Annotated in this window: 84 protein-coding genes, 3 tRNA genes and 5 pseudogenes; 33 read left to right on the top strand and 59 right to left on the bottom strand. The window is 56.4% G+C overall.

Annotated elements, in window-relative coordinates; all coding sequences use genetic code 11:
* Positions 1-63: 63 nt before the first annotated feature.
* The 3 genes and pseudogenes from K5R89_RS20470 to K5R89_RS20465 form a co-directional block, all read right to left on the bottom strand.
* Positions 64-1,401 (bottom strand): hypothetical protein, encoded by a 1,338-nt coding sequence (locus tag K5R89_RS20470; protein WP_217259631.1) that lies wholly within the window; start codon positions 1,399-1,401, stop codon positions 64-66.
* Positions 1,402-1,539: 138 nt separating this feature from the next.
* Positions 1,540-1,735: pseudogene (locus K5R89_RS27545) on the bottom strand (DNA polymerase V).
* 454 nt (positions 1,736-2,189) lie between these two features.
* Positions 2,190-2,669 carry a lysis protein gene (locus K5R89_RS20465; protein WP_087827146.1) on the bottom strand — a complete coding sequence of 160 codons (480 nt, stop codon included), beginning with the start codon at positions 2,667-2,669 and terminating at the stop codon, positions 2,190-2,192.
* A 76-nt stretch (positions 2,670-2,745) separates the two neighbouring features.
* Between K5R89_RS20465 and K5R89_RS20460 the strand changes: the two are divergent.
* Positions 2,746-3,027: pseudogene (locus K5R89_RS20460) on the top strand (tyrosine-type recombinase/integrase); the annotation flags it as partial.
* Between the two features lie 393 nt (positions 3,028-3,420).
* Here the strand turns inward: K5R89_RS20460 and K5R89_RS20455 are convergent.
* The 3 genes from K5R89_RS20455 to yobA are packed head-to-tail and all read right to left on the bottom strand — an operon-like array spanning position 3,421 to position 5,023.
* Entirely contained in the window at positions 3,421-3,759 is a 339-nt protein-coding gene (locus tag K5R89_RS20455; protein ID WP_072413393.1) for a YebY family protein, read from the bottom strand.
* A 16-nt stretch (positions 3,760-3,775) separates the two neighbouring features.
* On the bottom strand, positions 3,776-4,645 hold the full coding sequence (gene copD / locus K5R89_RS20450) for a copper homeostasis membrane protein CopD (RefSeq protein ID WP_087827148.1): 870 nt from the start codon (positions 4,643-4,645) through the stop codon (positions 3,776-3,778).
* 3 nt (positions 4,646-4,648) lie between these two features.
* Positions 4,649-5,023, bottom strand: coding sequence for a CopC domain-containing protein YobA (gene yobA / locus K5R89_RS20445; protein ID WP_064154397.1), 375 nt, complete (start codon positions 5,021-5,023; stop codon positions 4,649-4,651).
* A 112-nt stretch (positions 5,024-5,135) separates the two neighbouring features.
* Between yobA and K5R89_RS20440 the strand changes: the two genes are divergently transcribed.
* Positions 5,136-5,366 carry a DNA polymerase III subunit theta gene (locus K5R89_RS20440; protein ID WP_002911406.1) on the top strand — a complete coding sequence of 77 codons (231 nt, stop codon included), beginning with the start codon at positions 5,136-5,138 and terminating at the stop codon, positions 5,364-5,366.
* Between the two features lie 78 nt (positions 5,367-5,444).
* Positions 5,445-6,104, top strand: coding sequence for an exodeoxyribonuclease X (exoX, locus tag K5R89_RS20435; RefSeq protein WP_023290237.1), 660 nt, complete (start codon positions 5,445-5,447; stop codon positions 6,102-6,104).
* 3 nt (positions 6,105-6,107) lie between these two features.
* Here exoX and ptrB read toward each other — a convergent pair whose 3' ends face one another.
* Positions 6,108-8,168 carry an oligopeptidase B gene (gene ptrB, locus K5R89_RS20430; RefSeq protein WP_044523975.1) on the bottom strand — a complete coding sequence of 687 codons (2,061 nt, stop codon included), beginning with the start codon at positions 8,166-8,168 and terminating at the stop codon, positions 6,108-6,110.
* A 120-nt stretch (positions 8,169-8,288) separates the two neighbouring features.
* Entirely contained in the window at positions 8,289-8,948 is a 660-nt protein-coding gene (locus tag K5R89_RS20425; RefSeq protein ID WP_048336014.1) for a tellurite resistance TerB family protein, read from the bottom strand.
* Positions 8,949-9,034: 86 nt separating this feature from the next.
* On the opposite strand from K5R89_RS20425, the pseudogene K5R89_RS27805 reads away from it, so the two are divergent.
* Positions 9,035-9,178: pseudogene (locus K5R89_RS27805) on the top strand (PT domain-containing protein); the annotation flags it as partial.
* Positions 9,115-9,321: pseudogene (locus K5R89_RS27875) on the top strand (PT domain-containing protein); the annotation flags it as partial. The pseudogenes K5R89_RS27805 and K5R89_RS27875, both read left to right, overlap by 64 nt.
* On the opposite strand, the gene K5R89_RS20415 reads toward K5R89_RS27875, so the two are convergent.
* Positions 9,244-9,591: a YebG family protein gene (locus K5R89_RS20415; protein WP_023290240.1), complete on the bottom strand. Its 348-nt coding sequence runs from the start codon at positions 9,589-9,591 to the stop codon at positions 9,244-9,246. The pseudogene K5R89_RS27875 and the gene K5R89_RS20415 overlap by 78 nt on opposite strands.
* A gap of 135 nt (positions 9,592-9,726) precedes the next feature.
* On the opposite strand from K5R89_RS20415, the gene purT reads away from it, so the two are divergent.
* The gene (gene purT, locus K5R89_RS20410) at positions 9,727-10,905 is read left to right on the top strand and encodes a formate-dependent phosphoribosylglycinamide formyltransferase (protein ID WP_217259558.1); all 1,179 of its coding nucleotides are present in this window, start codon (positions 9,727-9,729) and stop codon (positions 10,903-10,905) included.
* 58 nt (positions 10,906-10,963) lie between these two features.
* Here the strand turns inward: purT and K5R89_RS20405 are convergent, their stop codons facing one another.
* The 4 genes from K5R89_RS20405 to K5R89_RS20390 form a co-directional block, all read right to left on the bottom strand.
* A complete protein-coding gene (locus K5R89_RS20405) occupies positions 10,964-11,605 on the bottom strand; it encodes a bifunctional 4-hydroxy-2-oxoglutarate aldolase/2-dehydro-3-deoxy-phosphogluconate aldolase (RefSeq protein ID WP_002911423.1) in 642 nt (213 codons plus the stop codon).
* Positions 11,606-11,643: 38 nt separating this feature from the next.
* Positions 11,644-13,455, bottom strand: coding sequence for a phosphogluconate dehydratase (gene edd / locus K5R89_RS20400; protein ID WP_101976599.1), 1,812 nt, complete (start codon positions 13,453-13,455; stop codon positions 11,644-11,646).
* A gap of 222 nt (positions 13,456-13,677) precedes the next feature.
* Complete coding sequence (gene zwf, locus K5R89_RS20395) at positions 13,678-15,153, bottom strand: glucose-6-phosphate dehydrogenase (RefSeq protein ID WP_004203394.1); 1,476 nt, start codon at positions 15,151-15,153, stop codon at positions 13,678-13,680.
* Positions 15,154-15,163: 10 nt separating this feature from the next.
* Positions 15,164-15,313, bottom strand: a complete 150-nt coding sequence (locus K5R89_RS20390) for a hypothetical protein (RefSeq protein ID WP_032453387.1) — start codon at positions 15,311-15,313, stop codon at positions 15,164-15,166.
* 159 nt (positions 15,314-15,472) lie between these two features.
* Here K5R89_RS20390 and K5R89_RS20385 point away from each other — a divergent pair, with 159 nt between their 5' ends.
* Positions 15,473-16,378, top strand: a complete 906-nt coding sequence (locus K5R89_RS20385; protein WP_072096624.1) for a MurR/RpiR family transcriptional regulator — start codon at positions 15,473-15,475, stop codon at positions 16,376-16,378.
* Between the two features lie 125 nt (positions 16,379-16,503).
* Positions 16,504-17,946, top strand: coding sequence for a pyruvate kinase (pyk, locus tag K5R89_RS20380; RefSeq protein WP_002911440.1), 1,443 nt, complete (start codon positions 16,504-16,506; stop codon positions 17,944-17,946).
* A 63-nt stretch (positions 17,947-18,009) separates the two neighbouring features.
* Here the strand turns inward: pyk and K5R89_RS20375 are convergent, their stop codons facing one another.
* Positions 18,010-19,344 carry a 2-hydroxycarboxylate transporter family protein gene (locus K5R89_RS20375; RefSeq protein WP_217220098.1) on the bottom strand — a complete coding sequence of 445 codons (1,335 nt, stop codon included), beginning with the start codon at positions 19,342-19,344 and terminating at the stop codon, positions 18,010-18,012.
* Positions 19,345-19,760: 416 nt separating this feature from the next.
* On the opposite strand from K5R89_RS20375, the gene K5R89_RS20370 reads away from it, so the two are divergent.
* The 3 genes from K5R89_RS20370 to dcuR all read left to right on the top strand — a co-directional run bounded on the left by K5R89_RS20370 (position 19,761) and on the right by dcuR (position 23,226).
* Complete coding sequence (locus K5R89_RS20370) at positions 19,761-20,708, top strand: AEC family transporter (RefSeq protein ID WP_049013981.1); 948 nt, start codon at positions 19,761-19,763, stop codon at positions 20,706-20,708.
* 62 nt (positions 20,709-20,770) lie between these two features.
* Positions 20,771-22,456, top strand: a complete 1,686-nt coding sequence (locus K5R89_RS20365) for an NAD-dependent malic enzyme (protein ID WP_217259559.1) — start codon at positions 20,771-20,773, stop codon at positions 22,454-22,456.
* A gap of 53 nt (positions 22,457-22,509) precedes the next feature.
* Positions 22,510-23,226, top strand: a complete 717-nt coding sequence (gene dcuR / locus K5R89_RS20360) for a two-component system response regulator DcuR (RefSeq protein WP_023290248.1) — start codon at positions 22,510-22,512, stop codon at positions 23,224-23,226.
* Positions 23,227-23,256: 30 nt separating this feature from the next.
* On the opposite strand, the gene lpxM is transcribed toward dcuR, so the two are convergent.
* From lpxM to znuA, 3 genes are all read right to left on the bottom strand, one after another.
* Positions 23,257-24,228 (bottom strand): lauroyl-Kdo(2)-lipid IV(A) myristoyltransferase, encoded by a 972-nt coding sequence (gene lpxM / locus K5R89_RS20355; protein ID WP_017900217.1) that lies wholly within the window; start codon positions 24,226-24,228, stop codon positions 23,257-23,259.
* 117 nt (positions 24,229-24,345) lie between these two features.
* Positions 24,346-25,665 (bottom strand): murein DD-endopeptidase MepM, encoded by a 1,320-nt coding sequence (gene mepM, locus K5R89_RS20350; protein WP_087827151.1) that lies wholly within the window; start codon positions 25,663-25,665, stop codon positions 24,346-24,348.
* A gap of 15 nt (positions 25,666-25,680) precedes the next feature.
* The gene (gene znuA, locus K5R89_RS20345; RefSeq protein ID WP_032428922.1) at positions 25,681-26,625 is read right to left on the bottom strand and encodes a zinc ABC transporter substrate-binding protein ZnuA; all 945 of its coding nucleotides are present in this window, start codon (positions 26,623-26,625) and stop codon (positions 25,681-25,683) included.
* A 78-nt stretch (positions 26,626-26,703) separates the two neighbouring features.
* Between znuA and znuC the strand changes: the two genes are divergently transcribed.
* Together znuC and znuB are read left to right on the top strand one after the other, a co-directional pair.
* Positions 26,704-27,456: a zinc ABC transporter ATP-binding protein ZnuC gene (gene znuC / locus K5R89_RS20340; RefSeq protein WP_004203406.1), complete on the top strand. Its 753-nt coding sequence runs from the start codon at positions 26,704-26,706 to the stop codon at positions 27,454-27,456.
* Entirely contained in the window at positions 27,456-28,241 is a 786-nt protein-coding gene (znuB, locus tag K5R89_RS20335; RefSeq protein ID WP_022066253.1) for a zinc ABC transporter permease subunit ZnuB, read from the top strand. The genes znuC and znuB overlap by 1 nt, the downstream gene beginning before the upstream one ends.
* A 62-nt stretch (positions 28,242-28,303) precedes the next feature.
* Here znuB and ruvB read toward each other — a convergent pair whose 3' ends face one another.
* The 6 genes from ruvB to aspS all read right to left on the bottom strand — a co-directional run bounded on the left by ruvB (position 28,304) and on the right by aspS (position 33,570).
* Complete coding sequence (gene ruvB, locus K5R89_RS20330) at positions 28,304-29,314, bottom strand: Holliday junction branch migration DNA helicase RuvB (RefSeq protein WP_004148860.1); 1,011 nt, start codon at positions 29,312-29,314, stop codon at positions 28,304-28,306.
* An 8-nt stretch (positions 29,315-29,322) separates the two neighbouring features.
* Positions 29,323-29,934, bottom strand: a complete 612-nt coding sequence (ruvA, locus tag K5R89_RS20325; RefSeq protein WP_002911454.1) for a Holliday junction branch migration protein RuvA — start codon at positions 29,932-29,934, stop codon at positions 29,323-29,325.
* Positions 29,935-30,013: 79 nt separating this feature from the next.
* The gene (gene ruvC, locus K5R89_RS20320; RefSeq protein ID WP_004203412.1) at positions 30,014-30,535 is read right to left on the bottom strand and encodes a crossover junction endodeoxyribonuclease RuvC; all 522 of its coding nucleotides are present in this window, start codon (positions 30,533-30,535) and stop codon (positions 30,014-30,016) included.
* Between the two features lie 34 nt (positions 30,536-30,569).
* Positions 30,570-31,310 (bottom strand): YebC/PmpR family DNA-binding transcriptional regulator, encoded by a 741-nt coding sequence (locus K5R89_RS20315; RefSeq protein WP_002911459.1) that lies wholly within the window; start codon positions 31,308-31,310, stop codon positions 30,570-30,572.
* Between the two features lie 27 nt (positions 31,311-31,337).
* Positions 31,338-31,781, bottom strand: a complete 444-nt coding sequence (gene nudB / locus K5R89_RS20310) for a dihydroneopterin triphosphate diphosphatase (RefSeq protein WP_002911477.1) — start codon at positions 31,779-31,781, stop codon at positions 31,338-31,340.
* Position 31,782: 1 nt separating this feature from the next.
* Positions 31,783-33,570 carry an aspartate--tRNA ligase gene (aspS, locus tag K5R89_RS20305; RefSeq protein WP_217259560.1) on the bottom strand — a complete coding sequence of 596 codons (1,788 nt, stop codon included), beginning with the start codon at positions 33,568-33,570 and terminating at the stop codon, positions 31,783-31,785.
* 267 nt (positions 33,571-33,837) lie between these two features.
* On the opposite strand from aspS, the gene K5R89_RS20300 reads away from it, so the two are divergent.
* Genes K5R89_RS20300 through cmoB form a run of 5 tightly spaced genes read left to right on the top strand, consistent with a single transcriptional unit; the run spans position 33,838 to position 37,451 of the window.
* Positions 33,838-34,404: a hydrolase gene (locus K5R89_RS20300; protein WP_032453393.1), complete on the top strand. Its 567-nt coding sequence runs from the start codon at positions 33,838-33,840 to the stop codon at positions 34,402-34,404.
* The gene (locus tag K5R89_RS20295) at positions 34,401-35,219 is read left to right on the top strand and encodes a DUF72 domain-containing protein (protein ID WP_087827153.1); all 819 of its coding nucleotides are present in this window, start codon (positions 34,401-34,403) and stop codon (positions 35,217-35,219) included. Before K5R89_RS20300 ends, K5R89_RS20295 begins: the two co-directional genes overlap by 4 nt.
* Before the next feature lie 52 nt (positions 35,220-35,271).
* Positions 35,272-35,667 (top strand): MAPEG family protein, encoded by a 396-nt coding sequence (locus tag K5R89_RS20290; protein WP_008804243.1) that lies wholly within the window; start codon positions 35,272-35,274, stop codon positions 35,665-35,667.
* Between the two features lie 39 nt (positions 35,668-35,706).
* A complete protein-coding gene (cmoA, locus tag K5R89_RS20285; RefSeq protein WP_004203422.1) occupies positions 35,707-36,450 on the top strand; it encodes a carboxy-S-adenosyl-L-methionine synthase CmoA in 744 nt (247 codons plus the stop codon).
* Entirely contained in the window at positions 36,447-37,451 is a 1,005-nt protein-coding gene (cmoB, locus tag K5R89_RS20280; protein ID WP_064154391.1) for a tRNA 5-methoxyuridine(34)/uridine 5-oxyacetic acid(34) synthase CmoB, read from the top strand. Before cmoA ends, cmoB begins: the two co-directional genes overlap by 4 nt.
* An 80-nt stretch (positions 37,452-37,531) precedes the next feature.
* On the opposite strand, the gene cutC is transcribed toward cmoB, so the two are convergent.
* Positions 37,532-38,275 (bottom strand): copper homeostasis protein CutC, encoded by a 744-nt coding sequence (gene cutC / locus K5R89_RS20275; protein WP_087827154.1) that lies wholly within the window; start codon positions 38,273-38,275, stop codon positions 37,532-37,534.
* A 76-nt stretch (positions 38,276-38,351) separates the two neighbouring features.
* On the bottom strand, positions 38,352-38,921 hold the full coding sequence (locus K5R89_RS20270; protein WP_023290260.1) for a VOC family protein: 570 nt from the start codon (positions 38,919-38,921) through the stop codon (positions 38,352-38,354).
* 236 nt (positions 38,922-39,157) lie between these two features.
* Between K5R89_RS20270 and argS the strand changes: the two genes are divergently transcribed.
* Positions 39,158-40,891: an arginine--tRNA ligase gene (gene argS, locus K5R89_RS20265; protein ID WP_004203428.1), complete on the top strand. Its 1,734-nt coding sequence runs from the start codon at positions 39,158-39,160 to the stop codon at positions 40,889-40,891.
* Positions 40,892-40,951: 60 nt separating this feature from the next.
* Here the strand turns inward: argS and K5R89_RS20260 are convergent, their stop codons facing one another.
* Both K5R89_RS20260 and K5R89_RS20255 read right to left on the bottom strand, forming a co-directional pair.
* Positions 40,952-42,091, bottom strand: a complete 1,140-nt coding sequence (locus K5R89_RS20260) for a glycoside hydrolase family 105 protein (protein ID WP_217259561.1) — start codon at positions 42,089-42,091, stop codon at positions 40,952-40,954.
* 4 nt (positions 42,092-42,095) lie between these two features.
* The gene (locus K5R89_RS20255; RefSeq protein ID WP_023290263.1) at positions 42,096-43,679 is read right to left on the bottom strand and encodes an MFS transporter; all 1,584 of its coding nucleotides are present in this window, start codon (positions 43,677-43,679) and stop codon (positions 42,096-42,098) included.
* Between the two features lie 356 nt (positions 43,680-44,035).
* Between K5R89_RS20255 and uspC the strand changes: the two genes are divergently transcribed.
* Positions 44,036-44,464 (top strand): universal stress protein UspC, encoded by a 429-nt coding sequence (uspC, locus tag K5R89_RS20250; RefSeq protein ID WP_004203433.1) that lies wholly within the window; start codon positions 44,036-44,038, stop codon positions 44,462-44,464.
* Positions 44,465-44,487: 23 nt separating this feature from the next.
* Here the strand turns inward: uspC and otsA are convergent, their stop codons facing one another.
* The 5 genes from otsA to K5R89_RS20225 form a co-directional block, all read right to left on the bottom strand.
* Positions 44,488-45,912 carry an alpha,alpha-trehalose-phosphate synthase gene (gene otsA / locus K5R89_RS20245; RefSeq protein WP_032453397.1) on the bottom strand — a complete coding sequence of 475 codons (1,425 nt, stop codon included), beginning with the start codon at positions 45,910-45,912 and terminating at the stop codon, positions 44,488-44,490.
* The gene (gene otsB, locus K5R89_RS20240; RefSeq protein ID WP_023290265.1) at positions 45,887-46,675 is read right to left on the bottom strand and encodes a trehalose-phosphatase; all 789 of its coding nucleotides are present in this window, start codon (positions 46,673-46,675) and stop codon (positions 45,887-45,889) included. The genes otsA and otsB overlap by 26 nt, the downstream gene beginning before the upstream one ends.
* Positions 46,676-46,836: 161 nt before the next feature.
* The gene (gene araH, locus K5R89_RS20235; protein WP_023290266.1) at positions 46,837-47,817 is read right to left on the bottom strand and encodes an L-arabinose ABC transporter permease AraH; all 981 of its coding nucleotides are present in this window, start codon (positions 47,815-47,817) and stop codon (positions 46,837-46,839) included.
* A 14-nt stretch (positions 47,818-47,831) separates the two neighbouring features.
* Entirely contained in the window at positions 47,832-49,346 is a 1,515-nt protein-coding gene (gene araG, locus K5R89_RS20230; protein ID WP_044523997.1) for an L-arabinose ABC transporter ATP-binding protein AraG, read from the bottom strand.
* A 60-nt stretch (positions 49,347-49,406) separates the two neighbouring features.
* Positions 49,407-50,387, bottom strand: coding sequence for an arabinose ABC transporter substrate-binding protein (locus K5R89_RS20225; protein ID WP_004203441.1), 981 nt, complete (start codon positions 50,385-50,387; stop codon positions 49,407-49,409).
* 892 nt (positions 50,388-51,279) lie between these two features.
* Here K5R89_RS20225 and K5R89_RS20220 point away from each other — a divergent pair.
* Positions 51,280-51,789 carry a non-heme ferritin-like protein gene (locus tag K5R89_RS20220; protein WP_032453399.1) on the top strand — a complete coding sequence of 170 codons (510 nt, stop codon included), beginning with the start codon at positions 51,280-51,282 and terminating at the stop codon, positions 51,787-51,789.
* Between the two features lie 104 nt (positions 51,790-51,893).
* On the opposite strand, the gene K5R89_RS20215 is transcribed toward K5R89_RS20220, so the two are convergent.
* Positions 51,894-52,028: a hypothetical protein gene (locus K5R89_RS20215; RefSeq protein ID WP_049013748.1), complete on the bottom strand. Its 135-nt coding sequence runs from the start codon at positions 52,026-52,028 to the stop codon at positions 51,894-51,896.
* Between the two features lie 65 nt (positions 52,029-52,093).
* On the opposite strand from K5R89_RS20215, the gene K5R89_RS20210 reads away from it, so the two are divergent.
* Positions 52,094-53,605, top strand: coding sequence for an MFS transporter (locus K5R89_RS20210; RefSeq protein WP_032453400.1), 1,512 nt, complete (start codon positions 52,094-52,096; stop codon positions 53,603-53,605).
* A gap of 37 nt (positions 53,606-53,642) precedes the next feature.
* Here the strand turns inward: K5R89_RS20210 and K5R89_RS20205 are convergent, their stop codons facing one another.
* Positions 53,643-53,894 carry a DUF2766 family protein gene (locus tag K5R89_RS20205; protein ID WP_004203448.1) on the bottom strand — a complete coding sequence of 84 codons (252 nt, stop codon included), beginning with the start codon at positions 53,892-53,894 and terminating at the stop codon, positions 53,643-53,645.
* 147 nt (positions 53,895-54,041) lie between these two features.
* Between K5R89_RS20205 and K5R89_RS20200 the strand changes: the two genes are divergently transcribed.
* Positions 54,042-55,463: an MFS transporter gene (locus K5R89_RS20200; RefSeq protein WP_032453401.1), complete on the top strand. Its 1,422-nt coding sequence runs from the start codon at positions 54,042-54,044 to the stop codon at positions 55,461-55,463.
* 37 nt (positions 55,464-55,500) lie between these two features.
* Here the strand turns inward: K5R89_RS20200 and K5R89_RS20195 are convergent, their stop codons facing one another.
* Positions 55,501-56,139 (bottom strand): RpiB/LacA/LacB family sugar-phosphate isomerase, encoded by a 639-nt coding sequence (locus tag K5R89_RS20195; RefSeq protein ID WP_023290273.1) that lies wholly within the window; start codon positions 56,137-56,139, stop codon positions 55,501-55,503.
* Positions 56,140-56,384: 245 nt separating this feature from the next.
* Here K5R89_RS20195 and K5R89_RS27530 point away from each other — a divergent pair.
* Together K5R89_RS27530 and ftnA are read left to right on the top strand one after the other, a co-directional pair.
* Positions 56,385-56,492 (top strand): annotated as a pseudogene (locus K5R89_RS27530) (hypothetical protein); the annotation flags it as partial.
* A gap of 57 nt (positions 56,493-56,549) precedes the next feature.
* On the top strand, positions 56,550-57,047 hold the full coding sequence (gene ftnA, locus K5R89_RS20185) for a non-heme ferritin (RefSeq protein ID WP_004203451.1): 498 nt from the start codon (positions 56,550-56,552) through the stop codon (positions 57,045-57,047).
* Positions 57,048-57,083: 36 nt separating this feature from the next.
* Here the strand turns inward: ftnA and K5R89_RS20180 are convergent, their stop codons facing one another.
* Complete coding sequence (locus K5R89_RS20180; RefSeq protein ID WP_023290274.1) at positions 57,084-57,323, bottom strand: YecH family metal-binding protein; 240 nt, start codon at positions 57,321-57,323, stop codon at positions 57,084-57,086.
* A 192-nt stretch (positions 57,324-57,515) separates the two neighbouring features.
* Between K5R89_RS20180 and tyrP the strand changes: the two genes are divergently transcribed.
* On the top strand, positions 57,516-58,727 hold the full coding sequence (gene tyrP, locus K5R89_RS20175; protein WP_032428925.1) for a tyrosine transporter TyrP: 1,212 nt from the start codon (positions 57,516-57,518) through the stop codon (positions 58,725-58,727).
* Between the two features lie 25 nt (positions 58,728-58,752).
* On the opposite strand, the gene K5R89_RS20170 is transcribed toward tyrP, so the two are convergent.
* Complete coding sequence (locus K5R89_RS20170; RefSeq protein ID WP_004203454.1) at positions 58,753-59,421, bottom strand: YecA family protein; 669 nt, start codon at positions 59,419-59,421, stop codon at positions 58,753-58,755.
* Positions 59,422-59,519: 98 nt separating this feature from the next.
* On the bottom strand, positions 59,520-60,401 hold the full coding sequence (locus K5R89_RS20165) for a dihydrodipicolinate synthase family protein (protein WP_087827157.1): 882 nt from the start codon (positions 60,399-60,401) through the stop codon (positions 59,520-59,522).
* Between the two features lie 326 nt (positions 60,402-60,727).
* Between K5R89_RS20165 and K5R89_RS20160 the strand changes: the two genes are divergently transcribed.
* On the top strand, positions 60,728-61,366 hold the full coding sequence (locus tag K5R89_RS20160; protein ID WP_228744789.1) for a DUF1796 family putative cysteine peptidase: 639 nt from the start codon (positions 60,728-60,730) through the stop codon (positions 61,364-61,366).
* Positions 61,367-62,003: 637 nt separating this feature from the next.
* On the opposite strand, the gene K5R89_RS20155 is transcribed toward K5R89_RS20160, so the two are convergent.
* The 6 genes from K5R89_RS20155 to uvrY form a co-directional block, all read right to left on the bottom strand.
* A tRNA-Leu gene (locus K5R89_RS20155) sits at positions 62,004-62,090 on the bottom strand.
* Positions 62,091-62,103: 13 nt separating this feature from the next.
* Positions 62,104-62,177, bottom strand: a tRNA-Cys gene (locus K5R89_RS20150).
* Between the two features lie 40 nt (positions 62,178-62,217).
* Positions 62,218-62,293 (bottom strand) — tRNA-Gly (locus K5R89_RS20145).
* Positions 62,294-62,443: 150 nt separating this feature from the next.
* Positions 62,444-62,992 (bottom strand): CDP-diacylglycerol--glycerol-3-phosphate 3-phosphatidyltransferase, encoded by a 549-nt coding sequence (gene pgsA / locus K5R89_RS20140; protein ID WP_004141115.1) that lies wholly within the window; start codon positions 62,990-62,992, stop codon positions 62,444-62,446.
* Between the two features lie 57 nt (positions 62,993-63,049).
* Positions 63,050-64,882 carry an excinuclease ABC subunit UvrC gene (gene uvrC, locus K5R89_RS20135; RefSeq protein WP_023290278.1) on the bottom strand — a complete coding sequence of 611 codons (1,833 nt, stop codon included), beginning with the start codon at positions 64,880-64,882 and terminating at the stop codon, positions 63,050-63,052.
* Positions 64,879-65,535, bottom strand: a complete 657-nt coding sequence (gene uvrY, locus K5R89_RS20130; RefSeq protein WP_002911539.1) for a UvrY/SirA/GacA family response regulator transcription factor — start codon at positions 65,533-65,535, stop codon at positions 64,879-64,881. Before uvrY ends, uvrC begins: the two co-directional genes overlap by 4 nt.
* Before the next feature lie 461 nt (positions 65,536-65,996).
* Here uvrY and K5R89_RS20125 point away from each other — a divergent pair, with 461 nt between their 5' ends.
* Positions 65,997-66,221, top strand: coding sequence for a DUF2594 family protein (locus K5R89_RS20125; RefSeq protein WP_023290279.1), 225 nt, complete (start codon positions 65,997-65,999; stop codon positions 66,219-66,221).
* A 67-nt stretch (positions 66,222-66,288) separates the two neighbouring features.
* Here the strand turns inward: K5R89_RS20125 and sdiA are convergent, their stop codons facing one another.
* The 5 genes from sdiA to tcyJ all read right to left on the bottom strand — a co-directional run bounded on the left by sdiA (position 66,289) and on the right by tcyJ (position 70,640).
* The gene (sdiA, locus tag K5R89_RS20120; RefSeq protein WP_087827158.1) at positions 66,289-67,011 is read right to left on the bottom strand and encodes a transcriptional regulator SdiA; all 723 of its coding nucleotides are present in this window, start codon (positions 67,009-67,011) and stop codon (positions 66,289-66,291) included.
* A gap of 313 nt (positions 67,012-67,324) precedes the next feature.
* Positions 67,325-68,077, bottom strand: a complete 753-nt coding sequence (tcyN, locus tag K5R89_RS20115) for an L-cystine ABC transporter ATP-binding protein TcyN (RefSeq protein ID WP_004203465.1) — start codon at positions 68,075-68,077, stop codon at positions 67,325-67,327.
* A complete protein-coding gene (tcyL, locus tag K5R89_RS20110) occupies positions 68,074-68,742 on the bottom strand; it encodes a cystine ABC transporter permease (protein WP_008804215.1) in 669 nt (222 codons plus the stop codon). Before tcyL ends, tcyN begins: the two co-directional genes overlap by 4 nt.
* 15 nt (positions 68,743-68,757) lie before the next feature.
* The gene (gene dcyD, locus K5R89_RS20105) at positions 68,758-69,744 is read right to left on the bottom strand and encodes a D-cysteine desulfhydrase (RefSeq protein WP_044524005.1); all 987 of its coding nucleotides are present in this window, start codon (positions 69,742-69,744) and stop codon (positions 68,758-68,760) included.
* Between the two features lie 95 nt (positions 69,745-69,839).
* Positions 69,840-70,640 (bottom strand): cystine ABC transporter substrate-binding protein, encoded by an 801-nt coding sequence (gene tcyJ / locus K5R89_RS20100; protein WP_004203468.1) that lies wholly within the window; start codon positions 70,638-70,640, stop codon positions 69,840-69,842.
* Positions 70,641-70,840: 200 nt separating this feature from the next.
* On the opposite strand from tcyJ, the gene amyA reads away from it, so the two are divergent.
* Positions 70,841-72,328: an alpha-amylase gene (amyA, locus tag K5R89_RS20095; RefSeq protein ID WP_044524008.1), complete on the top strand. Its 1,488-nt coding sequence runs from the start codon at positions 70,841-70,843 to the stop codon at positions 72,326-72,328.
* Between the two features lie 41 nt (positions 72,329-72,369).
* Here amyA and yedD read toward each other — a convergent pair whose 3' ends face one another.
* The gene (yedD, locus tag K5R89_RS20090; RefSeq protein WP_179207803.1) at positions 72,370-72,804 is read right to left on the bottom strand and encodes a lipoprotein YedD; all 435 of its coding nucleotides are present in this window, start codon (positions 72,802-72,804) and stop codon (positions 72,370-72,372) included.
* Positions 72,805-73,178: 374 nt separating this feature from the next.
* Here yedD and rcsA point away from each other — a divergent pair, with 374 nt between their 5' ends.
* Positions 73,179-73,802 carry a transcriptional regulator RcsA gene (gene rcsA / locus K5R89_RS20085; RefSeq protein WP_023290286.1) on the top strand — a complete coding sequence of 208 codons (624 nt, stop codon included), beginning with the start codon at positions 73,179-73,181 and terminating at the stop codon, positions 73,800-73,802.
* A gap of 32 nt (positions 73,803-73,834) precedes the next feature.
* Here rcsA and dsrB read toward each other — a convergent pair whose 3' ends face one another.
* Positions 73,835-74,026 (bottom strand): protein DsrB, encoded by a 192-nt coding sequence (dsrB, locus tag K5R89_RS20080; protein WP_004203477.1) that lies wholly within the window; start codon positions 74,024-74,026, stop codon positions 73,835-73,837.
* Between the two features lie 136 nt (positions 74,027-74,162).
* Between dsrB and yodD the strand changes: the two genes are divergently transcribed.
* On the top strand, positions 74,163-74,384 hold the full coding sequence (gene yodD, locus K5R89_RS20075; RefSeq protein ID WP_004203478.1) for a YodD family peroxide/acid resistance protein: 222 nt from the start codon (positions 74,163-74,165) through the stop codon (positions 74,382-74,384).
* 299 nt (positions 74,385-74,683) lie between these two features.
* Here yodD and dgcQ read toward each other — a convergent pair whose 3' ends face one another.
* Together dgcQ and K5R89_RS20065 are read right to left on the bottom strand one after the other, a co-directional pair.
* The gene (dgcQ, locus tag K5R89_RS20070; protein WP_087827160.1) at positions 74,684-76,363 is read right to left on the bottom strand and encodes a cellulose biosynthesis regulator diguanylate cyclase DgcQ; all 1,680 of its coding nucleotides are present in this window, start codon (positions 76,361-76,363) and stop codon (positions 74,684-74,686) included.
* Positions 76,364-76,479: 116 nt separating this feature from the next.
* Positions 76,480-77,391 (bottom strand): DUF808 domain-containing protein, encoded by a 912-nt coding sequence (locus K5R89_RS20065; protein ID WP_044524012.1) that lies wholly within the window; start codon positions 77,389-77,391, stop codon positions 76,480-76,482.
* A gap of 183 nt (positions 77,392-77,574) precedes the next feature.
* Between K5R89_RS20065 and yedA the strand changes: the two genes are divergently transcribed.
* Positions 77,575-78,486, top strand: a complete 912-nt coding sequence (gene yedA, locus K5R89_RS20060) for a drug/metabolite exporter YedA (protein WP_023290289.1) — start codon at positions 77,575-77,577, stop codon at positions 78,484-78,486.
* On the opposite strand, the gene K5R89_RS20055 is transcribed toward yedA, so the two are convergent.
* The 4 genes from K5R89_RS20055 to drpB form a co-directional block, all read right to left on the bottom strand.
* Positions 78,461-78,955 carry a very short patch repair endonuclease gene (locus tag K5R89_RS20055; RefSeq protein WP_087827161.1) on the bottom strand — a complete coding sequence of 165 codons (495 nt, stop codon included), beginning with the start codon at positions 78,953-78,955 and terminating at the stop codon, positions 78,461-78,463. The genes yedA and K5R89_RS20055 overlap by 26 nt on opposite strands.
* Positions 78,936-80,336: a DNA cytosine methyltransferase gene (locus K5R89_RS20050; protein ID WP_179207804.1), complete on the bottom strand. Its 1,401-nt coding sequence runs from the start codon at positions 80,334-80,336 to the stop codon at positions 78,936-78,938. Before K5R89_RS20050 ends, K5R89_RS20055 begins: the two co-directional genes overlap by 20 nt.
* Positions 80,337-80,412: 76 nt before the next feature.
* Complete coding sequence (locus K5R89_RS20045; protein WP_023290292.1) at positions 80,413-81,123, bottom strand: phosphohydrolase; 711 nt, start codon at positions 81,121-81,123, stop codon at positions 80,413-80,415.
* Positions 81,124-81,165: 42 nt separating this feature from the next.
* Positions 81,166-81,447 carry a cell division protein DrpB gene (drpB, locus tag K5R89_RS20040; RefSeq protein ID WP_023290293.1) on the bottom strand — a complete coding sequence of 94 codons (282 nt, stop codon included), beginning with the start codon at positions 81,445-81,447 and terminating at the stop codon, positions 81,166-81,168.
* 542 nt (positions 81,448-81,989) lie between these two features.
* Here drpB and ompC point away from each other — a divergent pair.
* Positions 81,990-83,126 (top strand): porin OmpC, encoded by a 1,137-nt coding sequence (gene ompC / locus K5R89_RS20035; RefSeq protein ID WP_023290294.1) that lies wholly within the window; start codon positions 81,990-81,992, stop codon positions 83,124-83,126.
* A 608-nt stretch (positions 83,127-83,734) separates the two neighbouring features.
* Here the strand turns inward: ompC and K5R89_RS20030 are convergent.
* Positions 83,735-84,061 carry a hypothetical protein gene (locus K5R89_RS20030; RefSeq protein WP_031591633.1) on the bottom strand — a complete coding sequence of 109 codons (327 nt, stop codon included), beginning with the start codon at positions 84,059-84,061 and terminating at the stop codon, positions 83,735-83,737.
* A 2-nt stretch (positions 84,062-84,063) separates the two neighbouring features.
* Complete coding sequence (locus K5R89_RS20025) at positions 84,064-84,303, bottom strand: hypothetical protein (protein ID WP_004216505.1); 240 nt, start codon at positions 84,301-84,303, stop codon at positions 84,064-84,066.
* Between the last annotated feature and the right edge of the window lie 107 nt (positions 84,304-84,410).

The raw sequence follows: 84,410 nt of genomic DNA, 5'->3' as shown, positions 1-84,410 counted from the left end.
AGCGTGCGTATTGCCTGAAAACACAACCCGCTACGGGGGAGACTTACCCGAAATCTGATTTATTCAACAAAGCCCCTCAGAAGGTGTCTTATCACTTTTAGAGTAAATCTGTGACAATACTATCTCAAAGGTACTTTTCTCGAACTGCCAAGTTCCAACAGCCCTTAAAACATCTAAGAATTTCTCATACTCCGGAAAATGTTTATGTACTTCATCATCTATTTCCCGAAGAAAATATTCACTATATTCATGACGAGCACTGTGAATATCAATATTATCAATTTTTCTTTTGTCATCCTGCGTGTTTGAAATGGGACTGTTTAGTCGTTCTTTAAATTTAGCAAGAGCACTATTAGCAAACTTAATCATATCACGAGGACGAAGATATGTTCTATCTTTGATATGATCATACTTGCTCTGGTGACCTGGCATTTCTCTCGTTTCGTTAAAAATATCACTCCATTTAACATCCTGCTCAATATCAATATCAGATGCAACAATACTGAATCTTTTTTCCATTAATGACTTTAAAGTTTTCGTTGTTCTAGGCGTATCCCATTCAATTAACGACATAAAGTTTTCAGTAATTTTATTTTTATCTTCAAAGCGTAATACGTTGTAGATATCATCACGTAAAAATACGGTAACCAAAAACTTCACTTGAGCATTTTTAGCCGCGATATTAATATCTCTACCTGCAAGTAGCAAACCTATCAATCGACTTATATAATCATCAGCTTTATTATCGAAACCCAAATCCAACTGATCAAATGCGATGAAATATTTATGTTCGGGGTTAAGAGAAGCCAAAACAAGTTTCATCAATTGTGCATTTACCTCTTGAATAACAGTTGGTAAATCAGCAATAGAAATTGACTCAGCACTGGCACCAGCTTTCAATATCTTAAAATTCAATTCAAAATGAGGTTTAAGCCTAATTTCTCGTTGAGGATTAAACACTTGGGTTAAATCAGGATCACGACTACCATAAGCATCAACTATAAAAGCCTCTAATTTACTCATTGCCTCTCTGGATTCATCATTGAATGGCAAAGAATTGTCTTGATTTAAAATTATTTTTGACAAAGAGATTAAGATTAGATATTTCCAACTGTGCGTGAATTTTTCATCATTTGGAATTCCGGCTTTGGCTTGTTGTTGGTGGAAATGCCAAGGATAATAAGAGAATGTATGACCATATGAGAACGTATCATCTGCACGAGTTGTTATTATTTTTTTAAAAATGGCCGTTTTACCACTACCTTTTTTACCAATGACTAAAAATTTTTTAAATTTTAATATATCTTGATAAGCCTCATGATCTTCAAAAGCTTTTAGCAAAATATCGTCATTGTCGGCATCTGTGCCACCAAAGCTATCAACTAATGCTAAATCTCTCATAACTCCTCCTCCCGCGAATGTTATCCATACTAAATAAGGTTATATAGTACCTCTAGTGTTAACTTTTTCAAAATAAAAATCATTAACTAGCCATGGCTATTAGTTAAGGGAATTCCAAATTATCATATGCACCAAAATTTATACCCTCCCATTAGGATTGAACAACATAAAGGTGCGCGCTTCCCCTCCATCGGAAGAGATATCCTTGAAGGTTGTTACGTAACACTCGATCCAGTTGTTTAACAAAATCTTTTGTGGTGACGGTGAGCCGTCCAGTTTGCTCAATTTTGACAGCGGCGCGGAAAGCGCCCTCTATTTCGTATTGCCTCGGCATGATCCACCCTCCCGAAATACTGTCTATGCACACAGTATATTTTTTCGTTAGAGCAGATCAAGCGAGATTTTCACTGGTGAGTTACGTAGCTGAATTCAGATAGAAATTAGTATTCATCCCACTCACTAAACACAAACGGCTCACCATAACCGCAGCGTCGATACTCCTTTGTAGAGTTGTAAGGCCAGAAAAACTGGCGACAAGCCCCATCACTTACGCCTGTAGTGGTTATACGTTCAGCACGACCTCGTTCGCATTATGGTGGGCTGTGTGGGGGCGGAGAAATCCGCGCCGGGTTTCATGATGAGTAGTTAGGCTAATCCTGCATAGTTCACTACCTCACTGAGCTGAGCTTACGGTTCACCAGCACACCAAAAATAAAACCAACCACCAGACTAGCCAGCGTCAAAAGAATGTATTCCATCTGTTACTCCTTTAATTGAGAAAAGCCCCACTAATGCGAGGCTGTTTGTGGTGCTAGGCACTGCTGGCGTATGTAGTCCTGCAGGCCATCTATCTGCTTACGGGCTTTTTCGATTCGCTTTCTGAGGGTGTAATAATCCCGTTCAGCGGTGTCAGTAAGTCGGGGGCTGGCTCCATCATCCGGGCCGGAGGTGCCGGTGGATTTATCGGCTGACACGGAGGGGCAACGGGCGTGAAGCTGCAGCTGCTTAAGACCATCGGCAACATCGCGCTCAAGAGCGTCGATCTGGTTTTGTGCATCGGCTAATTCCTTCGTGTGTTTTGCATCGAGTGCAGCGAGGGACTGCTGCCTGGCCTGCATGTCATCTATGGTGGCTGCCTGCAGCTGTGTGGTGCTGTAAGCAGTGCGGTACTTATCCCGCAAGTCCACCGCTTTTCCGTAGTAGTGATCAGCGGTCCAGCCCAGCGTAACTACAGCCAGCACTAGGCCAAAGGTGACCAGCCTGTTCATGCTTCGCTCATTGACGGTGCGGCACTACCGAGCGGCAGCGGCTGCTGCGGATAATCCACACCAGATGGCCAGCGATAGCCGGTCAGATTTTCTGATCTGTGCAGGGATCAGAAAAAATAGTCCAGATGGTAAAATTCATCCTGACGGATTAACGAAAAAATTCGTGACTGCGCGCAAACTTAGCGGGCTAAGCTGTAGCGATAATCCGCCAACGTTTCATGAGATACGCAGTCTCTCCGGGCGACTTTATGAAGCAGCATATGGTAAGGAATTTGCTCAAAAATTGTTTGGGCATAAATCGGAGAAGATGACCGAGATGTACCTGAACAAACGGCAGAAAGAGTACGTCATGATTTAAAATCTGCTTGTAAAAAAAATGTTATGTGTGTTTTTGATGTGATATAACAGAAAAAGACCGAATACAGAAATTCGAGGAAATTTCGATGAATTTCGAGAGAGATAATGTAAGTGATTGAATTTACTTACATATAAAAAGAGACCGAATACGATTCCTGTATTCGGTCCAGGGAAATGGCTCTTGGGAGAGAGCCGTGCGCTAAAAGTTGGCATTAATGCAGGCTAAGTCGCCTTGCACTATAAGAATAGTTTAACGCGTCAGCTTTTCCAGTCTGCGACCAATGTGGCCGAATAATTCCTGGAAAAGAGGGCGCTGTTAGCGAAAAAACCGCCACTGCCGTTGTCCGGCAAGGGCGGTTTTTTTTATGTCATTACAGCGAGATAGCGCGAAAATCTAGCAGAGCTTCTGCGCGCGCTCGATAAACGGCGCGAGGCTCATTTTTTGCCCCGGGTGCTGCGGATCCTCGATCTGGATCACCGAGATCGGCTGGGCGGTGGTTTTGCCGGCTTTGACCTGCTGCTCAGCCACCTCATTGAGCGGATACTGGACCAGGGTGCTCGGGTTGATAGCGTAGAGGGCATTGCCCGGACGACAGGTCAACATCACCTCTTCACGGTTGAACGCCCAGCTCTCCTTTCCTACCTCAAAGCGGCTCACGGTGATAATTTGCGGCGCCGCCAGAGCAGCGCCGGAGCTTGCCAGTAACAACATGGTCAGAACAATTTTTTTCATGATTTTGCCAGTTAATTCAATAAGGTTCCCAGGTGGCAAACAGGCTGACGGCCAGCAGCGCCAGCGCGCCCAGCCCTATCTCGGCCTGCGTGGTTCGCAGGATCAGGCTTTCCGCCCGCGAACCGCTTGCCGACATGCGCGGTACCAGAACATACCTGTTCACTAACGCAATTACCACCATCCCGGCCACCAGCGCACATTTGATCAACAGCAGACGTCCCCAGGGCGATGCGCCAATCATCCCTCCCTGGATCAACAGCGCATTGATCGCCCCGCTGGCAAGGGTGCCGGCGACGGCCAGATGCCCGTAGCGTGAAAAGCGCGCCATGGTATAGACCGCGGCCTGCCGCCAGCGCCCCTGCGCCAGGCGCAGGCAATAGATAAAGGGCAACAGGCCGCCGAACCAGCTGGCAACGCAGAAGAGGTGGACAGCATGATTAGTCCGCTGCAGGGCGCCGAGTAAACCATCATGCATGGCGGCATGCCCTACCCCAGCGGAAAGCAGCAGCTGGGCCGCCAGCAGGGCCACCAGCTGGCGAGCGCCGTGGCGGGGACGGATCCACACCACGGCGAGAGCGATCCACGCCAGCAGGATCTGCCAGATCCACACCCCGCCGAAGCGGGTACCCGCCACCGCCTGCCAGACGGCGGGTTGCCAGACATCCGCCCAGCCCTCGCCCATCATCCCCCCCTGCAGCAGATACAGCGCCAGGGTAGAGAGCGCGCCGATCAGCAGCAGCGGGCGCAACAGCGGATAGAAGCGCAGCATCAGTACGCGTCGCAGCGGCACCGGCGCCCACCAGGTGCCATACAGCACGCAGCCAAAAGCCAGCATCAGGGCGATAAAATGCCCAAAACGCAGGGTAATATAGAGCCCGGTCAGCATCGCTTACTTCACGCTAAAGGTGTATTGCCCTTTGGTTTTATGGCCATCCACTGAAACTACATGCCATGCCACAGTGTATTCTCCCGGCCGCAAGGTTTCCGCCACAGGCACGGTGACCTGGGTGGGATTGTCGGCGCTGCGGGTCAGTTTGCCGGTGGCCACCGCATGCTGCTGCGGACCGGTGACGGACACCCCGCTGAACGCGGGTTCAATGCTTTCGGAGAAACTGAGCGTCAGCGTCTGCGGAGAAGCCGCCAGCTGCGCACCGGCGGCGGGGATCTGCTGCTGCAGGTGAGCGTGGGCGAGCGCGCCCGTCGCGGTTAATAGCCCGGCAAACGCAACGGAGAGGCGCATCGCGCGTCCAGCAAGAAGTCGCATATTCGTCATTCCCTTTTGTTATGTCTGTAGCACAGAGAATAACCCTGTATAATGGCAGAGTCGAGCCGGGCGTCAGGCCCTGACCGGGTTTACAAGCAGAGTGGAGTGTATGATGGAAAGAAATCTGGCCAAAATTTCGCAAGATGAGATGGATAAAGTCAACGTCGATCTCGCCGCCGCCGGCGTCGCCTTTAAAGAGCGGTATAATATGCCGGTGGTCGCTGATTTGGTCGAGCGTGAACAGCCCGCCCATCTGCGCGACTGGTTCCGCGAACGACTGATCGCCCATCGGCTGGCCTCCGTCTCGCTGTCCCGCCTGCCCTGGGAGCCGAAACAGAAATAATGCCTACTTCCCCCCTCGCCGTCGGTTGGCAAGCCTGGCCAATTGCTTTACGCTTATTGTTTTGCTCTGGAGCGAGCCATGCTGCGCGTCATTGATACCGAAACCTGTGGACTGCAGGGGGGCATCGTTGAAGTCGCCTCGGTCGACATTGTCGACGGGCAGATCACCAATCCCATGAGTCATCTGGTGCGTCCTGACCGCCCCATCAGCCCGCAGGCGATGGCTATCCACCGGATTACCGAAGAGATGGTCGCCGATAAGCCGTGGATTGAGGAGATTATTCCGCACTATCATGGCAGCCCGTGGTATGTCGCGCATAACGCCAGCTTCGATCGTCGGGTGTTACCGGAGATGCATGGCGAGTGGATCTGTACCATGAAGCTGGCCCGCCGGCTGTGGCCGGGGATCAAATACAGCAATATGGGGCTCTATAAATCACGTAAGCTGAACGTGGCCACGCCGCCGGGGCTGCATCACCACCGGGCGCTGTATGACTGCTATATCACCGCTGCGCTGCTGCTGGATATCATCAACGTTTCCGGCTGGACGCCTGACGAAATGGCCGATATCACCGGTCGGCCGGCGCTGCTCACCACCTTCACCTTCGGCAAATACCGCGGTAAAGCCGTCGCCGAGATTGCTGAAAACGATCCAGGCTATCTGCGCTGGTTATTCAACAATCTCGACCGCATGAGCCCCGAGCTGCGCCTCACGCTCAAGCATTATCTCGGGGAATAGCCCCTACACTGCCGCTTTCCCCGGCAGTGTCCCCTGCGCCAGGGCGATGAAAAAGGCGTACTCCAGCGCCACCCCCTCATAGCTTTTAAAGCGCCCGGATTTTCCGCCATGGCCGGAGTCCATATCGGTGCAGAGCAGCAGCAGGTTATCGTCGGTTTTCAATTCACGCAGTTTCGCCACCCACTTCGCCGGCTCCCAGTATTGCACCTGGGAATCGTGCAGCCCGGTGGTCACCAGCATATGCGGATACGCCTGCGCCTTCACGCCGTCGTAGGGGCTGTAGCTTTTCATGTAGTGGTAATAGGTTTCATCCTGCGGGTTCCCCCACTCTTCAAATTCGCCGGTCGTCAGCGGAATGGTCTCATCCAGCATGGTGGTCACCACGTCGACGAACGGCACCTGAGCTATTACGCCGTGGAACAGCTCTGGACGCTCGTTAACGGCCACTCCCATCAGCATTCCGCCGGCGCTGCCGCCCATGCCATAGCAGAGCCGCGGGTCGCCGTACCCCTGGGCCAACAGCGCATCGCAGACGTCCAGATAGTCGTTGAAGGTATTTTTCTTACACAGGAATTTTCCATCCTCATACCACTGCTGGCCCAGCTCCCCGCCGCCGCGGACGTGGGCGATAGCGTAGACAAAGCCCCGGTTGAGCAGGCTCAGCCGGCTGGCGCTGAAATCGGCATCGATACTGTCGCCATACGAGCCATAGCCATAGACCAGCAGCGGATTGCTCCCTTTACGAAAATGGTCGCGATGGTAGACCAGAGAGACCGGGACTTCGACGCCATCGCGGGCGGTTACCCACAGGTGCTCGCTCTGATAGCAGCGGGTGTCCAGCCCCTTCACCTCCTGCTGCTTGATCACCCGTCGTTCGCCGGTATCCATATCCAGCTCAAACAGGGTGTCGGGCGTGGTCATCGAGGAGTAGCCGTAGCGCAGGCGCGACGTTTCAGGCTCCGGGTTATAGGCAAGCCAGGTGACATAGGCCGGATCGTCGAAGGCAATCCCTACCACCTCCCGGGTCCTGCGGTTAATCTGCCGCAAACTGGTCAGGCCGCGCTGACGCTCCTCGACGACCAGCCAGTCGGTAAACAGGGTAAATCCTTCGAGCATCACGTCGTGACGCGGCGGGATCAGCGTGGTCCACTGCCCTTCATCGCGCAGCACGGTACGGTAGAGGCCAAAATTCTTCCCCTCCCGGTTGGATCGCAGATAAAAAGCGTGCTGATAGTGATCGAGGCTATATTCATGATCTTTACGCCGCGGCAGGAAGCAGACCGGCTCGGCGTCTGGCAATTCGGCGTTGAGCAGCAGCACTTCGCTGGTGGTGGCGCTGGAGAGATAGATCACCACGAACTGCTGGGATGTGGTTTTATGCACGCTGACGTAGAAGGTCTCATCTTTTTCCTCATAGACCAGCGCGTCGCTCTGCGCCGGCGTCCCGACGGTGTGGCGCCAGACCTGATAAGGAAGCAGCGTGGTGGGATGTTTACGCACATACCACACAAAGCGTGAATCGTTGCTCCAGGCAAAGCCGGAGGTGACATTTTCCAGGGTCTCCGGATACCACTCGCCGTTGCTGAGATCGCAAAAGCGCAGGCCGTACTGGCGGCGGGAGAGATAATCTTCCGCCACCGCCATCAGCTGGTTGTTGGGCGCAATGCCCAGCCCGCCCAGGGTGTAAAACTCGCTTTTCGCCGCCCGCTGGTTGGCATCAAGCAGGATCTCCCACTCGTCCCACTCCTCTTTCAGCACCGACTGGCGCTGGTAGATAGCGTATTCGCAGCCCGGCTCGTACACCTGACGATAGCGAAAGCCGTTTTTGCTGTAGGGGGCCGAGACTTCCCGCTGCGGAATGCGGTCGATAATCTCTTTCAGCAGACGCTCCTGCAGGCTGAGCTGCGAATCCATCACTTGCTTGCCGTAAGCGTTTTCCGCGTGCAGATATTCCAGCACATCAGGCCGCGCGCGTTCATCGTCGCGCAGCCAGTAATAGTTATCGATGCGTGTATCGCCATGCAAGGTCATGGCGTGAGGGATCCGTTTGGCTTTAGGTGGCATGTTATTCTTCTGCTGCTTTTTCGTGACACAAGAGCATTCAGGCCGCAGGGTGGCGCCTGAATGATGACGTGTCTATAAGGGTGGCAAAAGACGCGGGCGATGCAAGCGAAACGTGATAATTTAAACGCTTAGCGCCTGTTTTTGTGACTGGATATCCTGTTCGATGTCGGCCCGGACATCTTTTGGCAACGCCAGGGCCTCACCCAGGGCGTTGAGATAACTGCGCTCCATAAAGTGGTCGATATCGATCACTGCGCAGCTGACGTAGTAGATCTCCAGCGCCTCCTGCGGGTCAACGATGCCCTCGGCGAGACGCTGCGGATCCAGCGGCTGAGCCAGCGCCTGGTCAATCAGCACCCGGGCCTGAACGTCAATATTGGCCTCCCGAAGCTGGGCTTCAATCCTCGCCCGCTCGTGATCGTCGATATGCCCATCGCTTTTGGCGGCAAACACCAGGGCGGTGATCAGCCGCACGCTGCGCGGATCGACATCCGCCGGCGCCGCAGCCGTCTCTGGTGTCGGGGCGGGCGTGTTCTGAGCGCGCATTTTCTGCTGATACTTGTTCCACAACACAGTACCCGCTACTGCCCCACCGCCAGCCAGCAGCGCGCTGGTGCCATATTTCGCCAGCAGCTTACGTGACGATTTGCTGGCCACCAACAGCCCTGCCAGCCCGCCGATGGCGCCGGGCAGCAGGGCGCTCCCTTTTGACGATTCGCCGGACGGCGACGCGCCCTGCTGTCCGAGCAGCGACTGCAGTTGATTTAGCCAGTTAGCCATGGTTTTCCTCTCAGGTGACAAACACTGTTATCAGCCTAAACGACGCGATGTCAGGAAATGTTAGATATGGCTAAAGATGCGCAAAGGTGCGCGCGGCGGCGGTACCGGGTTCAGCCGACCAACCGACCAGCCGACCAGCCGACCAACCGACCAACCGACCAACCGACCAACCGACCAACCGACCGACCGACCAACCGACCAACCGACCAACCGACCAACCGACCAACCGACCAACCGACCAACCGACCAACCGACCAACCGACCAACCAGCCCGCCAGTGGCTGACCGCCAGCCATCAGGCCGCTTTGGCTTTCCGCGTTTTGGCAGCCGGCGCGGCGGCATCTTCCGCCGGGGTAGCCTCTGCGTCCGTTGACGGCGCGGGCGCATCGTGCGCAGTCGCATCCTGCTCCGGCAGTTTGCCGGCGCGCAGGATATGCTGCAGCGCCTCTTTACGCTCCGCCAGCCACATCGCCATGGTATCGCGCTGGGCATCGTCCATTTCCAGCGGCGATGCTACCAGCCAGTCATTCAGCACCTCTGCCAGATCGAGCATTTTGTCGTAAGCGTCGGCCTCTTTTTTGCTGGCAAAAGACATTTTTTCCTCACCTTCGCGGATCACCACATATTTAATTTCAACCGCCATGCTGCAGCCTCTCGATACTGTGTTTTTATACAGTATAACAAATTTCCCTTCCGGACTCAACTCACGCGCGTAAAGACAGACGCAAACGTTTTCGTTTATAATCGACCGCATCTTTTTTTACTGCGGAAGAGAGTTATGACTGTATTAGGCACCGCGCTGCGCCCAGCAGCCACCAAAGTTATGCTGTTAGGCTCCGGCGAGCTGGGTAAAGAAGTCGCCATTGAATGTCAGCGTCTGGGCATTGAAACTATCGCCGTCGACCGCTACCCCGATGCCCCGGCGATGCAGGTCGCCCACCGCGCCCACGTCATCAATATGCTGCACGGCGAGAGCCTGCGCGCGCTGATCGAACAGGAAAAACCTGATTACATCGTGCCGGAGATCGAAGCTATCGCCACCGATACCCTGGTCGAACTGGAGCAGGCCGGGCAGAAAGTGGTCCCCACGGCGCGGGCAGCGAAGCTCACCATGAACCGCGAAAGCATTCGCCGTCTGGCGGCAGAAGAGCTGCAGCTCCCCACCTCCAGCTACCGTTTCGCCGACAGTGAAGACGCCTTCCGCGCAGCGGTCGCGGAGATCGGCTTGCCGTGCATCGTCAAACCGGTGATGAGCTCCTCCGGTAAAGGACAGAGCTTTATCCGCTCGGCTGACCAGCTCAGCGAAGCCTGGCGCTACGCCCAGCAGGGCGGCCGCGCCGGCGCCGGGCGGGTGATCGTCGAAGGGGTGGTGAATTTCGACTTTGAAATCACCCTGCTCACCGTCAGCGCCGTCGATGGCGTGCATTTCTGCGCCCCGGTCGGCCATCGTCAGGAAGATGGCGATTATCGTGAATCCTGGCAGCCGCAGCAGATGAGCGACCTGGCCCTTGAGCGCGCTCAGGATATCGCCCGTAAGGTGGTGCTGGCGCTGGGGGGGCATGGCCTGTTCGGCGTGGAGCTGTTCGTTTGCGGCGACGAGGTGATCTTCAGCGAAGTCTCCCCGCGCCCGCACGACACCGGAATGGTGACGCTTATTTCGCAGGATCTCTCGGAATTCGCCCTGCACGTTCGCGCCTTTCTTGGGCTGCCCGTCGGCGCCATCCGCCAGTATGGCCCAGCCGCTTCCGCGGTGATCCTTCCGCAGCTGACCAGCCAGAACGTCAGCTTCGGCCAGCTGCAGTCGGCCGTCGGAGCTGGCCTGCAGCTGCGTCTGTTCGGCAAACCGGAGATTGACGGCACCCGTCGTCTGGGGGTGACCCTCGCCGTCGCCGATTCAGTGGAAGAGGCCGTGGCGCGGGCTAAAACCGCCGCCGCGGCGGTTATCGTCGAAGGATAAATAATAAAAAAACCCGGTCGCGTTGCCGCTGACCGGGTTGTTGACCTTGAGGCGCGGTTTACTTCGCGCCTTCCACCGCTTCACGCGCCAGGGTGGTGATGCGATCGTAGTCGCCAGCTTCCAGGGCGTCGGCCGGCACCAGCCAGGAACCACCGATACACAGCACGCTGTTCAGCGCCAGGTAATCACGGTAGTTGGCCGGTGAGATACCGCCGGTCGGGCAGAAACGAATGTGACCGAACGGACCAGCAATCGCCTGCAGCGCTTTCACGCCGCCGTTGGCTTCCGCCGGGAAAAATTTAAACTCTTTCAGACCGTACTGCATGCCCAGCATCAGCTCGGAGACGGTGCTGATCCCCGGGATCAGCGGAATAGTGCCGTCTTCGGTCGCCGCTTTCAGCAGAGATTCGGTCAGCCCCGGGCTGATAGCGAACTGCGCGCCGGCTTCTGTTACCGCTTTCAGCTGCTCGACGTTGGTGACGGTGCCCGCGCCGACAATCGCGTCCGGCACTTCTTTAGCAATCGCGCGGATCGCCTCCAGGGCGCACTCGGTGCGCAGAGTCACTTCCAGGACGCGCACGCCGCCCGCGACCAGCGCTTTCGCCATCGGTACCGCGTGTTCCAGCTTTTTCACTACAATAACCGGGACAACCGGACCGGAGGTGAGGATTGCTTCTGCTGTTGTTTTCCAGTTTTTCATCAGGATTTTCTCTCGCCAGATCTAGAAATTAAATCGTCTTAAAAAGTGATGCAGGTTGCGCCCTGCTCCGCGCCAGAGAGCTTCTCACGCAGCGCCCCAAACATCTCCCGACCGGTTCCTACGCGCGACGCGCTGAGGTCAGGGATATGCGGCTGACGCGCCGCCAGTTCGGCATCGTCCACCAGCAGCGTCAGTTCCCCCGTCTGCCCGTTCACGCGAATAAGATCGCCATCGCGCACTTTCGCCAGCAACCCACCATCATAGGCTTCAGGCGTGACATGGATGGCTGACGGGACTTTACCGGAGGCGCCAGAGAGTCGGCCATCGGTCACCAGCGCTATTTTGAAACGGCGGTCCAATAATACACCAAGTGGCGGCATAAGTTTATGTAATTCTGGCATCCCGTTCGCTTTTGGCCCCTGATGACGGACCACCACCACGCAGTCTTTGTCCAGCAGACCCGCTTCAAAGGCCGGCAACACGTCGTGCTGGCTCTCGAACACCACCGCCGGCGCTTCAATCACCTGGTTCTCTACCGGGACTGCCGAGGTTTTCATGACCGCACGGCCGAGGTTACCGCTCAGCACCTTGGTGCCGCCGTGACGGGAGAACGGTTTCTCGAAAGTCGAGATGACCTGATCGTCAAGCGGCGCCGTCGCGCCTTCCCGCCAGTCCAGCTCGCCGTTGTTGAGCCACGGCTCGAGGGTGTAGCGCGACAGGCCGAAGCCGGCGACGGTGTGAACGTCCTCATGCAGCAGGCCGCCTTTCAGCAGCTCGCGCACCAGAACCGGAACGCCGCCCGCCGCCTGGAAATGGTTGATATCCGCCGGGCCGTTGGGGTAGAGGCGCGCCAGCAGCGGCACCACGTCTGACAGGTCGGAGAAATCATCCCAGTTAATGATGATGCCCGCCGCGCGGGCCATCGCCACCAGGTGCATGGTGTGGTTGGTGGAACCGCCGGTCGCCAGCAGCGCCACAATGCCGTTGACCACCACTTTTTCGTCAAACATTTTGCCCAACGGCATCCACTCGTTGCCATTGCCGGTCATGCGGGTGACCTGGCGCGCGGCGGCGGCGGTCAGCGCTTCCCGCAGCGGGGCATCCGGATGGACGAAGGACGATCCCGGCAGCTGCATGCCCATAAACTCCACCACCATCTGGTTGGTGTTTGCCGTACCGTAGAACGTACAGGTCCCCGGAGCGTGGTAAGAAGCGGCTTCGGACTCCAGCAGCGCCATGCGGTCAACTTTGCCCTCTGCGTACAGCTGGCGAATGCGAACCTTCTCTTTATTAGGCAGGCCGCTGGCCATCGGACCGGAGGGAATAAAGACCGACGGCAGGTGGCCGAATGAGAGCGCCGCCATGGTCAGTCCGGGCACAATTTTATCGCACACGCCGAGATACAGCGCGCCATCGAACATGTTATGCGACAGGCCGATGGCCGCGGACATGGCGATCACTTCGCGACTCAGGAGAGAGAGCTCCATGCCGTCCTGTCCCTGGGTCACGCCGTCGCACATCGCCGGCACGCCGCCGGCCACCTGGCCGACCGCATTGGCGCTGTGCAGCGCTTTGCGAATGATATCCGGGTAGTGTTCGTAGGGCTGATGGGCGGACAACATATCGTTATAGGAGGTGATGATGGCGATGTTGTTGCGCAACATGCTTTTCAGGGAGGCTTTGTCGTCGGCCTGACAGGCCGCGAAACCGTGAGCCAGATTGCCGCAGGCCAGTTGCGCACGATGCACGGTGTCGGTTTTGGCCTGGTTAATCCTTGCGAGGTAAGCCGCGCGGGTATCACGCGACCGTTCGATAATGCGATTTGTTACCCGTAACATTGTCGAATTCATAAAGGCTCCTCAAAATTTTATCTGTCCGGCCGCTGCGAGATGACGTGTTTTGGTGCCCGAAGCCACCAACACCAGCGCTCAGGGGCAAAATGTCTGCAGGCAGTGTAATAAAAAAAGCCCCGTGGGTGAATCCTCACGGGGCTTAAAAGATTAAAAAGCGTGCGACTTTCTGCGTCAGATCATGTTACCGGTAAAATAACCCTGACGGATGAGACCGCGAGCTTACTCGAACTCGTTCCACGAGCGGCCATCGCGGGTGATCATGGCCACCGAGGCCACGGGTCCCCAGGTCCCGGCCTGATACGGTTTCGGCGCATCGCGGTCGGCCGCCCAGGCTTCGGTGATGGAGTCCACCCACTTCCACGCCTCTTCCACTTCATCACGGCGGACGAACAGCGCCTGGATACCGCGCATGGTCTCCAGCAGCAGACGTTCATAGGCATCGGCCAGATGCGTCTGGTTGAAGGTTTCGGAGTAGCTCAGATCCAGCTTGGTGATCTGCAGGTTATGCTTGTGGTCGAGGCCCGGCACTTTGTTCAGGACCTGGATATCCACCCCTTCGTCCGGCTGCAGACGAATGGTCAGCTTGTTCTGCGGCAGCTCCTGCCAGGTCTCTTTAAACAGGTTCAGCTCCGGCGTTTTGAAATAAACCACCACTTCGGAACATTTGGTCGGCAGACGTTTGCCGGTGCGCAGATAGAACGGTACGCCAGCCCAGCGCCAGTTATCGATATCAACGCGGATCGCCACGAAGGTTTCGGTGTTGCTGGTTTTGTTCGCCCCCTCTTCTTCGAGGTAGCCAGGCACTTTTTTGCCCTGGGCAAAGCCGGCGGTGTACTGGCCGCGAACGGTTTTCTCGCGCACATTGGAGCGGTCAATACGGCGCAGGGATTTCAGCACTTTAACCTTTTCATCACGGATGCTGTCGGCGCTGAGATCGGACGGCGGCGACATGGCAATCATGCACAGGATCTGCAGCAGGTGGTTCTGGATCATGTCGCGCATCTGTCCGGCCTGGTCGAAGTACCCCCAGCGCCCTTCAATGCCTACCTCTTCCGCGACGGTGATTTCCACATGATCGATGGTACGGCAGTCCCAGTTATTGACGAACAGGGAGTTGGCAAAGCGCAGCGCCAGCAGGTTGAGCACCGTCTCTTTTCCGAGGTAGTGGTCGATACGGTAGACCTGGCACTCTTCAAAAAACTCGCCGACCTGATCATTGATTTCCCGCGAGGTTTCCAGCGAGGTGCCCAGCGGTTTTTCCATGACCACGCGCGCAGGCTTGGCATTGAGCTTCGCTTCGCCCAGACCTTTACAGATGGCGCCAAAGGTGCTCGGCGGCATGGCGAAATAGTTGATGGTGACGCGATTCTTTTGGTCCAGCATGTCGCCCAGGCGGGTGAAGCCGCTGGTGTCATTGACGTCAAGATTACAGAACTCCAGGCGTCCGCTCAGGGAATCCCACAAACCTTCATCAATTTTTTCCTTCATGAAGGTTTCCAGCGCTTCGCGCACCACTTTGGTGTAAGCCGCTTTATCCCAGTCGGCACGGCCGACGCCAATGATCCGGGTGTCGGCGTGGATCTGGCCCGCCTTTTCAAGCTGATACAGGGAAGGCAACAATTTACGCCGCGCCAGGTCGCCCTTCGCGCCGAAAATGACCAGGTCGCATGCCTGGGCCGTTTGCGTTACCGCCATGTCATTCTCCTCAGTTGATAGTCTGGTGCTTTTGCCAGGCTATATTTGTAATTTTCTTACACTGCACTGTACTGTGTTTACGTATTTCCCGAAAGCCTTCCCCTCCGTTTGCGGCGGGAAAACCGCACAGGGTGAAAACATTCGGCGATGATTTGGGCATCTGGCTGATATTGTTCGTTGTTTGTACCTGTTTCAGGTCAGTAAAATACGACTCTGATCATGTAATGAAAAAAAACAACATTTTTTCCCGTCATTCCTCACCGCTTGCGCTTGCGGAGGGGTATATTCTTGCTAAAACGCCCGATGATTTCACCCATTAATGAAATCGTTTCCATTGATGAGCGCCCTGTTACTAATGAACATGCTGGAAAAAATCCAGTCCCGACTGGAACACCTTAGCAAATCTGAACGCAAAGTGGCGGAAGTGATCCTTGCCACCCCCGCGCAGGCTATTCATTCGAGCATCGCCGCCCTCGCCCTTGAGGCCGGGGTGAGCGAACCGACCGTCAATCGCTTTTGCCGCAGTCTCGAAACCCGTGGCTTTCCTGATTTCAAACTGCATCTCGCCCAGAGCCTTGCGCACGGCACACTCTATGTTAACCGCAATGTTGATGAAGACGACAGCGTTGAGTCATACACGGGAAAAATATTTGAATCGGCCATGGCGAGTTTAGATCAGGTCCATCATTCTCTCGACATGTCGGCAGTGAATCGCGCGGTGGATCTCCTGACTCAGGCCAAAAAAATCGCCTTTTTCGGCCTGGGCTCTTCGGCGGCGGTCGCTCATGACGCGATGAACAAATTTTTCCGCTTTAACGTGCCGGTCATCTATTCCGACGACATTGTCCTGCAACGCATGAGCTGTATGAATTGCGATGACGATGATGTGGTGGTGATTATCTCGCATACCGGAAGGACCAAGAGCCTGGTGGAGCTGGCGCAGCTGGCCCGTGAAAACGATGCCATGGTGATCGCCCTCACCTCCCCCGGCTCGCCGCTGGCCCGGGAAGCCACGCTGGCCATTACCCTGGATGTGCCGGAAGATACCGACATCTATATGCCAATGGTCTCGCGTCTGGCCCAGTTGACCGTCATTGACGTGCTGGCGACTGGCTTTACCCTGCGCCGGGGAGCAAAATTCAGAGATAACTTGAAGAGGGTCAAGGAAGCGCTGAAGGAATCGCGTTTTGATAAAGAACCGTTCGTACCCAGTGATAATCAATAAAAGTTGATAACAAGCAGTACCCCATTACACCTTCGATAACGATCCGGCTGTGCGACGTTGCAGGCTGGCGCTACCGAATCCATGTTCACGCAACACCAAAGTTGTATCAGTCAACGGAGTATTACATGTCCAGAAGGCTTCGCAGAACCAAAATCGTTACTACCTTAGGCCCGGCAACTGACCGCGATAACAACCTGGAAAAAGTTATCGCCGCGGGCGCAAACGTAGTGCGTATGAACTTCTCTCACGGCACCCCGGAAGATCATCAGCTCCGTGCCGATAAAGTGCGTGAGATTGCGGCAAAACTGGGCCGTCACGTAGCCATCCTCGGCGACCTCCAGGGACCAAAAATTCGCGTATCGACCTTTAAAGAAGGCAAAATTTTCCTCAACGTCGGCGACAAATTCCTGCTCGACGCCAACCTCGGCAAGGGCGAAGGTGACAAAGAGAAAGTCGGAATCGACTATAAAGGCCTGCCGGCGGACGTCGTGCCCGGCGATATCCTGCTGCTCGACGATGGTCGCGTGCAGCTGAAAGTCCTCGAAGTTCAGGGGATGAAAGTCTTCACCGAAGTGACCGTCGGCGGCCCGTTGTCCAACAACAAAGGGATTAACAAGCTGGGCGGCGGCCTGTCTGCCGAAGCGCTGACTGACAAAGACAAGGCCGATATCGTCACCGCCGCTAAAATTGGCGTCGATTATCTCGCCGTCTCCTTCCCGCGCTGCGGCGAAGACCTGAACTACGCCCGTCGCCTGGCGCGCGATGCCGGTTGCGATGCGAAAATCGTCGCCAAAGTCGAGCGTGCGGAAGCCGTCTGCGACCAGGACGCCATGGACGACGTGATCCTCGCCTCCGATGTGGTGATGGTTGCCCGCGGTGACCTCGGCGTCGAAATCGGCGATCCGGAGCTGGTGGGCATCCAGAAAGCGCTGATTCGTCGTGCGCGTCAGCTGAACCGTTCCGTCATCACCGCCACCCAGATGATGGAGTCGATGATCACCAACCCGATGCCGACCCGTGCGGAAGTCATGGACGTGGCCAACGCCGTGCTGGATGGTACCGATGCGGTGATGCTCTCCGCGGAAACCGCTGCCGGTCAGTACCCGTCGGAAACCGTGGCCGCGATGGCGCGCGTCTGTCTGGGCGCCGAAAAAATCCCGAGCCTCAACGTCTCCAAACACCGTCTGGACGTCCAGTTCGACAACGTGGAAGAAGCGATTGCCATGTCGGCGATGTATGCCGCCAACCACCTGAAAGGCATCACGGCCATCATCACCATGACCGAATCGGGCCGTACCGCGCTGATGACCTCGCGCATCAGCTCCGGTCTGCCGATTTTCGCCCTGTCCCGCCACGAGCGCACCCTGAACCTGACCGCCCTCTACCGCGGGGTGACGCCGGTGTTCTTCGACAGCCAGAATGACGGGGTGGCCGCTGCGCACGATGCCGTCAATCTGCTGCGGGACAAAGGCTACCTGGTCTCCGGCGATCTGGTGGTCGTTACCCAGGGTGACGTGATGAGCACCATCGGCAGCACCAATACCACGCGTATCCTCACCGTCGAGTAAGCCTCGGTCTCTACCTGCCAGCGCTACGGCTGGCAGGTATTTTTTTGCCCAACGCCCGGCAGGCTACACCATCCAGCTCAGCAATAGCGTCGCAGCGATCACCGTCGACGCCCCACCGATACGCGTCGCAATCTGTGCAAACGGCATCAATCCCATGCGGTTTGAGGCCGAGAGAATGGCGACATCCCCCGTTCCGCCCAGCCCGCTGTGGCAGCTGGTAACGATGGCGGCTTCCACAGGATACATATTAAGACGTGAAGCGATAAAGAACCCGCTCAGCGCCATGGCAATGACAATGGAGCCGCACACCACGACGTAGCCAACGGAGAAGACCGAGACCACGCTCTCCAGCGGTACATACAGCATGCCCAGGCCGATCATCAGCGGCCACACCAGCGCGGCGGAGACGAACTTGTAGCAACTGTGCGCCCCCAGCTCCATCGCCGCCGGGATAACTTTTGTATATTTGCAGAATACCGCCGCCAGAATCATCAGAACCGGCCCCGGAATATGCACCACCTTCTCCAGCAGACCGCCGATGATGAAAAAGGCGCAAATCATCAGCAACCCGGCGCCCATGAGCTGAAAATCAGTGGGCTGCGTACTCTGATTCTGCGCAAAGACGCTATTATCTTCATGGCTGCGGATCAGCATCCCGTTGCCGGACAGCGCCGGGCGACGGGCGCCCATGCGGGCCAGAAAGCCGGCGCAGATAATGGCGAAGATGTTACCCACCACCGCCGCCGGCGCCAGTTGGGCCACGTAGACATCTGGCGCCTGTCCGAGGATCGCCGAATAAGCCAGCGACAACGGCAGGATCCCTTCGCCGATGCCGCCGCCGATAATCGGCACAATGATAAAGAAGAAGGTGTGATACATACTGTAGCCGAATAAGCTGCCCACCAGCAGGCCGGTTATGATTGCCGCGCCGGTTCCGACCACCAACGGGACAAACATGCGCACCATCCCCTGGATCAGAATCGTGCGGTTCATGCCAAGGATACTGCCGACCACCAGGCAGGCGATGACGAAATAGAGGAGATTGGCCTCCTTCATCAGCAAATGCACGGTATCGAGCGTATGCGCTTCAAATACGCCAAAGTAGACCAGCACTGAGGGCGTCATCAGACACAAAATCGCCGGACCGCCAATATCTTTTAACACCGGCACCATGCGGCCAATTTTCGCCAGTGCGAACCCGAGGGTCATGATGACCGCCAGTCCGCCAATCATGTTTTTTGGCAACAACCCCGCGCCAGCGGAGAGCGCCACTATCGCGGCGATACCTATAAACAGCGTTAACGGCACGGCGCCGACTTCGATATTGGCGAAAAGTCGAGTCGCTTGCCCGTTCGGCAACGTTTTATCTATCGGGTGGTTGAGTGAATTATTTTTCATATTTTTACCTGAATAATAAGGAGGTCACGTAGGGTCAGGATGCAATATTAAAATCTCGCAGCACTATGAACTAAAAAGCACTAAACGCCGTATCAACTAAATACACCGAAACGGTAGCACAGGACTTTAAAACTAAAAACGACAACCGTATTCACGCTGCCGGCTTTGTGACTGAGCCATAAAGTTTATTTTAAGTAATTTAATTTATTATCGCGAAGCTAAAGTTATCGCCAGCTAAAATAATGAACTCTGTTAATACAACGCTATGATTTAATCCTCTTTTCTCTATTTGTAAGTAAAGTAGCCAAGGCGAAATTATTTAAAGCCAGATGACTGTGATGGCTATCACCTTTTAAATATTAGGGGATCGTTAGATTGGCAGCACAACAATCCGATAATATATGTCAGGACATTTTATGCCTTCACTGCTCTTGCAATCTCTTTTCCCGTTGGTATTTATCATGCTGCTCGGATGGCTTAGCGGCAAACTCGGCTATACCCGCCGTGAGGACGCCTCCGTTCTTGCCACGGTGGTTATCCGCTTTGCACTTCCTTTTCATCTTTTTATCGGCGCATTACATACCAGCCCGGATAAAATAAAAAACTTCACCTTTATGGCGGTGCTGGTTATTGGTCTGATGGGGTCGTATTTTCTTACGCTACTGATCTCGCGCTACGTTTTTCGTCATGATATTAAAACCAGCGCGATTCAGTCGCTGGTTTGCGCCTTCCCCGATATGGCCTACTTTGGCGCCCCCGTGCTGGCGGTGCTGATAGGTCCGGAGGGCTTTCTCGGGGTGCTTATCGGAAACCTGGTGACCAGCGTGTTGATGATCCCTCTGACCATCATCCTGATCCGCATGGGAGACCAGCCCGGAGACGCTGAGGCTCCCCAGCTCCACGCCGGGCAGTTGATCCTGCAAAACCTGCTTAACGCCGTGCGAAATCCCATTGTCTGGATCCCCATTTCCGGGGTGCTGCTCAGCCTGGCCGGGATCCAGCTGCCGCCTCTGCTCAGCGTGCCCGTCGAAATGGTGGGTAAAATCGCCGGCGGTCTGTCACTGTTCGCCCTTGGGCTGCTGTTTTACGGTGAACGTCCGACGGTCAATATTCAAACCTGCACCAACATTAGTATTAAAAACCTGATCCAGCCGGCCATGATGGCGCTGGCCGGGCTGGCCTTTGGGCTCAGTCATACCCTGATGCAACAGGTTATTATCATTGGCGCCACGCCTTCCGCTATCGCGGCGGGGATGTTTGCCCTGCGCAGCGATACCTATATTGAACCCGCCTCATCTTCTATTTTGCTGGGCACCGCCATCGGCGTGGTCACCGAAGGCGTCATGATTTATCTCATTTCGTAATCACAGAAATAAAACACCAAGACATCAGGCAATGTTTTAATTTGATATTCAGGAGTCACGTAATGTTAGCCACAGAAACCTTATACACCCCCTATAACGGTGCTGTCCTGCTGGAAAACCCGTTATTAAATAAAGGCCTCGCGTTTACGGAAAGCGAACGCACAGCGTTTAATCTTCAGGGACTGTTACCGCACAATGTGGAAACCATTGAGGAACAAACCGAGCGCGCATGGGGCCAGTTTTGTCAGTTCAAAAAAAGCATTTCGCGCCATATTTATCTCAGAAATATTCAGGACACAAACGAGACGTTATTCTATAACCTGCTGCGCAGCCATATGAAAGAGACGCTGCCCATTATTTATACCCCGACGGTGGGTGAAGCGTGCGAACACTTTTCAGAAATATATCGCCGGGGACGCGGCCTGTTCATCTCCTGGCCCAACCGTCACCATATTGACGAGATGCTGCAGGGGTTTTCCCGCAACGATATCAAAGTCATCGTGGTAACCGATGGCGAGCGTATTCTGGGGCTGGGCGACCAGGGGATCGGCGGTATGGGGATCCCCATTGGCAAACTCTCGTTATATACCGCCTGCGGGGGCATTCACCCGGCATCAACGCTGCCCATTATGTTAGATGTCGGGACCAACAATCCGCAGCATCTGGAGGATCCGCTGTATATGGGCTGGCGACATCCGCGCATCAGCGATGAGCAGTACCTGGAGTTTATGGACATGTTTGTCCATGCCATTCAGCAGCGCTGGCCGACTGTCTTGCTCCAGTTTGAAGATTTTGCCCAAAAGAATGCCACGCGACTGCTCAACCGCTATCGACACCAGCTGTGCTGTTTTAACGATGATATTCAGGGAACCGCCGCCGTGACCTCGGGAACCCTGATCGCCGCCGCTGCCGCCGCCGGGACGTCGCTCCGCGACCAGCGGGTGGTTTTCCTTGGCGGCGGTTCGGCCGGATGCGGCATTGCGGAAAAAATCATTGCGCTGATGGTGGATGATGGACTCTCAGAAACGGAAGCACGTCGCCGCATCTTTATGGTTGACCGCTTTGGTCTGCTGACTGATGAGATGCCTAATCTGCTCAATTTTCAGCGCGAGCTGGTCACCCCCCGAGCCAGTATTGCCCACTGGGATACCGAGGCGGCCCAGCTGTCGCTGATGGATGTCGTACGCAACGTCCACCCTACCGTGCTGATCGGCGTGTCAGGCCAGCCGGGGCTGTTTAGCGAAGAGATAGTGAAAGAGATGCATCGGCACTGCCCGCGTCCGATTATTATGCCGCTCTCTAACCCCACCTCCCGAGCCGAGGCACAGCCGAAGGATCTGCTGGAGTGGACCCGGGGTAGCGCGCTCATCGCCACCGGCAGCCCGTTCGACCCTGTCTTCTATGACGGCAAAACCTACGACATTGCCCAGTGCAACAACGCCTATATTTTCCCCGGTCTGGGGCTGGGGATCCTTGCCAGTAAAGCCGAGTGCGTCACCGAAGCAATGCTTATCACCTGCAGTAAAACGCTGGCCGCCCACTCGCCTCTGGCGACCCGCGAAACCGGCGGTTTACTGCCGCCGGTGGAAGAGATCGAGATGATCTCACGGGCTATTGCCGCAGAGGTCGCCCGCGCGGCTCAACTCGACGGCGTAGCGCCGCAGATTGACGAGGCGCAGCTGGCGGCGAATATCGATAAAACCTTTTGGCGAGCGCGCTACACCGCGTATAAACGTTCGTCATTGTGATCGCTCATCTCGCGGGAAGCCGGCTGGCTTCCCGCCACTCGGGGGAACCACCCATGTTCAATGTGCTGATTGTCGATGATGATCCTATGGTGGCCGAACTGAACCGGTTGTTTATCAGCCAGGTAGCTGATTTTCACTGCTGCGGAGTCGCGGCGACGATCGCCGATGCCAACGCGATGCTGAGCCATCTGGCGCCGATCGATCTGCTGCTGCTGGATGTCTATATGCAACAGGAGAGCGGCCTGGACCTGCTGCCGGCGCTTCGCGCTGATGGGCGGAATATTGATGTCATCATGATGACGTCCGCCGCCGATGCGCTCACCGTGCAGACGGCGCTGCGCTATGGCGTGGTTGATTACCTGATTAAACCGTTTCAGTTTCCGCGCTTTGAGGAAGCCCTGCGAACCTGGCGCAATAAACGCGATGCGAAGCAAGCGAAATCCTGCTACGCCCAGGCGGATATCGACACCCTGCTACGCCGCGGGGTTCAACAACAGGACGGCCCCCGCCGCTTGCCGAAAGGGCTGACGCCGCAAACGCTTCGCCTGGTGTGCCGGTGGATAATCGCTCATCAGGCGCGAGATTTTTCAACCAATGAGCTGGCGGCGGCACTGCAGATCTCCAGAGTTTCATGCCGCAAATACCTGATTTGGCTGGAGCAGATCAACGTGCTCTTCACCAGCAATCACTACGGTATCACCGGCCGACCGGAGTATCGTTACCGGCTTGCGGCTGAGAACATGATGTTGCTGACGCAATATAGCCAGTGAGCCGGGAATGCCCACTGGCGCGCCTGCAGACTACTTCTTAGGGTACAGCTCTTTGCGTTTGTAGGGCTCGATTTCACCCGGCTTGCGCGTCTTCAGCAACTTCAGGATCCAGGTGTACTGCTCGGTGTGCGGCGTAACAAACACCTCCACCTCTTCGTTCATCCGCCGGGCGATCGTTGTATCGTCAGCGTCCAGCAGATCGTCCATCGGCGGGCGCACCAGCACCGTCAGGCGATGCGTTTTGCCATCGTAGACCGGGAACAGCGGAACGACGCGGGCGCGGCATACCTTCATTAAACGGCCAATCGCCGGCAGCGTGGCCTTATAGGTCGCGAAGAAATCCACAAACTCGCTGTGCTCAGCGCCGTGATCCTGATCGGGGAGATAGTAGCCCCAGTAACCCTGGCGCACCGACTGAATAAACGGTTTGATCCCGTCGTTGCGCGCGTGCATCCTTCCGCCAAAACGACGACGTACGGTATTCCACACGTAATCGAAGACCGGGTTACCCTGGTTGTGGAACATCGCCGCCATCTTCTGCCCGCCGGAGGCCATCAGCATCGCCGGGATATCCACGCCCCATGCGTGCGGGACGAGGAAAATCACCTTTTCATTATTGCGCTGCAGCTCGTCGATGATCGCTTTACCCTGCCAGTCGACGCGGGCGAGAATTTTCTGCGGATCGCGCAGGCCCAGCTCGGCCATCATCACCATCGCCTGCGGCGCCGAGGCGTACATGGCGTCGATGATCGCTTCCCGCTCGTGCTCGCTTTTTTCCGGGAAGCAATACAGCAAATTAATCTGCGCCCGGCGGCGCGAGCTTTTCGCCAGACGCCCGACCAGACGACCGAGTTTGCCGAGAAGCGGATCGCGAAAGGAAGGCGGCGTCAGCGCAATACCGGCGAAGGCAAAGACCCCCAGCCAGGCGCCCCAGTAGCGCGGCAGTAAAAAAGATTTTTCAAACTTAGGGATAAACTCAATATTATTTTTTTTCGTTTCCATGCCCAATCCGCAGATCGACTGCTTAATCAAGATAATGGGATAGTGTAGCGAGACGTTGGGTATCCTACAAAATAAAAAGCCGGCGCCCTGGGGCACCGGCTTTCCACTGACCGGTGGTTAGTCAAACCGCAGCTGCGGAACGACCTCTTTGACCTGCGCCAGATAATCGGTACGGTCGGAACCGCTCAGCCCTTCAGTACGCGGCAGTTTCGCCGTCAGCGGGTTGACCGCTTGCTGGTTGATCCACACTTCGTAGTGCAGGTGCGGCCCGGTTGAGCGTCCGGTATTCCCCGACAGCGCAATACGATCCCCGCGCTTCACTTTCTGCCCCGGCTTCACCAGCAGCTTACGCAGGTGCATGTAGCGAGTGGTATAGGTACGGCCGTGGCGGATGGCCACGTAATACCCGGCGGCGCCGCTACGCTTGGCCACCACCACTTCGCCATCACCCACCGCCAGCACCGGCGTTCCCTGCGGCATCGCGAAATCGACGCCACGGTGCGGCGCGACGCGCCCGGTGACCGGGTTCAGACGACGCGGGTTAAAGTTAGAGGAGACGCGGAACTGACGCGCCGTCGGGAAGCGCATAAAGCTTTTCGCCAGCCCCGTCCCGTTGCGGTCGTAGAATTTTCCGTCTTCGGCACGGATGGCAAAGTAGTCCTTCCCGTCAGAACGCAGACGCACGCCAAGCAGCTGGCTTTGCTCGCGTTTGCCGTCAAGCATTTCGCGCGACATCAATACCGAGAACTCATCGCCTTTCTTCAGCTTACGGAAATCCATCTGCCACTGCATGGCCTTGATCACCGCGCTGATTTCCGTGCTGGTCAGCCCGGCATCGCGCGCGCTGGAGACAAAGCTGGCGCCGACGGTGCCTTTCAGCACGCTGTTGACCCAGTCGCCTTTCTGCAGCTCGCTGCTCATTTTAAAGCCGTTAGCCACACGGGTGTAGGTGCGGGTTTCGCGGCGGGACATCTCCCAGGTCAGACTCTGCAGATCGCCGTCGGCGGTCAGGGTCCAGGAGAGCTGCTGACCAATCTTCAGATTACGCAACTCTTTATCGGCGGAGGAGAGCTGGGCGATATCACCCATATCGATACCGTACTGGTTCAGGATGCTGCTGAGCGTATCGCCGGTTGACACCACGTATTCGTGCCCGCCGGCATCGCTATCGGCTTTTTCGTCGAGTTCATCCTGAGGAATGGCTTCTTCTTCCTGCGGGGCCTGGTCGATCGGCTCGGAGGCTTCCGGCAGCAGGGAGCGGATCTCGCTTTTTTCCAGTTCAATGGTTCTGACGATGGGGGCGGATTCCGGGTGGTAAATGTAGGGTCGCCAGACGGCGACCGCTAAGGTAAGAACGCTAAGCGACCCCAGCATGACGCGATGAGGTCGTGGCAGATTGTTAAATGCCTGAGTGACAGCGCGGGCTATCTGTTGCACGTATTCACTTCCTCGTTAATCTCCTTTCAGGCAGCTCGAATACTGATTCGCCAGCTGGGTGAGGAATTGCGGGTAACTCGCTTTACCCAGCTTAATTCCGCTACCCAGTGGATCCAGGGTCCCCATGCGCACAGACGTGCCCCGGGCAACAGCTTCGATAACCGCTGGCCTGAACTGTGGCTCAGCAAAAACGCAAGTGGCTTTCTGCTCAACCAGTTGTGTTCTGATTTCGTGTAAACGCTGCGCACCGGGCTGTATTTCAGGGTTGACGGTAAAATGCCCCAGCGAGGTCAAACCGTAGTGTTTTTCAAAGTAACCGTAGGCGTCATGAAAAACGAAATAGCCCTTTCCTTTCAGCGGTGCCAGCTCATTGCTAACCTGCTTGTCGGTCGCCGCCAGCGCGGCCTCGAACTGCTGCAGGTTGCTGTCGAGTTTGGCTCGACTCTGCGGCATAAGTTCCAATAATTTATCGTGGATTGCAACCGCCGAAAGCCGCGCTATCTCTGGGGATAACCACAGATGCATATTGTAGATACCGTGATGGTGATCGCCGTCACTTTTTTCCGCTGCGCCATGGTCATGACCATGATGATCGTCATCGTCGTCAGCGCCGGTCATCAGCAGCGGTTTGACCCCATCCAGCTCTGCGATAGTCACCTTTTTATTCGCCGCAATGCTTTGCGTCGACTTATCCATAAAGGCTTCCATTTCCGGACCGATCCACACCACTAAGTCTGCGTTCTGTAAGCGTTTTACATCGGAAGGACGGAGAGAATAATCATGCTCGGAGGCGCCATCGGGCAGCAGCACCTGGGTGTCGGTAACCCCATCGGCGATAGCCGCCGCGATAAAGCCCAGCGGTTTCATGGAAGTCACCACGGCGGCACTGGCCTGCGGTACCTGTGCGAACAAAAAAACAGCGCCAAGTCCAGCGCAAAGAAGCGTATTTTTATGTAACATAATGCGTCTAGTCATCGAAACGAGTGAGTGTGATGTGATATTATAACATTCACTAGCTTGTGCAACCCCTAAATGATTATGACAAACCTTGTAACGCTGGAAAATGTCTCGGTGGCCTTTGGCCAACGCCGCGTGCTGTCTGACATCTCGCTGGCTCTCACGCCAGGCAAAATATTGACCCTGCTGGGCCCCAACGGCGCCGGCAAATCGACGCTTGTGCGGGTGGTTCTGGGGCTGGTAGCACCGACAGAGGGTGTTATCAAGCGCGAAGAACGCCTGCGGATCGGCTATGTGCCGCAGAAACTGCATCTCGACGCCACGCTGCCGCTGACCGTCAGCCGCTTCCTGCGTTTGCGTCCGGGCACCCGCAAAGACGACATCCTGCCGGCGCTGAAGCGCGTGCAGGCAGGGCATCTGATCGACGCCCCGATGCAAAAACTTTCCGGTGGAGAAACCCAGCGCGTGCTGCTGGCTCGCGCCCTGCTCAATCGCCCGCAGCTACTGGTGCTGGATGAACCGACCCAGGGCGTCGACGTCAATGGCCAGGTTGCGCTCTACGATCTTATCGACCAGCTGCGCCATGAGCTGGACTGCGCGGTGCTGATGGTCTCCCACGACCTGCATCTGGTCATGGCCAAAACCGACGAGGTATTGTGCCTGAACCAGCATATCTGCTGCTCCGGCGCACCAGAGGTCGTCTCAATGCATCCGGAGTTTATCTCCATGTTCGGCCCACGCGGCGCGGAACAGCTGGGGATCTACCGCCATCACCATAATCACCGCCACGATCTTCAGGGGCGAATTGTACTGCGTCGGGGAAACAGCCGCTAATGATTGAACTTTTGTTACCTGGCTGGCTGGCCGGGATGATGCTGGCCTGCGCCGCTGGCCCGCTGGGCTCCTTTGTGGTCTGGCGCCGTATGTCCTATTTCGGCGACACGCTGGCGCATGCCTCGCTGCTCGGCGTCGCTTTCGGTTTACTGCTGAACGTCAATCCGTTTTATGCGGTGATCGCCGTCACCCTGCTGCTGGCCGGCGGGCTGGTATGGCTGGAAAAACGGCCGCATCTGGCGATCGATACCCTGCTGGGCATCATGGCGCACAGCGCGCTCTCCCTGGGGCTGGTGGTGGTCAGTCTGATGTCTAACGTCCGCGTCGATCTGATGGCGTACCTGTTCGGCGATCTGCTGGCGGTCACCCCGCAGGACCTGATCGCCATTGCCATGGGCGTGGTGATTGTGATTGGCATTCTGCTCTGGCAGTGGCGGAATCTGCTGGCGATGACCATCAGTCCGGACCTGGCGTTTGTCGATGGCGTGAAGCTGCAGCGGGTCAAGCTGCTGTTGATGCTGGTCACCGCCCTGACTATCGGCGTGGCGATGAAGTTCGTCGGGGCGCTGATCATCACTTCCCTGCTGATTATCCCGGCCGCCACCGCCCGCCGTTTTGCCCGCACGCCGGAGCAGATGGCCGCCGTGGCGGTGGGCGTGGGCATGCTGGCCGTCACCGGCGGGTTAACCTTCTCGGCTTTCTACGACACGCCGGCCGGTCCATCGGTGGTGCTGTGCGCCGCGGTGCTGTTTATTCTCAGCATGACGAAAAAAGCCGCCAGCTAAAAATGAAAAACCCGGTCGCGCTGCTGACCGGGTCTCCCGATGAACGACACATCCGTAGCGAACTACGGCATCTCCGGCGGCGTAATCCCGAAATGATTCCAGGCGCGCACCGTCGCCATTCTTCCCCGCGGCGTACGCTGCAGAAAACCCTGCTGAATTAAGTAGGGCTCCAGCACATCTTCAATGGTTTCCCGCTCTTCGCCAATCGCGGCGGCGAGGTTATCCAGCCCCACCGGTCCGCCGAAGAACTTATCTATCACCGCCAGCAGCAGCTTGCGGTCCATATAGTCGAACCCTTCCGCATCGACGTTGAGCATATCCAGCGCCTGGGCGGCAATGTCGGCGGAGATAGTGCCGTCGTGGCGCACTTCCGCGAAGTCACGCACCCTACGCAGCAGACGGTTGGCAATACGCGGCGTGCCGCGTGAACGGCGGGCCACTTCCAGCGCGCCCTCGTCGCTCATCTCCAGCCCCATATGGCGGGCGCTGCGGCTGACAATATGCTGCAGATCGGGGATCTGATAGAACTCCAGACGCTGCACGATGCCAAAGCGGTCGCGCAGCGGCGAAGTCAATGAACCGGCCCGGGTGGTGGCGCCGATCAGGGTAAACGGCGGCAGGTCGATTTTAATCGAGCGCGCCGCCGGACCTTCGCCAATCATGATATCCAGCTGGTAATCTTCCATTGCCGGATAGAGCACCTCTTCCACCACCGGCGAGAGGCGATGGATCTCATCGATAAACAGCACATCGTGCGGTTCAAGGTTGGTGAGCATCGCGGCGAGATCGCCCGCTTTCTCCAGCACCGGGCCGGAGGTGGTACGCAGATTCACCCCCATTTCATTGGCGACGATATTGGCCAGGGTGGTTTTCCCCAACCCTGGCGGGCCAAAAATCAGCAGGTGATCGAGGGCGTCGCCGCGCAGCTTCGCCGCCTGGATAAAGATCTCCATCTGCGAACGCACCTGCGGCTGGCCGACATACTCTGCCAGCAATTTTGGGCGGATGGCGCGGTCAGCGGCCTCTTCGAAGCCGCTGCTGTCTGCCGATACCAGCCGGTCTGCTTCAATCATCCCTTACCTCACAACGCGGCGCGCAGCGCTTCGCGGATTAGCGTTTCACTGTTGGCGTCCGGACGCGCGATCTTGCTGACCATCCGGCTGGCCTCCTGCGGTTTATAGCCCAGCGCGACCAGCGCGGCAACCGCTTCCTGCTCGGCATCGTCCGCCGTCGGGCCTGCCGGTGAGGTCAGTACCAGATCGGCGGCCGGGGTGAACAGATCGCCGTGCAGCCCTTTGAAGCGGTCTTTCATCTCAACGATCAGGCGTTCAGCGGTTTTTTTGCCAATCCCCGGCAGCTTCACCAGCGAGGCGACCTCTTCCCGCTCAACGGCGTTGACGAACTGCTGCGCCGACATGCCGGAGAGGATCGCCAGCGCCAGCTTTGGCCCTACGCCGTTGGTTTTGATCAGTTCTTTAAACAGGGTACGCTCCTGTTTGTTGTTAAACCCATACAGCAGTTGGGCATCTTCACGCACCACAAAGTGGGTGAAGACAATCGCCTCCTGCCCGGCCTCCGGCAGCTCATAGAAGCAGGTCATTGGCATGTGCACTTCATAGCCGACGCCCGCCGTTTCCAGCAACACCAGCGGGGGTTGTTTTTCGAGAATGATGCCTCTGAGTCTGCCTATCACGTGGGGCTCCTGCGTTATGGTCTATGTATCTGGCGGTATCATAAAAAAAGGCTGGATAGATATCCAGCCTGATTTGCGATTATCGTAAGCGCCCTCGCGCCAGATTGAGCCGGGTCTCGCTGATCTGCGCGGCATTCTGGCTGACATGGCAATGGGTGATGGCGATCGCCAGCGCATCCGCCGCATCCGCTTGCGGATTGGCAGGCAGCTTGAGCAGGGTGCGCACCATGTGCTGGACCTGACTCTTTTCAGCGCTGCCGATGCCGACAACCGTCTGCTTAACCTGGCGGGCGGCATATTCAAACACCGGTAACGACTGATTGGTCGCCGCCACGATCGCCACCCCGCGCGCCTGCCCGAGCTTTAACGCCGAGTCGGCATTCTTGGCCATAAAGACCTGCTCAATGGCGAAAAAGTCAGGCTGGAACTGGGTGATGATCTCCGTCACTCCGGCGTAGATCAGCTTCAGCCGCGACGGCAAATCGTCCACCTTGGTGCGGATACAGCCGCTGCCAAGGTAGCTCAGCTGCCGGCCAACCTGACGGATCACACCATAACCGGTAACGCGCGACCCCGGGTCAATGCCGAGAATAATAGCCATCACGCGCCTCCGGTTAACCGTGGATGCGACTGCATCACAGGGTGGCTGCGACCTCGTCGGAGATCTCGCCGTTATGGTACACTTCCTGCACGTCGTCGCAGTCTTCGAGCATATCGATCAGACGCAGCAGCTTCGGCGCCGTCTCGGCATCCATATCCGCTTTGGTGGACGGGATCATCGAGACTTCGGCAGCGTCGGCTTTCAGGCCAGCGGCTTCCAGCGCGTCGCGCACGGCGCCCATCTCTTCCCAGGCGGTGTAGACGTCGATCGCGCCGTCGTCATAGGTCACCACGTCTTCAGCGCCAGCTTCCAGCGCCGCTTCCATGATGGTGTCTTCATCGCCTTTCTCGAAGGAGATGACGCCTTTTTTGCTGAACAGGTAGGAGACGGAACCGTCGGTGCCAAGGTTACCACCGGTTTTAGTGAAGGCGTGACGCACTTCCGCAACGGTACGGTTACGGTTGTCGGACAGACATTCCACCATCACCGCGGTGCCGCCAGGGCCATAGCCTTCATAAATGATGGTTTCCATGTTCGCGTCTTCATCGCCGCCGACGCCGCGCGCGATGGCGCGGTTCAGGGTGTCGCGGGTCATGTTGTTAGACAGCGCTTTATCCACCGCCGCACGCAGACGCGGGTTGGACGCCGGATCGCCGCCGCCCAGACGCGCTGCGGTAACCAGTTCGCGAATGATTTTCGTAAAGATTTTACCGCGCTTGGCATCCTGTGCCGCTTTGCGGTGTTTGGTGTTGGCCCATTTACTATGACCTGCCATAAAAAACTCTCCAAAAAGCGCGCCCTTTCAGGCGGCGTTAATTACAAATTCTTCAATCGCCTGCCGGTTGCTCCACGACTTGGTCAGCGCAGCGGCTTCCGTCGCGCTGACCCAGCGGTAGGCCAGATGTTCGGTAAAGGTAATTTCCCGCTCATGAGGCAGCGCAAGACAGAACCAAAATTCCGTATTACGCTCCACTCCCGGCGCATAGCGATGACGCAAATGAGAAAATATCTCGAACTCCACCGTGCGCTGACAGTCGATTAAGGTCAGTTGCTCGCAGGCAACGTCAATGGCGACCTCTTCCTTTACTTCACGCGCGGCGGCCTGCAGCGCGGTCTCTCCTGCTTCCAGGCTGCCGGTGACCGACTGCCAGAACGCGGGATCGTCGCGCCGCTGCAACATCAGCACCCGTTTGGTATCTTCGGCGTAAATCACCACCAGCACCGAAACGGGCAGCTTAAATGACATATTACTTGTTCTCCAGAGACGCTTTTGCCTCTTTCTCCACAACCTGAATACCCAGTTCACTGAGCGCCGCCGGATTGGCGAAGCTTGGCGCTTCGGTCATCAGGCAGGCGGCCGCGGTGGTTTTCGGGAAAGCGATAACGTCGCGGATGTTATCGGTGCCGGTCAGCAGCATGGTCAGACGGTCAAGACCGAACGCCAGGCCCGCATGCGGCGGGGTACCGTATTTCAGCGCATCGAGCAGGAAGCCGAATTTCTCACGCTGTTCCTGTTCGTTAATGCCCAGAATACCAAATACCGTCTGCTGCATGTCGCCGCGGTGGATACGCACCGAACCGCCGCCGACTTCATAACCGTTAATGACCATATCGTAGGCGTTGGCCACGGCCTCTTCCGGCGCAGCTTTCAGCTCGTCCGCCGTCATATCTTTCGGCGAGGTGAACGGATGGTGCATCGCCGTCAGGCCGCCTTCGCCGTCGTCTTCGAACATCGGGAAGTCGATCACCCACAGCGGCGCCCACTTGCTCTCGTCAGTCAGGCTCAGATCTTTGCCCAGCTTCAGACGCAGCGCGCCCAGCGCGTCGGCCACCACTTTCTTGTTGTCGGCGCCGAAGAAGATCATGTCTCCGTCCTGCGCGCCGGTGCGGTCGAGGATCGCTTCCACGATTTCAGCGGTCAGGAACTTGGCCACCGGGCTGTTGATCCCGTCCATGCCTTTGGCACGTTCGGTCACTTTAATATAGGCCAGCCCTTTCGCGCCGTAGATCTTGACAAAGTTGCCGTATTCGTCGATCAGCTTGCGGGTCAGAGAAGCCCCGCCCGGCACGCGCAGCGCCGCCACGCGCCCTTTCGGATCGTTGGCCGGGCCGGCAAAGACCGCGAACTCCACTGATTTCAGCAGGTCGGCGACGTCCACCAGCTCCATCGGGTTACGCAGGTCCGGTTTATCGGAGCCGTAACGACGTTCGGCTTCGGCGAAGGTCATGATCGGGAAATCGCCCAGATCGACGCCTTTAATCTCCAGCCACAGCTGACGCACCATCGCTTCCATGATCTCACGCACCTGCGGCGCGGTCATAAAGGAGGTTTCCACGTCGATCTGGGTAAATTCAGGCTGACGGTCGGCACGCAGGTCTTCATCGCGGAAGCATTTGACGATCTGATAGTAGCGGTCGAAGCCGGACATCATCAGCAGCTGTTTGAACAGCTGCGGCGACTGCGGCAGCGCGTAGAATTTGCCTTTGTGCACGCGGGAAGGCACGAGGTAATCGCGGGCGCCTTCCGGGGTGGCTTTGGTCAGCATCGGGGTTTCGATGTCGAGGAAGCCATGGTCATCCATAAAGCGGCGCACAAAGCTGGTGATTTTCGCGCGGGTTTTCAGACGCTGCGCCATTTCCGGACTACGCAGGTCGAGGTAGCGGTATTTCAGACGCGCTTCTTCGGTGTTGACGTGATTGGAGTCCAGCGGCAGCGATTCTGAGCGGTTAATGATCGTCAGATCGGAAGCCAGCACTTCGATAGCGCCGGTGGCCATGTCCGCGTTGATGTTTTTCTCTTCACGCGCGCGAACGGTGCCAGTGACCTGAATGCAGAACTCATTACGCAGTTCAGAGGCTAACTTCAACGCATCCGCACGATCCGGATCGAAAAACACCTGAACGATGCCTTCGCGGTCGCGCATATCGATAAAAATGAGGCTACCGAGATCGCGACGGCGGTTGACCCAACCACACAGAGTCACCTGCTGCCCAACGTGGGACTGTCGAAGCTGTCCGCAATATTCTGTACGCATGAGATATCCCTTAACTTAGCCGTCGGCGGATTGTCGTCTGCCCTGCAGGCGACGAGGTCGCAGCTTTAGCTGATGTCACAACTGAATGAAAAAAGGCGGCTATTATACTGGAAATTCTGTCGTTCGATAAGTCCGACGCACGATGTACGCTGCTTTGCTGCGCGCTTAACGTCCACACTCACATAAATTAACAAAATTTGTTACCCTTTTGCTGAAGCCGCAAAGGTATTGTAGCCGCCTGACAACAGATGAAGATACGGGGATACCATGTTAGAACTCAATGCGAAAAACACGGCGCTGGTGGTGATCGATCTGCAGGAAGGCATTCTGCCTTTTGCCGGCGGCCCACATCGGGCTGACGAGGTGGTGGCGCGCGCCGCCCGCCTGGCAGACAAGTGCCGACAACAGGGTTCGCCGGTCATCATGGTCCGCGTCGGCTGGTCGGCCGATTTCGCCGAAGCGCTGAAACAGCCTGTCGACGCGCAGGCCGGGGCGCATACGCTGCCTGAGAACTGGTGGACCTACCCGGCCACGCTGGGTAAGCAGGAGAGCGATATCGAAGTGACCAAACGCCAGTGGGGCGCGTTCTATGGCACCGACCTTGAGCTTCAGCTGCGTCGTCGCGGTATCGACACCATTATTCTCTGCGGCATCGCCACCAACATCGGCGTCGAATCCACCGCCCGCAACGCCTGGGAGCTGGGTTTTAACCTGGTCATTGCCGAAGATGCCTGCAGCGCCGCCTCCGCCGAGCAGCATCAGGGCAGTATGACGCATATTTTCCCGCGCATCGGCCGTGTGCGCAGCACCGAGGAGATCCTCGCCGCGTTATGATTTATATTGGGCTTCCCCAGTGGTCGCACCCGAAATGGGTGCGCCTTGGCATCACCAGCCTTGAAGAGTACGCCCGCCACTTCAATTGCGTCGAGGGCAACACCACCCTGTATGCGCTACCGAAGCCGGAGATTGTCGCCCGCTGGTACGAACAGACCCACGATGACTTCCGCTTCTGCTTTAAATTCCCGGCGACTATCTCGCACCAGGCCGCCCTGCGCCACTGCGACGATTTAAGCCGTGAATTCTTCACCCGCCTGGCGCCGCTGGCCTCGCGCATCGGCCAGTACTGGCTGCAGCTGCCGGCGACCTTCGGCCCTCGCGATCTCCCGGCGCTATGGCATTTTCTCGACGCACTGCCGAAGGATTTCACCTACGGCGTCGAAGTTCGTCACCCCGAGTTCTTCGCCAAAGGGGAAGCGGAACAGCAGCTCAACCGCGGGCTGCACCAGCGCAACGTCAACCGCGTGATCCTCGACAGCCGCCCGGTCCATAGCGCCGCGGCCACCAGTCCGGCGATGATCGACGCGCAACAAAAGAAACCGAAGGTGCCGGTGCATGCGGTGATGACCGCCCGGCAGCCAATGGTGCGCTTTATCGGCGGCGACGATATGGTCCATAACCGGGAACTGTTTCGCGTCTGGCTGCAGACGCTGCCGAAATGGCATCAGTCAGGGACGCCGTGGCTGTTCCTGCATACCCCCGATATTGCCTACGCGCCGACGCTGGTCGATACCCTGTGGGGCGATCTGCGCGCCGCCCTGCCGGCGGCAGGAAATGCGCCGTCGATTCCGCAGCAATCTTCTCTTTTCTGATATCCTGCTATCATATCCGGAGCCATCTGCCAGAGTTAAAGGGAGTTTTCGTATGGTCAGCGCGCTGTATGCCGTTTTAGGTGCGTTATTGTTAGTGAAGTTCTCATTTGACGTGGTGCGTTTGCGCACCCAATACCATGTAGGCTACGGCGACGGCGGCTTCAGCGAGCTGCAGGTTGCCATCCGCGTTCACGGCAATGCCGTCGAATATGTGCCGATTGGCCTCATTTTACTGTTATTTATGGAGATGAACGGCGCCCAGACCTGGATGGTGCACGTTTGCGGCATTTTATTGATCGTCGGACGACTGATGCACTCCTGGGGTTTTCATCACCGCGTCTACCACTGGCGCCGCTCCGGCATGAGCGCCACCTGGTGCGCGTTGTTGCTGATGGTGCTGGCCAATCTCTGGTATATGCCCTGGGAGTTGGTTTTCTCCCTCCGTTAGCGCACAATACGCCGTTTTCGTTTTTTCGGGTTTAACGTTATGTCTCACCGCGATACGCTTTTTTCCGCGCCGATTGCCAGCCTCGGCGACTGGACCTTTGATGAACGGGTTGCTGAAGTCTTCCCCGATATGATCCAGCGTTCTGTGCCTGGCTACTCCAATATCATCTCGATGATCGGCATGCTGGCCGAGCGCTTCGTTCAGCCCCACACCCAGGTTTACGATCTTGGCTGTTCGCTGGGCGCCGCCACCCTCTCCGTGCGCCGCAATATTAGCCATCCGGGATGTCGCATTATCGCCATCGACAACTCCCCGGCGATGGTGGAGCGCTGCCGTCGCCATATTGACGCCTATAAAGCGCCGACGCCGGTCGAGGTGATTGAAGGGGATATCCGCGATGTGGCCATTGAAAACGCCTCGCTGGTGATCCTGAACTTTACCATTCAGTTCCTTGAGCCGGGCGATCGTCAGGCGATCCTGAATAAAGTCTATCAGGGGCTGAATCCCGGCGGCGCGCTGGTGCTATCGGAGAAATTCAGCTTCGAAGACGCCCACGTCGGTGAGCTGCTGTTCAATATGCATCATGACTTTAAGCGCGCGAACGGCTACAGCGAGCTGGAGATTAGCCAGAAACGCAGCATGCTGGAAAACGTGATGCTGACCGACTCTGTGGAAACCCATAAAAAACGCCTGCGTCAGGCGGGGTTCGAACATGCTGAACTGTGGTTCCAGTGCTTTAACTTTGGCTCGCTGGTGGCAGTAAAATCCGGGGAGCAGGCATGATCGACTTCAGTAACTTTTATCAGCTGATCGCCAAAAGCCCGCTGTCTCACTGGCTGGAGACGCTGCCTGCCCAGGTAGCCGCCTGGCAGCGCGAGGCCCTGCACGGCAAGTTTCGCGAATGGGAGCGCGCCGTTGAGTTTCTTCCGGAATTAACGCCCTGGCGTCTGGACCTCCTGCACAGCGTCACCGCCGAAAGCGAAACGCCGCTCAGCGAAGGCCACCGGCTGCGGGTAGAAAACCTGCTTAAAAACCTGATGCCATGGCGCAAAGGCCCTTATTCGCTGTACGGCATCAACATCGATACCGAATGGCGCTCCGACTGGAAATGGGAGCGCGTCCTGCCGCATCTGTCCGATCTTAGCGGACGGACCATCCTCGACGTGGGCTGCGGCAGCGGCTATCACATGTGGCGGATGATCGGCGCGGGCGCGCATCTGGCGGTCGGCATCGATCCCACCCAGCTGTTCCTGTGCCAGTTTGAAGCGGTGCGTAAGCTGCTTGGCAACGACCAGCGGGCGCATCTCCTGCCGCTGGGCATCGAGCAGCTCCCGGCGCTGGAGGCCTTTGACACCGTGTTCTCGATGGGCGTGCTCTACCACCGTCGCTCGCCGCTGGACCACCTGTGGCAGCTGAAAGATCAGCTGGCGCCGGGTGGCGAGCTGGTACTGGAGACGCTGGTGGTCGAAGGCGATGAAAATACGGTGCTGGTTCCGGGCGACCGTTATGCGCAGATGCGCAACGTCTATTTTATTCCCTCAGCGGCGGCCCTGAAAATGTGGCTGGAGAAGTGCGGGTTTATCGATGTGCGCATCGTCGACGCCTGCGTCACCTCGACGGAAGAGCAGCGGCGCACCGAATGGATGACCAGCGAATCGCTGGCCGATTTCCTCGACCCGCAGGATCGGCGCAAAACCGTGGAAGGCTATCCGGCGCCGCTGCGCGCGGTGATTATCGCCACCAAACCGGAAACCCAGCAGTCGCTGGCGAAGAAAGCGAGATAAAAAAAGGCCCCTGTTTAATGGGCAGGGGCCTGGTACGGGCAATCATCATATTGGGCGACATGATGTGCAGCAAAAACCGTTTAACTTCTGTCAGCGGAAATGATCTTTTTCATCTCCGCCACCGCTGCGCCATTGACGGCGTAGCGCCTGTATTCGTCCGCATCGGGATCGGCTGACATCGAAACGCCTGGATGACGAAAGCGCATTTCCGATGGCAACCACTGGCCTGCAGAGCTATGAACCTCTTTCACCCCCGCCTGCAGAAACAGCTGCAGGTTCGCGGCGCGCACTCCCGCACCGGCCATAATGATTGGAGTATCCCCTGCGGCAATAAGTTCCGTAATTAATGAAATACCTTTCTCCGCCGAGGATTGCTGACCGGAAGTCAGGATACGTTTAACCCCCAGCTCACCCAGCGTTTCCCAGGCCTGACGCGGGTCGGCGCACAGATCGAACGCGCGATGAAAGGTCACCGCCAGCGGCCCGGCCGCGGCCATTATTTTTTTCATCAGCGGGATATCGACCTGACCATCGGCATTCAGCACGCCGGTCACCAGCCCGGGAAAGCCGAGCTCCCGCACCATGCGGATATCGCCAAGCATCGCGGCGAACTCCTCTTCGGTGTAGCAGAAATCGCCGCCGCGCGGGCGGATAATCGGATGCACCGGGAGGGTAATCGCCTCGCGGACCGAGACCAGCACCCCGTAAGAGGGTGTTAGTCCCCCTTCCTGCGGCGCGGCGCAGAGTTCAATACGATCGGCGCCGTAGCGCTCAGCCTCCCGGGCGCACGCCATGCTGTAACAACAAACTTCCAGTACCGCCATTGCTCACTCCCTGATCCAGACAACCTTCTCAGCATGTCATGATTTCACGCGGCAGACGCCGCGCGGCTTCACACTGTTATGTATCGGCTTGCTCGCTGGCGACGATTTGTTCAATAGACCATGGGTGAAATTTGACCGTCACGCTGCCGTCGGTGACCGCCAGGGTGGGATTCGGCAGACGCTCATGTTCCCCTTTCGGCGAGCTGGTTTTGACGACGATCCCCGGCTGGCTGAGTCCGTCATCGGCCAGCAGCGCCAGAGCGCGGGCATTTAAGGTAGCCGGATCGCCGGGCAGGACAATTTCGATATGCTCCCAGCCTTCATGGGGATAACGCTTTTCACCCGGCCACGGCAGCTCAACGATATGAAAGCGCCAGTGCGCCACGCAGACCGGCTCCGCCAGTTTAAACAAGCAGATAGGCCGACCGTTGATCATATTCTCCGACAGCAGGGTTCCGCACTGCGCCAACCCACTGCGCCAGCGCTCCGCGGTGGCGTTCTGATGACAGCGCAGGGAGATATGGTCGGCGTCGAGCCCGCCGATCTCCAGTCCCAGTCGCGCAGCGAAGCGCTGTAGCGCATCGGAAAATCGCGGGAGATCCGCCGTAATATCGGCCAGTTGTTCAATCTGCTGCCAGTTCGCCATGGGTTTGCTCGTCACTTATGTTCATCAATTATAAAAAGGCTAATCTACCGTGTTTTAGGCCGCGGACCAACCGCCACCCTGCCGCTGCGTGACCGACCGACGATGGATTGCCCATGCCGCCGCGCCGCGCGCGATGCTGACGGACGGGGACAAATGCAGTATACTCCCGCCCTAATTTGTCCACATTCCGGCGCCGCCTCCCTCGGGGGCTGGCGCATTACACGTAAGGTATTCCGGTGAATATTCAGGCTCTTCTCTCAGAAAAAGTCAGCCAGGCCCTGATCGCGGCAGGCGCGCCTGCCGATTGCGAACCTCAGGTCCGCCAGTCAGCAAAAGTTCAGTTCGGTGACTATCAGGCCAACGGCGTGATGGCTGTCGCCAAAAAGCTGGGCATGGCGCCGCGACAACTTGCAGAGCAGGTACTGTCTCATCTTGACCTCAACGGCATTGCCAGCAAGGTTGAAATCGCCGGGCCGGGCTTTATCAATATTTTCCTCGACCCCGCGTTCCTGGCGGACAACGTCAACCGCGCGCTGCAGTCAGAACGCCTGGGCGTCGCCACGCCACAGGTACAGACCATCGTCGTCGACTATTCGGCGCCAAACGTGGCGAAAGAGATGCACGTCGGCCATCTGCGTTCGACCATCATTGGCGATGCCTCGGTCCGTACCCTGGAGTTCCTGGGCCATAAGGTGATCCGCGCCAACCACGTCGGCGACTGGGGCACCCAGTTCGGCATGCTGATCGCGTATCTGGAAAAACAGCAGCAGGAAAACGCCGGCGAGATGGCCCTGGCCGACCTCGAAGGTTTTTATCGCGAAGCGAAAAAACACTACGACGAAGACGAAGCCTTCGCCGAGCGCGCGCGCAGCTACGTGGTTAAGCTGCAGGGCGGCGATGAGTACTTCCTGCAGATGTGGCGTAAGCTGGTGGACATCACCATGTCGCAGAACCAGATCACCTACGATCGCCTGAATGTGACGCTGACCCGCGATGACGTGATGGGCGAAAGCCTGTACAACCCGATGCTGCCGGGGATCGTCGCCGATCTGAAAGCCAAAGGGCTGGCCGTGGAGAGCGAAGGCGCCACCGTGGTGTTCCTTGATGAGTATAAAAACAAGGAAGGCGAACCGATGGGCGTCATCATCCAGAAAAAGGATGGCGGCTACCTCTATACCACTACCGATATCGCCTGTGCGAAGTATCGCTATGAAACACTGCACGCCGACCGCGTGCTCTACTACATCGACTCCCGTCAGCACCAGCACCTGATGCAGGCGTGGACCATCGTGCGTAAAGCAGGCTATGTGCCGGACTCCGTGCCGCTGGAACACCATATGTTCGGCATGATGCTGGGTAAAGACGGCAAGCCGTTTAAAACCCGCGCCGGCGGCACCGTGAAGCTGGCGGATCTGCTGGACGAAGCGCTGGAGCGCGCGCGTCGCCTGGTGGCCGAGAAGAACCCGGAGATGTCCGCTGATGAGCTGGAAAATCTGGCGAAAGTGGTGGGTATCGGCGCGGTGAAATACGCCGACCTGTCGAAAAACCGCACCACCGACTACGTTTTCGACTGGGATAATATGCTGGCGTTCGAAGGCAACACCGCGCCGTATATGCAGTATGCCTATACCCGCGTGCTCTCCGTGTTCCGCAAAGCCGGCATTGACGAAAACGCCCTCACCGACGCGCCGGTGGTGATTGCGGAAGATCGCGAAGCCCAGCTGGCCGCGCGCCTGTTGCAGTTTGAAGAGACCCTCTCCGTGGTCGCTCGCGAAGGGACGCCGCACGTGATGTGCGCCTACCTCTACGATCTGGCGGGCCTGTTCTCCGGTTTCTACGAGCACTGCCCGATCCTCAGCGCGGAAAGCGAAGCGACCCGCAACAGCCGCCTGAAGCTGGCGCTGCTGACGGCGAAAACCCTCAAGCTGGGTCTCGATACCCTCGGTATCGAAACCGTCGAACGTATGTAAAACCAACCCGGCGAAAGCCGGGTTAGTTTTTTCAGGCGCCGCGCCTGCGGGGTCTCCTGCTCAGAAATACTTGCGCAGATACTCGGTCAGACAGAGGATCGCCATCGCCTGGCCGTAGGGCATCGAGGTGAGCGGGATCTGGCGATAGAAATCAAGGTCTGACCCCATTCCGGTGCCAAAGGAAGTCTGCAGCAGCTCCCCCTGCGGCGAAATATTCCGCACAATTCCGCGAATCGCTTTTTCAGCCACCCCGGCATAGTGCTGCCCGACATATCGCTTGCGCACCGCTTTGAGTATGCCGTAGGCAAAGCCGGCGGTCGCCGAGGCCTCTGGATAAGAGTGCGGGTCGTCCAGCAGGGTATGCCACAGGCCGCTGTCGTCCTGACATTTCGCTAAGGCGGCAATTTGCGCGTTCAGCACCTCGGTCAGATAGCGCCGTACCGCATTCCCTTCCGGGAGATCCACTAACTCAAGAAAATCCGGGATCACCATAGTGAGCCAGCTGTTGCCCCGCGCCCAGCGCGCCCGGGCAAAATTATGCCGACCGTCATAGCTCCAGCCGTGAAACCACAGCCCGGTTTCCCGGTCCATCAGGTTCTGCACGTGGAGCAGGAACTGATAGGTCGCCTCCTCCACATACTGCGGACGATGAAGCAGCTTGCCAATTTTGGCTAACGGCAACACGGTCATCATCAGGGTGTCATCCCACATTTGCTGGCGGTTTTCTTCCGCCAGGGTGATGTGCTGCATGCCGCCCTGCTCGGTACGCGGCATCTCATACATTGCCCACTCCGCCCAGCTCTCCAGCCACGGCAGGTACGCCTTACATCCGGTCTCTTCAAAGCGATAGGCCAGGGTCAGGAACGGCGCCATGGTGTTGACGTTTTTGGTCGTTGCCCCCTCGGCGAAACGGTCGGCAAACCAGCGGTCAATGATATCGCGCATCTCGAGATCGCCGGTTTGCTGATAATACTGATAGATGCCATACAGCCCGACGCCGTGGGTCCACTCCCAGCCGGCCCAGCCTTTGGTATCAATAACGCGCCCGTCATCCAGGCGCAGTAAAAATTGCCCGCTCTCATCCTTAATATTCACCAGGTTTTGCGTCACGTTGCGGATAAGCGCCTGCAGTTCGCTACGGGCGATAAAACGCTCAGGCTGACAGAGTAATGGGCTATGTTTGACCGGCCAAACTTTCATGTTGTTAACCTCGGGTATATGTCGAATTCAAAGCGCCGCCCTGGGTGAGCGCCGGGGCAGCAGGTTTATGACGATTCAGGTAACCAATGTTGTTATTTCCCCACAGGCAGTCGTAAGGCATCCCCGCCAGCATCTCGACGACCGCGCGGTGTTCCGCACTGGTCAGTTCCGGCTGGGCGTGACCGCTTTCGCGCATTCTTAGGGTTTCGCTGCGCAGGACGCTGTGGGTATGCAGATTGAGTTTGAAGCGCAGCGAAACGAGGAAGCCGCAGGCTAAGACCACCAGCGTGCCGACGCTGAGGATCAGCAAAATGGTATGGCTGACCCCTTCAGGCTGTATTTTTTGCCCGGAGACAAACCCCGACAGCTGCATGATGATGCCCACCAGCATCACCGCCCCCGCCTGCGAGGCTTTGCGGGTCAGCGTCATGATGCCGGCAAAAATCCCCTCCCGGCGCTGGCCGGTGATCGCTTCGTCGACGTCGGCAATATAGGTGTAGGTATTCCACGGTACGTAGTTAATCCCGCCGCGTCCCAGTCCGGCGACAGCAGAGATGAGCAGCAATAACGAATAGACGTCGCTCAGTCCGGCGTAATAGAGCAGCGCATAGGAGAGCGAGCTCAGGCCAAAGAGGACCACCACCATGCGGTACGACGGCGCGGGGCCAAAGCGAATGCACAGCGGGATCATGGCGATCACGGCGATAAACTGGAAAATCGCCATCGTCCCCAGCAGATTCGAGGCGACAGAGGCCTCCTGCATCAGAACAAAGACCACGTAATAGGTGAACACGGCATTGAAAACGTCCTGGGCGATATAGCCCCCCAGATACATGCCGAGGTGCTGGCGGAATATTTTTATCCGCAGCGTGGAGCTCAGCTCAATCACCAGGCGATTGAGGCTCTGGGCGAGGGTTAAGTTCTGTTTTTCCGCTTCCGCCCGCAGCGCCGCCTCTGACCAGGCCTCACGCGGCCGCTCCCAGGTGAAACACCAGACGAAGGTCAGCATCACCGCGCACAGGACCGAGAACACCAGACTGGCATAAAAGAACGAGCTGGCATTGTCTTTGCCGAGCCAGGTAAGGAGGATCCCCGGCAGAAAGGAGGCTAAAATCGCCGACATTTGCGCCATTGAGATGCGCGCGCCGGAGAATTTGGTTTTCTGTTTAAAGTCATCGGTCATCTCCGGCACCAGCGTCTCGTAGGGCACCAGAATCATGGTGTAGACCATATCAAACAGCAGATAGGTGATCAGGTAGTACCAGAAGCCCATCTCGCCAACCCACATCGCCGAGTAGCTGAATACGCATGGGATGCCGAGCAGAATAAAGAATTTTCTGCGGCCGAAGCGCTTGCCGAGCCAGGTGGTGCCGAAGTTATCGGTGAGAAAGCCCATCAGCGGGCTCACCACCGCATCCAGTACGCGGGCGGAAGCGAATATCAGCGTGGCTTCTATCGGAGAGAGTCCGCAGAAGGTGGTGTAAAAGTAGAGCAGCCATGCGGCGGTTAGCGCCGTGGTGCCGGCGCCGAGGAAATCGCCCGCGCCGTAGGCCAGGTAGTTAGCCAGTCCAATCTTTCGTGTTTTCATCGCCGTGATCCTGTGTCTTTTTTTAAGAGAACGCCGACAATCTTTCCGGATTTGCCACCGGAAGGGAGTGGGTACCTGGCTACACTAAAAGCAGCGAAACGACGTTACCTTTGTGCTTTTGCCACGCAACCGTTGCCGGTGGCAAAATGACAAAGAGATGACGTCTTCACTTCACTCATTTATAAAACGGCATTTCTTTTAAATCAAAAGACAGGTTCACCATTGTGATCTAGCCGGAAAAACACCGACTGGCGAAGAGGCTCGCAAATCCCGGGATCGGCCCTTGCGCAGCCGGGTAAACAGGAGTAAAGAAAGAAGGAAAGAAAGGGTTATTCCGCGTATCTCAAGGAGGCCAGATGCCTTATTCACATCTGCTGGTTGCCGTCGCGCCAACGCCGGAGAGTCAGGTATTAATTAAAAAAGCGGTGTCGATTGCCCGGCCCGTGAACGCGAAAGTGAGCTTTATCACCCTCGCCACGGATCCGGAGCTGTATAACCAGTTCGCTGCGCCGATGATGGAAAATCTGCGCGAGGTGATGCAGGAAGAGACGCGTGATTTTCTCAACGAGCTGGCGCGTCACGCGGACTACCCGATAGAGAAAATGACCATCGCCTGCGGCGAACTGGGCCATCATATTAAGGACTTCTGCCGGTCGCACCAGGTCGATCTGGTGATCTGCGGCAATCATAACCATTCCCTTTTTTCGCGCGCCACCTGCTCGGCGAAAAATATCGTCGGCAGCTGCGGCGTCGATGTCCTGCTGGTTTCCCTTGAAAAGGGCTAACGCCGGTTAGCCCTTTTCCTGAACTAGGCCAGTTTAGGGAACGTGGCTATCTTCCCCCGCAGGCGGCTCTCCTCACTGCGCGGTGAAATATGCTGCAGATCGTCGACAAAGCGCGCCTGCCAGTTATGAATATCATTTTCTCTGATCACGTCCAGCATCGCAGAATGACGGGCAATACGTTCCGCCAGCGGCATGCTAAGGGCGCGATCCAGCGCGGCGGCAACCTCGTCGCGATCGTAGGGGTTGACGATCAGGGCGCTGGTCAGCTCCTGCGCCGCGCCGGCAAACTGTGACAGGACCAGTACGCCAGGGTTATCCGGATCCTGCGCCGCCACGTATTCCTTCGCCACCAGGTTCATACCATCGCGCAGGGGCGTCACCAGGCCGACGTCAGAGTAGCGGAAGACCTTCATCAGCAGCTTACGGTCAAAATGCTGGTTCAGGTAGTAGAGCGGGGTCCAGCCAAGCTGGCCAAACTGGCCATTGATGCGCCCGGATGCGGTTTCCAGCTGGTGGCGGATGTCCTGATAGGCCTGCACATCGCCGCGGGAGGTCGGTGCGATCTGGGTATAACGGATCTTGCCGTGATGCTGAGGATACTTCTCGAGCAGCGTCTCATAGGCGAGGAACCGCTCCGGCAACCCTTTCGAGTAGTCAAGCCGCTCCACCGAGAAGATATTCTTCACGTTTTTGAGCTCGTTTTTCAGCTGGACCAGTTTCGGCGGCAGCGGACCTTTGGCATTGCGCGTAATCTCGTCCGGATCGATCCCTATCGGATAAACCTCAGTGCTGAACGCCTTACCCCACGCCTGATAGCGTTTGTCTCCGAGGTCGGAGAGTCGGGTCTGCATGGCAATGCTGTCAAGAAACGCGGTTCTGTCGCTTTCAGTCTGGAAGCCCAACAGGTCGTAATCGCACAGTTGTTCCAGCAGCTCAGCGTGCGGCGGTAGCGCGTTAAAAATCTCCGGCGTCGGGAACGGAATATGCAAAAAGAAGCCGATCCGGTTGTTGACCCCACGCTTGCGCAGTTCGCTGGCGAAGGGCAGCAGATGGTAATCATGGATCCACAGCGTATCGTCTGGTTCGATCAGCGGCAGAAGCTTGTCCGCCAGCATGGCGTTAACTCGCTGATATCCCTCCCAGGCTTCGCGCTGGAAGCTGACCAGATCAAGACGATAATGGAAGGCCGGCCACAGCACGGCATTAGAGAACTGGTTGTAGTATTCATCATGGTCACGTTCATTAAGGTTGAACGACGCCCATGAAATATTTCCGCGGGAGACCTGCTTCAGCGGTTGCTGGTCATCGCCAATTTCGCCGCTCCAGCCAAACCACAGACCCCCTGCCGCTTTCAGTGCCCCCAGGATGCCGACGGCCAGACCGCCAGCGCTCGATTTTTTATCGTCCGGTAAGGCGATACGGTTAGAGACTACGACTAAACGACTCATGGTCATCCCTCCTTTCGGTTTGCGCGTCATACGCCAGATGTTGCAACCACGTCCTTACGGCGGCGGCATCCGCCAACCGCCAGTGCGCCTGGGTTTCCCCGGCGCCCACTTTTATCGACATTCCCTGCAGTTGATTAACCACGCTGAATCCCGCTTCGTCGGTCAAATCATCGCCGACAAAAACCGGTTCGCGACCGGCAAACGGCGCTTCCTGCATGAAGGCGGTGATCGCCTCCCCTTTGTTGACACCGCGGGGTTTAATCTCCACTACGCACTTGCCAAGCTGTAGCGCCAGCAGCGGGTAGCGCTGAACGATGCGCTGCGCCAGCTCCAGCACCGCGCTCTGCTGCTGCGGCGCCTGGCGGTAGTGGAGCGCGAAGGCCATCTCTTTACTCTCCAGCTCGCACCCGGGGAGCGCCTGCAACGCCGAGGTCAGTTCAGCCGCGATTTCATCGCGCAGAGCCGACGGCAGAGAGACAATATAGGTTTTACCATTGATATCACGGCGTTCAGCCCCGTGAACACCGGCCAGCGGTAGCCGCCAGGGATGGGTTAGCGCGTCAAGTTCAGACATTGAGCGCCCTGAAATCAATGCCACCGCCCCGCCCTGCTGCCGGGCCAGCGCGTTGAGCGCCTGCAGCGTGTTGTCGGGTATCACCACCTGATCGGGGTGCGGCTGGATATCGGCAAGAGTACCGTCGAGGTCAAAGAAAAAAGCGTAGTTTCCGGTTAGCGCAGGCGGTACAGATATCTGGTTATCCACCCTGTTTCCTCCTTATCATGGCCAGCCGAAGCTGGTTGTTAATTATATGTTAGCCATGTAAGTATAGACAGTGTGACCAACCTCGCCATTTTTGATAGTTACCGCCAGCGAAACGGGCGCTGGCGGTAATTACTCTGTAGACTTAAAAGTTATGCCTGAAATCAGGCCGCACGTTTGGCTTTTTGTTTGTAGCGGTCAAAAATTACCGCCGCCAGCAGGATGACCCCGCGCACGACGTATTGTGAGAACGGCGAGATGTTCAGCAGGTTCATCGCGTTCTCCACGGTCCCGAGGATCAGGATCCCGGCCACCACGTAGGAGATCTTGCCGATCCCGCCCTTCAGCGATACCCCGCCCAGCACACAGGCCGAAATAACAATCAGCTCATAGCCAATCGAGGTCATCGGCTGGCCGCTGGTCATCCGCGACGCCAGAATGATCCCCGCCGCGGCCGATACCAGGCCGGAGAGCACAAAGATAATAATCTTGGTGCGCACCACCGGAACACCGGCCAGACGCGCCGCCTCTTCATTGCCGCCTATAGCCAGCGTATTACGGCCAAAGGTGGTTTTGTTTAGTAATAATCCGAAAACCACCAGGCAGGCGACCGTCAGCCAGATCGGCGCCGGCAGACCAAACCAGTTGGCGTAACCGAGGGTGAAGAAGCGTTCATCTTCGATCCCCACTGCTTTACCGTCGGAGATAATGTAGGCCAGGCCGCGGACAATCTGCATAGTGGCCAGCGTGGTGATCAGGGCGTTGATCTTCAGCCGGGCAATGACAAAGCCGTTGACCAGGCCACTGATCGCCCCCAGCAGCAGACCGGCGGCAATCCCCAGCCACAGGCTTTCGCTCAGGTTAATCACCACCGCGGTAGTGACCCCGGCACAGGCGATAACCGACGCCACCGACAGGTCGAAATCGCCGGAGGCCAGGCAGAAGAGCATACCGCAGGCCACCATCCCGGACATCGAGATCGCCAGCCCCAGCCCCTTCATATTGACGAATGAGGCAAAGTTAGGCACAAAAATTACGCAGCCGATAAACAGCACCGCAAACACCACCAGCATGCCAAACTGATCCCAGATACGGGCAAAGCTAAAGGCAGAGCGGGTAGCGCCGGACGTAGTCACTGATGACATCATTTACTCCTTACTCAGGCGACAGCCTGACTCACTTTTGGCATCGCAAGGCTTAACGCCTGCTGTTCATTGGCTTCTTCATGCAGCAGTTCGCCGGCGACTTGCCCTTCACGCATCACCACGATGCGGTCGGCGACGCCCAGCACTTCCGGCAGGTCGCTGGAGGCAAATACCACGGCGACACCGGAGGCGGCGAGGCCATATATCACGTTGTAAATTTCATGTTTGGCGCCGACATCGATACCGCGGGTGGGCTCATCGAGCAGGATCACCTTCATCTCTTCCGACAGCCAGCGGCCCAGGATCGCTTTCTGCTGGTTGCCGCCAGACAGGTTCATGATCAGCTGTTCCGGGCCCGGCGTTTTAATGTTCAGCGACTGGATATGCTGATCGGCGTTGTCCGCCTCCCAGGCGTTGTTGATCAGGCACCCGGCGTGGATATGCTTGCGTCGGGCGCTGATATTGATGTTGTCGCGCACGGAGTGAACCGGAATAATCCCCTCCGCTTTCCGATCTTCCGGGCACAGCATCATCCCGGCCTGGATGGCCTGGGCCGGTTTGCGTATGTCGACGGGCTGGCCATCGATATACACCTGACCGCTGGTGATCCGCGTCCCGCCGAACAGACCTTTCATCAGTTCGCTGCGCCCGGCGCCCACCAGCCCAAACAGGCCGACGATTTCGCCACTGCGCACCGAGAGGCTGACCGGCGTGCGCACGCCCGGGGCCTTCACCTCCTCCAGACGCAGCCGCTCTTCGCCGTAGGGGCGAGGTTTCCAGCCGTAAATATCCCCCAGATTGCGTCCCACCATCGCCTGAACCAGCGCGTCGTGGCTGACGCTCGGCATATCATCAAAGGTGCAGACGTAGCGGCCATCTTTAAAGACGGTGATGGCATCGCTGAGGGCAAAAATTTCTTCCATCCGGTGTGAAACATAGATGATGACGCGCCCCTCCTCCCGTAGCTCGCGGATAACGCGAAACAGGTTGTCGATCTCCCGGGCGGAGAGCGAACTGGTCGGTTCATCGAAGGCGATAATTTTGGCGTTACGCGCCAGCGCTTTGGCAATCTCCACCATCTGCCACTGGCCAATGGAGAGATACTTCAGCGGCGTCTCCGGGTCGATATCCAGCCCCAGATGCTCAAGCTGCAGGCGGGCCTCGTAGTTGAGCAGCGAGCGGTTGACGATGCCGCCTCTGTGCGGCAGCTGGCCAAGATAGATATTTTCGGCGACGGTCATCTCCGGGATCAGATGCAGTTCTTGATAGATAATCGCCACGCCGGCGTTGAGCGCCGCCATCGTATTGGTGAACGCCATCTGCTGACCGCCGATCTGCAGGTGGCCCGCGGTGGGGATGTAGTTACCGCTGAGGATTTTCAGCAGCGTCGATTTGCCTGCGCCATTTTCGCCCATCAGCGCGTGGATCTGTCCTGGGTAGCAGTCAAAACTGATATCGGACAAGGCCTTTACGCCAGGGAACGTCATGGTGATGCCGCGAAATGAGAGATAAGGGGTAGACTGTTGCATAACGACTCCGCTCTTCTGCACTCAGCCCCCGCCGCGGCGGGGGCCAGTTCAACCGGGCTGTTACAGCCCTTTTTTCGCCAGCTCTTCTTTGAAGTTATCGCGGGTAATCAGCACCACATCGGTCACCGCAGTGAACTTCGGCGGCTCAACGCCCTTGGTGACCCAGTTGTAGAGCATTTCGCTGGTTTTATAGCCATGAATATCCGGGCTTGGCAGCAGGGAGCCATAGAAACCGGTCGGCTGCGCCTTCGACAGTTCGTTGACGGCATCCACGCCGTTGATGCCAATGCCAATCACATCCGGCGCTTTAAAGCCCTGGCCTTCAGTGGCACGCACGCCGCCGAGCACGGTGTTGTCGTTCATCCCAACGATCAGCCAGTGTTTAACCTGCGGGTGCTGGACCAGCATCGAGTTACCGGCGTCAAACGCCCCCGGGATATCGTTAGATTTTGTCGGAACGCGGTAGATTTGCGCTTCCGGGAAACCGGCCGCCTTCAGGGCATCGATGGAGCCAGTGGTACGACGGCGGGCGGTGTCCAGCTCATCGGCGGTGATGGCCATCACCGCGGTGTCTTTAACATCCCAGCCGCGTTTCTGCATCTCTTTATACAGCTCCTGCCCCTGGCGGGCGCCGATTTCGCTGGCCGCCATCATCACCAGCGGCACGCTCTCCATCGGTTTACCTTTGGCGTTGACGAACTGGTCATCGACGGTAATCACCTTCATGTCATAGCCGCGCGCTTTAGCGACAATCGCCGAGCCGAGCTTAGGATCGGGGGTACAGATGACAAAGCCCTTCGCGCCGCTGGCCGCCAGGCTATCGATGGCGTTCAGGGTTTTCTCACCATCCGGCACCGCAATTTTAATGACGTCAAAGCCTAAATCTTTTCCTGCTTTATCAGCAAATTTCCACTCGGTCTGGAACCATGGCTCTTCCGGCTGTTTCACCAGAAAACCCAATTTCAGGTTTTCCGCCATAGCTGATTGTGACATAACCGCTGCGAGACCAATGGCCGCCAGCGCTTTAGTAAATTTGTGCATGGTAAACTCCAGCTTTAATTCGCTTTCATGTAGGGAAAAATCGGAATTAACTTTTTTATCAGCATCAAAACAAGGCATTAGAAAAATCACATTCCCTACTGCCGTTGTTAGAGTAGTAATACCCGGAAATTATTTCTCCATACGAGAGCATTATCACATCGCGGAATTACAGTAATTGCGTACATAGATTTAGCAAAAAAAGACATAAAAAAAGACATAATTGTCATACAATTTAACCGGCGAATAGCAGGATCATCTATACCACCAGCAGGGTTATCCCTGTGATGTCAGAGGGTGTTTAACAGAGGGTTACGGCACTGTTATATCCAGTGGCTAACGGGGTCGCAGCGGCGGTCAACTGCCTGCCGGCGCTGAAGATCAACAGACGCGCTTCGCCAGTCCGCGCATCGGCCGTTTTATATCGCGATAAAACGGATCTTTTGCGTAATTTATTCCGAATTGAAAAAGATATTCCGGATACATAAAAAAGCCTGCAACAAAAAATAAAAATAATTATCATCACCATGAAACATTGCTCTCTGAAATAACTTATAGCTTTGCGTTATACGACGAATCTCGTAGTCAAATACCTATAACTTATACCTGGCACACCGCGCTAGCGCCCCGGTCTACGCCGCCAATCCCCCGCCAGTCGTCATTCAGGAATAATCGTGTAACAAAACGTAAATTATCCATATTGAGAGTTTTCTTAATTCCATTCAGCGAGTATTCTAAAATTGTCGGCAAGAGGAAAAATTACCCGACTCATACGGAATGTGTAGAGTTTTATTATTCTGCAACAGTGCAGCGCGCCACTCTTTTATCCTGTTGTTTACCGCAGGAACCGCTGACGCGCACCAGTAACCCCTTCCCGGTTAATAAGGATATTTTTATGGCAGTTCCAGGAATGGCACAAAAGCTAAACACCCAGATGAACCTTGAGTTCCACGCCTCTAACGTTTACCTGAACTTAAGCGAGTGGTGCGCCCGGCATCGCTTCGACGGCGCCGCGACATTTTTGCGCAACCGCGCGCAGTGCAGCATCACCCTCACCATGCGCGTATTTGACTATCTGAAAAAAGCCGGCAGCTGGCCGATAGTGAATCCCGACCGCGCCTGTAATCCCGAATGTACCTCGCTGGAAGATCTCTTTACCCAAACCCTGGTCGATTACCGCCAGCGTAGCAGTATGCTGAGCGGTCTCGCCGAGGAAGCCAAAGCGCAGAGCGATGACAACACCTGGCGTTTTCTGACCCGGCTGGCGGAAGAGCAGCAGCAGGATGGGCTGCTGCTGCAAAGCGTGCTCGAGGAAATTCGCAATGCCGACAAAGCCGGGATCGGTATGGAACAGACCGATCGCCGTCTGATGGCCCTCGTCGGAGCGTCACAGAAACCCCATTAATCAGAGGCGTCGGGCCTTTCTCGGCCGATCAGGGGGGAGCGCGTTCGCGCTGCCCCGCCCTGTTTATTAATCCGTTATCGCTATACTCCCCTGCCATTTATTCCTCAAAAGAATAAAAAAGTTTTAACTTGATCCCATTCCCTCCTCACCGTTACCCCTTTGGGGGGATTAGTGAGCGCGGTCACTTTTTGTTGAGCCACAAAGAAATATAAAAACAGTGTTTCAAAAATATAAAACACGAGGTTTATTTTTTATGGCTCGATACACGGCTTCAGCCTCTGAAGGGCTGCAGGGAAGACCGATCTTGTTACGCCATCAGTTAGCCTACGGCGGCGGTAATCTGTTAGGGAGTGGCGCACTGGCGATAAGCGGGGCATGGCTACTCTATTTTTATACGACCTTTTGCGGCCTGACGCTGATCGAGGCCTCATTTATCTTCTCCGTCGCCAGCATCATCGACGCCATCAGCAACCCGCTGATGGGCTATCTGACGGATAATTTTGGCAAAACGCGGTTAGGCAAGCGCTTTGGCCGTCGGCGCTTCTTTTTGCTGATCGGCATTCCGCTGATGCTGTTCTACCCGCTGCTGTGGGTAGAGGGCCTGAGTTTCTGGTACTACCTGTGCACCTACGTGGTGTTTGAGATCATCTACACCTCCATCATGGTACCCTATGAAACGCTGGCGACAGAGATGACCGATGATTTCTCGCTACGCTCAAAGCTCACCGGCTATAAAGCCATCTTCGGCAAGCTGGCCAACTTCCTCGCCGCGTTTATTCCCGGACAGTTCATTCTGCTGTACGGCAAAGATTCCGCCACCCCTTTCTTCCTCACCGGGCTGACCTACGGCGCGATCCTGATCGTCGCGATTACCTGCCTGTGGCTGTGCAGCTGGGAGCGCGAGCGTGCGGAAGCCGTGGATACCAGCGCGAAAAAGGGGCTGCTGAGCACCCTGCTGTCGCTGGCGAAAGACATGCGTTCCACCTTTTATCTGCGCGTGTTCCGCAAACATCTCGGTATGTACCTGTGCGGGTTTGGCGCGGAATGGCTGTTTGCCTCCATCTTCACCTATTTCGTGATATTCGTTCTGCAGCACGATCCGGCAATGGTGGCCGGGCTGAACAGCCTGAACTCCATTCTGCAGCTGATCTCCACCGCGCTGTTTATCGGCCTGTGTGTGAAAAAGGGCTTCAGCAAACCCTATATCCTCGCGCTGGGGATCGTGATTTTCGCAGTCCTGCTGTATACCTCGCTGTGGTTCTTCCATCTGCCGTCAGGCCTGGCGACCGTGCTGATGTTCGGTATTACCGTGCTGTTCGGCCTGGGGACCGGCGGGGTTTACTATATTCCCTGGACCGTTTACACCTTCCTCGCCGATGTCGACGAGATCTACACCGGACGCCGCCGGGAAGGGATCTATGCCGGCGCCATGACCTTCTCAGGGAAAATTCTGCGCTCGATTGTGGTGTTTTCGATGGGGGCCATCCTGAGCTTTTACGGTTTCCAGTCAAAAGCGCACAGCCAACCGGAAAGCGCCGTGACCGCCATCGCGGTGGTATTCTGCGTCGGTGTCGTCGCCTTAGCCCTGGCCGCCATCGTCTTCAGTAAGCAGATGAAACTGGACCGTAAAGCCCATCTGGTGGTCCTGCAGGAAGTCGCGCGGATTAAAGCGGGCGGTAAAATCAGTGATATTGCGCCGGAGGTGCGGGCAATCGTTGAGGATCTGGTTGGCCATCGCTACGAAGAGTGCTGGGGCAACAGCAAATTGTTTAAAACCGCTGAGGCTGCGCCAACGCAGACCGTGGTTTCCCATTAAAGGAAAAGGCCCCGTCGGTCACCCGCGGGGCCGGTTATTAATGCGTTTCTTCCTGCGGGGTAAACTTCAGCTCAATCAGGGCAATCGCTTTTTGCACCGCGCGAAGCGTCACCGGGTCGGCAGAAGCCGGGTGGCTGGCGAAGTCGATGGCTTTCAGCTGGCTGGTCATTTTTTCACGCACTTCCACCGGCGCGATGACGTCAATCACGTCGAGGATCTGCTTGATAACCAGCTGGCAGGCAACCACATCGGAAACCAGCTCGTCGTGTTCGGTAAGATGTTGAGACATTAATTACTCCTTTTTTCAGGAGCGTAATAGTACCCTAAATCGTTAACGATAATAAAACCTGCCGTGGCAGGTTTTTTTCGCCACCCGAGTGGCTGGCGGCACCTTTGCTGCCGCTTTGCCGAGGATCCCCTTGATGGCAGCGACAACATGAATACCGCGATCTCTTCCGGGAACGAACGTGCTTTTTCAGCCCCGGCGCTGCTGGTGGCTGGCGCCTTTTTTATGGAGTTTCTCGACGGGACGGTGATCGCTACCGCCCTGCCCGACATGGCGAGAGATTTTGGCGTTACCGCCGTCGAGCTGAATATCGGCATCAGCGCCTATCTGATTACCCTCGCGGTGCTGATCCCCGCCAGCGGCTGGATCGCCGATCGCTTCGGCGCCCGGGCTATCTTCACCCTCGCCCTGGCCATTTTTACCCTTGCCTCGATCTTTTGCGGCCTCTCCAGCGAGATGCATATCTTTGTCGCCATGCGTATCCTGCAGGGGATCGGCGGCGCGCTGATGGTCCCCGTCGGTCGTCTGGCGGTACTGCGCACCACGCCGAAACACCTGCTGATAAAGGCCATCGCCACCCTCACCTGGCCGGCGCTGGTGGCCCCTATTATCGGCCCGCCTTTGGGAGGCTTTATTACCCGCTACGCCAGCTGGCACTGGATCTTCTTTATCAATGTCCCGCTGGGCGTCGCGGCGATTATCCTGTCGCTGCGCATCATTCCTGATATCCGCGAAGCAGAGCGGCGCGCCTTTGATATGACAGGGTTTATCACGACCGCGGTGGCGATGGTCAGCCTGGTCACGGCGATGGAACGGCTCGGCGATCGTCAGCCGCAGATCTGGCCGACGCTGGCCCTCGCCGCGCTTGGCTTCGGCTGTCTGGCGTATGCTATCCGCCACTTCCGCCGGGCGACAGCGCCTATGGTTCGTCTGACGGCGTTGCAGGTGCCGACGTTCCGCGTGACGATGTACGGCGGCTCGCTGTTCCGGGCCTCCATCAGCGCGGTCCCCTTTCTCCTGCCGCTGCTGTTTCAGGTGGGGTTCGGCATGGATCCCTTTCACTCTGGTCTGCTGGTGCTGGCGGTATTTGTCGGCAATTTAACGATTAAACCCGCCACCACGCCGCTGATCCGCTGGCTGGGCTTTCGTCGCCTGCTGTTGATCAACGGCGCGCTGAACGTCTGTTCGCTGCTGGCCTGCGCGCTGCTCACGCCGCAAACCCCGGTCTGGGCGATCATGCTGATCCTTTATCTCGGCGGGGTGTTTCGCTCAGTCCAGTTCACGGGCGTGAGCACGCTGGCCTTTGCCGATGTCCCCGCCGCGCAGATGAGCGATGCCAATACTCTGTTCAGTACCGCGTCGCAGCTGGCGGTGGGGCTGGGGATCACGCTTGGGGCAATCGGCATTCGCCTGGGTGAACAGGTCGGCGACTGGCTCCACCTTTCCGCCGTACCGGGGATCAGCTTTCGCCTGGCGTTTGTGTTTATCGCGGTGATTTGTCTGGTGGGGATGATCGACAGCCTGCATCTGGCCAAAACGGCAGGCAGCAGCGTGTCGGCGAAGAAATCGTAGAGGATGGAAGGGCCAGCGGCGCTGGCCCTGATAACGATTACCCGACGATCTGGCGGACAAACGCTTCGATCGCTTTATCCTGGCAGTTTTCGAAGAAGCACTGCTGGAAGCGAGGGCCAGAGACCGCGGTTTTCACCAGTTCCGGATCGATGGCGCGCAGGGTATCGAGATAATTTTCTTTGACTACCGCCGCTTTGACCTGGTTGAGGATCCCGGCATTACGCACCTGCGGTTCTTTGCGCTCCGGCGGATAGCCTTCGCCGTTACGACCGGTAAAGGCTTTTTCAAAGATAAACCGCACGTTCAGCTCGGCGCCCCAGCCGAAACCTTTGGCAAACGGCAGCGACAGCGCGTTACCATTGTTGATCTGGGCAAACAGGAACGCATCCGCCGGGTCGATACAGTAGCCGCAGACCACGCCAGGATGGATGTTCAGCGACATCAGCGCTCCCTGGCCGGTACCGCATCCGGTGACCACGAAGTCGACCGCCTTCGAATTCAGCAGGATGCTGGCCATGATCCCGAGGTGAATATAGGTCAGATGATGATCGTTCTCATCGCTCATACCGACGTTATAGACCGGAAATCCTTTTTCGTCGGCAACCGCGTTAAGCTCCTTGAGGATGATGGCGTTTTTGTTCGCCTGGCTGTTCTCCATCATCAGTGCAATCTTCATGGTTTACTCTCCTGAATGCTGTGCGGGCCTGCCCGCAGAATGTCATTGGCGTTGACTGCACTCTACTACCTGGAAAACAAACTTTCAAATTTTATGAAAAGTTGTTTTAAAAATCACGCAGCGCTTCACACTTTCGCCGCCTCTGCCGCTCAGGTTAGGGTGTCGCCTCCTCATCAGGACGACTCCGCCTGGCGCTCCCCGCCTCGCAATCCGCAGAGGCAGTCATTTCGCCTCCGCAAAAAACTAATAATAAATTAAAACCATTCTCATTTATTATTAAACTGCCAATGCGTGTTATTCCCATTAGCATTTTAAATAAAATCTTTTTAAATTTACTTTTTGCAAATAATTAAATAACAAATTATAGTGGCAGCCAATAACATCTATATTTTAATTCCAGGAGCGCGACGATGCTGAAAACGGAAATGATCGACAAACTGAATGAACAGATGAATCTTGAACTCTATTCTTCTCTTCTTTATCAGCAGATGAGCGCCTGGTGCAGTTATCATAGTTTTGAAGGGGCTGCGGCCTTCCTGCGTCGCCATGCCCAGGAAGAGATGACCCATATGCAGCGCCTGTTCGACTACCTGACCGACACCGGCAGCCTGCCGCGCATCAACGCTATCGCCTCCCCGTTTGCCGAGTATGCGTCACTGGATGAACTGTTCCGCCAGACCTATGAGCACGAGCAGCTGATCACGCAAAAAATTAATGAACTGGCGCACGCGGCTATGACCAGTCAGGATTACCCGACCTTTAATTTCCTGCAGTGGTATGTCGCCGAACAGCATGAAGAAGAGAAATTATTTAAATCGGTAATTGATAAACTGACCCTCGCCGGGAAAAGCGGTGAAGGTCTGTACTTTATCGACAAAGAGCTGGCCACCCTCGATACGCAGAATTAATTGCCCGCGCCGCGACGCTTCTCCGTCGCGGCATTTTCAATGCTGACAAATCTTGTTTTCTGCGGTGGTAAATCCTGCCTCTCTGGCAATAAATTTGCCTTTCTGCTCTAAAAACGCCACCAGCTCCGCAGCGCTCAGATTTTCCGCCGAACAGGTGTGAAAGCGCGCCTCTGCGCCAAAGCGACGGTGAATGGCCGCCTCCAGCGAAGCCACCGTCCAGCACTCCTTCGACGCCAGCATCATCTGCAGCACTTCATGACCATGAATAGAAGACATAACCCCTCCGGAAAAAAACGCCAGCTTAGGCCAGACCGACGGCCCGCGCCTTGCGCCAGCGCAGGCTTTCATCCTTTGGACCTTGTAAAGTTTTAATTACAGAGCTTGTAACCCTGATTTGACGAAAGACGCAATATCCCCTACTCTGCGCGGCATAAATTATTGTGATTTGCTGTAGGGATAGCGAAAAGCGTGAAGAACCGCACTCTGGGCAGTATTTTAATCGTAGCCGGCACCACAATCGGTGCAGGTATGTTGGCGATGCCATTGGCCGCCGCAGGCGTCGGCTTTACCGTCACGCTGGGTTTACTTTTCACCCTGTGGGCATTGATGTGCTATACCGCCCTTTTGCTGCTGGAAGTCTACCAGCATGTCCCTGCCGATATGGGGCTCGGTTCCCTGGCGGCGCGCTATCTGGGCCGTTATGGACAATGGATCACCGGGTTCTGCATGCTGTTTCTGCTGTACGCCCTCACGGCGGCCTACATCAGTGGCGCCGGCGAATTACTCGCTTCCAGCCTCAACCAGTGGCTGGACTGGCAGCTGCCGCCGGCTGCCGGCGTACTGATCTTCACCCTGCTCGGCGGGGCGGTGGTGTGCATTGGCACCGCGCTGGTCGACCTGTTCAATCGCTTCCTGTTTAGCGCCAAAATCGTCTTCCTGGTGATTATGCTGGCTCTGCTGATGCCGCACATTCATCAGGTGAACCTGCTCACACTGCCGGTTGAGCAAGGCCTGGCGCTGTCGGCCATTCCGGTGATCTTTACCTCTTTTGGCTTTCACGGCAGCGTGCCGAGCGTCGTCAGCTATCTGGGGGGCGATATTCGTAAGCTGCGCCGGGTGTTTATTATCGGCAGTTTTATTCCGCTGGTGGCCTATATTTTCTGGCAGCTGGCGACGCTGGGCAGTATCGACGCTCCGGCCTTTACCGCCCTGCTGGCGCAACATGCCGGTCTGAACGGTCTGCTGGAGGCGATCCGCGAAGTGGTAGCGTCACCGCACGTGGAGCTGGCCGTACACCTGTTTGCCGACCTTGCGCTGGCGACCTCCTTCCTCGGCGTCTCGCTCGGGCTGTTTGATTATCTGGCCGATATGTTTCAGCGCAAAAACAGCGTCAGCGGGCGTCTGCAGAGCGGGATGATCACCTTTCTGCCGCCGCTGGCGTTCGCCCTGTTCTATCCCCGCGGCTTCGTCATGGCCCTGGGCTACGCCGGGGTGGCGTTGGCCGTGCTGGCCCTGATGTTACCGGCCATGCTGGTCATGAAGAGCCGCCGACTGCATCCGCAGGCGGCCTGGCGGGTGGCCGGCGGCGCCCCGGCGCTGTGGCTGGTCCTGCTGTGCGGGATCGGCATCGTAGCGATCCAGTTCTGCATCGTCGCCGGGCTGTTACCGGCGGTGGGATAAAAAAAGGGGCCAGCTGGCCCCTTTTTCATTTCGCTAAGCAACACTGCTTATACTTTTTACCGCTGCCGCACGGACAGGGATCGTTACGTCCGACTTTCGTCTCATTTCTTACCGGCTGCGGGACCACCTCCGGCTGCGGATTCGCCATCCAGTACTGGTAAAGCGCCAGCGCCGCCGGGGTGATGCGCTCGATGCTGGCGATAAATTCATCCGCCGTCAGATTATCCAGCGCGGAAAACTGTTCTTCGCTACCGTGGAGCGCAATCGCCTCCAGCTCAGGCTGAAGTTCAGCAGGCAGCGTCGACCAGTCGCTCAGCGCTACGCCGCGCAGATAGCCAAAACACCACTCTTCAACGATGGTCAGCTCCTGACCTTCCGCTTCACGGGTGCCGAACAGCGGTTCGAACTGATCGGGATAAGACTCCAGCCGTTCGGCGATATCGCTCATATGCTGCAGCGTCAGATTGACAAAGCGATCGCGCTCGCGGTCGTTGGCCCAGCGTGGCACATTATCGGCACCACCCCAGATAGCCAGCAGCCACTGGGCGGGTTCGATAGCGGTGGGCGCCGAGAGGATCGCCGTCAACAGGCCATCCAGTTCAGAGACATCCAGAATAGCGCCTTCGGTGGCGTATTTCGCCAGCGTCTCGTCCAGCCATTCCAGTTCGTTTTCGTTTAAAGGTCCGGTATTCATTCACAGGCTCGCATGGTAAAAATCGGGCCTACAGTAGCCGAAATGCCGGCAGAAAGCCACCCGGCAGCGCCCATTGCGCCTGCGTCGACCCGACACAATCAGGCCAGCCCGTGCAGCGCCGCCGCCACGTCGCGACAGGCCTCCTCCCCTAACGGCAGCAAGGGGCGGGGAAGCGAGTCAGGATCACACAATCCCAGAATGGCCGCAGCGGCGGCGACCACCCGCAGGCTGCCGCCGTAGCGGTCAAAGCACCGCCAGAGGGGCGCAAGTTGCTTATTCAGCGCCGCCACCTGTGCCGCATCGCCGTGACAGATAGCTTTCACCAGCGCCAGAGAGATACGTGGAAAGAGGCCGCCGCAGACCGAGTACCAGACCTCGCAGCCGGCCTGCAAGCCCGCCGTCGCGCGAACGTCACCGCTAACGCCAAGCGTCACGCCGCCAGGCAGATGACGACGCAGAGCCGCCACCCGTTCGCTCGCCTGCGGCGCGGGCAGACCGGGAATTTTTATCGAGGCGATGGCCGGTAAGGCAGCAATCTGCCCCTGCAGCTCATCCGATAACGTCACGTGGGTGGTACGGGGGTTGTCATACAGGCAAACCGGCACCGAGGCATGCCGGCAGACCTCCTCGTAAAAAGCGTAGATCTCCTCCGCAAAGAGCGGCTGATAGGACATCATCGGCAGGAGCAATGCATCCGCCCCGGCCTGCTGGGCATCCTCCACCAGCCGGAGCACCTCGCTGGTGGCGATGGCGCCGACGCCGACCATCATCGGGGTCGACCCGGCATGCGCCTTCGCCACCTGCACCACCCGCTTGCGCTGTTCACGACTGAGATAGGCGTAGCTGCCGGTTGAGCCTAAGATGCCCAGGGAGTCGACTCCGGCATCGGTAAGACGAGCAAGAAGACGAATAAACGCTTTTTCATCGATAGTTTGCTGATGCAGCGGCGTCAGCGGAAATGCGCAAAGCCCTGTGAACATGATGCCTCCGGCAGGCTGGATGAAGTGTCCGGACGATAGTAGCAGGGAGAGATCGTTTTGTCCTGGGACAAATGAGCGATTGCCGGTGACAATGGATTGTTTCCCACTACGTGGTGATCCCGTTCGCGAGATTGCCGCCGTCAGCCCAGTCATCGATAGCCACCAGATTCTGCCGAGGATATTCAACGACGCCGTGCCCTGCAGTCGCTATTTTTTGCTGGATTGCCAATCTTAAATCAACTTGTCATAATCCCGCGCAATTTATATGGCTATATATTTAAGCAGCAATTAAATAAAGCAACACTATGGCTTCAAGCGGATAAAAAATGGCAGATGACATCCAGAAAAAATATCTCAAAATATTGTTAATAAAGTCTACGTATAAAACATTACTGGGTCGCCCCGCAGATCCTGACGGTCTTAAAAATTATTACGATGCAATTTCTGACAAGTCGCTTGCAGAATCAGCACAACTTCTTAACGCATCGCTGATGAACAGTGACGAGTTCAAGCGATTAACACCATCCAGAATGGCATTCGAGAATGTATGTATCCCGCCACATCCTGTATCAGGGATTGAAACTCAAGGACAATGGGCTGTGAAGCACATTGTGTCATTAGGAAGCCATTGTTTAACGTCGTGGACACTGAAAAAATTTAATCTGAAAAAAACCTCTCTGCCTTTTGACTGGATTTTTTCCTGCCCGGCGATGATCATCGATTGCCTGAGGGACGATTTTCAGACTTTTTTAGACAAAAACGAATATAGCTCATTAAATCGCCAGTCCAAAGAACCCGGCGCCCACCACAATAAATATAAACAAAAATATAACCTGAATGATATCTTCACCCATCGCGATCCCACCACCCCAGCCGATTATGCGTATTACCTCCGGGCAGTAAAGAGACTCAGGAACATATTAAAAAGCGCGGATGGCAAGCTTTTTGTCATTTGCTGCAGATAAGAGATCGACCTTGCAAAGGCGCCCCGGCATTAGTCGCTGAACTTGCTCAGCACACGACGAACTTTTATCTGTTAGCTTTTTCACTGCGGAAACCCTCTCACCTTCAGCTGGAGCGCATCGCGTCCGGGGAGAATTATTCGCTATATCGTTTTACCCCTGAGTCTGAAGAAAGATTTACCGGCAAATTCCCCTCGCTTACGGATGAGATGGTATTTATATCGAAAGTACTTTCTTTCAACCTCGAACTGTAGAGACGGTTTCAACGCCGGTTCGCTGTGTACCCGCTTGCCTCCCCCTGCTGGCCTGGGGGAGCGAGATCGTTCCGATCATATAATCCCCCACCCGCTAAGCCTATTATCCGCCGCGACCCGGACCGGCTTCACTACGGTAAGCCTCTACGCCAGAGGTCTGTGCCGATCACAGACCATGACTTCAGGCCTCTCCTTGCCCGGAGTCAGAACGGCATCCCGTATCATCAGGCGCAGGCTTAGCCAGTAACAATGTTTCGGGTGCAGGACAAGGTGGAGAAGAAAAACAGGATGACATGTCGTGATAAAGCGGGGTTTAAAAACAAAAAAACCACCCGTAGGTGGTTTCACGACACTGCTTATTGCTTTGATTATTCTATATTTCCCAATGGTACCCGGAGTGGGACTTGAACCCACACAGCGCGAACGCCGAGGGATTTTAAATCCCTTGTGTCTACCGATTCCACCATCCGGGCTCGGGATATAAAGTGGAGGCGCGTTCCGGAGTCGAACCGGACTAGACGGATTTGCAATCCGCTACATAACCGCTTTGCTAACGCGCCTTTAATTCTGAAGCACCCGCTACTGCCGATGCTGTTAATCTGGAGCGGGAAACGAGACTCGAACTCGCGACCCCGACCTTGGCAAGGTCGTGCTCTACCAACTGAGCTATTCCCGCATCATCAAGTTATTTGCTAATCACTTGATTTTGTTATCGTCTGGAAGACTGTGCCGCCGTTCGATGCGTTGCATTCTACTTATCTCTCGCGGTGAGTCAACGGTATTTTTCGCAACTTTGCATCGTTTGCTGAAAATAACGGCGAAACGATCACTGATCAAGCAAATCGCCGCGCGCCGCGTTCAAATATTGCAGCATCGACCACAGCGTCAGCACCGCCGCCACGAGGAAAAGCGCGATCCCGGCCCATTCCACCCACGGATAAGGACGCCACAGCATCCACACCAGGGCAGTCATCTGTGCGGTGGTTTTCACTTTGCCAATCCACGAGACCGCCACGCTGCTGCGTTTTCCCAGCTCCGCCATCCACTCGCGCAGCGCGGAGATAATAATTTCACGGGCAATCATCGTCGCCGCCGGCAGCGTGACCCACCAGGTGTGATAGTGCTCAGCGACCAGCACCATGGCGATAGCCACCATGACTTTATCGGCCACCGGATCGAGGAAGGCGCCGAACCGGGTACTCTGGTTCCAGCGACGGGCGAGGAATCCATCAAACCAGTCAGTCACGGCGGCAACAAAGAAAATCAGCGCGCAGGCAAACGGCGCCCAGCTAAAGGGCAGATAAAACGCCAGCACAAAGAACGGGATCAGGATGACGCGGAACAGAGTAAGCAACGTAGGGATATTAAATTGCATAGTGACGGGTAACTATCTGTTGTAAGTAAAAATTAGCCCTATGTTGCTACAGAGCCCCTAATGTTTCAACGAGTAGAAGATCTTTTCTGCCAGAGCGTGAGAGATGCCCGGTACTTTGGCAATTTCTTCGACGCTGGCCTGCTGCAGCCCCTGCAGCCCCCCCATGTACTTCAGCAGCATCTGGCGACGCTTCGGCCCCACCCCCTCGATAGTCTCAAGCGAGCTGGTGCTCTTCACTTTCGCCCGTTTTTTGCGATGTCCGGAGATCGCATGATCGTGCGATTCATCGCGGATATGCTGGATCACGTGCAGGGCCGGCGAATCCGGCGGCAGGCTAAATCCCTCGCCCTCTGGTTCAAAGAATAACGTTTCCAGGCCGGCTTTACGATCGCTACCTTTCGCCACGCCCAGCAGCAGCGGATGATGTTTATCCCAGGGGACGTCCAGCTCGGCAAACACCGCTTTCGCCTGCGCCAGCTGCCCCTTGCCGCCGTCTATCAGGATCACATCCGGAATCTTGTTGTCATCAATCGCTTTACCATAGCGACGGCGCAGGACCTGATTCATCGCCGCATAGTCATCGCCCGGGGTGATGCCGGCGATATTGTAGCGCCGGTACTCCGCGCGCAGGGGGCCATTACTGTCAAATACCACGCAGGAGGCGACGGTCTGTTCGCCCATGGTGTGGCTGATATCAAAGCACTCCATCCGCTTCACGGCCGGCAGCTCCAGCACGGTGGCCAGCGCCTGCAGACGCTGATGAATGGTCGATTGCTGAGACAATTTCGTGGTTAACGCCGTGGCGGCATTGGTGCGCGCCAGCTTAAGGTAACGCGCCCGGTCGCCGCGCGGTTTAGTCTGCACATGAATTCGGCGCCCCGCCAGCTCCGACAACGACTCGGCCAGCAGCGTCTTATCCCCGAGGTTGAAGTCGAGCAAAATCTCTCCCGGCAGCGTGCGCATCTGGCTGCCCTGCAGGTAGAACTGGCCGACAAAGGTCTCCACGACCTCGCCCAGCTCGGTGCCGCCCGGCACTTTCGGGAAGTAGCTGCGGCTGCCCAGCACTTTACCCTGGCGGATAAACAGCACATGGACGCAGGCCATTCCAGCATCGAAGGCAACCCCGATCACGTCAAGATCGTCGCCGGTGTTAGAGACAAACTGTTTCTCCGTCACGCGGCGGACGGCCTGAATCTGGTCGCGAATGCGCGCCGCCTCTTCGAACTCGAGGTTCTGACTCGCCTTCTCCATCCTCGCGATGAGCTGAGTCAGCACCTGATCATCTTTGCCGGCGAGAAACAGCCGCACATACTCCACCTGCTGAGCATACTCGTCTTCACTGACCAGCCCCGCCACGCACGGCCCCAGGCAGCGGCCAATCTGATACTGTAGACAGGGACGGGAGCGATTGCGGTAGACGCTGTTTTCACACTGACGGATGGGAAAGATTTTCTGCAGCAGCGCCAGGGTCTCGCGCACGGCATAGCCGTTGGGAAAAGGACCAAAATACTCGCCCTTCGCATGTTTGGCGCCACGATGCATCGCCAGACGCGGATGGGTATCGCCGCTGAGGAAGATAAAAGGATACGACTTATCGTCGCGCAACAGCACGTTGTACCGCGGCTGGTACAGTTTGATATAGTTGTGTTCAAGCAGCAGCGCTTCCGTCTCGGTATGGGTGACGGTCACGTCGATTTGCGCGATCAGCGCCACCAGCGCTTCCGTTTTACGCGACGCGAGGTTGCTGCGGAAGTAGCTGCTGAGCCGCTTTTTCAAATCTTTGGCTTTGCCAACATAGATGACGGTTCCGCCAGCATCATACATCCGATACACACCGGGCTGGCTGGTTACCGTTTTCAGGAAAGCTTTTGCGTCAAAAACATCACTCACTGGCTTGCTAACGACTCCGCATTACACAGGCCATGGCGAATTGCCAGGTGGGTCAGCTCGACATCGCCATGAATGTTCAATTTGCTGAACATCCGATAGCGATAGCTGTTAACCGTTTTAGGACTCAGATTCAGCTGCTCTGAGATCTCATTCACCTTCTGACCTTTGGTGATCATCAGCATAATCTGCAATTCGCGTTCAGACAAACTGGCAAACGGCGATTCTGTTTTTTCCGGTTCAATCTGACTTAACGCCATTTGCTGCGCAATATCGGAGGCAATGTAACGTTGCCCGGACGCGACGCAACGAATCGCATTCACCACTTCCTGTGGCGCAGCGCCCTTACTGAGATACCCTGCCGCCCCTGCCTGCATGACCTTGGCAGGTAAAGGATTCTCGGTATGCACGGTCAACATGATCACTTTCGTGCCCGCTACCGAGCGCGCGATTTTGCGCGTCGCTTCCAGACCACCGATCCCAGGCATGTTCATGTCCATCAGGACGACATCAGCGGAATTAGCCCGGCACCACTTGACGGCGTCTTCGCCGCAGCAGGCTTCGCCAGCGACTTTAATCCCTTTTATATCTTCCAGAATGCGTCGTATCCCTGCGCGCACCAGTTCGTGGTCATCAACAAGAAGAACGTTGATCAAAGGAATAATCTCCAGAATGAGGGATAACGCTACTGATACTTTATCTCCCACATATTACCGGGTTTTATTGCTAATTTAAAAGGCAAAAAAATGCCGTCTCCTCGATTTGGCTCTCATTTATGGCAATGTCTGTACACACTGAGTGGAAAGTCATTGCGAACAATCAGTTGCCCGAGGCTTATTTTTTAACAATCCTCATACAGAAGGCACAAAAAACACAACAGATTACGTAGCGCATAAATACGAGGCAAAATATGTAACAATTATTAACGTGCTAAATAATTGGGGGAAATTATTGCGCTGCTGACAGCTATTACGTCTTATCTGATGCATAAAATCATTCACAACTCAGATGAGAGAACAGAAATTAAGCACTCCTTTTTTTTCTGTCGCTTGTGGTATACTGCGCGGCCTTCACATTCAGACAGGCGCAATAGCGCAGCGAGCAAACGAGGATATCGATGAGCACACCAGATTTTTCCACTGCAGAAAATAATCAAGAACTGGCGCAGGAAGTCTCCTGCCTGAAAGCGCTGATGACGCTAATGCTGCAGGCGATGGGTCAGGCAGACGCGGGTCGCGTGATTATTAAAATGGAAAAGCAGATCGCGCAGATGGAAGATGAGGCTCAGGCCGCCGTATTCTCCAGCACCGTTAAGCAAATTAAACAAGCATACCGGCAGTAATCTTGTACCGGCTGAAAGTATGACTGACAGCCGGTATCACGTCTGGCACGCAGAACGGCAGGCGCATTCAGATTAGCCCTGTCGCCACGGCGTAACAGGCAATTTGCGTTTTATTCGGCGCGTTAAATTTCCGTTGCATATTCTTCTGATGGAAATTAACCGTATTTTCCGAAATCGAGAGAATCATCGCCACCTCCGCCGAGGTCTTTCCTTCCGCGGTCCATTTGAGGATCTCCAGTTCGCGCCGGCTGAACTTCATCTCCGGCGGCATCACCATCTCATCTTCCAGACGCAAGAGCGTCAACAGGCTCAACTCCGTCAGCGTTCGCAGGCGCAGCTCCAGTTCATCATCAGGATAAGCGTTCGGCAAACGGTTGTTCGCGGAGACGGAGAGAAAACCCTGAGCATGATTCGGCAACGTCAGACACTGTGTCACCCCTTTTTGCAAACCATGGTCGCGCGCCCCGTCCCATAATGCCTGCGCATCGCGAAACAGCCCATCTTCCCATGGCAGATGGCCACGCATAAAATTCTCCGGGCGTAACACGGGATCTATCGTGAAATAATTCTCTGCCTGGTAATGAGACATCCATGCGCGGGGATAGGTCGACTGAAACGTGACGCGGGGGCGAGTGAAAGGCACCGGGTGACGCACACAAAGCGTGTAGTAATCATATTCCAGCATTTCTGTTTCTCGTTGCAGGAGATTATAAACCTCCTCACCGGCGGCCATGGACTGAAATTGATGCAGCATATCCCGCCGCCAGCTGAAAAAATCATTGTCCCTCATAGCTGTGCAAATAACTCCTGATTGATAATCATTATTATAAATACAGAAAACTAACACATAAATCTTATTTATATGTATAAAATATCGTAGCTGTCGCATTTATTAGCCTGAAGGCTTGCCTTTTTTCCGCTCGCTGCGCTGAAACTAAGGCCCTCCCTTCATTTTCTACACCCTACACGGGGGGATGGGAAGCGGTGTATACGGCCAGGGGAGTCAATAGCACGAAAATGTGATGATGGGGCGTTCCCCCGGCGTGGAAGCGGGCTGAACGCGGCGGCCCTCGCGATGGAGCGCCGCCGCGCCAGCACCTGCTCTACTGCATCAGGAATTTTTCGAGGAACTGGCGGGTACGCGGTTGCTGAGGCGAGGCGAACAGCGCTTTGGCCTCGCCTTGTTCAACGATACGTCCCTGATCCATAAAAATCGCCCGATCGGCAACGTCGCGAGCGAAGCTCATTTCATGGGTCACGATAACCATGGTGCGTTTCTCCTGCGCCAGCTGGCGGATGGTATTGAGCACCTCCCCTACCAGCTCAGGATCAAGGGCCGAGGTCGGTTCATCAAACAGGATCACGTCCGGACGCATGGCCAGCGCGCGAGCAATGGCGACCCGCTGCTGCTGACCGCCGGAGAGGCGGCGCGGATAGCTGTTCTCTTTGCCGCTGAGGCCTACCTTCGCCAGCAGATCGCGCGCCCGCGCCATCGACTCCTGCTTGTCTTCGCCTTTTACGATGACCGGCCCTTCAATAATGTTCTCCAGCACCGTCCGATGGGGAAACAGGTTAAAGTTCTGGAAGACAAAACCCACGTGCTGGCGCAGCCGCCGAATAAGCCCTTTTTGCGGCCCGAGGCTGCGACCGGCGTCGATCGTCACATCGCCGACGCGGATAGTGCCGCTCTCCGGTTGCTCCAGCAGATTAATGCTGCGCAGCAGGGTAGTCTTCCCCGAGCCGCTGGGACCGATGATCGCCACCACTTCGCCTTCCTGCACCTCCAGGTCGATACCGTGGAGCACCGTCTGGCCATGGAATTTTTTCACCAGGCTTTTTACTTCAATCGCACTCATTTCGGATCACGCTCCTGGCGGTTCAGCTGGTTTTCAAAATAGTTCTGCAGCGAGGAGAGTACCGTCGCCATCACCCAGTAGATCAGAGAGGCTGCCAGATACATGGTGAAGACCTCCAGCGTACGCGAGGTGATAAGCTGCGCCTGACGGAACAGCTCCGGCACCTGGATCGTCGCCGCCAGCGAGGTATCTTTTACCAGGCTGATAAAACTGTTAGAGAGCGGCGGCAAAGCGACCCGCGCCGCCTGGGGTAAAATAGCCCGACGCATTGTCTGCCACGGGGTCATACCGATACTGGCCGCCGCTTCCCATTGCCCTTTGTCAATCGAGGCGATGGCCGCGCGCAGGGTTTCCGCCGCGTAGGCCGCCGTGTTCAGCGACAGGCCGATCATCGCCGCCGGGATCGGGTCAAGTTCAATGCCAAACTGCGGCAAACCGTAGTAGATCATGAACAGCTGGGCGATAAGCGGTGTCCCGCGAAAAATGGAGATATACATGCGCGCCAGCCATTTTACCGGCCAGAGGGGCGACATGCGCATCAGCGCCAGGATAAAGCCCAGCACCAGGCCGAAAAACATCCCGCCAATGCTCAGCTGCAGCGTAAAGACGGCGCCTTTCAGCAGAAAAGGCGCGGAATCGATGACCAGTTGGATACTTTCTTGCATGCTGTGGTTTCTATATTAGACGTGAGGATGATAGGCAAACAGCGCCGGCGCTCCGCCGGTGTGGACGAACAAAATCGGCCCTTCATCCTTAAAGCGCTTCTGCGTAATGCCATCGATAAGTCCGGCCATCGCTTTGCCGGTATAGACCGGGTCAAGCAAAATACCTTCCAGTTGCGCCAGCAGCTTCACGGCGGCCATCCCTTCCTCGTTTGGCGTCCCGTAGCCCGGTGCAAAGTAATCATCCCACAGGATGATGTCGGCTTTCGCCTGCAGCTCAAGGCTGTTGGCCACGGCCTGCTGCAGCGCCACCACTTTCGGCAGCTGGTCGGCAACAGCGCGCGACACCGTCACCCCGATCAGTTCCGCCTGCGGCATCAGCTGTTCAAGGCCGACCGCCAGTCCGGCATGGGTGCCGGCGCTCCCGGAGGCGACCACCACCGACGAAATCTCCACTGCGTCTTCGCACTGCTGGGCGATTTCCAGCGCGCTTTCCACATAGCCTAGCGCCCCAAGGGCGTTAGAGCCGCCGACCGGAATGACATACGGGCGGTACCCCTGCGCTTCGATACGGGTCGCCAGCTCGTCGAGCTGGGCAGCGGGATCGGTCAGGGCATCGCACATCTCAATCTGGGTATTAAACAGATCCAGCAGCAGGCGGTTGCCATTGCTCAGATAGTTCTCCGCCCGGGTGCCGATGGGATTTTCCAGCAGCGCTACGCAGTGCAGGCCCAGTTTGGCGGCGACCGCCGCCGTCTGGCGCACATGGTTAGACTGGATCGCGCCGGCGGTGATTAACGTATCCGCCCCTTCGCGCAGCGCATCGGCGGCGAGAAACTCCAGCTTACGCAGTTTGTTGCCCCCCATCGCCAGCGGCGTCGTATCATCACGTTTGATAAAAATTTCGCGCCCGAGATGATCGGACAGACGCGGAAGATACTCCAGCGGCGTCGGCGCGCCGATCAGTTCCAGACGCGGAAAGCGGGTTAAATTTTGCAGTGACATGGCCCCTCCTGACTCAGTTATGCTTCATTATGCACACAGTTACGCGCTAAATAAAAAAAGGCGCTTCCAGGAGCGCCTTTTTTCACCGCTGGCCGTTATTTTGTCACGTCAGCGCCAAACCATTTCTCGGACAGCGCCTTCAGGCTGCCATCTTTCTGCATATCCGCAATCGCGCCATCTACCGCTTTCAGCAGGTCATCGTTGCCTTTACGCAGCGCAACGCCAGCTTCCTGACGGGAGAACGCTTCGCCGGTGACCGCCAGCGTATTGTTGGTTTTCTTCACCAGATCCAGCGCCGCCAGACGGTCAACCAGAATGGCGTCAATACGGCCTACGCGCAGATCCTGGTATTTGGTCGGGTCGTCGTCATAGGTGCGGACATCCACGCCCTGGACGTTCTGACGCAGCCACTCTTCATAGTTAGTGCCCAGCCCGACGCCCACTTTCTTGCCTTTCAGATCCGCCGCGGTTTTAATCGCGCCTTCGTTGCCTTTCTTCACCAGCGCCTGCACACCGGAGATCGTGTACGGGGTAGAGAAATCGTATTTCTTCTTACGCTCATCGGAGATAGTGACCTGGTTAATCACCACGTCAATGCGTTTGGAGTCCAGCGAGGCCAGCATACCGTCCCACTTGGTCGGTTTGAGGTCGGCCTTCACGCCCAGATGTTTCGCCAGCTCGTTGGCGAACTCCACTTCAAAGCCGGTCAGCTTGCCGTCATCACCCTGGAAGCTAAAGGGAGGATAGGTGCCTTCGAGGCCCACGCGCAGCGTGCCGCGCTCTTTAATCTGATTGAGCAGGTTTTCCGCCGCAAAAGTTTTCACGCTAACGCCAGCCATCAAAACAACGGCCATTGCGCCCATCAGCGCCTGACGACCCAGAAGTGCTAATTTCATAGATACCCCGAAGATTAGGATTTTCCTGTAGTGTAAGGCGCTTAACGGCCCGACACCAACATCGTTACGCTACATCTTATGCAAATTTATTATATATGATCCGCTTTAGGGTATAGCGAAATTCAGGGCTTTCCTCACCCGTTTTGCGGGATATCTCCCATACTGCAAAGGTCAGCCTGTTGACGTCTGGAGCATGGAAGATGAAAAACCCCACCTTGTTGCAATGTTTTCACTGGTACTACCCCGCCGGCGGCGAACTGTGGCGTGAAGTCGAAGCGCTGGCCCCCAGTCTTAACGAAATCGGCATCAATATGGTCTGGTTGCCACCCGCCTACAAAGGCGCCTCGGGCGGTTATTCCGTCGGCTATGACACCTACGATCTCTTCGACCTCGGCGAGTTTGATCAAAAAGGTTCTGTCGCCACCAAATATGGCGATAAAACCCAGCTGCTGGCGGCGGTTAACGCCCTGAAGGAGCACGACATCGCCGTGCTGCTGGACGTGGTGGTGAACCATAAAATGGGCGCCGATGAAAAAGAGGCCTTGCGCGTGCAGCGCGTCGATGAGCAGGATCGCACGCAAATTGACGAGACGATCATAGAGTGCGAGGCATGGACTCGCTATACCTTCCCGGTGCGCGCCGGGCAGTATTCGCAGTTTGTCTGGGACTACAAGTGTTTTAGCGGCATTGACCACATCGAGAATCCGACGGAAGACGGTGTATTTAAAATCGTCAACGACTACACCGGCGAAGGCTGGAATGAGCAAGTCGATGATGAGCTTGGCAACTTCGACTACCTGATGGGCGCCAATATCGATTTTCGTAATCACGCCGTCACCGAAGAGATCAAATACTGGGCGCGCTGGGTGATGGAGCAGACCGGCTGCGACGGTTTTCGTCTTGACGCCGTGAAGCATATCCCCGCCTGGTTTTACAAAGCATGGATCGAACATGTTCAGGAGGTGGCCCCGCAGCCGCTGTTTATTGTCGCGGAATACTGGTCCCATGAAGTGGAAAAGCTCCAGCAGTATATCGACCTCGTCGAGGGCAAGACGATGCTGTTCGATGCCCCGCTGCAGATGAAATTTCATGAAGCGTCCCGCCAGGGGCGCGATTACGACATGAGCCAGATTTTCAGCGGGACGCTGGTGGAAGCCGACCCCTTCCATGCCGTCACCCTGGTCACCAACCATGATACCCAGCCGCTGCAGGCGCTCGAGGCGCCGGTTGAGCCATGGTTTAAACCGCTGGCCTATGCGCTGATCCTGTTGCGTGAAAATGGCGTGCCCTCGGTCTTCTATGCCGATCTCTTCGGCGCTTCCTATGAAGATACCGGCGGCGACGGACAAACCTACGCCATAGAAATGCCCGTCATCGAGCAGCTACACGAACTGATCGACGCCCGTCAGCGCTTTGCCCACGGCGTGCAGACTCTCTGGTTCGATCACCCCAACTGCATTGCCTTCAGCCGCAGCGGCACCGACGAGGATCCCGGCTGCGTGGTGGTGATGTCCAATGGTGATGAGGGAGAAAAGACCCTGACGCTGGGCGAGAACTATGGCAACAAACGCTGGCGGGATTTCCTGGGCAACCGGGAAGAGATTGTCGAAACCGACGACGAAGGCTGCGCAACCTTTACCTGTAACGGAGGAAGCGTCAGCGTGTGGGTGCTGGAGGCGGTGCTGTAGTCATCTGACGCCGGACGGGCCAGCAGTGGCCCGCCGGAACCTTAGCGCGCGGTGGTCGGCGCTCTGACTGGAGCGGCCGCACGCGCTTTAGCCCACGCCTTCTCGCACTCCGGGGTGAGACGTTCAACGCGGGTCAACGTCATACGATCGTAGGAAAGGGTGTTGCCCTCGCGCTCGATCGGGTAGATATCCAGGGAAGCGGTCACGTTGTAGATATCGCTATCGCGGTTCATCAGTTTCCCCGGCTGGGCGATCACACGCTGCCACTGGCGGCAGTCGAAGGTGTCCCCTTCTTTGGTGACGATCAGGCTGGCGATGGCGTCCGGACTCATCATCTCACTCTGCGGCCCTTTCGTCTGCCAGTAGCCTTCCAGGCCTGCCGGCGCTGGCGCTTTAACAACGTCTTCGTAACGATCAACCTGCACGCATCCGGCCAGCGCCAGCACCATGCCAGCAAAAACTAACTGTTTCATCATTCATCCCACAAGCTGATAAAAAAGTATTGTGGCATTAAAGCGTTAAGCCTTCCACCCCCGCCGCAGGCGGAGAAGTCGGGCAAAACACGGCCAGGCATCGCAGCCTTCATTTGAAATAAGGAAATTCTGAAAGTAAAAGAATCTTTGGGGCCTAACCATAGCATCCGCGGGCACTTTTTGTTTTTAATTCGCTCACACTACCGGTTCTTGACTTTACTTTAAGAGTTTTCCTGGCAAATTATATACAGAGATGCGGAATAGTTTAATGGAACTAATGGGTTCTTTCTTAAACCTACTATTATCACCGCCTGCAAGGACTGCTTCGCACAGCCAGTGTGAAGTGTATATCGTTACGTGTTGATTGAGGATGGGTCATGTCAACGATGATTATGGATTTGTGCAGTTATACCCGGTTGGGACTAACGGGATATCTGACCAGTCGGGGAATTAAAAAACAGGAAATCGTTGAGGTCAACTGCGCTGAGGATCTGCACAGGCATTGTGCGTCATGTTGCCCGGCGGTGGTGTTTCTGAATGAAGATTGCTTTGTGCATGATGATGAAAGTAATGGCATTATTCGCCAGATCATCACGCAAAATCCGGCGACGTTGTTTGTGATTTTTATGTCGCTGGCGAACATCCATTTTGACCGCTATCTACGGGTGCGTAAGAACCTGCTAATCAGCTCAAAATCGATCACTCCAAAAGACCTTGATGTCATTCTGGTTAATTATCTTAAATACAAGAACACGAGTCTGGGGCAGTTAAATTTACCGACGTTGTCGCTGAGCAAAACAGAATCAAATATGCTGCAAATGTGGATGGCCGGGCATGGTACTTCGCAAATTTCAACGCAAATGAACATCAAAGCTAAAACGGTATCATCGCATAAAGGCAATATTAAAAAGAAAATACAGACGCATAATAAGCAGGTGATTTACCACATCGTTCGGCTGACCGAAAACATTACCAGCGGTATTCAGGTGAATCTACGCTGAAACAAACTGGCGGTGGTCCCGCCAGTTCGGTTTTACGAGATTTCTTTTTCCACGAAGATCCCATCCGGGTGCCCTATTTCATTGAAAAACCAGATCCCCAGGGGATAGTCTTCCAGCGAAACCAGATACATCGTCCCTTCACTAAACGACTCAATTGCCAGCACTACGCCCGATCGACGTGGGCCACCGTCGGTCTTCACCGTGACACGATCGTTCACCTGCATAATCCATCTCCTCTCTATTTCCAGCCAGTGTAGAACAAAACCACGCCGCTCGCAGCGTCGCGGGCAGTGACTGGCGTTTTTTTAGACCGACTATACTTAAAGAGGCTTGAGCGACGCTCAGCGAGGGGGGGTAATGATGAAGAACCGATTGACAGACCAGACCGGGAACGACGTTGATGTCAACGTTGATGCTCTGCTGGCGGCGATTAATGAGATCAGCGAAAGCGAAGTCCATCGCATCCTCGATGACCCACAGCGCGCCAGTATCGATGGCCGCGGGGCGCATACCTGGCGTGAACTGGCGGAGGCATTTGAACTCGATATTCATGATTTCAGCGCCAGTGAAGCCAACCGCTAGCGATGGGCGAAAAAAATCCCGACTCGCAGGAGTCGGGATCAAACTTGCTAATGCAAGAAGCACTTGAAAATTCGTTACACCGGGAAATCCGATGCGTTGAAACATTATCCTCAATTATTTTGCATGACAAGCGATATTCATGGCGCAAAATATTGAGAAAGTTGGCGCTTCGCAGCAGAAAGGGCTGCAGGGCTGATGCGATAAGGCTTAGCCGCAAACCGGTTTCATTCGATAGCGCGATCCCCGTCGAACACTTTAAGAAAAATCTCATTTTGCCTGATTCGGGCGAAACGTTTTGCTCACGCTTCGCTGCGATACCAGACCTGGTTGCGGCCATTTTGCTTGGCCAGATACAGTCGACCATCGGCGACCGACTGCAGAGCTTCAAAGTGATACTCCCCTCGCTCTTCGCTGCCGCTCACCCCTAACGACGCGCTGACCCGCAGCGTCACGTTGTTATGCAAAAAGACCTCCCGGCCATGAATACGCAGGCGTAGCCGCTCCGCTACCGCCGCCGCTTCCTGCAGCGTGGTATTCGGCAGCACGACACAAAACTCCTCTCCGCCCACGCGGCCCAGCAAATCACCGTCCCGGACGGTGCCGGCAAGCGTACTGGCCACCATCGACAGCACTCTGTCACCCGCCTGATGGCCATAGCGATCGTTAATGCCCTTAAAGTGATCCAAATCGAGCTGGATGACCGCCAGCGGTCGTCCGCTGCGCTGGCAGTCGCTGGCTACCGCCATCGCCTTCTCAAACAGCGCCCCGCGATTGAGCAGGCGGGTTAAGGCATCGTGCCAGGCCTGCCACTCCAGGGAGGTCTGGAGAACGCTCATATTGCGGACCATACGGCGGATCACCAGCCAGGAGAGCAGCAGCATTAAGGTGAAGAGGATCCACATCAGGGTCAGGGCGATGGTGATGGTGCCAAAGTTGCCGCGTACGCCTTCCCGCAGAGTATGGATCCGCAGCAGCACGCCATCAAAATTGCGCAGTTTGGCCCAGCTGATATAGCGCGTCAGCAGACGCAGACCGCCCTGATTATCATGGGCAAACGCGCGGCTGAGCAGTTCCTGTTCGCGCGGCGACAGCAGCGTCAGGACATTCCCCGGCGCAGAAGAGGCCAGCAGGTTAAGATGGCTGTCGTAAAGCTGATATTCCCCCTCCTGCCCGCCCTGCATCGCGCTGATTAAAAATGCTTTTATTTCGCTGACTGAGAAATCCATCGCCAGCACGCCGCGCCAGTAACCGGCAAAATCCAGCGGTATCGAGGCGGTGACCACCTGCTCTTCCAGCTGCGGGTCATCGTCAGGAAAGGTTTGCCAGATAACGCCGCGGTGCGGATTGTTCCGCTGGGTCTGCCGGGTAAACCAGAGGGCGCTGATGGCGCGGGAATAGTAGGTCTTCACCTGCGATTCATCGCGCAGCGGCAGGGTCGAGGTGAAAAAACCGCTGCGGGAGATATATTGCATCCGCTCGGCAAAATCGCGGTCATGCTGCGTCAGGTTTAACAGATAACCCAGCTCCAGCGTCGCCATCAGTTCATTGACCACCAGCGGATCGTCCGGCAAGAGCAGCGGGTGATCCCTGACGACGCCCTCCGAGACGCCAAACACCGGCAGCGTCCGGCGGTTGGGGAGCGCCACCCGCCATGTCTCCTGGTGGCGTTGGCTCAGATAGCGCTGGCTGGCTTCGTGCAACACATCGACGTCGAGCGGGCGTTCAAGCGCGGACTGCATACCGTGGCGAAAAAACATCATCCTGTCGATGTTGAACTGCAGCAGGCCATCCATTTCATGCGCGACGTTAGCCAGATTATTGCGCTGGTTCGCCACGTAGGCCTCTTCCAGGACATTGATTTCGCGCCAGATCAGCAGCGTGGAGAAAAACAGCACCACGATAAAACAAATGTTAACCACATGCGCCGGGCGAGTCAGGTGGTAGAGTTTTTTCAACTTCAACCGTAGTGGCTTTTCCATCTTTCTCTCGCAGTACGTTGCGCAAATCTGACGTCGTCAGCACGCCCGGTCTCTGTCGATACCGGAGGCGCTTTTAGCGTAGACCACGCGGCGCCGTCATGCGGCGCCGCACCTGACTACTTCACCGCGCCACGCAGGCGACTGACCGCCTTGACGCCCGCCAGCACCACCGCGCCGATGATAAAACCCAGCACCAGATTAGCCACCATCGGCAGCAAGGCGGCCAACATGCCGCCCAGCCCCGCGCTCCAGTGCTCAATGGCATGGTGTAGCGGCGCAATACCGTGAACCACAATCCCGCCGCCCACGAGGAACATGGCCAGCGTTCCGACGATAGAGAGCACTTTCATCAGCCAGGGCGCCACGGTCAATAACCCTTTGCCCAGCCACTGCGCCAGGGTACTGCGTTTCTCCGCCAGCCAGTAGCCCATGTCATCCAGTTTGACGATCACCCCCACCAGGCCATAGACCCCGACGGTGACCAGAATCGCGATCCCCGACAGAATGAGGATCTGATTCAGCAGCGGCGCTTCCGCGACAATGCCGAGGGTGATGGCGACAATTTCCGCGGACAAAATAAAGTCGGTGCGGATCGCCCCTTTGACTTTGTCACGCTCAAAGGCCAGCGGATCACGATCCGCCAGCGCCTGAAGACGCTGCTGCCGTTGCGCTGGGTCCTCTTTGTGCTTACGCGCTTCCAGGCTGTGGAGCACCTTTTCCACCCCTTCAAAACAGAGAAACGCGCCGCCCAACATCAGCAGCGGCGTAATCGCCCAGGGAATGAAGGCGCTGATTAGCAGGGCCAGCGGCACGAGGATGATTTTATTGACGAACGACCCTTTCGCCACGCCCCAGACCACAGGCAGCTCACGATTTGCCCGCACGCCGGTCACCTGTTGGGCGTTGAGGGAGAGATCGTCGCCCAGCACCCCCGCCGTTTTTTTCGCCGCCAGCTTGCCCATCATGGAAATATCGTCCAGCAGCGTGGCGATATCATCGAGTAATGTTAAAAGACTACTTCCTGCCAAAATGATTTTCCTTCTCTTTTCATCAATGTCTCCCTCGAGTATGCGTTAAAAAACGGCCACTGCCCAAGGTACAATTAGTCAATATAAATTTAACAACCTGACGCAAATTAAGCGCTCGCCAGCAGGATAGTTTTCACGTTTACTATATGTCCCCTTTCTATCTCTGCACCGTCGTGAGGAAGTATGTCTACCCGTCAGCTGTTACCGCTTATCGGGGCGCTGTTTGCGCTGTATATCATTTGGGGCTCTACCTATTTCGCCATCGCCGTCGGCGTCGCTAGCTGGCCGCCGCTGATGATGGCCGGAATTCGCTTTCTCTCTGCCGGCGTGCTGCTGCTGGGATGGCTGTTGGCCACCGGCCATAAACTGCCGGCCCGCGGACCGTTGCTTAACGCCGCGCTGATCGGGGTTTTGCTGCTGGCCGTCGGCAACGGCTTTGTCACCCTGGCCGAACATCAGCACGTTCCCTCCGGGATCGCCGCGGTCATGGTCGCCACCGTTCCGCTGTTCACCCTGTGCTTCAGCCGCTTTTTCGGCATCGCCACTCGTAAACTGGAATGGCTGGGGATTGCCATTGGCCTCGCGGGTATTGTGATGCTTAACAGCGGAGGCAACCTGAACGGCAACCCCTGGGGCGCGCTGCTGATCCTGATTGGCTCCCTGAGCTGGGCCTTCGGCTCGGTTTACGGCTCGCGGATCGAGCTGCCGACCGGCATGATGGCGGGGGCAATCGAGATGCTCGCCGCCGGGATCGTCCTGCTGGCCGCGTCATGGCTGAGCGGCGAAACCTTAACCCGTGTTCCGTCGTGGTCCGGGATCGCCGCTGTGGCCTACCTGGCTATCTTTGGCTCGCTGATTGCCATCAACGCCTATATGTTTTTGATCCGCAATGTCACCCCGGCGGTGGCCACCAGCTACGCCTATGTCAACCCGGTGGTGGCGGTTCTGCTTGGTACCGGATTCGGTGGCGAAAGCCTGTCCCTGATCGAGTGGCTGGCGCTGGCGGTGATTATTTTTGCCGTCGTGCTGGTGACGCTGGGGAAATACCTTTTCCCGGTTCGCAGCGAAGCTACCCCTTGTAAGGCGTCGAAATAAGCGCCAGTTCGCGGATCCCCTGGGTGTCGATCTGCGCGTCGTGTCCGGCGCTGCAGATCCACTCTTCCAGACGCTCGGTGAGCGCCTCGTCATTCAGCTTCAGCCGACCGCGCAGGGCGCATTCCCAGACGATAAGCACCCGCCAGCCCTGCTCGGCCAGCTTTTGCCGGTCACGGGCATCGCGCGCCACGTTGCTGGCGATCTTGTCCAGCCAGAACGCGGTCCGGGTGGCCGGCACCTTAAACAGGTAACAGTCATGGTGATGCCAGAAACAGCCGTGGGTAAAGATGACGCAACGGTAATCGGGTAAAGCGAAATCAGGGCGTCCCGGCAGCTCGCGATCCTGGGCAACAAAGGTGAATCCCGCCTGAGTCAACAGCGCCGCTATCCGCTTCTCGATCGCCGTATCGCGCGTGGCGATAGCCCGCATATTTTTACTGCGCGTGGCTTTATCGTGAACATCCGCCATCGTTATCACCCGCTTCGCGACGCGCCACCGCCTGAGCGATGCGCGGGGCCAGGAGCTTCGCCACCGCGGCGAAGACCGGAACCACCACCGAGTTGCCGAACTGACGATAGGCCTGGGTATCCGACACCGGGATGCGGAAACGCGCCCCCTGAGGCGATTCGAAACCCATCAACCGGGCGCACTCCCGCGGCGTCAACCGACGAGGACGCCGCTGTTGATTCTGCGGATCGTCAAAATGCGTCTCGCCCAGCGGCCGGTCCCAGCCGCGATCGACGAGAATTTCGGCGCCATCTTTATAGTAGCGGGCGGAGAGCGTCCGGGCCACGCTGTGGGGATTGGCGGGGTCCACCAGGCCATAACCAAAGCCATTGCCCCGCGCCTGATGTTTGCGGGCATATCGATAAAGATATTTCCACAGTACCGGCGTGAGGATAAATTTAGCATCCACCGTCGGCTCCAGCAGCTCGCCAAATGTTGGCCGAACCGCCGGGTACAGCGCCGCGATATCGCGCAGCGTAAACCCCTCGTGCAGCTGCAGATCGCGACGGAAGCCCACCAGCACGATGCGCTCCCGGTGCTGCGGTAAGAAATGGCGCCCGTCGATCACCTTCGGATCGTCCGGCCCGCTATGCCCGGCGTCAGCGACCTCATACCCCAGCTCATCCAGCGTCTGCATGATGATGCGGAAGGTCCGCCCCTGATCGTGGCTTTTGAGATTTTTGACATTCTCCAGCACAAAGATCGCCGGCTGACGGGCGGCGATAATTCTCACTACATCAAAAAACAGCGTCCCCTGGGTTTCGCAGGCAAAGCCGTGGGCGCGGCCCATGGCATTTTTTTTCGACACGCCGGCAAGTGAGAAAGGCTGGCAGGGAAAGCCGGCCAGCAGCACATCATGCTGCGGGATAGTCTCGCGGATATGCTGCGTCGCCTCGTCATCGCTAACGTCGGGGCGATGGCTGAGGGTGATATCGCGAATATCTTCATTGAAACGGTGTTGCTGCGGATCACAATACCAGTTGGCCTTATAGGTGCGCACCGCATGCTTGTTCCACTCGCTGGTAAAGACGCACTGCCCGCCGATAGCTTCAAAACCGCTGCGGATCCCGCCGATACCGGCAAACAGATCGACAAAGCGGAATCCATAGTGCGGATGATGGGCCGGCGGCGACGGCAGCAGCGTCGCCAGATGAGCGACCTCCTGCGGACGCAAACGCGCTGCCGCGCGGCTGAGGGCCGCCACGCGCTTGAGGATCGCCGCGCTCCAGTGCTGCTCCCCGACGCTCACCAGTTCGGCGACCAGCGTTTTCACATCGTAGATCGTCATCAGCTGGCGCAGCAGCGCCTGAGCCTCTTCACCGGCCTGTTCCGTCAATGACAACGACCTGTTTTCCTTGCTTAACTTTTGTGGCATATCCTCAACCAGCGCGGACGATTTTTGCAGAGAGTACCATAAATCACTGGTCGGTTGACGGCTGCGGTGCAAAGCGGCGTAAAACCGCCTCATCCAGCGCCAGGGGTTCCCCCTTCAACTCCGCGCTGATCTTGGCCATAAACTCGACGAGGAAGCGCGCATTATGCTGCGCCATAGCCCTTCCTCCGGCGGTCTGCATGGTTTCCGGCAGGCGCAGGAGCTTGCACTGGAAATGGTCGAGGGCATATTTTCTGTCATCCAGCGCTCGCCGGTCGGCGAAAGGATCGTCGGCATCAAACAGAATGGTGTTCAGGGCGCCGGCGACGGCGAAGACCCGCGCCAGGCCTATCGCCCCCAGAGACTCGAGACGGTCGGCGTCCTGGACGATTTTCGCCTCCAGCGTGCGCGGCGGGATCGCCGCGCTGAAGCTGTGCGCCTCAATAGCGTGGCTGACCGCCGCATACCGGTCTGCGGGAAAATCGGCAAACGACGACTGCAAAATAGCCAGGGTTTTCTCGGCAGCCATCATCGAGGAGCGGCTTCGCTCCGGATGATTTTTAGGCAGACTGACAATGTCATGAAAATAGCAGGCCGTGAGAAGCACCAGCCCGTCGACCTCCTCCTCCCCGGCGGCCAGCCGGGTGGCGGTGGCCCAGACGCGACGAAAATGGGACAGATCGTGCGCCGCATCCTCCCGGGCGTGATGCGTCAGTATCCAGTGCTCAAATCGCTGCTGCCAGTCAACCAGGTTCATAGGCGTTCCTTTATCTGTAGGTCAGCCTCGAGCATAGCAACTTTACGACCGATGATCCCGCCCGCTTCCGGAGGGCCGTGTATACCAGACGACAGCGCCGAGGATCGCGCCAATGCCGGCGAGCACCAGCATTCCCAACAGGGCGCCAAGCCATTTCCCTGCCATGGTGCCAAAGTCGCCCTCCGCGCTGGCGCCGGGGACACTGTGAATTTTTCCCACCACCCACCAGTAACGCACAATGACCCAGACACAATATCCGCAAAAGGCATACAACGCCCATAGCGCGAGTTTGCCGCCCGGGCTGCGTTTTGCCTGCTCTTCCATCTCATTCCTCTCCGTGACAAATCATACTACCGCCACTCAAAAACGTGACGCTCATCACATTATACCGCCATGCTGCGCCACAGGCAGCAGTTTCATCCTTGTCTTCTGCACCCACTTATCACTTATTCTGCCAATGGAAATACGCAGGGGTGGTTTTTTTTATTCTTTACCCACGGGCTTAAACATTAACGACACCCAGCCATGCCGCGTAGTGTAATTATCCCTCCGCCGGCGGCATTGACTAATAAATTATATTTAAAGACTGAATGACCAACTCGCTGTAAATTAATATAAATAATTTCATTCAGTTAACCACGATCGCAACACAGCAACATAACTTATTGCTATACAACAAAATAATCATTAAAACAGATTCATTTAAATTTAATATAATGAACCACATAGAAATATCTTGTAATATCTTACATTATTTATTTACATATTTTATTTTAAATAAAAATGAACTTAGTCGTTAGTATCTGACAGGCATTCCGGAGGGATTGTCATAATTCACAGAAATTATTAATAAAAGGGAATATATAATGAAAAGAAAAGTACTGGCACTCATGGTACCGGCATTACTCATGGTCAATGCCGTTAATGCTGCAGAAATTTATAACAACAACGCCAACAAACTGGACCTTTATGGGAAAGTCGCCGGCCTGCGTTACTTCTCTGACGACACCAGCGAGGACGGCGACCAGACCTATGCTCGCTTAGGCATCAAAGGCGAAACGCAGATCGCTTCCGAGTTAACCGGCTACGGTCAGTGGGAATACAATGTCAAAGCGAACACCAGCGAAGGAGAAGGCGCGAATTCATGGACTCGTCTGGCCTTCGCCGGTCTGAAGTTTGCTGACTATGGCTCACTGGACTATGGCCGTAACTACGGCGTGGTGTACGACATCGAATCCTGGACTGATATGCTGCCGGAATTCGGCGGCGATACCTACACTCAGACCGACGTTTACATGACCGGCCGCACCAACGGGGTGGCCACCTACCGTAACAGCGATTTCTTCGGCCTCGTCGACGGCCTGCATTTCGCCCTGCAGTATCAGGGGAATAATGAAAACGCCGGTTCTGGCGAAGGCACAAACAACGGCGGCGCTCGTAAACTGGCGCGGGAAAATGGCGACGGGTTTGGTATCTCCAGCTACTACGATCTCGATATGGGCATCAGCTTCGGGGCCGCCTACTCGGCTTCCGACCGTACCCATAACCAGCTGGCGGCAGCACGCAGCAGCCATATTTACGCTAACGGTGATAAAGCCGAGGCCTGGACCGTCGGCGCAAAATATGACGCCAACAACATCTATCTGGCCGCCATGTATGCGGAAACCCGCAACATGACCTTCTACGGCAACGGCGCTATTGCCAACAAGACGCAGAACTTTGAAGTCGTCGCCCAGTACCAGTTCGATGAGTATAATTTACCGCTGCGTCCATCCGTGGCCTATCTGCAATCGAAGGGGAAAGATCTTTACAACTATTCTCGCTATAGCGACAAGGATCTGGTCAAGTATGTCGACATCGGCATGACCTACTACTTCAATAAGAATATGTCCACCTATGTGGATTACAAAATCAACCTGCTGGATGAAGACGACCGCTTCTACCGCAACAACGGTATCTCGACCGATGATATCGTGGCCCTCGGTCTGGTTTACCAGTTCTGATCCCCATCAAAGCCCGCGCTCAGCGGGCTTTTTCTTGTTCCCGCTCCGTTGAGATCACTCTTTTCAACATTGCCGCTTTCCAGGCGTACCTTCCCTCTTTATGATGCGTTTAAGCTCGTTCGGGCAAATTGCGGCGGTAAGACCACAAAAGGACAAGGCGCACTACCGCGTCTTTACGCTGAAACCAGGACGATGATGATGGCGATACCCCAGCGCAGGCGTTATACCTGAAGCTAACGGTGTTATTGAAGGGGAATGGTCAGAGAAAGAATAGTTGGCGGAGAGAGGGGGATTTGAACCCCCGGTAGAGTTGCCCCTACTCCGGTTTTCGAGACCGGACCGCTTTTCTTTAAAAACAGATATTTACCTATTTTTTTGAGAAAATACCTCAAATTTCACACGCAACCTTTTCAATAAGTTAGCCACCTTCAAAACTTCATTTTCTCATGAAATTTTTGACATTAGCCCTTAATGATTGGCTGGGAATACTTTCGCCTCTGAAAGAAGTTGCGAGCGCCTTTCCAGTATCGAATGGCGCTACTTTACCAGCATGTTTTTATAGGCTTTTCATCCAGGGGTAAGGATGAAATTTAGGTGCGCACCCCTTTTCATATTACTGGATAATCATCATCATCCTTCCATATCCGGTTAATAACGAATGTCACTATTCCTAACACTACCACATCGTCCAATGCCTCGCCTTCCAGCGCCTCACCATCACGAGTAATAAACGCCTTCCCCATAACCTTCGCAAAATCTGTACCGCCGGAGTACTGGATCAATACAGTGTCCTGCTGCTTTGGTTTAACGGAGAAATCAACTACGGCATAACCAGTTTCTGTCTGTACGACCCGAGTATTAGGGCCGATGCTGCATAGCTTATCGACGGTTAGCCGCCCCTCTACATAGTCTGATGCTGGCGATGGAAATCCCACGATTACAGCCCTCCATTCGGGTTGTAAAGCTGGAACGTGCGATCGTCACCTTCCTGCGTTGAGACGTCGCGGAATGTCGTCACATAGTGCTCTATCCACTGGTTAGCCTGCCGTGGCGACCAGTGCCAGTTATATCTCTCCAGTTCCTGCAGAAATCGCCTGGTGGTGAGGATGCGCTTTCCGTTAGGCAGGATATCTATTGCCTTACGGCAGGCCGTCTCGATTTCGTATAAACGCGGCATACTTCCCCCTGTCAAACTTACTGTATATAAATGGGTCTTCCCTTGTTGTGGTGGCTGAAGGCATGATAATGGTGTATTTAATCGCCAGAGGTCACCGCCATGGACGA

It is taken from the genome of Klebsiella sp. TF21-TM (genome assembly GCF_019753495.1).
GTDB classification, from domain to species: Bacteria; Pseudomonadota; Gammaproteobacteria; order Enterobacterales; family Enterobacteriaceae; genus Klebsiella; species Klebsiella quasipneumoniae.
The sequence above is the reverse complement of the archived record's forward strand: the minus strand, read 5'-3'. Positions and strand labels throughout refer to the sequence as shown.

Coding starts and splice junctions, on each gene's coding strand:
- otsA (WP_032453397.1), bottom strand. CDS start 45,912: ATGAGTCGTTTAGTCGTAGTCTCTAACCGTATCGCCTTACCGGACGAT.
- K5R89_RS20160 (WP_228744789.1), top strand. CDS start 60,728: ATGGCAGATGACATCCAGAAAAAATATCTCAAAATATTGTTAATAAAG.
- znuB (WP_022066253.1), top strand. CDS start 27,456: ATGATTGAACTTTTGTTACCTGGCTGGCTGGCCGGGATGATGCTGGCC.
- zwf (WP_004203394.1), bottom strand. CDS start 15,153: ATGGCGGTAACGCAAACGGCCCAGGCATGCGACCTGGTCATTTTCGGC.
- K5R89_RS20270 (WP_023290260.1), bottom strand. CDS start 38,921: ATGGCGAACTGGCAGCAGATTGAACAACTGGCCGATATTACGGCGGAT.
- uspC (WP_004203433.1), top strand. CDS start 44,036: ATGCCTTATTCACATCTGCTGGTTGCCGTCGCGCCAACGCCGGAGAGT.
- K5R89_RS20260 (WP_217259561.1), bottom strand. CDS start 42,091: ATGAAAGTTTGGCCGGTCAAACATAGCCCATTACTCTGTCAGCCTGAG.
- K5R89_RS20465 (WP_087827146.1), bottom strand. CDS start 2,669: ATGAACAGGCTGGTCACCTTTGGCCTAGTGCTGGCTGTAGTTACGCTG.
- ftnA (WP_004203451.1), top strand. CDS start 56,550: ATGCTGAAAACGGAAATGATCGACAAACTGAATGAACAGATGAATCTT.
- K5R89_RS20205 (WP_004203448.1), bottom strand. CDS start 53,894: ATGTCTCAACATCTTACCGAACACGACGAGCTGGTTTCCGATGTGGTT.
- cmoB (WP_064154391.1), top strand. CDS start 36,447: ATGATCGACTTCAGTAACTTTTATCAGCTGATCGCCAAAAGCCCGCTG.
- K5R89_RS20300 (WP_032453393.1), top strand. CDS start 33,838: ATGTTAGAACTCAATGCGAAAAACACGGCGCTGGTGGTGATCGATCTG.
- K5R89_RS20220 (WP_032453399.1), top strand. CDS start 51,280: ATGGCAGTTCCAGGAATGGCACAAAAGCTAAACACCCAGATGAACCTT.
- K5R89_RS20385 (WP_072096624.1), top strand. CDS start 15,473: ATGAAATCGTTTCCATTGATGAGCGCCCTGTTACTAATGAACATGCTG.
- K5R89_RS20165 (WP_087827157.1), bottom strand. CDS start 60,401: ATGTTCACAGGGCTTTGCGCATTTCCGCTGACGCCGCTGCATCAGCAA.
- znuC (WP_004203406.1), top strand. CDS start 26,704: ATGACAAACCTTGTAACGCTGGAAAATGTCTCGGTGGCCTTTGGCCAA.
- znuA (WP_032428922.1), bottom strand. CDS start 26,625: ATGTTACATAAAAATACGCTTCTTTGCGCTGGACTTGGCGCTGTTTTT.
- copD (WP_087827148.1), bottom strand. CDS start 4,645: ATGCTGACCGGGCTCTATATTACCCTGCGTTTTGGGCATTTTATCGCC.
- araG (WP_044523997.1), bottom strand. CDS start 49,346: ATGCAACAGTCTACCCCTTATCTCTCATTTCGCGGCATCACCATGACG.
- K5R89_RS20295 (WP_087827153.1), top strand. CDS start 34,401: ATGATTTATATTGGGCTTCCCCAGTGGTCGCACCCGAAATGGGTGCGC.
- pgsA (WP_004141115.1), bottom strand. CDS start 62,992: ATGCAATTTAATATCCCTACGTTGCTTACTCTGTTCCGCGTCATCCTG.
- K5R89_RS20290 (WP_008804243.1), top strand. CDS start 35,272: ATGGTCAGCGCGCTGTATGCCGTTTTAGGTGCGTTATTGTTAGTGAAG.
- K5R89_RS20125 (WP_023290279.1), top strand. CDS start 65,997: ATGAGCACACCAGATTTTTCCACTGCAGAAAATAATCAAGAACTGGCG.
- K5R89_RS20440 (WP_002911406.1), top strand. CDS start 5,136: ATGGAAAGAAATCTGGCCAAAATTTCGCAAGATGAGATGGATAAAGTC.
- tcyN (WP_004203465.1), bottom strand. CDS start 68,077: ATGAGTGCGATTGAAGTAAAAAGCCTGGTGAAAAAATTCCATGGCCAG.
- ruvC (WP_004203412.1), bottom strand. CDS start 30,535: ATGGCTATTATTCTCGGCATTGACCCGGGGTCGCGCGTTACCGGTTAT.
- tcyJ (WP_004203468.1), bottom strand. CDS start 70,640: ATGAAATTAGCACTTCTGGGTCGTCAGGCGCTGATGGGCGCAATGGCC.
- aspS (WP_217259560.1), bottom strand. CDS start 33,570: ATGCGTACAGAATATTGCGGACAGCTTCGACAGTCCCACGTTGGGCAG.
- cutC (WP_087827154.1), bottom strand. CDS start 38,275: ATGGCGGTACTGGAAGTTTGTTGTTACAGCATGGCGTGCGCCCGGGAG.
- ruvB (WP_004148860.1), bottom strand. CDS start 29,314: ATGATTGAAGCAGACCGGCTGGTATCGGCAGACAGCAGCGGCTTCGAA.
- dsrB (WP_004203477.1), bottom strand. CDS start 74,026: ATGCAGGTGAACGATCGTGTCACGGTGAAGACCGACGGTGGCCCACGT.
- K5R89_RS20425 (WP_048336014.1), bottom strand. CDS start 8,948: ATGGCTAACTGGCTAAATCAACTGCAGTCGCTGCTCGGACAGCAGGGC.
- K5R89_RS20390 (WP_032453387.1), bottom strand. CDS start 15,313: ATGCCCAAATCATCGCCGAATGTTTTCACCCTGTGCGGTTTTCCCGCC.
- K5R89_RS20170 (WP_004203454.1), bottom strand. CDS start 59,421: ATGAATACCGGACCTTTAAACGAAAACGAACTGGAATGGCTGGACGAG.
- yobA (WP_064154397.1), bottom strand. CDS start 5,023: ATGCGACTTCTTGCTGGACGCGCGATGCGCCTCTCCGTTGCGTTTGCC.
- K5R89_RS20180 (WP_023290274.1), bottom strand. CDS start 57,323: ATGTCTTCTATTCATGGTCATGAAGTGCTGCAGATGATGCTGGCGTCG.
- yedD (WP_179207803.1), bottom strand. CDS start 72,804: ATGATGAAACAGTTAGTTTTTGCTGGCATGGTGCTGGCGCTGGCCGGA.
- K5R89_RS20225 (WP_004203441.1), bottom strand. CDS start 50,387: ATGCACAAATTTACTAAAGCGCTGGCGGCCATTGGTCTCGCAGCGGTT.
- K5R89_RS20255 (WP_023290263.1), bottom strand. CDS start 43,679: ATGAAAACACGAAAGATTGGACTGGCTAACTACCTGGCCTACGGCGCG.
- K5R89_RS20045 (WP_023290292.1), bottom strand. CDS start 81,123: ATGAACCTGGTTGACTGGCAGCAGCGATTTGAGCACTGGATACTGACG.
- araH (WP_023290266.1), bottom strand. CDS start 47,817: ATGTCATCAGTGACTACGTCCGGCGCTACCCGCTCTGCCTTTAGCTTT.
- K5R89_RS20025 (WP_004216505.1), bottom strand. CDS start 84,303: ATGCCGCGTTTATACGAAATCGAGACGGCCTGCCGTAAGGCAATAGAT.
- K5R89_RS20415 (WP_023290240.1), bottom strand. CDS start 9,591: ATGGCGGTTGAAATTAAATATGTGGTGATCCGCGAAGGTGAGGAAAAA.
- K5R89_RS20470 (WP_217259631.1), bottom strand. CDS start 1,401: ATGAGAGATTTAGCATTAGTTGATAGCTTTGGTGGCACAGATGCCGAC.
- yodD (WP_004203478.1), top strand. CDS start 74,163: ATGAAGAACCGATTGACAGACCAGACCGGGAACGACGTTGATGTCAAC.
- exoX (WP_023290237.1), top strand. CDS start 5,445: ATGCTGCGCGTCATTGATACCGAAACCTGTGGACTGCAGGGGGGCATC.
- K5R89_RS20055 (WP_087827161.1), bottom strand. CDS start 78,955: ATGGCGGATGTTCACGATAAAGCCACGCGCAGTAAAAATATGCGGGCT.
- dgcQ (WP_087827160.1), bottom strand. CDS start 76,363: ATGGAAAAGCCACTACGGTTGAAGTTGAAAAAACTCTACCACCTGACT.
- K5R89_RS20455 (WP_072413393.1), bottom strand. CDS start 3,759: ATGAAAAAAATTGTTCTGACCATGTTGTTACTGGCAAGCTCCGGCGCT.
- dcyD (WP_044524005.1), bottom strand. CDS start 69,744: ATGTCACTGCAAAATTTAACCCGCTTTCCGCGTCTGGAACTGATCGGC.
- K5R89_RS20195 (WP_023290273.1), bottom strand. CDS start 56,139: ATGAAGATTGCACTGATGATGGAGAACAGCCAGGCGAACAAAAACGCC.
- nudB (WP_002911477.1), bottom strand. CDS start 31,781: ATGTCATTTAAGCTGCCCGTTTCGGTGCTGGTGGTGATTTACGCCGAA.
- K5R89_RS20315 (WP_002911459.1), bottom strand. CDS start 31,310: ATGGCAGGTCATAGTAAATGGGCCAACACCAAACACCGCAAAGCGGCA.
- K5R89_RS20370 (WP_049013981.1), top strand. CDS start 19,761: ATGCCTTCACTGCTCTTGCAATCTCTTTTCCCGTTGGTATTTATCATG.
- pyk (WP_002911440.1), top strand. CDS start 16,504: ATGTCCAGAAGGCTTCGCAGAACCAAAATCGTTACTACCTTAGGCCCG.
- drpB (WP_023290293.1), bottom strand. CDS start 81,447: ATGGAAGAGCAGGCAAAACGCAGCCCGGGCGGCAAACTCGCGCTATGG.
- lpxM (WP_017900217.1), bottom strand. CDS start 24,228: ATGGAAACGAAAAAAAATAATATTGAGTTTATCCCTAAGTTTGAAAAA.
- K5R89_RS20365 (WP_217259559.1), top strand. CDS start 20,771: ATGTTAGCCACAGAAACCTTATACACCCCCTATAACGGTGCTGTCCTG.
- dcuR (WP_023290248.1), top strand. CDS start 22,510: ATGTTCAATGTGCTGATTGTCGATGATGATCCTATGGTGGCCGAACTG.
- tcyL (WP_008804215.1), bottom strand. CDS start 68,742: ATGCAAGAAAGTATCCAACTGGTCATCGATTCCGCGCCTTTTCTGCTG.
- cmoA (WP_004203422.1), top strand. CDS start 35,707: ATGTCTCACCGCGATACGCTTTTTTCCGCGCCGATTGCCAGCCTCGGC.
- ompC (WP_023290294.1), top strand. CDS start 81,990: ATGAAAAGAAAAGTACTGGCACTCATGGTACCGGCATTACTCATGGTC.
- sdiA (WP_087827158.1), bottom strand. CDS start 67,011: ATGAGGGACAATGATTTTTTCAGCTGGCGGCGGGATATGCTGCATCAA.
- amyA (WP_044524008.1), top strand. CDS start 70,841: ATGAAAAACCCCACCTTGTTGCAATGTTTTCACTGGTACTACCCCGCC.
- purT (WP_217259558.1), top strand. CDS start 9,727: ATGACTGTATTAGGCACCGCGCTGCGCCCAGCAGCCACCAAAGTTATG.
- edd (WP_101976599.1), bottom strand. CDS start 13,455: ATGAATTCGACAATGTTACGGGTAACAAATCGCATTATCGAACGGTCG.
- ptrB (WP_044523975.1), bottom strand. CDS start 8,168: ATGCCACCTAAAGCCAAACGGATCCCTCACGCCATGACCTTGCATGGC.
- K5R89_RS20405 (WP_002911423.1), bottom strand. CDS start 11,605: ATGAAAAACTGGAAAACAACAGCAGAAGCAATCCTCACCTCCGGTCCG.
- K5R89_RS20200 (WP_032453401.1), top strand. CDS start 54,042: ATGAATACCGCGATCTCTTCCGGGAACGAACGTGCTTTTTCAGCCCCG.
- K5R89_RS20375 (WP_217220098.1), bottom strand. CDS start 19,344: ATGAAAAATAATTCACTCAACCACCCGATAGATAAAACGTTGCCGAAC.
- rcsA (WP_023290286.1), top strand. CDS start 73,179: ATGTCAACGATGATTATGGATTTGTGCAGTTATACCCGGTTGGGACTA.
- yedA (WP_023290289.1), top strand. CDS start 77,575: ATGTCTACCCGTCAGCTGTTACCGCTTATCGGGGCGCTGTTTGCGCTG.